This is a genomic window from Rhizobium sp. BT-226, from assembly GCF_025847085.2.
Lineage (GTDB): Bacteria > Pseudomonadota > Alphaproteobacteria > Rhizobiales > Rhizobiaceae > Rhizobium > Rhizobium sophorae.
In genome coordinates this window covers 54,845-168,694 of sequence record NZ_JAOYTI010000002.1, presented here as the reverse complement: position 1 = coordinate 168,694, position 113,850 = coordinate 54,845, and the positions used below count along the sequence as shown (strand labels likewise).

General features: G+C 61.1%; 102 protein-coding genes, 7 tRNA genes, 1 pseudogene and 1 riboswitch (2 of these 111 only partly in view). Of the genes and pseudogenes, 66 read left to right on the top strand and 44 right to left on the bottom strand.

The features are described from left to right. A protein-coding gene (locus OIU37_RS10940) for a carbohydrate ABC transporter permease (RefSeq protein WP_240602503.1) crosses the window boundary here: on the top strand, positions 1 to 406 show its end. It extends 428 nt beyond the left edge of the window; the window shows 406 of its 834 coding nt (coding positions 429-834); the start codon falls outside the window, past its left edge; the stop codon is at positions 404 to 406. Positions 407 to 431: 25 nt separating this feature from the next. Here OIU37_RS10940 and OIU37_RS10935 read toward each other — a convergent pair whose 3' ends face one another. The 4 genes from OIU37_RS10935 to OIU37_RS10920 are packed head-to-tail and all read right to left on the bottom strand — an operon-like array spanning position 432 to position 5,040. Further along, on the bottom strand, positions 432 to 1,676 hold the full coding sequence (locus tag OIU37_RS10935; protein ID WP_319004715.1) for an O-antigen ligase family protein: 1,245 nt from the start codon (positions 1,674 to 1,676) through the stop codon (positions 432 to 434). Next, complete coding sequence (locus OIU37_RS10930; protein ID WP_240602506.1) at positions 1,673 to 3,235, bottom strand: undecaprenyl-phosphate glucose phosphotransferase; 1,563 nt, start codon at positions 3,233 to 3,235, stop codon at positions 1,673 to 1,675. The genes OIU37_RS10935 and OIU37_RS10930 overlap by 4 nt, the downstream gene beginning before the upstream one ends. A 56-nt stretch (positions 3,236 to 3,291) precedes the next feature. After that, positions 3,292 to 4,461, bottom strand: a complete 1,170-nt coding sequence (locus tag OIU37_RS10925; protein WP_171600904.1) for a glycosyltransferase — start codon at positions 4,459 to 4,461, stop codon at positions 3,292 to 3,294. Positions 4,462 to 4,464: 3 nt separating this feature from the next. Next, on the bottom strand, positions 4,465 to 5,040 hold the full coding sequence (locus OIU37_RS10920; RefSeq protein ID WP_017959905.1) for a polysaccharide biosynthesis/export family protein: 576 nt from the start codon (positions 5,038 to 5,040) through the stop codon (positions 4,465 to 4,467). 188 nt (positions 5,041 to 5,228) lie between these two features. Between OIU37_RS10920 and OIU37_RS10915 the strand changes: the two genes are divergently transcribed. Beyond that, entirely contained in the window at positions 5,229 to 7,406 is a 2,178-nt protein-coding gene (locus OIU37_RS10915) for an exopolysaccharide transport family protein (protein WP_264257520.1), read from the top strand. 107 nt (positions 7,407 to 7,513) lie between these two features. Here the strand turns inward: OIU37_RS10915 and OIU37_RS10910 are convergent, their stop codons facing one another. Next, positions 7,514 to 8,755 (bottom strand): GNAT family N-acetyltransferase, encoded by a 1,242-nt coding sequence (locus OIU37_RS10910; RefSeq protein WP_264257519.1) that lies wholly within the window; start codon positions 8,753 to 8,755, stop codon positions 7,514 to 7,516. A gap of 223 nt (positions 8,756 to 8,978) precedes the next feature. Further along, positions 8,979 to 9,188, bottom strand: a complete 210-nt coding sequence (locus OIU37_RS10905) for a DUF2842 domain-containing protein (RefSeq protein ID WP_171600901.1) — start codon at positions 9,186 to 9,188, stop codon at positions 8,979 to 8,981. Between the two features lie 114 nt (positions 9,189 to 9,302). Here OIU37_RS10905 and OIU37_RS10900 point away from each other — a divergent pair, with 114 nt between their 5' ends. Continuing rightward, positions 9,303 to 10,406: a COX15/CtaA family protein gene (locus OIU37_RS10900; RefSeq protein ID WP_171600900.1), complete on the top strand. Its 1,104-nt coding sequence runs from the start codon at positions 9,303 to 9,305 to the stop codon at positions 10,404 to 10,406. A 138-nt stretch (positions 10,407 to 10,544) separates the two neighbouring features. Further along, a complete protein-coding gene (locus OIU37_RS10895; RefSeq protein WP_264257518.1) occupies positions 10,545 to 11,717 on the top strand; it encodes an endonuclease/exonuclease/phosphatase family protein in 1,173 nt (390 codons plus the stop codon). Here OIU37_RS10895 and OIU37_RS10890 read toward each other — a convergent pair. The 7 genes from OIU37_RS10890 to OIU37_RS10860 all read right to left on the bottom strand — a co-directional run bounded on the left by OIU37_RS10890 (position 11,714) and on the right by OIU37_RS10860 (position 18,505). Further along, positions 11,714 to 12,505 carry a sulfite exporter TauE/SafE family protein gene (locus tag OIU37_RS10890; RefSeq protein WP_264258460.1) on the bottom strand — a complete coding sequence of 264 codons (792 nt, stop codon included), beginning with the start codon at positions 12,503 to 12,505 and terminating at the stop codon, positions 11,714 to 11,716. The genes OIU37_RS10895 and OIU37_RS10890 overlap by 4 nt on opposite strands. A gap of 180 nt (positions 12,506 to 12,685) precedes the next feature. Then, entirely contained in the window at positions 12,686 to 13,618 is a 933-nt protein-coding gene (argC, locus tag OIU37_RS10885) for an N-acetyl-gamma-glutamyl-phosphate reductase (protein ID WP_171600898.1), read from the bottom strand. 60 nt (positions 13,619 to 13,678) lie between these two features. Next, entirely contained in the window at positions 13,679 to 14,641 is a 963-nt protein-coding gene (gene speB / locus OIU37_RS10880) for an agmatinase (RefSeq protein ID WP_264257517.1), read from the bottom strand. A gap of 223 nt (positions 14,642 to 14,864) precedes the next feature. Next, positions 14,865 to 16,052 carry a CmlA/FloR family chloramphenicol efflux MFS transporter gene (gene cml, locus OIU37_RS10875; protein ID WP_264257516.1) on the bottom strand — a complete coding sequence of 396 codons (1,188 nt, stop codon included), beginning with the start codon at positions 16,050 to 16,052 and terminating at the stop codon, positions 14,865 to 14,867. Positions 16,053 to 16,357: 305 nt separating this feature from the next. Further along, positions 16,358 to 16,825, bottom strand: a complete 468-nt coding sequence (gene rpsI / locus OIU37_RS10870; RefSeq protein ID WP_018241561.1) for a 30S ribosomal protein S9 — start codon at positions 16,823 to 16,825, stop codon at positions 16,358 to 16,360. A gap of 1 nt (position 16,826) precedes the next feature. Beyond that, positions 16,827 to 17,291, bottom strand: coding sequence for a 50S ribosomal protein L13 (rplM, locus tag OIU37_RS10865; RefSeq protein ID WP_003558420.1), 465 nt, complete (start codon positions 17,289 to 17,291; stop codon positions 16,827 to 16,829). A 314-nt stretch (positions 17,292 to 17,605) separates the two neighbouring features. Then, positions 17,606 to 18,505 carry a LysR family transcriptional regulator gene (locus OIU37_RS10860; RefSeq protein WP_264257515.1) on the bottom strand — a complete coding sequence of 300 codons (900 nt, stop codon included), beginning with the start codon at positions 18,503 to 18,505 and terminating at the stop codon, positions 17,606 to 17,608. A 73-nt stretch (positions 18,506 to 18,578) separates the two neighbouring features. On the opposite strand from OIU37_RS10860, the gene OIU37_RS10855 reads away from it, so the two are divergent. Then, positions 18,579 to 18,812 carry a DUF1127 domain-containing protein gene (locus OIU37_RS10855; protein ID WP_264257514.1) on the top strand — a complete coding sequence of 78 codons (234 nt, stop codon included), beginning with the start codon at positions 18,579 to 18,581 and terminating at the stop codon, positions 18,810 to 18,812. A gap of 95 nt (positions 18,813 to 18,907) precedes the next feature. Beyond that, a complete protein-coding gene (locus tag OIU37_RS10850; RefSeq protein ID WP_264257513.1) occupies positions 18,908 to 19,741 on the top strand; it encodes an enoyl-CoA hydratase in 834 nt (277 codons plus the stop codon). Here OIU37_RS10850 and OIU37_RS10845 read toward each other — a convergent pair. Further along, positions 19,742 to 20,577: pseudogene (locus OIU37_RS10845) on the bottom strand (EamA family transporter). It abuts the gene before it with no gap. A gap of 470 nt (positions 20,578 to 21,047) precedes the next feature. Further along, positions 21,048 to 21,371, bottom strand: a complete 324-nt coding sequence (locus OIU37_RS10840; protein WP_025394078.1) for a hypothetical protein — start codon at positions 21,369 to 21,371, stop codon at positions 21,048 to 21,050. Between the two features lie 120 nt (positions 21,372 to 21,491). On the opposite strand from OIU37_RS10840, the gene OIU37_RS10835 reads away from it, so the two are divergent. The 4 genes from OIU37_RS10835 (at position 21,492) to OIU37_RS10820 (ending at position 26,086) form a co-directional block, all read left to right on the top strand. Further along, a complete protein-coding gene (locus tag OIU37_RS10835) occupies positions 21,492 to 21,920 on the top strand; it encodes a CoA-binding protein (RefSeq protein WP_240602513.1) in 429 nt (142 codons plus the stop codon). Positions 21,921 to 22,037: 117 nt separating this feature from the next. Next, positions 22,038 to 23,321, top strand: coding sequence for an O-acetylhomoserine aminocarboxypropyltransferase (locus OIU37_RS10830; RefSeq protein WP_264257512.1), 1,284 nt, complete (start codon positions 22,038 to 22,040; stop codon positions 23,319 to 23,321). A gap of 14 nt (positions 23,322 to 23,335) precedes the next feature. Then, a complete protein-coding gene (locus OIU37_RS10825; protein WP_240602518.1) occupies positions 23,336 to 23,689 on the top strand; it encodes a cupin domain-containing protein in 354 nt (117 codons plus the stop codon). A 267-nt stretch (positions 23,690 to 23,956) separates the two neighbouring features. After that, complete coding sequence (locus OIU37_RS10820) at positions 23,957 to 26,086, top strand: EAL domain-containing protein (protein WP_264257511.1); 2,130 nt, start codon at positions 23,957 to 23,959, stop codon at positions 26,084 to 26,086. Positions 26,087 to 26,351: 265 nt separating this feature from the next. Here the strand turns inward: OIU37_RS10820 and OIU37_RS10815 are convergent, their stop codons facing one another. Continuing rightward, positions 26,352 to 27,596, bottom strand: a complete 1,245-nt coding sequence (locus tag OIU37_RS10815) for a cytochrome P450 (protein WP_264257510.1) — start codon at positions 27,594 to 27,596, stop codon at positions 26,352 to 26,354. A gap of 59 nt (positions 27,597 to 27,655) precedes the next feature. Continuing rightward, complete coding sequence (locus tag OIU37_RS10810; RefSeq protein WP_264257509.1) at positions 27,656 to 29,071, bottom strand: GGDEF domain-containing protein; 1,416 nt, start codon at positions 29,069 to 29,071, stop codon at positions 27,656 to 27,658. Between the two features lie 214 nt (positions 29,072 to 29,285). Here OIU37_RS10810 and clpP point away from each other — a divergent pair, with 214 nt between their 5' ends. From clpP to OIU37_RS10780, 6 genes are all read left to right on the top strand, one after another. Then, entirely contained in the window at positions 29,286 to 29,915 is a 630-nt protein-coding gene (gene clpP / locus OIU37_RS10805) for an ATP-dependent Clp endopeptidase proteolytic subunit ClpP (RefSeq protein ID WP_003547334.1), read from the top strand. A gap of 303 nt (positions 29,916 to 30,218) precedes the next feature. Next, complete coding sequence (gene clpX / locus OIU37_RS10800; protein ID WP_017963839.1) at positions 30,219 to 31,496, top strand: ATP-dependent Clp protease ATP-binding subunit ClpX; 1,278 nt, start codon at positions 30,219 to 30,221, stop codon at positions 31,494 to 31,496. A gap of 403 nt (positions 31,497 to 31,899) precedes the next feature. Further along, complete coding sequence (lon, locus tag OIU37_RS10795) at positions 31,900 to 34,317, top strand: endopeptidase La (RefSeq protein ID WP_025394086.1); 2,418 nt, start codon at positions 31,900 to 31,902, stop codon at positions 34,315 to 34,317. Between the two features lie 206 nt (positions 34,318 to 34,523). Continuing rightward, positions 34,524 to 34,799 (top strand): DNA-binding protein HupB, encoded by a 276-nt coding sequence (hupB, locus tag OIU37_RS10790; RefSeq protein WP_003558438.1) that lies wholly within the window; start codon positions 34,524 to 34,526, stop codon positions 34,797 to 34,799. A 122-nt stretch (positions 34,800 to 34,921) separates the two neighbouring features. After that, a riboswitch (FMN riboswitch) is annotated at positions 34,922 to 35,076 on the top strand. A 91-nt stretch (positions 35,077 to 35,167) separates the two neighbouring features. Then, complete coding sequence (locus OIU37_RS10785) at positions 35,168 to 36,067, top strand: DMT family transporter (protein WP_264257508.1); 900 nt, start codon at positions 35,168 to 35,170, stop codon at positions 36,065 to 36,067. A gap of 83 nt (positions 36,068 to 36,150) precedes the next feature. Next, entirely contained in the window at positions 36,151 to 38,361 is a 2,211-nt protein-coding gene (locus tag OIU37_RS10780) for an esterase-like activity of phytase family protein (RefSeq protein WP_180693232.1), read from the top strand. Positions 38,362 to 38,534: 173 nt separating this feature from the next. Here OIU37_RS10780 and OIU37_RS10775 read toward each other — a convergent pair whose 3' ends face one another. Next, complete coding sequence (locus tag OIU37_RS10775) at positions 38,535 to 39,521, bottom strand: aldo/keto reductase (RefSeq protein WP_264257507.1); 987 nt, start codon at positions 39,519 to 39,521, stop codon at positions 38,535 to 38,537. Between the two features lie 235 nt (positions 39,522 to 39,756). On the opposite strand from OIU37_RS10775, the gene OIU37_RS10770 reads away from it, so the two are divergent. Further along, positions 39,757 to 40,158: a cupin domain-containing protein gene (locus tag OIU37_RS10770; protein WP_264257506.1), complete on the top strand. Its 402-nt coding sequence runs from the start codon at positions 39,757 to 39,759 to the stop codon at positions 40,156 to 40,158. On the opposite strand, the gene OIU37_RS10765 is transcribed toward OIU37_RS10770, so the two are convergent. Continuing rightward, positions 40,159 to 40,764: a class I SAM-dependent methyltransferase gene (locus tag OIU37_RS10765; RefSeq protein WP_180693229.1), complete on the bottom strand. Its 606-nt coding sequence runs from the start codon at positions 40,762 to 40,764 to the stop codon at positions 40,159 to 40,161. Between the two features lie 165 nt (positions 40,765 to 40,929). Here OIU37_RS10765 and OIU37_RS10760 point away from each other — a divergent pair, with 165 nt between their 5' ends. Then, on the top strand, positions 40,930 to 41,283 hold the full coding sequence (locus OIU37_RS10760; RefSeq protein WP_180693228.1) for a hypothetical protein: 354 nt from the start codon (positions 40,930 to 40,932) through the stop codon (positions 41,281 to 41,283). A 133-nt stretch (positions 41,284 to 41,416) separates the two neighbouring features. Continuing rightward, complete coding sequence (locus OIU37_RS10755) at positions 41,417 to 41,965, top strand: glutathione peroxidase (RefSeq protein WP_180693227.1); 549 nt, start codon at positions 41,417 to 41,419, stop codon at positions 41,963 to 41,965. Between the two features lie 111 nt (positions 41,966 to 42,076). On the opposite strand, the gene OIU37_RS10750 is transcribed toward OIU37_RS10755, so the two are convergent. From OIU37_RS10750 to OIU37_RS10740, 3 genes are all read right to left on the bottom strand, one after another. Continuing rightward, the gene (locus tag OIU37_RS10750; RefSeq protein ID WP_319004714.1) at positions 42,077 to 42,289 is read right to left on the bottom strand and encodes a hypothetical protein; all 213 of its coding nucleotides are present in this window, start codon (positions 42,287 to 42,289) and stop codon (positions 42,077 to 42,079) included. Positions 42,290 to 42,698: 409 nt separating this feature from the next. Then, positions 42,699 to 43,097: a hypothetical protein gene (locus tag OIU37_RS10745; RefSeq protein WP_180693226.1), complete on the bottom strand. Its 399-nt coding sequence runs from the start codon at positions 43,095 to 43,097 to the stop codon at positions 42,699 to 42,701. Between the two features lie 101 nt (positions 43,098 to 43,198). Then, positions 43,199 to 43,274: transfer RNA gene (locus OIU37_RS10740), tRNA-Val, on the bottom strand. A gap of 404 nt (positions 43,275 to 43,678) precedes the next feature. Between OIU37_RS10740 and OIU37_RS10735 the strand changes: the two genes are divergently transcribed. From OIU37_RS10735 to OIU37_RS10610, 26 genes are all read left to right on the top strand, one after another. Further along, positions 43,679 to 43,755 (top strand) — tRNA-Asp (locus OIU37_RS10735). Between the two features lie 84 nt (positions 43,756 to 43,839). Then, positions 43,840 to 43,916: transfer RNA gene (locus tag OIU37_RS10730), tRNA-Asp, on the top strand. Between the two features lie 246 nt (positions 43,917 to 44,162). After that, the gene (locus OIU37_RS10725) at positions 44,163 to 44,528 is read left to right on the top strand and encodes an NADH-quinone oxidoreductase subunit A (RefSeq protein WP_010055493.1); all 366 of its coding nucleotides are present in this window, start codon (positions 44,163 to 44,165) and stop codon (positions 44,526 to 44,528) included. Continuing rightward, a complete protein-coding gene (locus tag OIU37_RS10720; protein WP_003547368.1) occupies positions 44,519 to 45,103 on the top strand; it encodes an NADH-quinone oxidoreductase subunit B family protein in 585 nt (194 codons plus the stop codon). The genes OIU37_RS10725 and OIU37_RS10720 overlap by 10 nt, the downstream gene beginning before the upstream one ends. An 18-nt stretch (positions 45,104 to 45,121) precedes the next feature. Then, positions 45,122 to 45,724 (top strand): NADH-quinone oxidoreductase subunit C, encoded by a 603-nt coding sequence (locus OIU37_RS10715; RefSeq protein WP_003558447.1) that lies wholly within the window; start codon positions 45,122 to 45,124, stop codon positions 45,722 to 45,724. A gap of 46 nt (positions 45,725 to 45,770) precedes the next feature. Continuing rightward, a complete protein-coding gene (locus tag OIU37_RS10710; protein WP_264257505.1) occupies positions 45,771 to 46,202 on the top strand; it encodes a four helix bundle protein in 432 nt (143 codons plus the stop codon). A 15-nt stretch (positions 46,203 to 46,217) separates the two neighbouring features. After that, on the top strand, positions 46,218 to 47,408 hold the full coding sequence (locus tag OIU37_RS10705) for an NADH-quinone oxidoreductase subunit D (RefSeq protein WP_025394094.1): 1,191 nt from the start codon (positions 46,218 to 46,220) through the stop codon (positions 47,406 to 47,408). Continuing rightward, positions 47,408 to 47,680, top strand: a complete 273-nt coding sequence (locus OIU37_RS10700) for a hypothetical protein (protein ID WP_025394095.1) — start codon at positions 47,408 to 47,410, stop codon at positions 47,678 to 47,680. The genes OIU37_RS10705 and OIU37_RS10700 overlap by 1 nt, the downstream gene beginning before the upstream one ends. Positions 47,681 to 47,696: 16 nt before the next feature. Further along, positions 47,697 to 48,863, top strand: coding sequence for an NADH-quinone oxidoreductase subunit E (locus OIU37_RS10695; RefSeq protein WP_264257504.1), 1,167 nt, complete (start codon positions 47,697 to 47,699; stop codon positions 48,861 to 48,863). A 10-nt stretch (positions 48,864 to 48,873) separates the two neighbouring features. Next, complete coding sequence (nuoF, locus tag OIU37_RS10690) at positions 48,874 to 50,178, top strand: NADH-quinone oxidoreductase subunit NuoF (protein ID WP_003558451.1); 1,305 nt, start codon at positions 48,874 to 48,876, stop codon at positions 50,176 to 50,178. Positions 50,179 to 50,180: 2 nt separating this feature from the next. After that, entirely contained in the window at positions 50,181 to 50,900 is a 720-nt protein-coding gene (locus OIU37_RS10685; RefSeq protein WP_264257503.1) for a 5' DNA nuclease, read from the top strand. Positions 50,901 to 51,118: 218 nt separating this feature from the next. Beyond that, entirely contained in the window at positions 51,119 to 53,200 is a 2,082-nt protein-coding gene (gene nuoG / locus OIU37_RS10680) for an NADH-quinone oxidoreductase subunit NuoG (RefSeq protein ID WP_171600871.1), read from the top strand. A gap of 12 nt (positions 53,201 to 53,212) precedes the next feature. Continuing rightward, positions 53,213 to 54,256: an NADH-quinone oxidoreductase subunit NuoH gene (gene nuoH / locus OIU37_RS10675; RefSeq protein WP_264257502.1), complete on the top strand. Its 1,044-nt coding sequence runs from the start codon at positions 53,213 to 53,215 to the stop codon at positions 54,254 to 54,256. A gap of 40 nt (positions 54,257 to 54,296) precedes the next feature. After that, a complete protein-coding gene (nuoI, locus tag OIU37_RS10670; RefSeq protein ID WP_003547385.1) occupies positions 54,297 to 54,788 on the top strand; it encodes an NADH-quinone oxidoreductase subunit NuoI in 492 nt (163 codons plus the stop codon). 141 nt (positions 54,789 to 54,929) lie between these two features. Further along, on the top strand, positions 54,930 to 55,544 hold the full coding sequence (locus OIU37_RS10665; protein WP_033180330.1) for an NADH-quinone oxidoreductase subunit J: 615 nt from the start codon (positions 54,930 to 54,932) through the stop codon (positions 55,542 to 55,544). Positions 55,545 to 55,567: 23 nt separating this feature from the next. Beyond that, positions 55,568 to 55,876, top strand: a complete 309-nt coding sequence (gene nuoK / locus OIU37_RS10660; protein WP_027685143.1) for an NADH-quinone oxidoreductase subunit NuoK — start codon at positions 55,568 to 55,570, stop codon at positions 55,874 to 55,876. A 7-nt stretch (positions 55,877 to 55,883) separates the two neighbouring features. Next, positions 55,884 to 57,884, top strand: a complete 2,001-nt coding sequence (gene nuoL / locus OIU37_RS10655; protein ID WP_264257500.1) for an NADH-quinone oxidoreductase subunit L — start codon at positions 55,884 to 55,886, stop codon at positions 57,882 to 57,884. After that, entirely contained in the window at positions 57,884 to 59,395 is a 1,512-nt protein-coding gene (locus tag OIU37_RS10650) for an NADH-quinone oxidoreductase subunit M (protein ID WP_171600869.1), read from the top strand. The genes nuoL and OIU37_RS10650 overlap by 1 nt, the downstream gene beginning before the upstream one ends. A gap of 18 nt (positions 59,396 to 59,413) precedes the next feature. After that, on the top strand, positions 59,414 to 60,859 hold the full coding sequence (nuoN, locus tag OIU37_RS10645; protein ID WP_264257499.1) for an NADH-quinone oxidoreductase subunit NuoN: 1,446 nt from the start codon (positions 59,414 to 59,416) through the stop codon (positions 60,857 to 60,859). Then, entirely contained in the window at positions 60,859 to 61,623 is a 765-nt protein-coding gene (locus OIU37_RS10640; protein WP_163878474.1) for a biotin--[acetyl-CoA-carboxylase] ligase, read from the top strand. Before nuoN ends, OIU37_RS10640 begins: the two co-directional genes overlap by 1 nt. A 17-nt stretch (positions 61,624 to 61,640) precedes the next feature. Beyond that, positions 61,641 to 63,311 (top strand): ribonuclease J, encoded by a 1,671-nt coding sequence (locus OIU37_RS10635; RefSeq protein WP_264257498.1) that lies wholly within the window; start codon positions 61,641 to 61,643, stop codon positions 63,309 to 63,311. 2 nt (positions 63,312 to 63,313) lie between these two features. Beyond that, entirely contained in the window at positions 63,314 to 63,718 is a 405-nt protein-coding gene (mce, locus tag OIU37_RS10630) for a methylmalonyl-CoA epimerase (protein WP_180693217.1), read from the top strand. A 195-nt stretch (positions 63,719 to 63,913) separates the two neighbouring features. After that, positions 63,914 to 64,189: a DUF1467 family protein gene (locus OIU37_RS10625; RefSeq protein WP_003547401.1), complete on the top strand. Its 276-nt coding sequence runs from the start codon at positions 63,914 to 63,916 to the stop codon at positions 64,187 to 64,189. Between the two features lie 591 nt (positions 64,190 to 64,780). Further along, the gene (gene proS / locus OIU37_RS10620; protein WP_264257497.1) at positions 64,781 to 66,103 is read left to right on the top strand and encodes a proline--tRNA ligase; all 1,323 of its coding nucleotides are present in this window, start codon (positions 64,781 to 64,783) and stop codon (positions 66,101 to 66,103) included. Positions 66,104 to 66,118: 15 nt separating this feature from the next. Beyond that, a complete protein-coding gene (locus OIU37_RS10615; protein ID WP_171600866.1) occupies positions 66,119 to 67,423 on the top strand; it encodes a lipoprotein-releasing ABC transporter permease subunit in 1,305 nt (434 codons plus the stop codon). Between the two features lie 14 nt (positions 67,424 to 67,437). Further along, the gene (locus tag OIU37_RS10610) at positions 67,438 to 68,121 is read left to right on the top strand and encodes an ABC transporter ATP-binding protein (RefSeq protein ID WP_264257496.1); all 684 of its coding nucleotides are present in this window, start codon (positions 67,438 to 67,440) and stop codon (positions 68,119 to 68,121) included. Positions 68,122 to 68,365: 244 nt separating this feature from the next. On the opposite strand, the gene OIU37_RS10605 is transcribed toward OIU37_RS10610, so the two are convergent. Together OIU37_RS10605 and OIU37_RS10600 are read right to left on the bottom strand one after the other, a co-directional pair. Beyond that, on the bottom strand, positions 68,366 to 68,830 hold the full coding sequence (locus tag OIU37_RS10605) for a DUF5680 domain-containing protein (protein WP_264257495.1): 465 nt from the start codon (positions 68,828 to 68,830) through the stop codon (positions 68,366 to 68,368). Between the two features lies 1 nt (position 68,831). Beyond that, positions 68,832 to 69,200, bottom strand: a complete 369-nt coding sequence (locus tag OIU37_RS10600; protein ID WP_264257494.1) for a hypothetical protein — start codon at positions 69,198 to 69,200, stop codon at positions 68,832 to 68,834. Between the two features lie 132 nt (positions 69,201 to 69,332). Here OIU37_RS10600 and dnaE point away from each other — a divergent pair, with 132 nt between their 5' ends. Next, the gene (gene dnaE / locus OIU37_RS10595) at positions 69,333 to 72,830 is read left to right on the top strand and encodes a DNA polymerase III subunit alpha (RefSeq protein WP_264257493.1); all 3,498 of its coding nucleotides are present in this window, start codon (positions 69,333 to 69,335) and stop codon (positions 72,828 to 72,830) included. Positions 72,831 to 72,841: 11 nt separating this feature from the next. On the opposite strand, the gene OIU37_RS10590 is transcribed toward dnaE, so the two are convergent. Continuing rightward, a complete protein-coding gene (locus OIU37_RS10590) occupies positions 72,842 to 74,098 on the bottom strand; it encodes a L,D-transpeptidase family protein (protein WP_171600863.1) in 1,257 nt (418 codons plus the stop codon). Positions 74,099 to 74,190: 92 nt separating this feature from the next. Continuing rightward, on the bottom strand, positions 74,191 to 75,480 hold the full coding sequence (locus tag OIU37_RS10585) for a DNA polymerase IV (RefSeq protein WP_264258459.1): 1,290 nt from the start codon (positions 75,478 to 75,480) through the stop codon (positions 74,191 to 74,193). Between the two features lie 76 nt (positions 75,481 to 75,556). Here OIU37_RS10585 and OIU37_RS10580 point away from each other — a divergent pair, with 76 nt between their 5' ends. Continuing rightward, on the top strand, positions 75,557 to 76,144 hold the full coding sequence (locus tag OIU37_RS10580; protein WP_264257492.1) for a GNAT family N-acetyltransferase: 588 nt from the start codon (positions 75,557 to 75,559) through the stop codon (positions 76,142 to 76,144). On the opposite strand, the gene OIU37_RS10575 is transcribed toward OIU37_RS10580, so the two are convergent. Both OIU37_RS10575 and OIU37_RS10570 read right to left on the bottom strand, forming a co-directional pair. After that, complete coding sequence (locus OIU37_RS10575; RefSeq protein ID WP_264257491.1) at positions 76,119 to 76,793, bottom strand: hypothetical protein; 675 nt, start codon at positions 76,791 to 76,793, stop codon at positions 76,119 to 76,121. The genes OIU37_RS10580 and OIU37_RS10575 overlap by 26 nt on opposite strands. A 2-nt stretch (positions 76,794 to 76,795) precedes the next feature. Continuing rightward, complete coding sequence (locus OIU37_RS10570) at positions 76,796 to 77,104, bottom strand: DUF3572 domain-containing protein (protein WP_221999609.1); 309 nt, start codon at positions 77,102 to 77,104, stop codon at positions 76,796 to 76,798. A 132-nt stretch (positions 77,105 to 77,236) separates the two neighbouring features. On the opposite strand from OIU37_RS10570, the gene OIU37_RS10565 reads away from it, so the two are divergent. Further along, a complete protein-coding gene (locus OIU37_RS10565; protein ID WP_003547430.1) occupies positions 77,237 to 77,608 on the top strand; it encodes a response regulator in 372 nt (123 codons plus the stop codon). A gap of 18 nt (positions 77,609 to 77,626) precedes the next feature. Continuing rightward, positions 77,627 to 79,000: a PleD family two-component system response regulator gene (locus tag OIU37_RS10560; protein ID WP_171600859.1), complete on the top strand. Its 1,374-nt coding sequence runs from the start codon at positions 77,627 to 77,629 to the stop codon at positions 78,998 to 79,000. Between the two features lie 747 nt (positions 79,001 to 79,747). Here the strand turns inward: OIU37_RS10560 and rpmG are convergent. The 9 genes from rpmG to OIU37_RS10515 form a co-directional block, all read right to left on the bottom strand. Then, positions 79,748 to 79,915, bottom strand: coding sequence for a 50S ribosomal protein L33 (rpmG, locus tag OIU37_RS10555; RefSeq protein ID WP_003547442.1), 168 nt, complete (start codon positions 79,913 to 79,915; stop codon positions 79,748 to 79,750). 92 nt (positions 79,916 to 80,007) lie between these two features. After that, positions 80,008 to 81,192 (bottom strand): MFS transporter, encoded by a 1,185-nt coding sequence (locus tag OIU37_RS10550; protein ID WP_180693208.1) that lies wholly within the window; start codon positions 81,190 to 81,192, stop codon positions 80,008 to 80,010. A gap of 361 nt (positions 81,193 to 81,553) precedes the next feature. Further along, positions 81,554 to 82,006, bottom strand: a complete 453-nt coding sequence (locus tag OIU37_RS10545) for a DUF983 domain-containing protein (protein WP_264257490.1) — start codon at positions 82,004 to 82,006, stop codon at positions 81,554 to 81,556. A gap of 122 nt (positions 82,007 to 82,128) precedes the next feature. Further along, a complete protein-coding gene (rnr, locus tag OIU37_RS10540; protein ID WP_264257489.1) occupies positions 82,129 to 84,501 on the bottom strand; it encodes a ribonuclease R in 2,373 nt (790 codons plus the stop codon). A gap of 1 nt (position 84,502) precedes the next feature. Next, the gene (gene topA, locus OIU37_RS10535) at positions 84,503 to 87,172 is read right to left on the bottom strand and encodes a type I DNA topoisomerase (protein ID WP_264257488.1); all 2,670 of its coding nucleotides are present in this window, start codon (positions 87,170 to 87,172) and stop codon (positions 84,503 to 84,505) included. Between the two features lie 225 nt (positions 87,173 to 87,397). Beyond that, positions 87,398 to 88,540 (bottom strand): DNA-processing protein DprA, encoded by a 1,143-nt coding sequence (dprA, locus tag OIU37_RS10530; protein ID WP_180693204.1) that lies wholly within the window; start codon positions 88,538 to 88,540, stop codon positions 87,398 to 87,400. After that, positions 88,540 to 89,160, bottom strand: coding sequence for a glycerol-3-phosphate 1-O-acyltransferase PlsY (plsY, locus tag OIU37_RS10525; RefSeq protein WP_171600853.1), 621 nt, complete (start codon positions 89,158 to 89,160; stop codon positions 88,540 to 88,542). Before plsY ends, dprA begins: the two co-directional genes overlap by 1 nt. Positions 89,161 to 89,238: 78 nt before the next feature. Continuing rightward, positions 89,239 to 90,528: a dihydroorotase gene (locus tag OIU37_RS10520; RefSeq protein ID WP_171600852.1), complete on the bottom strand. Its 1,290-nt coding sequence runs from the start codon at positions 90,526 to 90,528 to the stop codon at positions 89,239 to 89,241. After that, complete coding sequence (locus OIU37_RS10515; protein WP_129418771.1) at positions 90,525 to 91,481, bottom strand: aspartate carbamoyltransferase catalytic subunit; 957 nt, start codon at positions 91,479 to 91,481, stop codon at positions 90,525 to 90,527. The genes OIU37_RS10520 and OIU37_RS10515 overlap by 4 nt, the downstream gene beginning before the upstream one ends. Before the next feature lie 179 nt (positions 91,482 to 91,660). On the opposite strand from OIU37_RS10515, the gene OIU37_RS10510 reads away from it, so the two are divergent. After that, positions 91,661 to 93,319 (top strand): acyl-CoA dehydrogenase family protein, encoded by a 1,659-nt coding sequence (locus OIU37_RS10510; RefSeq protein ID WP_171600851.1) that lies wholly within the window; start codon positions 91,661 to 91,663, stop codon positions 93,317 to 93,319. Between the two features lie 290 nt (positions 93,320 to 93,609). Here OIU37_RS10510 and OIU37_RS10505 read toward each other — a convergent pair whose 3' ends face one another. Beyond that, positions 93,610 to 96,465, bottom strand: coding sequence for an Rne/Rng family ribonuclease (locus OIU37_RS10505; RefSeq protein WP_264257487.1), 2,856 nt, complete (start codon positions 96,463 to 96,465; stop codon positions 93,610 to 93,612). Positions 96,466 to 97,088: 623 nt separating this feature from the next. Here OIU37_RS10505 and OIU37_RS10500 point away from each other — a divergent pair. The 3 genes from OIU37_RS10500 (at position 97,089) to prfB (ending at position 102,413) form a co-directional block, all read left to right on the top strand. Further along, positions 97,089 to 98,360, top strand: a complete 1,272-nt coding sequence (locus tag OIU37_RS10500) for an N-acetylmuramoyl-L-alanine amidase (RefSeq protein WP_264257486.1) — start codon at positions 97,089 to 97,091, stop codon at positions 98,358 to 98,360. 359 nt (positions 98,361 to 98,719) lie between these two features. Continuing rightward, entirely contained in the window at positions 98,720 to 101,179 is a 2,460-nt protein-coding gene (locus OIU37_RS10495; protein WP_264257485.1) for a penicillin-binding protein 1A, read from the top strand. 102 nt (positions 101,180 to 101,281) lie between these two features. Further along, positions 101,282 to 102,413 (top strand): peptide chain release factor 2 gene (gene prfB, locus OIU37_RS10490; RefSeq protein ID WP_171600847.1). Its coding sequence is split into 2 segments (ribosomal slippage): positions 101,282 to 101,350 and positions 101,352 to 102,413, totalling 1,131 coding nucleotides; the frame shifts between segments, so codons are not numbered across the junction. Positions 102,414 to 102,470: 57 nt separating this feature from the next. On the opposite strand, the gene OIU37_RS10485 is transcribed toward prfB, so the two are convergent. The 3 genes from OIU37_RS10485 to OIU37_RS10475 are packed head-to-tail and all read right to left on the bottom strand — an operon-like array spanning position 102,471 to position 104,812. Further along, positions 102,471 to 103,487 (bottom strand): dienelactone hydrolase, encoded by a 1,017-nt coding sequence (locus tag OIU37_RS10485; RefSeq protein WP_264257484.1) that lies wholly within the window; start codon positions 103,485 to 103,487, stop codon positions 102,471 to 102,473. Between the two features lie 34 nt (positions 103,488 to 103,521). Further along, positions 103,522 to 104,034, bottom strand: a complete 513-nt coding sequence (locus OIU37_RS10480; protein ID WP_264257483.1) for a hypothetical protein — start codon at positions 104,032 to 104,034, stop codon at positions 103,522 to 103,524. Positions 104,035 to 104,038: 4 nt separating this feature from the next. After that, complete coding sequence (locus OIU37_RS10475) at positions 104,039 to 104,812, bottom strand: NAD kinase (protein ID WP_025394132.1); 774 nt, start codon at positions 104,810 to 104,812, stop codon at positions 104,039 to 104,041. Positions 104,813 to 104,970: 158 nt separating this feature from the next. On the opposite strand from OIU37_RS10475, the gene OIU37_RS10470 reads away from it, so the two are divergent. Then, positions 104,971 to 105,046 (top strand) — tRNA-Thr (locus OIU37_RS10470). A 277-nt stretch (positions 105,047 to 105,323) separates the two neighbouring features. Further along, the gene (locus tag OIU37_RS10465) at positions 105,324 to 105,638 is read left to right on the top strand and encodes a hypothetical protein (protein WP_206679607.1); all 315 of its coding nucleotides are present in this window, start codon (positions 105,324 to 105,326) and stop codon (positions 105,636 to 105,638) included. 32 nt (positions 105,639 to 105,670) lie between these two features. Here OIU37_RS10465 and OIU37_RS10460 read toward each other — a convergent pair whose 3' ends face one another. The 3 genes from OIU37_RS10460 to rlmB all read right to left on the bottom strand — a co-directional run bounded on the left by OIU37_RS10460 (position 105,671) and on the right by rlmB (position 107,250). Beyond that, a complete protein-coding gene (locus tag OIU37_RS10460; RefSeq protein ID WP_003547501.1) occupies positions 105,671 to 105,808 on the bottom strand; it encodes a hypothetical protein in 138 nt (45 codons plus the stop codon). 65 nt (positions 105,809 to 105,873) lie between these two features. After that, positions 105,874 to 106,032 (bottom strand): hypothetical protein, encoded by a 159-nt coding sequence (locus OIU37_RS10455; protein ID WP_164986477.1) that lies wholly within the window; start codon positions 106,030 to 106,032, stop codon positions 105,874 to 105,876. A 327-nt stretch (positions 106,033 to 106,359) separates the two neighbouring features. Continuing rightward, entirely contained in the window at positions 106,360 to 107,250 is an 891-nt protein-coding gene (gene rlmB, locus OIU37_RS10450; protein ID WP_180693174.1) for a 23S rRNA (guanosine(2251)-2'-O)-methyltransferase RlmB, read from the bottom strand. A gap of 201 nt (positions 107,251 to 107,451) precedes the next feature. Here rlmB and OIU37_RS10445 point away from each other — a divergent pair. The 11 genes from OIU37_RS10445 to rplJ form a co-directional block, all read left to right on the top strand. Then, a tRNA-Tyr gene (locus OIU37_RS10445) sits at positions 107,452 to 107,536 on the top strand. A 24-nt stretch (positions 107,537 to 107,560) separates the two neighbouring features. Beyond that, positions 107,561 to 107,634 (top strand) — tRNA-Gly (locus OIU37_RS10440). A 335-nt stretch (positions 107,635 to 107,969) separates the two neighbouring features. Further along, positions 107,970 to 109,145 carry an elongation factor Tu gene (gene tuf, locus OIU37_RS10435; RefSeq protein ID WP_018241634.1) on the top strand — a complete coding sequence of 392 codons (1,176 nt, stop codon included), beginning with the start codon at positions 107,970 to 107,972 and terminating at the stop codon, positions 109,143 to 109,145. A 201-nt stretch (positions 109,146 to 109,346) separates the two neighbouring features. Further along, complete coding sequence (locus tag OIU37_RS10430) at positions 109,347 to 109,481, top strand: hypothetical protein (protein ID WP_003547509.1); 135 nt, start codon at positions 109,347 to 109,349, stop codon at positions 109,479 to 109,481. 171 nt (positions 109,482 to 109,652) lie between these two features. Then, positions 109,653 to 110,546 carry an NAD(P)-dependent oxidoreductase gene (locus OIU37_RS10425; protein ID WP_180697468.1) on the top strand — a complete coding sequence of 298 codons (894 nt, stop codon included), beginning with the start codon at positions 109,653 to 109,655 and terminating at the stop codon, positions 110,544 to 110,546. Between the two features lie 166 nt (positions 110,547 to 110,712). After that, positions 110,713 to 110,788, top strand: a tRNA-Trp gene (locus OIU37_RS10420). 195 nt (positions 110,789 to 110,983) lie between these two features. Next, positions 110,984 to 111,184, top strand: coding sequence for a preprotein translocase subunit SecE (gene secE / locus OIU37_RS10415; protein WP_003547514.1), 201 nt, complete (start codon positions 110,984 to 110,986; stop codon positions 111,182 to 111,184). Between the two features lie 17 nt (positions 111,185 to 111,201). Beyond that, complete coding sequence (gene nusG / locus OIU37_RS10410) at positions 111,202 to 111,732, top strand: transcription termination/antitermination protein NusG (RefSeq protein ID WP_003547516.1); 531 nt, start codon at positions 111,202 to 111,204, stop codon at positions 111,730 to 111,732. Positions 111,733 to 111,908: 176 nt separating this feature from the next. Next, positions 111,909 to 112,340 (top strand): 50S ribosomal protein L11, encoded by a 432-nt coding sequence (gene rplK, locus OIU37_RS10405; protein WP_003547518.1) that lies wholly within the window; start codon positions 111,909 to 111,911, stop codon positions 112,338 to 112,340. 4 nt (positions 112,341 to 112,344) lie between these two features. Continuing rightward, complete coding sequence (gene rplA, locus OIU37_RS10400) at positions 112,345 to 113,046, top strand: 50S ribosomal protein L1 (protein WP_003547520.1); 702 nt, start codon at positions 112,345 to 112,347, stop codon at positions 113,044 to 113,046. 329 nt (positions 113,047 to 113,375) lie between these two features. Beyond that, positions 113,376 to 113,850: the 5' portion of a 50S ribosomal protein L10 gene (gene rplJ, locus OIU37_RS10395; protein WP_003547522.1), read on the top strand. It continues 44 nt past the right edge of the window; 475 of the gene's 519 nt are visible here — the first part of the coding sequence; its start codon is at positions 113,376 to 113,378; the stop codon falls past the right edge of the window.

Genomic DNA, 113,850 nt, shown 5'->3' with positions numbered 1-113,850 from the left:
GATTTTGCCGCAGATCGCGATGTCGATACCGTTCTCGACGATCTTCCTCGCCAGCGCGATGCAGCAGCTGCCGGAAGAAGTTCTCGAAGCGGCGGTTCTCGATGGCGCCGGACGCTTCTATATCCTGCGCAAGATCGTCGTCCCGCTCATGGTGCCGGCAATGTCGACACTGGCGCTGTTCCTGTTCATATGGACCTGGAACGAGTTTCTGATTCCGTTCATCCTGGTCAACGATGACGACTATCGGACGCTGCCCCTCGGCATGCTGTTTTTCCAAGGGCGTTATACCGTCAACACGCCGGTTCTGACCGCCGGCGCGGTGATTGTCATTTTCCCGCTCATCGTGACTTATCTCATTTTCCAGAGGCGGTTTATTGCTGGCTTGACGGCAGGAGCGACGAAATAGACAGCCGCCCATTGACGGCAAGACCTCACGCCGCCTCGTGGCGTCGTCGCTCGCGCTTGTGGCGCACTTCCAGCGCCGCGCAGCCCCAGACCGTGCCAAGCAGCAGATAGACATGGCGCCAGTGGTCGATATCGATGACGTTGCCGATTGTCGCATGGCCGAGAACCGAGATCCAGGCGATCATCAGGAAGGGCTGCCACGGCCGGTCGAGCAGCAGGTTTCGGAAACCGAGAGCCAGCGTCCAGACAAGCATGCCGACATAGCTGACGAAGCCGAGCCAGCCATAGGAGGTGAGCGACTTCAGCCAGATGTTGTGCTCGTCCTCGGGAAACATCGTCCCGAACACCAGCGGGCCGATGCCGAGCGGACGCTCCATCATCATGGTGAAGCCGATCCGGTGGCGCTCGAAGCGGCCGAGATGTTCGCCGTCATATTGCTGTACCAGCTGGGCGCGCGCCGAAAACAGTTCGGCGACCTTCGGGATCTGCAACGCCACCAGCAGCGACGCGATCAGCATGATGATCGCCGCCAGCGACAGGACCAGGACTCGCAAGCGAAAGGCGCCGCTGCGCTCCTTCAGCAGCATGATGAAGATCAGCAGCACCACGCCGAGCGCGAAGAGCCCCCAGGCGGCGCGGGAAAAGGAGAGGAAAATGCCGAGCGCAAGCACGAGCAGGGCGGCGGCCTTCAGCGGCGATTTCTTCAGGTCGCCGACCAGGATACCGTGAACCAGATAGAGCGATGGCGGCACCAGGAAGGGGCCGAAGACGTTCGGATCTTGAAAGGCGCCCTTGGCACGGTCGTAGAGCGTGAAGATTTCCGCGCCCGAAAAGGCGTGGAAATAGCCGAGTATGCCGAGCGCGGAGGTGGCGACGGCCGCGAAGGTCCAGGCATTGAAGATCAGTGGCAGCCGCCTGTGGCTGTCTTCGATGATTGCCGCGTAGAAGACTGCCGTCAGCGCCAGGAAGGTCGACACAGCGATATACATCGGCGCCGTTGCCAGGTCCTTCATCTGAGTCAGCGATAGCATGCCGCCGATATTGAAGGTCAGCAGCAGGGCAAGCAGCGGCGCCACGCTGCGCGAAATCCTGAGGCCCAGGATGAACCAGAGGCCGATCAGTCCCGCCATCCAGAGTTCATAAGGTGCCGGCTCGTCGATCACGAAACCGGAAAGGAAGACGCCGAAGGCGACGAAGGCCGAACCGATCAGGCGCAGCGTCATCCGCTGCGGCTGGGCGACACGGGGATATGTCGCCTCGATCGCGGTCAATAGGCGTTTTCCGTGTTGAGCAGTCGGATCGGCGTCAGGAACAGGATCTTGAGATCGAACCAGAGCGACCAGTTCTCGATGTAGTAGAGGTCGTAGGCCGTGCGGAACTTAATCTTCTCGTCATTGTCGACTTCGCCGCGCCAGCCGTTGATCTGTGCCCAGCCGGTGACGCCGGGCTTGACGCGGTGGCGGGCGAAATAGCCCTCGACGACATCGGAGAAGGCGCGATCGCGCGCCTGGGCGAGAACGGCATGCGGCCGCGGGCCGACCAGCGAAAGCTCGCCTCTCAACACATTGAAAAGCTGCGGCAGCTCGTCGATCGAGCTCTTGCGGATGATGCGTCCGACACGGGTGACGCGCGGATCGCCCTTTGTCACCGCAGCCTTGCCTGTGGGGTCAGCCATGTCGGTGTACATCGAGCGGAATTTGAAGACGTTGATGACTTCATTGTTGAAGCCATGGCGCTTCTGCATGAAGAAGACCGGGCCCTTGGAGGTCGCCTTGATGGCGATCGCGGTTGCGAGCATCACCGGCCAGAGCAGCGCAAGCGCGACCACGGTGAAGAAAATGTCGAAGCCGCGCTTGGCAACCGAATCCCAGTCGCGGATCGGCTTCTTGAAAATATCGAGCATCGGCACCGAGCCGACATGCGAATAGGCGCGCGGCCGGAAGCGCAGCCGGTTGGCATGCGCGGCAAGGCGGATATCGACCGGCAGAACCCACAGCTTCTTCAAAAGGTCGTAGATACGGGCCTCAGCCGACAGCGGCAGGGCGATGATCAGCATGTCGATGCGCGTCAGCCGCACGAATTCGACGAGTTCGGCGACAGTGCCGAGCTTCGGATAACCGGCGACCATGATCGGCGAGCGTTTCTCGCCGCGGTCGTCGAAGATGCCGCAGATGCGGATGTCGTTGTCGGCCTGCTGTTCGAGGATGCGGATCAGGTCCTTGGCCGGCTCGCCGCCGCCGACGATGACGGCGCGGCGTTCCATGATACCGTTGCGCGCCCAGTTGCGGATGCCGTAGGCAACCAGGAAACGCTCGGCCGCAAGGAAGAGCGCGCCTGCGACGAACCACGGGATATAGGCATCGACCATCGCCCATGTGGTGCCGCGAATGAGCGCGAACAGGCCGACGGTCAGGAGAAGCGCGATCGTCCAGGCGGCGACGATGCGCGGCATCAGCCGCAGCTTCGCCCGCAGGGCGGGAATGGTGTAGGTGTCGGCAAGCTGCAGGCCGATGACGGTCAGGGCCGAAGCCATCGCTGCCATGCCCGTCCGCATCCAGGTGGAATCACTGCCGTCACCGGGCCAGAAATAGTGGATGATCAGGGCGATCGCGAAGAGCGCCAGGAATTCCAGCAGCCGCAATTGCCCGATGATGATCACAGGCGAATTGGTTCCGTCGCGGAACTGTTCGGCGATCTGCCGGGCATAGGGGTTGATTTCGGTCGGGTCGGAAGGCTTTTCCTGACCCGCGTCGCCGCGCGCCTCGATGTCGGAGACCTGCTTGCGCAGGGCCTCCACGTCGAATTGATCGCCTTTTTCCAGCTTGTTCATGGGGGCTTTTCGCTCGTTGACATCAAGCGAAATACCAGAAAGCCCCTAAGAAATATTTACGAAGCGGCGGGCACTGCTTGGCCGGCAGCGGGATCGACGAGCTCATGGTACAATTTCAGGACATCACGCGCCATGACGGCGGAGGAAAACACCGCCTTCACCGCCTCGGGCCTCGGCATCGTCCTGGCGTGCCAGCCGGGCGTGCTCAGCGTTTCCGCCATGACGCGGGCGAGATCGTCGGAATTGCCGGGCTCCACCAGTGCTGCGCTGTCCGCGCCGAGCACCTCGGGAATGCCGCCGACACGGCTTGCAATGATCGTCTTGCCGGCGCCGAGCCCCTCGAGCACGATATAGGGCATGGCTTCGGCGCGCGAGGGAACGACGAGGTTTTGCGCCATGGAGAAGGCTTCGTGGACCCGCATTGCCGGCAGCATGCCGATGCGTTTGCCAAGGCCGCGTTCAACCATCATTTCACGGTAGCGGTCGCGATCCGGCCCGTCGCCGATCATCAACGCCGACAGCGGCCTGCCGAGCAGCCGTTCGGTCTTGGCGAAGGCATCGACAAACAGATCGGGACCCTTGAGGTCCCGGAGCATTCCCACATAGATGAAATGCACGGCATCCGAGCGGGTCGGGATCGGCTCGAAATCGCGCTCGCCGATGCCGTTGTAGATCAGTCTCGTCTTCGTCCGCGGCCGTCCGACCTTGCGCGCATAGGTGTCGCGCTCATATTCGCAGATGAAGACCAGCGCATCGGTGAAATATTCCTGCAGGCGCTCCATCCTGAGGACGAACTGTCCGCTGAGCGAGGAGCGCGAATAATGCAGGCTTCCGCCATGCGCGGTATAGAGGCGGGCTACGCGATACCTGTTCACCCGCAACGCTGAGCCGGCAAGTCGCGCGAGCACGCCGCCCTTGGCGCCGTGTCCGTGCAGCACATCCGGCCGCAAACTTTTGATTTTCTTGTATGTATCCCACATCGTCGCAATATCGGACGGGCTGATCGAGCGCCGGATCGGCACGCGCGTCAGGCCGAGCGAGAGATAGGGACGGATATCGTCGAACAGGCTGTCCTCGTATTCGCCGCCGGTCGAGCTGTCGCAGAGGATGCCGATTTCATGGCCGGCCTTGCTGTGCTCCTCGACGAGATCGCGGACATGGCGGAAAATTCCGCCGACCGGCGACCTGAAGCAGTGAAGGATGCGGAGCGGCTGCTGTTTTGCCATCGCTCAGAAAAGCCGTTCGCGAACGTAGATCGTATCACCTGCGATGATCGGCCCCGATATATTGATGCGGCCGGTCAGCACCTGTCCATTGATCTTGCGAGTGACATCGACCATGCGTTGGTTGGCGCGGCTGGTGAAACCGCCGGCAACCGCGATGGCATTCTGCACCGTCATGCCGGGAACATAGGCATACTGGCCGGGCTGGCCGACTTCACCCATGATGAAGACCGAACGGTAGCGATCGACATCGATGGTGACGTCGGGATCGCGAAGATAGCCCTGCTGCAGTTTCTGGGCGATCTGTCCCGAGAGTTGCTGCAGGGTTCGGCCGCGGGCAGGGACCTGGCCGATGAGCGGGAAGGCAACATAGCCGGCCTGATCCACCGTATAGGTATTGGTCAGGCTCTGCTGGTCGAAGACGGTAATGCGCAGCCGATCGCCGCTGTCCAGCGTGTAGGGCTGGATGGTGGCCTCGTTGAAGGCCTTCGGCGCAGGCCTGTACGTCGTGCAGCCGCTCAGTGCTGCCGTCATGGCTGCAAGGCTCAGGGCCAAAAGGATTTTGGGCTGGACGACAGACATCCGCTTGTGCTCACAAAATGAACTCGGTGCAGTCGTTATCGATCCGTTAGGGTTAATGCCCGGTAAAGGACGCCCGCAATTTCCCGGTTTCCTTCATCGATCATCGCCCTTTCCCGGCGAGATCGCCATTAACCGTTGAGTTACCATGGTCGTTTACACTTACGGCACCTTTGTAGTGGAGTAAGAGCATGTCCGGCGTAGCTCGTGATCAGGATGTGGACATCGACCTCGGCCAGTTGGTCCGTGCGGTCTGGGCGCGCCGTCTGCGGATTTTGACAATCACCCTCGTGGGGGCAGGCGTCGCCTTTGCCGGCGCCAAGATCATGTCGCCGCAATATCGCAGCGAAACGCGCATACTCATCGAACCCCGTGCGCCGGCTTTCGCCAGCACGCAGCAGGCCAATGACGCCAGCTCCGGTCCGCTGATGGACGAACTGAACATCGCCAGCCAGGTGCAGCTTCTGCAATCGGCCGATCTCCTCAAGAAGGTCATCAACGATCTGAAGCTTTATAACCTGCCGGAATTCGACGATGCCGCCAGCGGCTCGGCGATGAGCAGTATCCTGGTGAAGCTGCACCTGAAGAAGAACCCGCTGGAAAATCCGCCGGAAGAGCGCGTCATCGACGCCTTCGTCGAACGCCTGCAGGTCTATCAGGTGCCGGGTTCCCGCGTCATCGGCATCACTTTCACCTCCAAGGACCCGAAGCTTGCCGCCGCCATCCCGAATGCCATGGCGAATGTCTATCTTTCGACCCAGAGCGGCGCCAAGCTCGATTCCAATTCCGAGGCGACCCGTTGGCTGGAGCCGGAGATCGAGGGCCTGCGCCAGAAGGTCAGCGAAGCGGAGAAGAAGGTTGCCGAATACCGCACCTCGCACGGGCTGCTGCAGACGAACGGCACGACCACTTTTCCGGCCCAGCAACTGAACGATATTTCCGCTGAGTTGACCCGCGTGCGGGGCGACAAGGCCAATGCCGAGGCGAGGGCACAGGCTGTGCGCAATGCACTGTCTTCGGGCGAAGCCTCCGATACGTTGCCCGACATCATGTCCTCCCAGACGATCCAGCGGCTGAAGGCGACGGAATCCGGCCTGCAGTCGCAGATCTCCGATCTGCAGACCAGCCTACTCAACAACCATCCGCGGCTGAAAAGCCTGCGCGCCCAGCTTTCCGATATCCGCACTCAAATCCGCCAGGAGACGCAGAAGATCCTGGCGAGCATCGAGAATGAGTCCAAGGTCGCGGATTTGAGGGCAAGTGAACTCGAACGCCAGTCGGACACGGTGCAGGCCACCAGTGCCCGCGCCGGTGAGGATGAGGTCGGCCTCAATGCGCTGGAGCGCGAGGCGAACGCCCAGCGCCAGTTGCTTGAAACCTATCTGGTGCGCTACCGCGAGGCTGCCTCCCGCGCCGACAGCAATTCGAGCCCAGCCGATGCCCGTATCGTTTCGAGGGCCGTCGAGCCGGTCGATCCTTATTTCCCCAAGGTGGTGCCGATCGTCGTCGTCGCTGCCGTCGCGACGCTGATCATGAGCGCCATCGTCATCATGCTGGCCGAACTCTTCAGTGGCCGGGCACTCCGCCCGACAGATGCGGCTTCAGAGACAATCGAGGCAGAAGCAGTCGTCGCGGAGAAACATGTGCCGCAGGCCGCTCCGATCGCCGCCGCCGGAAAACCCGTTCAGCCGAGCATGCTCGCCGTCGTCGCGGACGAGGAGGATACGATCGAGGACGTGAAGGTTGCCGATCTAGGGCCAGAGGACGAACCGGAGGATGACAATGAATTCTCCGTCGCCTCAGTTGCGGATTATCTCACCGGCAGCCGCGCCCCGCTGGCAATCGCCATATCTCCGACCGGTGACAACGGCTCGGCGGCGACGGTTTCGCTGACCCGCATGCTCGCCGATGCCGGCCACCGCGTCATCCTGATCGATATGACCGGCTCCGGCTACCCCACAGAACTGATGGCCGAGGACCCGGCCGCCCTTGGCGTCACCGATCTGCTTTGCGGCGAGGCCGCCTTCGGCGACACGATCCACGGCGACCGCCTCTCCGATGCCCACCTCATCCCTCAAGGCCAGAGCGACGTGCGCCGCGCCATGCGCGGTGTCGACAGGCTGTCGTTGCTGCTCGATGCGCTCGCCGCCGCCTACGATCTCGTGGTGGTCGAATGCGGTTCGGCCGATGTCGCCGGCGTCTCGCGGCTGACACGCAGCCGGGACGTCGAGATCATCCTCTCGCTGCCTGAGGTCGAGGAGACCATTTTCGTTGCACTGATGATGGAGTTCCAGGCTGCCGGCTATGAGCGCGTCGTGCTGATGTCGGGCGGCGAAGGGGCCGAGCAAACGCTCGGCCGGGCCGCTTGAACGGTTAAAGCATGTCGCGCAAAAGTGTGCAGCGGTTTTGCGGCAACGACATGCATAAAACAAAGAGCTAAAGCGCAAGGAGCGAATCTGAAAGATCGCGACGCGCTTTAACCGACCCGTGCCCGGATACCCTGGGCGAATTTATAGAGCTTCGGGCGCACCTTGATGTGCGCCTTGCCGCGGGTGACGAGCCGGTGGGCGCCGCCGGCGACGACGCCGAACGGCGATACCGGCAGCACCACGTCGTAATGCGCGGTCTCGACCGGCGCCCAGGAACGCTTGTAGGTCTGGTCGCCGAGGCCGAAATCGAACAGCGCGACGCCCTTGCCATGCAATCCCGAGATGGTCTGCCAATAGAGAAATTCGCCGGGGCTCGTATCCGGCACGAGCTCTTCATCGATCGCGCCGAACTGGCAGATGATATGGTCGCCCTTGCGCGAAATCCCTGAAATCGCGGCGATCTTACCCTCATGCCCCCCCTTGAGCCGGAGCATATGCATCTGCAGCCCAAAGTACTGCCTGCTGTCGTCCTGCTTGTCGATGAGACCGTGCAGGAAGGTCTGCGTCTCCCTGTCGGCAAAGACGTCGGGCAGACCGAGGCTGGCGAAGCGGGCGCTTTTCAGGCGGAAGAAGATATCGAGCACGCCATGCTGTTCTGCCGATGTCTCGGGAATGACGTATTCGAAGCCGCCGGCCGCCTCGAGACGCTTCGACTGAACACGGAATTTCTTCCGTCGGTTCTTGGCGTTGAGCTGCTTCAGCGTGTCCTCGAAAGCGGGAAGGAACGGCAGCTGGTAGGCATGATTCTGGTTCTGCACCATCGGCAGCCCGGCGAGCGGGCTCTCTCGCCCGCGCCATTCGAGCGGAATGTTCTGCAGCAGCAGCAGATCGGCGCGGCCCTTCAGCGCATGCCGGAGCTGGCCGGCGAACTCATGGGGGGCGATTGTCCTGCCTGCTTCGGCAAAGCTCTCTGCGAACAGGCCGGTATTGATATTGCTGTGATCGGCGGCAATGAATTTCGCCGTCCTGAGGCCGCGAGACTTGACGATCTCGACCGGCAGAATGAAGGCGGTCTGACCCGCATGAGTGGCCTTGAGGATCGCAAGCGGCCGCTGGAAGGCGCTCACCCAGGCGGCGCACCAGTCGTAGCTCTGATGCAGGGACTGGAGGTTGTCGCGCTCCAGCGCCCGCCAGTCATCCTCCAGCGGCTGCATCGCGTCGAAGACTACGATGTCGAGTTGGGCCATGGCAAGTTTCATGCTCAGCTGGCGCAGGCGCGAAATGGCCGTATCGGCCAGCGCCACGTCGTCGGACGGCTGTTCATGGACATCGAGCGGTTGCGTCTGCACGGTTTTCTCCGGTCAAGAATGCTGAACGGGAAGGTAGGTATGGCAGACGTATATTTGGTTTAACCGCAGGCGATGGGCGAGGTTTTCCGCGTATCACGGTTATTCGGCCGTTAATGGCCCTAAAGCATGTCGCGCAAAGTGTGCAGCGGTTTTGCGACAACGATATGCGTAAAAAACAAAGACCTAAAGCGCGACAAGCGAATCTGAAAGATCGCGACGCGCTTTAGCGCTGCGGTGGCCCGGCCATCCATTTGATGATCACCATCGCCGGCAATACCCAGAGCAGGCCGGTGAGCAGGAAATAGAGCAGATGTCCCCACCAGGGCGCGTTGCCGAGCGTTGCCACCGCGATCGTATTGGCCACCAGCGCATAGAGGAGCACGAGCACGATGATGAGGATCGTGCCGATGAATTTGCGGAGGCGGACGGGCATCGGTTATCTCTCGGCATGGATGGGCGAACCGGCGCGACGGCATGCCGCAAAGGTTCGGGGCTTGTTTTGCATGAGCCGCTGGGGCAAATCAACTGCCGGATAGAAGGAGACATCATGGCCGTCGCAAACCCGATCACGGAACAGGCGATCCTGAGCGAAGTGCGCAAGCAGAATCGCGACCGCCGCGCCTTGCGCCTCTGGCTCGGCTTCGTGCTTTTGGCGCTCTTCTGTCTCGTGCTCGTCGGCGGCGCCACGCGGCTGACCAATTCCGGCCTGTCGATCACCGAGTGGAAGCCGATCCACGGCGTCATCCCACCGCTGTCGGCCGCCGAATGGGAGGAGGAATTCCGCCTCTACCAGCGCATTCCCGAATTTCAGCAGTTGAACAGTTCCATGACCGTCGATGAGTTCAAGGGCATCTTCTGGTGGGAATGGGCGCACCGGCTGATCGCGCGTGCCATCGGCGTGATCTTTGCGCTGCCGCTCATCTATTTCTGGCTGACGGGGCGGATCGAAAAGCGCCTGCGCTGGCCGCTCGTTGGCATCCTGGCGCTTGGCGGCCTGCAGGGGTTTATCGGTTGGTGGATGGTGTCCTCGGGCCTTTCCGTCCGCACCGACGTCAGCCAGTACAGGCTGGCGACGCATCTCGTCATGGCCTGCCTAATCTTTGCCGGCTGCATGTGGATCATGCGTGGTCTCTCACCGCATTCCGACGATCCGCCACCGGCACGAAGCTCGCGCGGTTTTGCCGCCGCGATCGCCATTTTCTCACTGTTCCAGATCTATCTCGGCGCGCTGGTGGCGGGGCTTGATGCCGGTTTCTCCTTCAATACCTGGCCGCTGATGGATGGCGCCGTCATCCCGTCCGATCTGCTGATCCAGCAGCCCTTCTGGATCAATGCTTTCGAGAACCCGAAGACGGTGCAGTTCATTCACCGCATCGGCGCCTATACGCTCTTCGCATTGACGCTGATCAACATGGTGATCGCCCTTCGTGCAGCACCTTGGACCACCCACGCACGCCGCGCCATTCTACTCTTCGTGCTGGTGACGCTGCAGGCAGCGATCGGCATCGCGGCGCTGCTGATGCAGGTGCCGCTTCACTGGGGCCTGCTGCATCAGGCCGGCGCGCTTGTCGTCTTCGGCTTCGCCGTCGCCAACTGGCGCGGCTTTTACGGCGAATATCCGCACGGGACGATGATCGCCGAGCGCGATTGAAGCCGGGCCTCACCGTGGCGCAGCGCACGGATGTAGTCGTTCACGACCAACGGGCGCTTACTGACTTAAACGTGTAATATTGCGTCGATATATGCAGCTGGGTTAGGTTCGGCGAATGGCGACAGCGTGGAGGGGGCGATGTCCAATAATTATGCCGGAATGCGCAGGGCATTGCAGGGACAACCGGACGGAACGATCGAGCGCTGCGCGCAACGCCTTCTCGACATTCGCAAGACGCTAACGCCATTGCGCACCCAGAAGAAAGACAGCTCGCTGCTGCTGGCGACCTGGAACATTCGCGATTTTGATTCGAATAAATTCGGTTTCGGTCCACGCCTTCCGGAGACCTTTTATTATATCGCCGAGATGATCGCCTGCTTCGATCTCGTGGCGATCCAGGAGGTCAACCGCGACCTTTCGGCGCTGGAAAAGGTGATGAAAATCCTCGGCCGGGAATGGGATTATATCGCAACGGATACGACGGCCGGTTCAGGCGGCAATTCCGAGCGCATGGCCTTCGTTTACAACACTGAAAAGGTCTGGTTCCGCAAGATAGCCGGCGAAGTCGTGCTGCCGGAAGGTCATCTCGTCGTTTCCAGCAAGAAGGTGAAGGCGCCGAAAGGCCAGCCCAATGTCGAGCCGAAGACTGTCGAGATGGAGCAGCAATTCGCCCGCAGCCCATTTCTCGTGGCATTCCAGTCCGGTTGGTTCCGTTTCAGCCTCTGTACCGTGCATATCTACTACGGTGCGGATTCGGGCGAGCAGTTGAAACGGCGGATCGGGGAGATCAAGCAGCTCGTCGAATTTTTCGCCGACCGGCAGGATGAAGCCAGCAGCCAGGAACTCGACGTCAGCGGCGCCGTTGAAAACTACATCCTGCTTGGCGATTTCAATGTCGTCAGCCCCGAACATGAGACGATGAAGGCCCTGAAGAGCCACGGCTTCATGGTTCCGGCCGAGATCGACGGCAAGAAGGTGCGAAAGCTGGGCGACCATTTTTACGACCAGATTGCCGTGCGCGTGAAGGACAAGCGCTTCAAGGTTATAACCGGCGGACTGATCGATCTTTATGCCGACGTCTTCCGCTCCACCGACGAGGACAGGGCGCTCTATGCGGAATTCCTGCCGAAGAGCGATCCGGAAGCCGATCCGAAATTCAAGGCAAAGACCCCCGAGGCGCTCTACGAGAAATGGCGGACATGGCAAATGTCGGATCATGCCCCGCTATGGTTGGAGATCGATACCGATTTCACCGAGAGCTATCTTCAGACGATTGCAGCCGGCGGGCCGCCAGGACCGAAGCCGGTCTAACGCAGCACGCCATCGAGCAGCGGCATGCCGATGATCGCGGCGGCGGCGATCAGCACGTAGCAGGCGATGCGGAAAGTTCGTTCCTCGGCAAGCCCGAACAGTTTGGAGCCGCCGTAGAGCCCGACCACATAACTCGGCAGGATGACGACGGTGAGCGCAAAGACGGCAGGCACGAACAGTCCGCCGAAATAATAGCTGATGGCGCTGAAGACGCTCGAAATCGAGAAATAGAGCACGACATTCGCCCTGACGCGGGTGAAGTCGCTCTTGCCGCCGAGCCAATAGGCGACAACCGGCGGCCCGCCGAGCTGCGCGGCGCCGCTGAAAAGCCCGGCGATCAAGCCGATGCCGCTGGTGAGCGGTGCGGACGCCTCACCGTGATAACGCCATCCCGATACCAGCAGCGCAAGCAGGCAGATGGCGATGATCGTGATGCTCCAGCGCAGCAGTATCGGGTCGAGCAGCGCCAGCATCGCCGTGCCGGCCGGGACGCCGAGCGCTGCACCCGCCGCCATGACGAAAACCTCGGATCGGTTGGCGCCGCGCCAGGCCGGTGGGATCATCCCGAGTGTGGCAATGCCGTCGATGACGAGCAGGATCGGTGAGATCAGCTTCGGCCCGACAATCGCGCCGCCGAGCGGAATGAAGATCAATGCGGCGCCGAAACCCGAAAAGCCGCGGGCAAGCCCGGCGATAAAGGCAAACGCCATCAGCGCATAGATGCCATGATCGGGCAAGGCTGCGGCAAACCATGCGCCGACGCCAGCGATAAGCGCATCCAGCGTCATGACATCGGCTCCGTGATTCGGGATGGGCAGCGAGGAAGGATGCGGTTTCATAGCCCAATCGTCATCGATGATCGAGAGCGAAAGCGATACTGCGGTCGCCGAGGCAGGCGGCCGCGACATCATGATGATGAGATCGACATGAAGCTCGAGCGGCATCACATCGATGCCGCCGATCCCGCCTTACGAGGCGAGCATCAGGTCCATGTTCTGGACGGCGGCGCCAGAAGCGCCCTTGCCGAGATTGTCGAGCAGCGCCACCAAATTGACCTGCGACGCGCCCGGGGTGCCGAAGACGAAGAGCTTCATCGTGTCTTTGCCTTCGAGCTCGATGGCATTGACGCGAGGTAGGGCCTTGCTTTCGGCCAGCGGCACGACGGTTACGATATCCTGGCCGGCATAATGGGCGACGAGGGCCGCATGGATGCTCTCCATCGTCGTGCCCTCGGCGAGATCGTCGAGATGCAGCGGCACCTGCACGATCATCCCTTGCGCGAACTTGCCGACCGACGGCGAGAAGATCGGCGCGCGGTCGAGCAGGCCGTGCACGGTCATCTCGGGCACGTGTTTGTGGGTGAGCGGCAGGCCGTAGAGGAAATGCGGTGCGGTGATCGCATCCGGGTGATCCGGGTTTTCCATCTGCGCGATCATCTGCTTGCCGCCGCCGGTATAGCCGGAGACCGCGTTGACCGTGACGGGATAGCCGTCCGGCAGAATGCCGGCAGCGCGCAGCGGCCGGATAAGGCCGATCGCTCCGGTGGGATAGCAGCCGGGATTGGCGACGAAACGAGCGGCAGCGATCTTGTCGGCCTGCTGTTTGTCCATTTCGGCAAAACCATAGGCCCAGCCGGGATTGACGCGGAAGGCGGTCGAAGTGTCGATGACGCGCACATTGTTGTTGGCCGAAACCATTTGAACCGCTTCCTTCGACGCATCGTCGGGCAGGCAGAGAATGGCGATGTCGGCGCCGTTCAGCATGTCCTCGCGCATGGCGGCGTTGCGCCGCTCGGCTTCGGGTATGGACAGAAGCTCGACATCGCGGCGGCCTGCCATGCGCGTGCGGATCTGCAGACCCGTCGTGCCGTGTTCGCCGTCGATGAAGATTTTCGGTGCCATGTTAAACCTGCGCTTTCAATGGGTTCTGAAGGTTTCCGGATTCAGTTTGAGGATGATAGGTCAGCCTTGTGACACGGCGATGGCGCGTCGCTCGGCATGAAGCCCCAGCATATACATCGCCACCGTTGCCCCCGCAATGGCGGTGATGTCGGCATGATCGTAGGGCGGCGATACCTCGACGACGTCGGCGCCGCGGATATCAAGCTGGTGCAGACGCTGCAGCACCGAGAGGATCTTGGCGCTCGACGGCCCGCCGGCTACCGGCGTGCCGGTGCCCGGCGCAAAGGCCGGATCGAGGCAATCGATATCGAAGCTGAGATAGGCCGGCGCCCCGCGCGTATGGGAGATGATCGCCGAGGCGATATCGCTGGCGCTCATCTCCTCGACCTGATGACCGTAGAGAATATTGACGCCGCAATCCTCAGGCGCATGGGTGCGGATGCCGATCTGGATCGAGCGGTCGGGATCGATGATGCCTTCGCGCGCTGCCCGCGCCACGAAAGAACCGTGGTCGATGCGGCGTTCCTCGTCGAACCAGGTATCCTGGTGCGCGTCGAACTGCACGAGCGCCAGCGGCCCATGTTTTGCCACATGGGCTTTCAGCAGCGGCCAGGTGACGTAATGATCGCCGCCGAGCGTCAACAGGAAGGCGCCGCTGTCGAGGATGACATTCGCCTGTCGTTCGATAGCGGCTGGCGTGTCCTGATGATTGCCATAGTCGAGCAGGCAATCGCCGTAGTCGATCACGGCCATTTCGGCGAAGAGATCGCGGTTGAAGGGATATTGCGCATCATTGTCGAAGATCGCCGAGGCGCGCCGGATTGCTTGCGGCCCGAAGCGTGTGCCCGGCCTGTTCGATGTCGCGGCATCGAAGGGGATGCCCCAGACGGCGACGTCGACGCCGGCGAGCTCCTTGGTGAAGCGGCGGCGCATGAAGGACAGCGCGCCGGCAAAGGTCGGATCGCTGGCAGCGGAGGTAAGGCTGGTCGCCGTAAAGGCGTGGTCAATCGATCTGTTCGCCAAATCATGCTCCTTTTTCGGCCGCAAAATCATAGTCGCGTTTCGATACGGACGCTGCATTGCAGGATCGCCGTTCGACGCCAGAGCGACGGGCGGCGGGTCTCTCGCCAAGGAATTGGCCGATCCCCGCGCGCAGAAAGGGGTAGGCGAGGTGCGGACGGATTTCAAGCAATCGTTCGGACGACGGCCGCTCGTTATCGTCGAGCGACCGTCATTTTTCCGCTGCCTATCGGGCCGGCTTCCACAGGCACCACAATCCAGCCAGCGTCGTCAGCGCGGTCGCTGAGACATAGCTCGCGAGCGGCCAGGCGCTGTCACTGCCGAGCAGAATCACGAAGAAGGTTCCGACAAAGCCGACGATGATGCTCGCGACGCAGGAATAGAGCGCGACCGCCGTCCCGGCCGTATCGCCAAAGGCGTCGAGCGCGCCGTTGGCGGTGACCGCCGTCGCAACGACGATACCGATCGCGATGATCCACATCGGCACGACGAAGCTGACCAGGGAGCGCTGCAGAAACAGCTGTCCAAAAGCAAGCAGCACGGCGCCGAGAAGCAGCATTGCCATGCCTCTGGCAAGGCTGCCTGCAATGCCCCAACGCATGACGAAACGTTTGGCGAAACGCGCCGTCACGATCATCACCAGCGCCACCGTGGCAAAGATGAAGCTGAAGGCGATGCCGGAAAAACCGGCTTTGTCGATCAGGATACGGGGTGCCGTCGAGAAGAAGACGAAGAAGGCGCCCATCGCCGTGCTGAAGCCGCCCGTATAAACCCAGAAGGGGAGGCTTGTAAGGATCGGGCGGAGTGCGATCTTCGCGGTGACGGCAGGGCGGGTTTCGTGCCACCGCATGCCGGCGTTGAAAAGGGCGGCAACCGAAAGGAGGCCGATGACGAGGAAGATGGCGCGCCAGCCGAAGCGATCCGCGATCAAGGCTCCGATGATCGGGCCGAGTGCCGGCACGAAAGAGAGGATGGAGCCGAGAAGGCTATAGATCGTGCTGCTTTCGGGACGCCCGGCGTAGACGTCACGCACGGTTGCGAAAGTTGCGACGAGGGTCGCCGACGCGCCGACTGCCTGCAGTAATCTCAAGACCACGAAGATCGTCGCCGACGAGGAGCCGGCAAGCAGGAAGGATGAGGCGGCAAAGAGCGCAGCACCTCCAAGCAGGACAGGCCGTCGTCCGACAATATCGGAAATTGGGCCGAAGACGATCTGGCCGACACCGAGGACGAGCATGTAGAGGCCGAGGGTCAGTTGGATGACCGCCGGCGAAGTGCCGAGCGCCGCCGGCATGACCGGCACGATCGGCAGATAGATATCCATGGCGAGCGAGGCCGGGATGTCGAATGGTGCCATCAGCAGCAAGGCTGCCGGCAGGGAATAGGTCCATTGCTGGATTTTGGGATAAAACATGGGAAAGAACCCGCTCAAATGATTTCATTCGGCGGCGATCTGTCTCTTCAGCAGTGTCGGGATTGGCCGGACAGACGCCGCAACAACAGGGCAGAGTTGTTGCGGCTTATTTGTCTGCGGACTTGGTTATTCCCATGATGCGACCTTGACTGCGGCTTCGTCCATTCGCGAAGCGCTTTGCCAAGTTTCTACCAGCAGAGTTGGAATGCGACAATGGCGCGCCGGCACGCTTCCGATGGTTTAAACGGCGCAAAACAAAAGGCCGGGTTGCCCCGGCCTTCGTAAATTCCGTCTGTCCGAAGCGATTAACGCTTGGAGAACTGGAACGAGCGGCGGGCCTTTGCCTTGCCGTACTTCTTGCGTTCGACGACGCGGCTGTCGCGGGTCAGGAAGCCGCCCTTCTTCAGCACCGCGCGCAGGCCCGGTTCGAAGTAGGTGAGCGCCTTGGACACGCCGTGGCGAACCGCACCGGCTTGGCCGGAGAGGCCGCCGCCTGCAACCGTTGCGATGATGTCGAACTGGCCGTCACGGGCAGCCGCGACGATCGGCTGGCGCAGGATCATCTGCAGCACCGGACGGGCGAAATATTCCGCGAATTCCTTGCCGTTGACGATGATCTTGCCGGAGCCCGGCTTGACCCAGACGCGGGCGACGGCGTTCTTGCGCTTGCCGGTCGCGTAGGAGCGGCCGAGCGAATCGACCTTGCGGACGTGGGCCGGAGCAGCAGCTTCGGAAGCCGTGCCGAGATCCTTCAGGGAGGAGAGGTCAGCCATATCAGGCGCTCCTTACGTTCTTTTTGTTGAGCGCGGCAACGTCGAGGGCGACCGGCTGCTGGGCTTCATGGGGATGGTTGGAGCCGGCGTAAACGCGCAGGTTCTTCATCTGGCGACGGCCGAGCGGACCACGCGGAACCATGCGTTCGACGGCCTTTTCGAGGACGCGCTCCGGGAAGCGGCCTTCGATGATCTGGCGTGCGCTGCGTTCCTTGATGCCGCCGGCATAACCGGTGTGCCAGTAGTAGACCTTGTCGGAATACTTCTTGCCGGTGAAAACCACCTTTTCGGCATTGATGACGATGACGTTGTCGCCGTCGTCAACGTGAGGCGTGAAGGTTGCCTTGTGCTTGCCGCGCAGGCGCATAGCGATGATGGAAGCGAGACGGCCAACGACCAGCCCTTCGGCGTCGATGATCACCCACTTCTTCTCCACCTCTGCAGGCTTCTGGGAGAAGGTTGCCATAGTGAATACTCTCTTTTGGGACCCTTGGCCCGAAGGCTTGAAGGGCGTTTCTTGTTGCTTGGATTGGCATGCTCGAGGCATGCCAAAAAGAAAGCAGCCCGGACAGGCTGCGTTCTGGCGCGGTGTATAAAGGGAATATGACATTGGGTCAATATCGACTTCGCGAAGGTTTGGAAAAAAAATTAAGCAAAAACAAATGCTTAGATATGTGGTATTTTAATACCTCATATTTCTGCGGTCGCGAACTGCTGCGCCTGACGTTTTTCACGTCGTCTCTGCCCGTTTGAAATTGCGTCCCCAGTCGAAAGCAGCTCTCAGCCTTTGAACGCGCGCAGGCATTTCATCATTTCGCGAAGGCCGCGTGTCAGATGTTTGTCCCGGCGCAGAACCATGCCGAGGCGGCGCGTGAGCCGCGGGTTCAGCGATGAAGTTGTTACGAGGCCGGCGCGGTCGCGCTTCAGCGCCAGCCCCGGCAGGATCGACCAGCCGAGTCCCACGGCCACCAGCTCCTTGATCGCCTCGATGCTGCCGAACTCCATCGCAGGTCGGATCCTGGTATCCGGTGCAGCCAGCCACGCGTCGATTGCGCGCCTGGTATTGCCGCCCTCATAAAGCAGCAGCGTCCTGTCGCGCATGAAGGCGGCGTCCGGCCCGCCTTCGGGCATCAGGCTGCCCGCGGGGGCGACGGCCAGCAATTCCTCCTCGTAGAACGGTTCGATCTCGAAGTTCCGTCCGGATGCCGGCAGGGCGACGACGGCGATATCGAGGCTGTTGGCCTCCAGATCGCACAGAATGTCGTCGGCATCACCGATGCGCACGGTGATTTCGAGGCCGGGCATGGATTTTCTGGCGACGGCGATGGCGCGAGGAAGCAGATGGATCGATGCCGTGCCGCCACTTCCGATGCGCACGCGGCCGCTGGCGCCATCTCTGTACGGCATCATCGCTTCTTCCGCAGCGGCCGATTCCTGGAGCAGCCGCCTTGCATGCACGAGCAGGTCGAGGCCTGCCGCGGTTGGCTGCGCCCGCCGCCCCACACGCTCGATCAGCCGGACGCCGAGCCGCTGTTCCAGCCCCTTCACCTGCAGGCTGACGGCCGGCTGGGTCAGGCCTTCCTTGTCGGCCGCAGCCGTAAAGCTTCCGAGATCGGCGACATTGACGAAGGTGGCAAGCTGATCGAGGTGGAGAGGCATACCAAAGAAATCCTTATGCATATCATAATATCCATAAGCTTCTTTCGCGGCATCTTCCAGCGCATCTTTCATCCGTTGAAGAAAGGAAGAAGAGATGGCCTTGGAATTAAGCGGGATCCTTGACACACCTCGCGATATCGTTCGGTCGAAACTTCACGGCATGACGCGCTGGAGCCTGCGGCTGCTGATGACGATCGAACATCACCTCGAAAAGCGCCGCAGCCGCCGCACACTTTTAGAACTCACCGACGACGACGAGCTTTGCGATGTCGGTCTGACCCGGGAGCAGGCAAGGGCAGAAACATCGAAGTCCTGGTTCTGGTCCTGACGGCAACGGTCTCTACGGGAGTGCGGATCCTGCTCGAAATTTCCGGCGCCTTGTGGCAAAACATCTGCCTGGAATCGAGCGCAGGGAGCAGCATCATGGCCGAAATCGTATCTTTCCGGAAGGATGCCGCCGGAGCGAAAGAGGGCGGCTTGCTGACCCGCTCGCTGCTCGACGGCGTGCTGCGGCTCGTGCTCGACAATCCACCTGCCAATGTGCTTTCGATCGCGCTTCTCGAAGCGCTGCTGGAGGAGCTCGAGACGGCCGGGGCGGAGTCGGATGTGCGCGTCGTCGTCATCGCCTCCACCGGCAATGTCTTTTCCGCCGGGCATGATCTCAAGGAACTCACCGCCCATCGCGTCGACGAAGATCAGGGGGTCGGTTTCTTCGAAAGGTCCTTCCGGCTCTGCGCCGATCTGATGCTGAAGATCGCGCATCTGCCAAAGCCTGTCATCGCCGAGATCGACGGGCTTGCAACGGCTGCGGGCTGCCAGCTCGTTGCTTCCTGCGATCTGGCGATCTGCACGGACAGTTCGACATTCTGCACACCGGGCGTCAATATCGGCCTGTTCTGTTCGACGCCAATGGTGGCCGTTTCTCGTGCCGCGCACCGCAAGCAGGCAATGGAAATGCTGCTGACCGGCGAGACGATCGACGCCTCGACCGCGAAGGATTTCGGCCTCGTCAACCGCATCGTGCCGAAACAGTATCTGATGCAGGTGGTGTCTAGATATGCGGCGGTGATCGCCAGCAAGTCGCCGCAGGCGCTGAGGATCGGCAAGGAAGCCTTCAACCGGCAGCTCGAACTGCCGGTGGAGGCCGCATATGACTATACCGCCAGGGTGATGGTCGAAAGCATGCTGACTGAGGATGCCGAGGAAGGGATCGGCGCCTTCCTCGGCAAGCGCATGCCGGAATGGAAGGGTGAGTAATCACGCCAGTTTCAGAATCAGCCCGCCGATTGCGATGACGACGCCCGCGACGTAGCGCCAGATGCTGGCTTTCTCCTTGAAGACGACCACCGAAATCACCAGCGCAAAGAGGATCGCGGTTTCGCGCAGGGCTGCGACGGTTGCGACCGGGGCTTTCGTCATCGCCCAGAGTGCCAGCCCGTAGGAAGCGATCGAGCCGGCGCCGCCGATAAGGCCGCGCCACCAGTTGCGGCGAACGTGACGCATTAGTGCGAAAGCGCCGCGCTGGGACGCTGCCCAGGAAAACAGCAGCACCGGCGGCAGCAGCGACATCCACAAAGTGTAGGAAACCGCATTGCCGGAGATGCGCGCGCCGATTCCGTCGACATAGGTGTGCTGGCGATGATGCAGGCATTGGCAAGCGAGAGGATGACGGCGCGGCTGCTGCCGCGTCGCGCCTCCAGGGCGAGCGTCAGCACGCCGGCCGAGATCGTCATCGTGCCGGCAAGGGCGCCGCCGGAAAGATTTTCCTTCAGGATGAAACCGCTTGTCGCGGCGATCAGCAGTGGCGCGCAGCCGCGCATCAGTGGATAGACGAGGCCGATATCGCCGGCCCGGTAGGCGGCGGCGACCAGCTGGAAATAGGCAAACTGCAGGATGGCAGAGGCGCCGATGAACGGCCAGGCCGAGGCGTGCGGCAACGGCAGGAATGGCAGGAACGGCAGTGCTGAAACCGCACCGCCGGCCGAGATCAGCGCCGCATCGAGGGATTTATCGCTCCCCGCCTTGATGATGGCGTTCCATGTCGCGTGCAGCAGTGCGCCGAAGAGAACGAGCAGGATGACGTCGAGAGGCAAGGGAGTAATCCGGAAAGGATGAGAGGAACACGCCTCGCCTTTGGCGTTTCAAATTCCTGAAAAGACAACTGGGATTTGCACGAAAATGTGCGGCTGCGGTCGCTTATGCGTTCATATCTCAAATAACATCCTTTCAGTATGTGAACAATGGCGGTGCCCCGGAGCAATTTTTACGTGCGCGCGACATGCGTTCAATCCAGGCGATCCTTTCAACTATGAGATGTTTCTAATGGATGGAAGAACAAAGAGGGAAATTATCGGGAACAAAAAAAGAAAATATCCGCAGGAATGACGGAGCCAATTATTCTATGCTGCTGAAATATAGATATTATTCTATAGCTTTGACATAGGGGAAAATTGAAGCTTCTGATTGTGCAATCTTCAGGAAATCGCAGCGCGGAATTGAGCCCAAACCTTTCGCAAGCGCGAAAGGCGTACAGTTCCTGCGTCCGCCATGACGGTGAAAAACATCAAAGCTGATGATGCGGAACGAAGAGCATCCCGTCAAGGTTGTCGATGTTCTGGCAGTTCAGCACTTGGCAACGGGGAGTGTCTTTCGAAGGGATATGCGTCCATTCCGCATAATCGGTCGCGTCGCAATAATTGCTGTTGCGGACATAGCGATCGTAGAGCGGCAAGCCACGGGGAGACTGGTAGCGGAAGATGACGGCGCCTTGATTGTGGATGGCGGCGCGAACGCTGGCACAGCTCATGGTGAGCGGATTGTAGCGCGAAATCGCCAACGCCGGCGATGCGGCGAGCACGAGCATGAGGGCAAGAGCGACTTTTTTCATCGAATCATCCTCATGGAGTATCCAATTCATATATACGGAAAAGATGCTCAGTCGGTTTCACGCACACGCAAAAAAATATGCCGGCCGCGCCGAAGGGCTTTCGGGAGTGGAGAAATGGACATGAATCACGACGCCTACACGGATGATTACCTCGCCGGAATCCTGCATTCGGTGAAGATCATCGCGCTGACCGGCGCTTCGCCCAATCCGGCCCGGCCGAGCAACGGCGTCATGGGCTATCTGCTGTCGCGCGGCTACGAGGTCATTCCTGTCAATCCGGGGCAGGCGGGCAAACAGATCCAGGGCCGTACCGTTTATGCCCGGCTCGCCGACATCCCCGTGCCGATCGACATGGTCGACGTCTTTCGCGCCTCCGAATATCTGGATGGGGTCGTCGAAGAGGCGCTGGCGCTGAGGCCGCTGCCGAAGGTCATCTGGTCTCAGCTTGGTGTTCGCGACGATGCGGCTGCGGCAAAGGCGGAGGCCGCCGGCATCCAGGTGGTGATGAACCGCTGCCCGGCGATCGAGTATCCCCGTCTTATTGCCTGAGTTGCGGTCCGCTGAGACGGATTTTCCACCGAACGCCCATGGGTTGAAACGGATCGCGATTAACTTTCTCAAGCGACCGGCTATGATCCTGCCCGTCAGCAACAACTGGAGGACGACATGGCCAAGAACGATCCGGGATTCAACACGCTGGCGATCCATGCCGGTGCGCAGCCCGACCCGACGACTGGTGCGCGGGTAACGCCGATCTACCAGACGACCGCTTTCGTCTTCAATGATTCCGATCATGCCGCCGCCCTTTTCGGCCTGCAGGCCTTCGGCAACATCTACACCCGCATCATGAACCCGACGCAGGCCGTGCTCGAGGAGCGCGTCGCGGCGCTCGAGGGCGGCACGGCGGCCCTTGCCGTCGCCTCCGGCCATGCGGCGCAGGTGATCGTCTTCCACAATATCATGCGCCCCGGCGAGAATTTCATCGCTGCCCGCCAACTCTACGGCGGTTCGATCAACCAGTTCGGCCATGCCTTCGAGAATTTCGGCTGGCAGGTGCGCTGGGCCGATGCCACCGATCCGGCAAGCTTCGAAAGCCAGATCGACGACAAGACGCGCGGCATCTTCATCGAGAGCCTCGCCAATCCCGGTGGCACTTTCGTCGATATCGCCGCCATCGCCGACGTCGCGCATCGCAACGGCCTGCCGCTGATCGTCGACAATACGATGGCAACGCCATATTTCATCCGTCCGATCGAACACGGCGCCGACATCGTCGTGCATTCACTGACGAAGTTTCTCGGCGGCCACGGCAATTCCATGGGCGGCCTCATCGTTGACGGCGGCACCTTCGACTGGTCGAAATCCGGCAATTACCCGATGCTGTCGAGCCCGCGGCCGGAATATAACGGCATGGTCCTGCACGCGACTTTCGGCAATTTCGCCTTTGCGATCGCTGCCCGTGTGCTCGGCCTGCGCGACCTCGGGCCGGCGATCTCGCCCTTCAACGCTTTCCTGATCCTGACCGGCATCGAGACGCTGCCGCTGAGGATGCAGCGCCACAGCGACAATGCGATCGCCGTCGCGAGGTGGCTGAAGGCGCACAGCAAGATCGCCTGGGTGAATTATTCCGGCCTCGACGACGACCCGAACTACGCCCTGCAGCAGCGGTATTCGCCGAAGGGCGCAGGCTCCGTTTTCACCTTCGGCCTCAAGGGCGGCTATGAGGCCGGCAAGACGCTGGTCGAGGGGCTGGAGCTCTTCTCCCATCTTGCCAATATCGGCGACACCCGTTCGCTCGTCATCCATCCGGCCTCGACGACGCACCGGCAGTTGACCGACGAGCAGAGGATCGCTGCCGGCGCAGGCCCTGACGTGGTGCGCCTTTCCGTCGGCATCGAGGACGTCAAGGACATCATCGCCGATCTCGAACAGGCGCTCTCGAAGATCTGAGATCAGAGGAATCCATGGCGACCACGGCAAAATTCATCACCTTCAGCATCGATGGCGTCGAACCCGAGTTCGGCGCGCCGGAGCCCGGCCGGATCATCTCCGGCGATCCGCAATTCCGTACGTGGAACCTGGAGGAGAGAGAAGGCGGCCTTTATTCCGGCATCTGGGAGGCGACACCGGGCAAGTGGCGGATCGTCTACGAGGAATGGGAATATTTCAGCCTGCTGGCCGGCCATTCGATCGTGACGGAGGACGGCGGTGAGCCGGTTCACTTGAAGGCGGGTGACCGGATGATCCTCAGACCCGGCTTCAAGGGAACGTGGGAAGTCGTTGAAACGACTCGCAAGGATTATGTGATCAAGGTTTGAGCGGGCCAGCAAGCGGTCACGAACGAAGCCGGGCCTTTCCCGTTTTCGGCGTCGCCTTTTGTCGTCGCGGTCGCAGCGGTGATCCGAAACGGCAAGCGGGCAAAGACGGTGCTTATGGCCTCTTATCCCGGATTGAATGCTTTTAACCATTCCCATTAATCGTGCCTACATCGGCAAATGCTAAACCTTATCTGCAGCGCATTGCGGACATGATGTCTCCTGCCGTCCCACAGACATGGCCTTGCAATTAATCTTTGCGGAATTTGCATGTCGTCGAATCTTGCAGCTAGGCACGTTCGGACTCAAACGTCTTCCATCGTTGCGACAACCGTCTGCTTCCTTGTCATTGCCCTTGTATTGACCGGCCTTATGGCGCATGTCGTTGCCACGATGACCCGGTCGGCGAACGAGATCGACGATGCCAGGGCCAGTCGCGCCGCCCGCGCGGCGGTCGCAGCCTTCGTGGCTCGCTTGAGCGGGACAACGACGGACAATGCCATATGGGACGATGCCTATAGTGCGACCTCATCGCCGACTGCCGCGGATTGGGCCTATGAGAACTGGGGAAAAATCAGCGCGGATTACCCACTCTATGACGGCGCGATCGTGATCGGCCCCGACCGGAGTTCGGTTGTCTCCGCATATGCCAAAGGCAAGCCTTTCCAGCCGAGCGTGTTTTTCGGCCAAGCCTTTTATCGGCAGATCAATGCTGCTGCCGATCCGGCAAAGGCGCCTGTCGTTAATTTTATCAAGACCGAAAGCGGCATCGCGCTGATCGCATCGCAGGCGATCCAGCCATTCGAGGCCGCCGGCGAGCTTCCGAAGCTCAGCACGCTGAGCTTCTACAAGGAGTTTACGCCCGAAGTTCTCGACGCGCTCTCGAACGAACATGAACTCGAAGGCCTGCACCTTGAGGCGACGCCGAAGCCGGAATTCCTGAACACGCCGATCACGGACATGAAGGGAGCCGTGATCGGCTACCTAGTTTGGCCCAGCAAAGCGCCCGGAAGCGCCGTGTTTCAGCAGGTCTATCCTTATCTTGCAGCTTCTACCGTCATCCTTTCGCTATTTTTGATCGGCGTTCTGTTGGTTGGCGCATCCGAGGCGCGTCGCCTGCGCCAACTGGCGCAAACGGCTCGCTTCGAAGCGAGCCATGACAGCTTGAGTGGCTTGTTGAACAGACAGGGGCTTCTCCGCCTGCTGGAGGATCTGGATAGCCCGGATCCTTCGTCACCGCGGCTTTACCTGGTTGATCTCGACGGCTTCAAGGCGGTCAACGATGCTTGGGGGCATGCAGTTGGGGATGATTTGATCCGGATCGTCTCGAACGTGCTGATGACCAGTCATCCCGAAGTCCTGGCCGCGGCCCGGCTAGGAGGCGACGAATTCGCGCTGGTGCACGTTGGATCCACTGCACGCGAAGAGATGGAAGAGGCGATTCTGGCGCTGTTTGCCGAGCCCTTCAAAATTGACGGGCGAACGATCGAAGTTGGCGCAAGCATCGGAGCTGCGGCGCACGATGGAGACATATCGCCTTTGGAGCTTCTTCGCAGAGCCGACATGGCCCTCTATCGTGCCAAGGCAAATGGCAAAGGTCAGGCGGTTGAATACGACCCCGAACTGGACCGGGAACGAATACGGGTCGCCGAGCTGGAAGGTCTCTTGAAAACCGCCATCGGCAGCGGCGCAATCGAAGCCGTATTCCAGCCTCTCGTCTCTGCTTCGACCGGCGCTGTCACCGGTCTTGAAGCATTGGCGCGCTGGAAAACTGCAACGGGAAACGTCAGCCCGGAAATATTCATTCCTCTTGCTGAAAGGTGCGGCCTCATCGATGCCCTTGGCGTCCATATGCTGAGAACGTCGATCGGGCATGCCAAGAGCTGGCCTGGTCTGACTTTGTCGGTGAACGTTTCGCCGATCCAGCTCTGCAATCCGGAATTTGCTGCCCAAGTGATCGCGATCCTGCAGGAGCTGGATTTCGATCCAAACCGCCTGACACTGGAAATCACCGAAGGCGTTCTGATGACAAATCCGGATCAGGCCCGCCGCTCGATAGACCAACTCAAGCGCGTCGGCATAAAGTTTGCTCTTGATGATTTTGGCTGCGGCTACGCCAGCATCGGCGCATTGCGGCAGTTTGGGTTTGATCGCATGAAGATAGACCGCTCGCTGGTGTCCGCTCTCGATGAAACCGCAAATGGCGCCGATATTCTTCGGGCAACCATCTCCTTGGCGACTGCTCTGCAGATTCCCGTTACCGCCGAAGGTATTGAGAATACCCGTCAAGCGGCGATCTTGCGAGACGCCGGCTGCGACCAGCTTCAAGGGTATATGCTCGGAAAACCCATGTCGGCATACGACATATCCAGCAGGCTGGAAGAAGAGTCAGCCGCATGATGCCGCAAAGATCGTGGCATACGCTCGGTTATTGACGGATCGCTACCGGCGGCGACCGTATTTTCATTGGATAGTTTTCAGCTGTGGCCTGTTTTTCTGGCGGCTCTGCTTGCCGCCGCGATTCCCATGGTTGGGGGCGGGGCGGTCGCCTTCCGGACCTTCGGCTTCGGTTTCCTCTACGGGTACAGAATAGGATCCGGTCGCGTAGCGGCGCGATCGAACTGCTCGCCGGCATTCTAGGCATTCCCCGGCTCAGAGAAACGGATCACCACTGCAAGTCCAGCCGGTCCAGCCCGTGGAAGTGGTAGACATCCTTGACCACCGGCGTCTTCGCCAGCCTCAGGCCGGCAAGCCGTTCGAACAGGATCGGCAGCACGACGTTGAGCTCTAGCCGCGCCAGCGGTGCGCCGATGCAGAAGTGGATGCCGGCGCCGAAGGAGAGATTTGCCGCCTCGTTGCGGTCGGGCTTGAAGGTGAGGGAATCGGTGAATTTCGCCGGGTCGAGATTGGCGGCAGCAAGGATGAGGCTGACCTTGTCGCCGCGCTTGAAGGAGACGCCGTCGATTTCGGCAGGCTCCAGCGCCCAGCGCTGGAAGATATGGACCGGCGCGCAGATGCGCAGTGTTTCCTCGACAGTGCGCTCTGTCGTCGCTTCGTCCCGGAAGAGTTTTGCCGGATCGCAGCCGCTGTCGAGAATAGTGCGGACGGAGTTGCCGATCTGATGCACGGTCGCCTCGTGCCCGGCATTGAGCAGCACGATCGTCGTCGAAACCAGCTCCTCTTCCGTCAGATACTGGCCCTTGTGTTCGGTATGGATCATGTGGGTGAGCAGGTCATCGCGTGGGGCCGCACGGCGTTCGGCGATCACCGTCTTGACATAGTCGGAAAATTCCTTCGCCGCCCGTTCGGCCTCTTCCTCCTGCTCGCGCGTGCGGCCGAACATGTACATGCGGACATAGGCATGCGACCACTCAAGCAGCTGCGGCCCCATCTCTTCGGGAATGCCGATCATCCGGGCGATCATCGTCACCGGGATGATGTCGGCAAAGGCTGAGAGCAGCTCGACCTCACGCTTCTCCGCGAAGCCGTCGATCAGCCGGTTGGCGAGTTCGGCAAGCTCCGGCTTCATCTTCTCGACATGGCGGGAGACGAAGGCGCGGTTGACCAGCGTGCGCAGCCGCGTGTGCTCCGGCGGTTCGAGTTCGAGCAGGGAATAACGTTCCGAGAGATCGAAACTGGCAAGATGCGGCATCGGCTCGGCAAGGCCGAGCTCCTCGCGGCTGGCGATATGCAGGATCTGCCGACCGAAGCGGCGGTCGCGCAGCAGGCCGTTCACATGGTCGTAACCCGTGAAGAACCACTGCTTCTGCTCGCTCCAGTAGAAGGTCGGGCAATGGGCGTGAAGTGCGGCATAGACGGCATTCGGATTGCCGTAGAAGGCCGGGTTGCGGCCGTCCAGCGAGACATGACGGTTGGCGCGGTCGATCGAGAGAAAGGATGGGATCATCATGCCCCGAGCCTTATCGGATTTGCCGGACCTCGGAAAGATGTCGGGCAAGCGATCCCGGATTACCCGGCCCGTGACAGCGTACCCATGCGTCGCAGCGCTTCCACCTGGTCGTCGACCGTCGGCACGAGTTCGCCGGCGGTGCTGCTCGGCGTGGCCGGTGCGGGGGCTGCGGCCTCCGCTTCGCCGAAGGTGACCGTGCAGTTGCGGCCGGCGGCCTTCGCCGCATAGAGCGCCCGGTCGGCGGCCGAGATCAGCTTGTCGATATTGGCTTCGATCGAGGAGGCGAGGGCGATGCCGATGCTGACGGTGACCGGAACGATCGCTTCGCCGGTGCTGACGGGAAGACGGCAGAATTCGGTGCGGATCGCTTCGGCGATCGCCTCGGCTTCCGTCTGGTCCGCGACGGCGGCGAATGCGGCGAATTCCTCGCCGCCCATGCGGCCGAAGATGTTGTTCGGAATGTACTGGCGGGCCATGCGCGCAAAGGCGGTCAGCACGGCATCGCCGGACTGGTGGCCGAAACGGTCGTTGACGCGCTTGAAATGGTCGAGATCGAAAAGGATCACCGCAACCTGGCGCTGCTCGTTATGAGCTCTTTCCTGGATGTCGTCGAAATAGCCGAGCAGGCCGCGGCGGTTGAGCACGCCGGTCAGCGAGTCGGTCAGGGTGAGGGCACGCAGGTGCCGTTCGGAGCGCTCCATGATCAGCCGGCAGGTGAGCGCGAAGGCGATGGTCAGCAGGAAGGCGCTGGCCATGGCGGAGGCGCCGCCGAGATTCGTCGCCTCGATATCGCTTGGCATCGTCAGCGCCATCGTCAGCGCCGAGCCGAAGCACAGGCAGCCCTGGAGGACGAACACGCCCATCAGCTTGATGCGGGTACGCTCACGGCGCATGTCGCCGGCGGCGACCGCCATGGCGAGCGCTGTCGCACCCGTTGCCGAAGCAAGGTTGTAGAGCACCACCCGGTTTGAATAATCGCTGTTGACCCAGGGCAGGAAGACACCCGCGAGCCAGATTGCCGGCGGCAGCAGTGCCCACCATTCGATCCTCTTGCGATCGAGTGCCAGAAAACCAGCCACCCAAGCGCTCTGGCCGAGCAGGGCGATGGCATTGCCCGCCTCTACTGAAAGCACGCTGGGGATTTCGCCGCGCAGCGCGACCATCGCAAAGCCGATGCCGGTCAGGAGGAAGCCCAGGCCCCAATAGAGATAGGCCTCGTTCCTGACGTTGTGACGCCAGGCGACGAACAGCACCAAAGCGAGCGTCATGGCCTCGGAACACCAGATGGCGAGACCTGTAGCGATATTGAACACGGCAGCAACCCCTTGTCTGTCAAGTCGCATCCTTGCCGAGGAAGCTCGCCACTTCCTTAATGTCGCTGCGCTGCGGCATTGTTTTAGGCCGATATCTGCCGGTAGGCTTTCCTTTGGGTAAACGTGTATGAGCACAGTCGAATAGAGTAAGCCTTCCTTCATCCTGTCATGGAGAAAAGGCGGGGGAGGCCGTACCAAGGGCTCGCCGTTAACAGGCGTTTGGGGGAAAGAGGCTAGCAGGAGCCGCCTTGCCCCGCCTTCTTAACGTTATCCTCATGCGTGTCTTGAAGAGGAGGGCCGGGACACTCTATGTAGGGGTAAGACATTTTTCTTTGATTCCCGGCGCCGGCCGGCGAGACGTTGACAAAGGACGCACATGAGAAACCCAGTCGATACCGCAATGGCCCTCGTTCCGATGGTCGTGGAACAGACCAACCGCGGTGAACGCTCCTACGACATCTATTCCCGCCTGTTGAAGGAACGCATCATCTTCCTGACAGGTGCTGTCGAGGACCATATGGCGACGCTCGTCTGCGCCCAGCTGCTTTTCCTCGAGGCCGAAAACCCGAAAAAGGAAATCGCCCTCTACATCAATTCGCCCGGTGGCGTCGTCACCGCCGGCATGGCGATCTACGATACGATGCAGTTCATCAAGCCCGCGGTCTCGACGCTCTGCATCGGCCAGGCCGCGTCCATGGGCTCGCTGCTTCTCGCAGCCGGCCACAAGGACATGCGCTTTGCCACGCCGAATTCCCGCATCATGGTGCACCAGCCTTCGGGCGGCTTCCAGGGCCAGGCTTCGGACATTGAGCGTCATGCCCGCGACATCCTCAAGATGAAGCGCCGCCTGAACGAGGTTTACGTCAAGCACACCGGCCGCACCTACGAGGAAGTTGAAAAGACGCTCGATCGTGACCATTTCATGGATGCGGACGAAGCCCAGAGCTGGGGCGTGATCGACAAGGTTCTGACGTCGCGCCTCGAAATGGAAGGCGAACAGGCCTAGTAATTAATAGGGATGGTGTTTTCCTCGCCACAGTTCTATCCCATTTGTGATTGAACAAGGGCTTTCATACGGCGACGAAGACGCTAATAGTAACTATTAATGCTATGTTGAATTTTTATGACATAGCATTCGGCATTCGAAGGGGAATTCGTTGCCGCCGGAACCCGGACATGATTGATTGGGCCCGGTTCGTAGCCCCTGAAGCCCTTCTCGGCAAAGGCTCCGGAAACGGAGTGCCGCCAGGAGCTGATAGAGTGGACCGCGATTTCGCCTTGAAATGCGGCGTGCTGGAAGGAAAGTGATATGAGCAAGGTCAGCGGCAGCAACGGCGGCGACTCCAAGAACACGCTTTATTGTTCGTTCTGCGGAAAGAGCCAGCACGAAGTCCGGAAACTGATTGCCGGACCGACCGTCTTCATCTGCGATGAATGCGTCGAATTGTGCATGGACATCATCCGCGAGGAGAACAAGTCCTCGATGGTCAAGTCCCGCGACGGCGTTCCGACGCCCCAGGACATCATCAAGGTTCTCGACGAATACGTCATCGGCCAGCGGCAGGCGAAGAAGATCCTGTCGGTCGCCGTTCACAACCATTATAAGCGCCTGGCGCACGCCTCTAAGAACGGCGAAGTCGAGCTGGCGAAGTCGAACATCATGCTCGTCGGCCCGACCGGCTGCGGTAAGACCTATCTTGCCCAGACGCTCGCCCGCATCATCGACGTTCCCTTCACCATGGCTGATGCGACGACGCTGACCGAGGCCGGTTATGTCGGCGAGGATGTCGAAAACATCATCCTGAAGCTGCTGCAGTCGGCCGACTACAACGTCGAGCGCGCGCAGCGCGGCATCGTCTATATCGACGAAGTCGACAAGATTTCGCGCAAGTCCGACAACCCGTCGATCACCCGCGACGTCTCGGGCGAGGGCGTGCAGCAGGCACTGCTGAAGATCATGGAAGGCACGGTCGCTTCCGTTCCGCCGCAGGGCGGCCGCAAGCACCCGCAGCAGGAATTCCTGCAGGTCGACACGACGAACATCCTGTTCATCTGCGGCGGCGCTTTTGCCGGTCTCGACAAGATCATCTCTGCCCGTGGCGAGAAGACCTCGATCGGCTTCGGCGCCACCGTCAAGTCGCAGGATGACCGCCGCGTCGGCGAGGTTCTGCGCGAACTGGAGCCGGAAGATCTGGTCAAGTTTGGCCTCATCCCTGAATTCATCGGCCGTCTGCCGGTTCTGGCGACGCTCGAGGACCTCGATGAGGACGCGCTGATCCAGATCCTGTCCGAGCCGAAGAACGCGCTGATCAAGCAGTATCAGCGACTGTTCGAGATGGAAGACGTGGAACTGAACTTCCACGAGGACGCTCTGCGCGAAATCGCCCGCAAGGCGATCGTGCGCAAGACCGGCGCCCGCGGCCTTCGCTCGATCATGGAGAAGATCCTGCTCGACACGATGTTCGAACTGCCGACGCTGGAAGGCGTGCGCGAGGTCGTCATCTCCGAGGAAGTGGTGCGCGGTTCGGCCCGTCCGCTTTACATCTATGCCGATCGCCAGGAAGAAAAAGCCAACGCTTCGGCGTGACCTTTACGGCTTTCGCGTGATTATTTTGGGGGCTTGCCATAGGCAGGCCCCTTTCTATTTGAAAAACCATGCGAGGCCCTGTTAGTATTTGCCCGTGGGAACCGAAATTGCCTTTGCCGATGTTGCGCAAAGGGTCGTGCTTGGCAATGATGCAATGATTCCGTAAGCCTCTTGCTGGCGTTTGTATTTTAGCCGGGTCGGAAGTGGTAAGCGCCGGTCCAGCCACGCGCTTCATAGTGTTGGCGTTCCGTTGTAATAAAGCTGTCACATCCGAGGGACGCGGGCGTTTGCGTGGCTTGAAAAGCGTAGTCAGAACCTCCACTTGTAGCAACAAGTGAGAGTGCCGGCCGGTCCCAAGCGGCCGTGCAGAGAGCCGGCAACGGGACGATGGAAAGGACATAAAATGACGAAGAAAACGTCTGTAGCGAGCAGCACTGCCTACCCTGTTCTGCCCCTGCGCGACATCGTGGTTTTCCCGCATATGATCGTGCCGCTGTTCGTCGGACGGGAAAAATCGATCCGTGCGCTCGAAGAGGTCATGGGTTCCGACAAGCAGATCATGCTGGTCACGCAGATCAACGCCAGCGATGACGATCCGGATCCTTCCGCGATCCACAATGTCGGCACCGTGGCGAACGTGCTGCAGCTCTTGAAGCTGCCCGACGGCACCGTGAAGGTTCTGGTCGAAGGCCGCGCCCGCGCCGAGATCGACACCTATACCAGCCGCGAGGATTTCTATGAGGCGCTCGGCCATGTGCTTGAGGAGCCGCACGACGATCCGGTCGAGCTGGAAGCCTTGTCGCGTTCGGTCGTTTCCGAATTCGAGAGCTATGTGAAGCTCAACAAGAAGATTTCGCCCGAAGTGGTCGGCGCCGCCAGCCAGATCGACGACTATTCCAAGCTCGCCGATACGGTCGCCTCGCATCTGTCGATCAAGATCACCGAGAAGCAGGAGATGCTGGAGACCACCAGCGTCAAGCAGCGCCTCGAAAAGGCTCTTGGTTTCATGGAAGGCGAGATCTCGGTTCTGCAGGTCGAAAAGCGCATCCGCTCGCGCGTCAAGCGCCAGATGGAGAAGACCCAACGCGAATACTACCTCAATGAACAGATGAAGGCGATCCAGAAGGAACTCGGTGACGGCGAGGAAGGCCGCGACGAGATGAGCGAACTGGAAGAACGCATCTCCAAGACCAAGCTATCCAAGGAGGCCCGTGAAAAGGCCGATGCGGAGCTGAAGAAGCTGCGCCAGATGAGCCCGATGTCGGCGGAAGCCACCGTCGTGCGCAACTATCTGGACTGGCTGCTCGGCATCCCCTGGGGCAAAAAGTCGAAGATCAAGGCCGATCTCAACAATGCCGAGAAGATCCTCGAAGCCGATCACTTCGGTCTCGACAAGGTCAAGGAGCGCATCGTCGAATATCTGGCTGTGCAGGCCCGCGCCACCAAGATCAAGGGCCCGATCCTCTGCCTCGTCGGTCCTCCGGGCGTCGGCAAGACCTCGCTCGCCCAGTCGATCGCCAAGGCGACCGGCCGTGAGTATGTCCGCATGGCGCTTGGCGGCGTTCGCGACGAAGCTGAAATCCGCGGTCACCGCCGCACCTATATCGGCTCGATGCCCGGCAAGGTTATCCAGTCGATGAAGAAGGCGAAGAAGTCCAACCCGCTCTTCCTGCTCGACGAGATCGACAAGCTCGGCCAGGACTATCGCGGCGATCCGTCCTCGGCCCTGCTCGAAGTGCTCGATCCGGCCCAGAACATGACCTTCATGGACCACTATCTGGAAGTCGAATATGACCTGTCGGATGTGATGTTCATCACGACGGCGAATACGCTGAACATTCCAGCGCCCCTGATGGACCGCATGGAGATCATCCGGATCGCCGGCTACACCGAGGATGAAAAGCGCGAAATCGCCAAGCGGCACTTGCTGCCGAAGGCCATCAAGGAACATGCGTTGCAGCCGGAAGAATTCTCGGTCAGCGACGACGCCCTGATGGCGATCAGCCAGCAGTACACCCGCGAAGCCGGTGTCCGCAGCTTCGAACGCGAACTGATGAAGCTCGCCCGCAAGGCGGTCACCGAGATCATCAAGGGCAAGACGAAGTCCGTTCATGTGACGGCCGCCAACATCGCCGACTATCTGGGCGTCCCGCGTTTCCGCCATGGCGAAGCCGAGGGCGAGGACCAGGTCGGCGTCGTAACCGGTCTTGCCTGGACGGAAGTCGGTGGCGAGCTGCTCACCATCGAAGGCGTGATGATGCCGGGCAAGGGCCGCATGACGGTCACCGGCAATCTGAAGGAAGTCATGAAGGAATCGATCTCGGCAGCGGCCTCCTATGTCCGCTCGCGCGCTGTCGATTTCGGCATCGAGCCGCCGCGCTTCGACAAGAGCGACATCCACGTGCACGTGCCGGAAGGCGCGACGCCGAAGGATGGCCCCTCGGCCGGCGTCGCCATGGCAACCGCGATCGTCTCGATCATGACCGGCATCCCGGTGGACAGGCATGTGGCCATGACCGGTGAAATCACCCTTCGCGGCCGTGTGCTGCCGATCGGCGGTCTCAAGGAGAAGCTGCTGGCTGCACTTCGCGGCGGCATCAAGAAGGTGCTGATTCCGGAGGAAAACGCCAAGGACCTGGCGGAGATTCCTGACAACGTGAAGAACAATATGGAGATCATCCCGGTATCCCGCATGGGCGAGGTGATCAAGCACGCACTGATCCGGCGGCCGGAGCCGATCGAATGGGACGGCACGGTGGAGACCCCGGTCATCGCAACGGTCGAAGGCCTCGACGAGACGGGCGCAACCATAGCGCATTGAGTGGCCTTTGCCACATTTATGCCCCATTGGCGCAAAACACGGAAAAAGGCTGGCGGAAACGCCAGCCTTTTTTGTGAAAACGTCATGTAGACGCTTGCTTTTCCTTGATTTGCAGGGCTTTTGGGTTTTCGGCGGGCCTGATGAAACCTATTCTGCGCCTAGCTTACTTTTGAGTCGTTTCATACCATTTAGAAAGGGGTGGAAACATGAACAAGAATGAACTCGTGTCCGCAGTCGCCGAAAAGGCAGGACTGACGAAGTCTGACGCGGCTTCCGCTGTTGACGCGGTTTTCGACGTTGTCCAGGCTGAACTCAAGAACAAGGGCGACATCCGCCTCGCGGGTTTCGGCAGCTTCACCGTTTCTCATCGCGCTGCAACGAAGGGCCGTAACCCGTCGACGGGCGCTGAAGTCGACATTCCGGCTCGCAACGTGCCGAAATTCACGCCCGGCAAGGGCCTGAAGGACGCCGTCAACGGCTGATCTGAGATTATCCACCAGCCGGAAACGAGACCGGCTGTGCAGGATTTGAGAGGGGTTCGGCTTTGCCGGGCCCCTTTTGTTTGGGCGGGTATTGCCGCCGCGTGGGCTTTGATCTACGACATTTCTGTTCTCAGGGCGGGGTGAAACTCCCCGCCGGCGGTAAGGGTTTCGGCCTGAGCCCGCGAGCGCCTCCTTCCGCGCCCATGCGGAGGAAGGGTCAGCAGATCCGGTGCGATTCCGGAGCCGACGGTTAAAGTCCGGATGGAAGAGAATGAGTGTCGGCCATGCAAAGGGCAGGGGTTGCCCTGTGTCGCTTGGTCGGGGTTCATGCGTCCTGATTTATGTTGGTCCCTGTTCTGGATAAAGACATGAATCAGACTTCCCTTGCAGTCTCGCCGTCCCGCGCCGTTGTCGGTGCACTCTGGATGGTCCTTGCCGGCATTGCTTTTTCGCTTCTCAACGTCGTCACCCAATGGCTGACGATGAAGCTTGCCTTCCCCTCGGCCTCGGCAGCCTTCTGGCAATATGGCTTCGCCTTCCTGTTTTCTCTGCCGTTCCTGAAGAGGCTCGGTCTTGCGGCGATGCGCACGCTCTATCCCTGGCGTCACCTCGCGCGCGTCGTGCTTGCCGCGCTCGGCGTCGAGGCTTGGGTCGCCGGCCTTGCCACAGTGCCGATCTGGCAGGCGATCGCACTGGTGATGACCTCGCCCTTCTTCATCATTCTAGGCGCCCGGCTTTTCCTCGGTGAGCGCGTCGGCCCGGCCCGCTGGGCTGCGACGGCGGCGGCCTTCACCGGAGCGATGATCATCCTGCAGCCATGGTCGGACGGCTTTGGCTGGGCGGCACTCTTGCCTGTGCTTTCGGCGCTGCTGTGGGGCGCCTCGTCGCTGATCACCAAGAGCCTGACGGGCATCGAACGGCCGGAGACGATCACCGTCTGGCTGCTCGTTCTGCTGACGCCGATAAATGGCGGGCTGGCGCTTGCGGCAGGCTTTGCAGTGCCGACGGGCGCAACCCTTGCCCTGTTCCTGCTGGCGGGGCTGCTGACCGCCGCAGCGCAGTATTTCCTGACGCTTGCCTATGCCGCAGCGGATGCCGCCTACGTCCAGCCGTTCGACGATCTGAAACTGCCGTTGAACGTGCTGGCCGGTTGGCTGTTCTTCGGTTATGCGCCGGCGGGCTACCTTTGGCTGGGAGCGGCTCTTATCTTGTCTGCTTCGCTGTTCATCATGCGAAACGAGATGCGCCGGGAGCGGAAACTCGCCTGACATGATCTGACGCAAAATGCCGCATCTGTCATGCCTCTGTCATGCCGCTCGCGCAGAAAACTCATGTTTCGAATGTTCGACACATGGGGGATTTCATGACAATTTCATCGCGCAAGGCAGCACTTGCTGCCGTGCTTCTCGCATCCGTTGCCTTTCCGGCCGCGGCCGAGCCGGTTTTCAACCGCATCGCGTCCTTCCCGGTCGCCGAGAACCTGCCGGCCGACAAGGACAAGCTTTCGGTGAGCTCCGCCGAAATCATCACCGCGACCGACGACGGCAACACGCTGATCTATAGCGACAGCCCGCTCGGCGCGATCGGCTTTATCGACATTACCGATGCCAAGGCCCCGAAGGCCGGTGGCGCGCTGATGATGGACGGCGAGCCGACCTCAGTCACCTCGAGCGCCGGCAAGGCGCTCGTTGCCGTCAACACCTCCGAAAGCAAGGCGAAGCCCTCGGGCCGTCTCGCGATCGTCGACGTGGCGAGCAAGAAGATCGAAAACACGTGCGATCTCGGCGGCCAGCCGGATTCGATCGCCCTCAACAAGGACAAGACGCTCGGCACCATCGCAATCGAAAACGAGCGCGACGAAGACGTCAATGACGGCAAGATCCCGCAGATGCCGGCCGGCGACCTCGTCGTCTTCCAGGTCAGGAACGGCACCGTCGACTGCGGCACCATCAAGCACGTGGCGCTGACCGGGCTTACCGGCGTTGCCCCGGAGGATCCGGAGCCGGAATTCGTTGCCTTCAACAGCCTGAACGAGATCGCCCTGACGCTGCAGGAAAACAACGAGATCGTCATCATCGACGCCAACACGGCTGAAGTGAAGACGCATTTCTCCGCCAGCAGCGTCGATCTCACCGGTATCGACACCAAGCGTGACGGCGCCCTGAAATTCTCAGGCGAAGCCAAAGGCGTACTGCGCGAACCGGACGCCGTGAAGTGGCTGGACGACAACCGCCTCGTCGTCGCCAATGAAGGCGACTACCAGGGCGGCTCGCGCGGCTTCACCATCTTCGACAAGACGGGCAAGCTTCTCTACGAATCGGGCGCATCCTTCGAACGCGCCGTCGCCCATATCGGCCACTATCCGGAAAGCCGCTCTGGATCGAAGGGCGTCGAGCCGGAAGGCCTCGAAGCCGCCAAGTTCGGCGACGACCAGTATTTCTTCCTGCTCGCCGAGCGCGCCTCGGTCGTCGGCGTCTATAAGGATACCGGCGCCGATCCCGAACTCGTCCAGCTGCTGCCGTCAGGCATTTCGCCGGAAGGCGCGATCGCCATTCCCGCCCGCAATCTTCTTGCGACCGCCAACGAGGTCGATCTCGGCAAGGACGGCGGCACGCGCTCGCATGTGATGATCTACGAGCGCTCGGAAGGCGAGAAGGCCTATCCGCAGATCGTCTCCGCCGAGAAGGACGGCAATCCGATCGGCTTCGCAGCCCTTTCGGGTCTCGCCGCCGTTCCGGGCAAGCCGGGCCTGCTCTACGCCGTCAGCGACAGCGTTCTGGGCTCGCAGCCGACGATCTACACGATCGATGCCAGCAAGAAGCCGGCCGTCATCACCGACGCCCTCGTCGTCAAGCGTGACGGCGCCGCGGCCCAGAAGCTCGACATCGAAGGCATCGCGGCCGCCGCCGATGGCTCCTTCTGGCTCGCCTCGGAAGGCTACAGTGAGCGTCTCGTCCCGCACGCGCTCTACAACGTCAATGCCAAAGGCGACATCAAGGCCGAGATCGCCTTGCCGAAGGAACTCGTCGCCAACGAAATCCGCTACGGCTTCGAAGGCGTGACCATTGTCGGCACCGGCGACGACACCACGCTCTGGATGGCGATCCAGCGCGAGTGGAGCGACGACGAGAAGGGCTTCGTCAAGCTCGTTTCCTACAACCCGAAGAAGAAGGAATGGGGTGCCGTTCGCTATCCGCTCGACAAGACGGAAAGCGGCTGGGTCGGCCTGTCGGAAATCTCTGCCCAGGGCGACAACGTCTACATCATCGAGCGCGACAACCTCGTCGGTGATGCCGCCAGGCTGAAGAAGCTATACAAGGTCGCGATATCGGAGCTGAAGCCCGCCAAGCTCGGCGGCGAGCTGCCGGTCGTCAAGAAGACCGAAGCCCACGACTTCCTCGGCGAACTCAAGGCTGCCACCAACGGCTATGTGCTCGACAAACTCGAAGGCTTCACCTTCGACGCCTCGGGTAAGCCTTACGCGGTCACCGACAATGACGGCGTCAGCGATTCCTCCGGCGAGACGCTGTTCTTCCCGGTCGATCTGAGCGCGACAAACTGAAAGCTGCCCCTCACCCTAGCCCTCTCCCCGTCAAAACGGGGAGAGGGGACGTGCCATGCGAAAGGTCGGCGTGGGACGGAGAGGTCGCGGCTTAGTCCCTTCGAGCGGGGAGAAGGTGGCGGCAGCCGGATGAGGGCATCTGGCCTCCCCAGCAAAGAAGCAGTACTCCGACCCTACCAGCGCTGATGCACATGCGGCGCGATCAGCCGCTCATAGATCTCGCGCGTGGCCGCCATGACATCGGCCGAAAGCGGCGCCAGGCCGGCGGCGGCCGCGTTGGCCTTGGCCTGATCGGCATTGCGGGCACCGGGGATGACGACGGTGACGGCATCGCTCATCAGGATCCAGCGGAGCGCGAAGGCGGCCATGGTCGCGCCTTCGGGCACCAGCTTGCGCACCTCTTCCACCGCCTGCAGGCCGACCTCAAAGGGCACGCCGGCAAAGGTCTCGCCGACATCGAAGGCTTCGCCGTTGCGGTTGAAATTGCGGTGGTCGTCGCTGGCAAAATGTGTGTCCCGGGTGATCTTGCCGGAGAGAAGGCCGCTGGCGAGCGGCACACGGGCGATGATCGCCACATTCCTGCGGCGCGCTTCCTGGAAGAACAGGTGGTCGGGGCGCTGGCGGAAGATGTTGTAGATGATCTGGATGCTGACGACGCCGGGATATTCGATCGCCTTCAGGCCGTCCTCGACCTTTTCGACGCTGACGCCGTAACCCTTGATCTTGCCGGCCTTCTGCAGTTCGTTCAGGCCCTCGAAGACTTCGGGCTGGTAAAGCACGACGCGCGGCGGGCAATGGAGCTGCACGAGGTCGAGGCTGTCGACGGCAAGATTCGTCAGGCTGCGGTCGATGAAGCCTTCAAGATTAGCCTTTGTGTAGCCTTCCGCGACATGCGGATTGAGGCGGCGGCCCGCCTTGGTGGCGACCATCGGCCGTTCGCCGCCACGCGTCTTCAGCAGGTCTGCGATGATTTTTTCCGAGCGGCCGTCGCCATAAACGTCAGCCGTATCGATGAAGCTCATGCCGGCATCGAGGGCGGCATTCAGTGCCGCGCGCCCGTCCGCCTCGCTGATATCGCCCCAGGAGCCGCCGATCTGCCAGGCGCCGAAGCCGACATTGGTGACGGTGAAGGGCATGCGGCCAAAAGCATGGTGTTTCATGAAAAATCCTCCTACTGCATGTCGCCCGGAAGCGTGCGGGGACAACGACATGCATAAAAACAAAGAGCCAAAGCGCGTCGCATGATTCAAGTAAGATGCGACGCGCTGATGAAAGACACTGGCACTATCAGCCGGGTGACTTTGCGGCAATTGTCGATCCGGCTTTGATTGGTCGCCCCGATGAAATATCGTTCTGCTACAAGGCTTCAACCGCATGGATGGAAAAGGAAAGATCATGGAGATCAAACCCGTCGGCTCTCGCCCCTCGACGAAGCCACCGGCCGACTATTTCACCGGCGCCGTTCGCCAGGATCCGCTGATGGAAGCGCCAGCGCCGGCACGGGCGAGGGCGGTCTCCGTCACCTTCGAACCCGGCGCCCGCACGGCCTGGCATACGCATCCGCTCGGCCAGACGCTGATCGTGACATCAGGCAAGGGTCTCGCCCAGAGCTGGGGAGAGGACATCCGCGAGATCCGCGCCGGCGATACCGTCTGGTTTGCGCCGGGCGAAAAACATTGGCATGGTGCTGCCCCGGATACGGCGATGACGCATATCGCCATTCATGAGGCGCTGGACGGCAATCACGTCGACTGGATGGAAAAGGTCAGCGACGAGCAATATTCCGGCAAGGCGTGATCAGAGCCGCTTCAGGCAATAGGAAAAATGCGCGTGCGATTCGACCGTCAGGAACTCGAATTGCCAGCCGTAATCCTTGCAGAACTTGGTGACCGCCTCGACGACGCCATAGACGATCGGCTTGACCGTATTGCCGGTGCAGAAATCATGCCCGGCAATGCGCCCCGTCCGTTTCACCTTCTTTTCGCAGAGCAGCAGCTCCTGCCAGGTGAGCTCGAAGGAATGATCGGTATCAATATAGGCCCAGTCGAGGAAATCGTCTTCGAATTCGGCAAGCTTCTCGAGCGACGTGCCTTGCATCAGATGCAGCCGGCCGGCCTCGATCTCGGCGGCGAAATTCGTGTGGATCGCATCGAGCCCGGAGCTATAGCGATCCATCGACCAGGGATCGATCAGATAGAGCTGCGCCGGACGGTTCTTTTCCAGGATCTCCGCCGTATATTCGCCGAAGGCTGCGCCCACTTCGACGCCGATGCCGCCATTCGGAATCCGGTAGAGCAGCTCGCCGCGATCCGGCAGCAGGCGGGCGTTTTCCATATGATGGGCGCTGAGCGGAGTGCGAGGCATGCTCGCCCGGAGCGCCTGCCTTTCTTCACGTGTCTTCATCTCTGATCTCGGGATTGCGGGCGACTGACGGCCCTGATGCGGTTTGACGGGAAGGTAGGAGCAGCCGGCACCGATGACAACCGCGTGACAGGAATTTGCTTCTTTCGGACAAATCGCTAAGTTCCATCTGTGAACTGACGAAAAAGCCTCGGGAGGAGCGATTTCATGAGACGCATGTGGCCTGAAGAATTCAACGCCATCATCAGCGGAGCTGAGGAGGTGATGTTGGAAACACCAGCCGAGGCCGGCGAAGCGCCGCTGCAGCGCAAGGCGCTGAAGGCGCGAATCACCATGCAGGATTACGAGCGGATCTGGCCGCTCGCCGAGATGCGCTTCCGGCTTGGCGAAAGAGATGGCAAGGCCATCACGCTGATCACCACCAATCCCCATTACCACGCGTGGCACCCGAAGGACGGCGGCAGCGTCGATTCCGTGTCGGATAGCGGCCGCCATTACAAGACGGAGTATCTCGTCGTGCACTTCCTGCTCGACGACGTGAAGGAAACGTCTCCCGCCTGAGGTGCTAAGGCCCGGTGCGGCCGGAAGCCGCACCGGCGTCTTGTGGAAGCCAAGTTGATCCCGACGCTGATGACAACGGCGGCGATATCGCTAAGCTTGGGCGGAACATATCCTTACGAAATTGGAGGTTCGCGTGACGGGCAATGTGCTGGATATCCCGGTCAAGACTGTGGATGGTCGCGAGACCACGCTCAACGAATACAAGGGCAGGGTGCTCCTAGTCGTCAATGTCGCCTCGAAATGCGGGCTCACGCCGCAATATGAGGGACTGGAAAAGCTCTATGGCGAAAAGCGCGAGCGCGGCTTCGTCATCGCTGCTTTCCCGGCCAACGATTTCAAGGGCCAGGAGCCCGGCACCGACGCCGAGATCCTCGATTTCTGCACCAGTACCTACGACGTCACCTTCCCGATCTTCTCGAAGATTTCGGTCAAGGGCGAAGCCCAGCACCCGCTTTACCGGCAACTGACCAAGTCGGGTGTGAAGACGACGGGCGACGGCCCGATGCGCGAACGCCTGAAATCCCACGGCATGACAGGCAGCGACGAAGACGACATCCTCTGGAACTTCGAAAAATTCCTGATCGGCCGCGACGGCAAAGTCGCAGCCCGTTTCGCGCCGGATGTGACGGCGGACGATTCGCGGCTGGTTTCCGCGGTGGATAAAGAACTGGCGAAGGGATGAATGGTGGGCGATGAGCACCCACCGGACAGCGGGATGCTCATTACCCCGATCACGCTCTCACATCTCAGTCGGAGAAAATGAGAAAGCGCATCCGGCGCCGTTCCAAGATCCTCAGATCCCAAGCACGGTCACAAGCGGGGGCGTAAAGTCCTTGAAGCCCACTCTCGGCCAGTCGCACCTCTTATCGAATTTCGTCTTTGGTTCGTGGCGCTGGCATTGCGGATTCGTCTTGAATGCGTATCCGGGTAGACTGACATAGATGGCACTTGGTGTGCAAAGGGCAATCGCGATGCACAGCGTCAATGCGGAGCGCAGGGTCCTCATGGCACACCTCCAGGCGTGATGAACCTTCAAGCGCGGAGACTTTCCGGGCGACGAATATTCCCACTTTTGCCTGCCGCTATCCATTCGCCCAATAGGAGGTGGCGCGGCGGCCGGGAGTAGTCCGTTTTGTGGAGCACTGCCGGGATGGCGCGCATCCGAAGCTGCCGAGCGTAACGCCTTGCTGCGCGGGAACGTCTTGCCGGACGCCGCCTCGAGAACGCAGTCCTGCCCACAACTCGGACCGTGGCGTGCCGCCGCGGGGCATCGGTCAGCCGGTTCACCGGATAGGGAGCGTCGTGACGAACCGATGGGCAGCGGGTGGGTTTTCGGCGTGGATGTAATCGCCATGAAATGGCAGACGATGGGCGTCCCCAAACGGCGAGGGATGCCCATCACCCCAATCACACAGTCACATCTGAGTGAGAGAAAATGAGAAGGCGCATCGGGCGCCACTCATAAATGAAACGCGGTTTTGGAAAAACGAAAACGTATATTTATCGCCACTTTGACCGCTGTCTCTGAAAGACGCGGGGAATCGGCTGATTGTACTTAAGACGCCGCGCTGGCTGGCTTTGCTGATTTCCAAGCTGCAGGCTGAATTGTCGGCATCGACCGAAAAATTAATCGGCAGATCTGACTGCATTCTCAGGAGATAGGTCCTGGCTTCACGCGCCGGGGTTTCTCCCGAGGTTGTAATCGCCTGATCCCCGGCAGACAGGAACACCTCTTGCGCCGGCTCTCTGGCAATGCATGGCGGCGCAGCCAGGCTGGCGAGAAGCAGCGTAGAGATGATCGCAACGGTTTTCATGAGGTGTCTCCTGACAAAACACCTTGCGCAGATCCTGATCGGATTAGCGAGCTAATTCGGAAGCCTCAATCTGATGAACAAGCAGCAGGAAAGTTTGGAAATGGTGGGCGATGAGAGACTCGAACTCCCGACATCCTCGGTGTAAACGAGGCGCTCTACCAACTGAGCTAATCGCCCATCGCAAACGAAGCCGGATCGGCCTGCCGCGTTGGTGGCCGTGATCTATGCGGATCGCGGCAAAACCGCAAGAGTGTTTGTGAAGATTTTTTGATTTTTTTGGTGGCCGTCCCGTATCTTGCAATGCCACGTAGGTTCGGCTCGGCTGTGGAAAAGTGAGGGGAGGGCGGCGAGCATCTCCGTTTCGAAGGCACTGCGTCTGCGCCTGAGCATGGCTGCGGAAGACGGAAGTGCCGGCTTTTGTTCGTATGGCGCCCAACCCGCCGAAACAATTCACGGACTGTCATTGTTTTGTCTCCAAACCTGCTTGACACTAAAAGGCGAACCCCGTAGTTAGCCGCTCATCGAAACGGGCAGCCGTTTTGGAGAGGGTGCGAAGGCATCCGGACTGCTTGAAATGAATTGCGGGTGTAGCTCAGTTGGTTAGAGTGCCGGCCTGTCACGCCGGAGGTCGCGGGTTCGAGCCCCGTCACTCGCGCCATTTCAAGTCTTGTAAAACGCAGATGTGATTTGTCGTTTGTCCGGTTCTCTTTATCCTCGCGGCCGCAAAATGGCCGGTCAATGCGCGGGTGTAGCTCAGTCGGTTAGAGTGCCGGCCTGTCACGCCGGAGGTCGCGGGTTCGAGCCCCGTCACTCGCGCCATTTCTTCCGAAAGCCATGCAGTTTCCGATGGTCAGGCATGCAGGTTCAAACGGCTTGCACGGATTTGTCGCGACATCGTTGCATCTGCTTGATAATGTCCGCGCGACACGCGTCGAATTGCCTCTGTAAAAGTCTTGCGCCGGGGCCTCGGCTGCGCTAACCACGGCTTGTTGCAACGCACGTTCGCTTGCCGGGCATTTGCCCAAATGCGCCGCCTGGCGTCTCCGGCAAGCAGGGATGAACATGATGACTGAACTGCTCAGTTCTTATATTCCAATCGCTATCTTCATTGCTATTGCGCTTGTCATCGGCCTGGCGCTGCTCATCGCGCCGTTCGCCGTGGCTTTCAAAGCGCCCGATTCGGAAAAGCTCTCGGCTTACGAATGCGGCTTCAACGCTTTCGACGACGCCCGCATGAAGTTCGACATCCGTTTCTACCTCGTGTCGATCCTCTTCATCATCTTCGACCTCGAAGTCGCCTTCCTCTTCCCCTGGGCCGTCTCCTTCGGCGCCATCGGCTGGTTCGGCTTCTGGTCCATGATGGTCTTCCTTCTCGTGCTGACCATCGGCTTTATCTATGAATGGAAGAAGGGAGCCCTGGAATGGGAGTAGCCCCTGTGAGCAATCAGCCGCTTGTTGCGCAGCAGCCGAAGGGGATTATCGATCCCTCGACCGGCAAGCCGATCGGCAGCAACGACCCATTTTTCGGCGAGATCAACAATGAGCTTGCCGACAAGGGGTTCCTCGTCACCTCGACCGATGAGCTGATCAACTGGGCCCGCACCGGCTCGCTGATGTGGATGACCTTCGGTCTTGCCTGCTGCGCCGTCGAAATGATGCAGCTGTCGATGCCGCGTTATGACGTCGAGCGCTTCGGTTTTGCACCGCGCGCTTCGCCGCGCCAGTCCGACGTGATGATCGTCGCCGGCACGTTGACCAACAAGATGGCACCGGCGCTCCGCAAGGTCTACGACCAGATGCCCGAGCCGCGTTATGTCATCTCGATGGGCTCCTGCGCCAATGGCGGCGGCTATTATCACTATTCCTATTCGGTGGTGCGCGGCTGCGACCGCATCGTGCCGATCGACATCTACGTGCCGGGCTGTCCCCCCACGGCAGAGGCGCTGCTTTACGGCGTGCTTCTGCTGCAGAAGAAGATCCGGCGTACCGGCACGATCGAACGCTAAGGGTTAAGGACAAGGCATATGAGTGAAGCCCTGACTGAGCTTGCGTCCTACCTTGGCGAAGCGCGCGGCAACCTGATCGCCGCATCGCAGATGAAGTATGGCGAGCTGACGCTGACGACAACCGGTGAAAACCTGGTCGCGCTGCTGACCTTTCTGCGCGACGACGCCAAATGCGGTTTCGTCAACCTGATCGATATTTGCGGGGTCGACTGGCCGCAGCGCGAGCTGCGTTTCGACGTCGTCTACCACCTGCTGTCGCCGAAGAAGAACCTGCGCATCCGCGTCAAGGTCGCAACGGATGAAGATACGCCGGTTCCGTCGGCCTGCCCCGTCTATCCCGGCGCCGACTGGTTCGAGCGCGAGACCTGGGACATGTACGGCGTGCTCTTCACCGGCCATCCGGACCTGCGCCGCATCCTGACCGACTACGGCTTCGAAGGCCATCCGCTGCGCAAGGACTTCCCGACCACCGGCTTCGTCGAAGTACGCTACGACGACGCGGCAAAGCGCGTCGTCTACGAGCCGGTTGAACTGAAACAGGAATTCCGCAATTTCGACTTCATGTCGCCTTGGGAAGGAACTGAATATGTTCTCCCTGGTGACGAAAAGGCGAAGCAGTAGTCTTAGGCATCAGGCAGAAGCCAGCAGGCAGTAGTGACAAGGGAGAATGGCGACGGCGATTAATTCCTATCAGGATCTTAAGGTGTGGCAGCGCTCCATGGATCTTGCGGTTGAATGTTACGGCCTCACAAAGGAATTTCCAAAAGAGGAAATTTATGGCCTTACCTCCCAGGTAAGACGTTCGGCAGCGTCCATTGCGGCAAACATCGCGGAAGGTTACGGACGCGAATCAACGGGTGCCTACGTGCACCACTTGAAAATTGCCCAAGGGTCTTTGAAGGAGTTGGAAACGCATCTGATACTCTCGACGCGAATAGAAATTGCCACGGTGTCGCAAACCCAGTTGGCGCTTTCCTTGATCGCAGAAGTAGGAAAGATGCTGTGGTCGCTCATTCGCCGCCTGCAGGATGGACGGAACGAACATGAGAATCGAAAACTACACTATTGCCTATTGCCCACTGGCTTATGCCTGCAATAGCGGAGCGCGTTGCAAATGACCGAACATAACGTCCGCAACTTCAACATCAACTTCGGACCGCAGCATCCGGCGGCGCATGGCGTTCTTCGTCTTGTCCTGGAGCTTGACGGCGAAATTGTGGAGCGGGTCGATCCGCATATCGGCCTTTTGCATCGCGGCACCGAGAAGCTGATCGAGACCAAGACCTATCTGCAGGCCGTGCCCTATTTCGATCGCCTCGACTACGTCGCGCCGATGAACCAGGAACATGCCTATGCGATGGCCGTCGAAAAGCTGCTCGGCATTGAGATCCCGATTCGCGGCCAGCTGATCCGCGTTCTCTATTCGGAAATCGGCCGCATCCTGTCGCACCTCCTGAACGTCACGACGCAGGCCATGGACGTCGGCGCGCTGACGCCGCCGCTCTGGGGCTTCGAAGAGCGCGAAAAGCTGATGGTGTTCTATGAGCGCGCCAGCGGTTCGCGCATGCACGCCGCCTATTTCCGTCCGGGCGGCGTCCACCAGGACCTGCCCGAACAGCTCGTGCAGGATATCGGCGCCTGGTGCGACCCGTTCCTGAAGGCGCTCGACGACATCGACAACCTGCTGACCGGCAACCGCATCTTCAAGCAGCGCAACGTCGATATCGGCGTCGTCTCGCTGGAGGAGTGCTGGGCTTGGGGCTTTTCCGGCGTCATGGTGCGCGGTTCGGGTGCGGCCTGGGATCTGCGTCGCGCCCAGCCCTATGAATGTTATTCCGATCTCGAATTCGACATCCCGATCGGCAAGAATGGCGACAACTACGACCGCTATCTGATCCGCATGATCGAGATGCGCGAATCGGTCCGCATCATGAAGCAATGCGTCAACCGCCTGCTCTCGGATGCCAGGACCGGTCCCTTCTCGTCGATCGACGGCAAGGTCGTGCCGCCGAAGCGCGGCGAGATGAAGCGCTCGATGGAAGCGCTGATCCACCACTTCAAACTCTATACCGAAGGCTACCACGTGCCGGCTGGCGAGGTTTACGCCGCCGTCGAGGCGCCGAAGGGCGAGTTCGGCGTCTATCTCGTCTCCGACGGCACCAACAAGCCCTATCGCTGCAAGATCCGCGCCCCTGGTTACGCCCATCTGCAGGCGATGGACTTCATGTGCCGCGGCCACCAGCTTGCCGATGTCGCGGCTGTCCTCGGCTCGCTCGACATCGTCTTCGGCGAGGTGGACCGCTGATGCAGCTTCTGCCGCTGGCCGTCGCAATCCTTCTTTCGGCATCCGGGGTTTCGGCTCAGGAGTCCGATAGCCTTGGCACGCCGCTGGGGCACAAGGAGGAGACGCCGCCGGCGCAGCAATCGTCCATGGGCGAGCTTTTGTCCAAGGGCTATCAGATCAAGGCTGCCATTCCGAACGGCAGCAAATTCGTGGTGTTTATGCAAAAAGACCAGTCGGCCTATGCCTGCGAAATGCAGTCTTTGACCGCTTCGCGGTGTGGAACCCTAAACTGACAAGGCGTGAGAAAGAATGTCCGTTCGTCGATTAGCCGAAGATCAATTCCAGCCTGCCGCATTCGCCTTCAGCGATGACAATGCGGTCTGGGCGGACAAGACGATCCAGAAATACCCCGCCGGCCGCCAGCAATCGGCGGTCATCCCGCTGTTGATGCGGGCGCAGGAGCAAGACGGCTGGGTCACGCGTGCCGCGATCGAAAAGATCGCCGACATGCTTGATATGGCCTATATCCGCGTGCTCGAGGTCGCGACCTTCTATACGCAATTCCAGCTGCATCCGGTCGGCACCCGCGCCCATGTGCAGGTCTGCGGCACGACGCCCTGCATGCTGCGCGGCTCGGAAGCGCTGATGTCGGTCTGCAAGAGCAAGATCCATGCTCATGCCTTCGAGCGCAATGCGGAAGGCACGCTGTCCTGGGAAGAGGTCGAATGTCTCGGGGCCTGCGTCAATGCGCCGATGGTGATGATCGGCAAGGACACCTATGAGGATCTGACGCCTGAGCGTCTCGAAGAGATCATCGACGTTTTTGCCGCCGGCAATGGCGCCAGCATCAAGCCGGGCACCCAGATCGACCGGATATTCTCCGCGCCTGAAGGCGGCCCGACCTCGCTGACGACCGAAGAGCCGAAGACAAGGGCGCGCGCCAAGAAGGCCGATGCCGAAACCGTGTCGGCTCCGGTCGACGCCGCGCCGGTTCCGCCCTCCGAGGCGGCTCGCCCGAAGAGCACGGATGCCGAGACCAACCCGGCCCTGAAGACGCCGGCAACGGCGCCGAAGGCGGCGGCGAAAAACGCCAAGGCAGCCGAGGAGCAGCCGGTCTCCGGCACTGCGGCTGCCGAGCCGGCGCCGAAGGCTGCCGTCAAGGCCGAAGCCGCTCCGACGGCAAAGCCTGCTCTGACCGACAAGAACCGTCCGGCCGGCATCGAAAAGCCCGCCGCCGCGGACGATCTGAAGATGATCTCGGGTGTCGGCCCGAAGATCGAGGCAACGTTGAACGAAATCGGCATCTTCACCTTTGCGCAGGTCGCAGGCTGGAAGAAGGCCGAACGCGAATGGGTCGACGGCTATCTGAATTTCCGCGGCCGCATCGAGCGCGATGACTGGGTCAAGCAGGCCAAGGCGCTCGCCAAGGGCGGGGAAGCGGAATATATCAAGGTCTTCGGCAAGAAGCCGCGGTAAGAGGTGAAGCATGTTACAAGATAAAGACCGCATCTTTACCAACATCTACGGCCTTAAGGACAAGTCCCTGAAGGGCGCGATGAGCCGCGGCCATTGGGACGGCACCAAGCAGATCCTCGAAAAGGGCCGCGACTGGATCATCAACGAGATGAAGGCGTCTGGCCTTCGCGGCCGTGGCGGCGCCGGTTTCCCCACGGGACTCAAATGGTCCTTCATGCCGAAGGAAAGCGATGGCCGCCCGCATTATCTCGTCGTCAACGCCGACGAATCGGAACCCGGCACCTGCAAAGACCGCGACATCATGCGCCACGATCCGCATACGCTGATCGAAGGCTGCGTCGTTGCCAGCTTCGCGATGGGCGCCAATGCGGCCTATATTTATGTGCGCGGCGAATATATCCGCGAGCGCGAAGCGCTGCAGGCGGCGATCGACGAATGCTATGATTATGGCCTGCTCGGCAAGAACAACAAGCTCGGCTGGGACATGGACATCTTCGTCCATCACGGTGCCGGCGCCTATATCTGCGGCGAGGAAACCGCGCTGCTCGAAAGCCTCGAAGGCAAAAAGGGCCAGCCGCGCCTGAAGCCGCCGTTTCCGGCCAATATGGGCCTCTACGGCTGCCCGACGACGGTCAACAACGTCGAATCGATCGCTGTCGCGCCGACAATCCTGCGCCGCGGCGCCGGCTGGTTTTCGGCCATCGGCCGTCCGAACAATGTCGGCACCAAGCTGTTCATGCTCTCCGGTCACGTCAACAAGCCGTGCACGGTCGAAGAGGAAATGGGCATCACCTTCCGCGAACTGGTCGACCGCCATGCCGGCGGCATCCGCGGCGGCTGGGACAACCTACTTGCCGTCATTCCCGGCGGAGCATCCTGCCCGATCGTTCCGGCCAAGGACATCATCGACTGCCCGATGGATTTCGACGGCCTGCGCGGCGTCGGATCTTCCTTCGGCACGGCCGCCGCGATCGTTATGGACAAGTCCACCGACGTCATCAAGGCGATCGCCCGTATCTCCGCCTTCTTCAAGCATGAGAGCTGCGGCCAGTGCACGCCCTGCCGCGAAGGCACGGGCTGGATGTGGCGCGTGATGGAACGCATGGCCAAGGGCAATGCCCAGAAGCGCGAAATCGACATGCTGTTCCAGGTAACGAAGCAGATCGAAGGCCATACCATCTGTGCGCTCGGCGACGCCGCCGCATGGCCGGTGCAGGGTCTGATCCGTAACTTCCGTCCCGAGATCGAAAAGCGCATCGACCAGTATACGGCAAGCGCGCTTGATCACGGCGCGGTTCTGGAGGCGGCTGAATAATCATGGCGGACATTGCATCCAAGGGTAGGAAAAACGAAGAGGCCGCCGATTTCGCGGCGGGTTTCGGCCGCCTTGCCGCCGAGATGCTTGAAAATGCACAGGCAATGCCGGTGCATCCGCTGATGGCGCATCCGGCTGCAGCCTTTGCCGCCGCAACGGCGATCGGCTTCGGTTTCTCGACGCAGATGGCCGGCGCCTTCTTCGGGGCCTGGCAGAGCGCGCTGGAAACCACCAGCAAGGTCGCTGCCGCCCTCGATGACACGCCGCCGGACGAGCCGGCGCCCGATGTCGATATCCGGCCGGAGAATATTCGCCCTGCCGTCAAGGCTTTCACCAAGCCGGCGGCAGAGAAGAAGGCAGGGCCGACACTGACGGTCGTCAAGCCGGTCAGCGAGCCGATCCCAGCCAGCCAGACGAAGCCCGTCAGCCAAACGAAGTCAGTCAGCCAGACGAAGCCCGGCCAGCCGAAGCCGGCCGTGAAGGCGAAACCGGTTGCGCGGGCTGTTAAGGCCGACGATCTCAAGCTGATCGCCGGCATCGGCCCAAAACTGGAGCAGGTGCTGAACGCCAAGGGCATTCGTAGCTTCGCTGCGATCGCCGCCTGGACCGACGAGGAAATCGCCCGGTTCGACGCCGAGCTCGGCTTCAACGGCCGTATCGGCCGTGACGACTGGACCGGTCAGGCGAAAATTCTGGCAGGGCGGGGCCGCAGAAAGAAATGAACTGTCCGGCCGTTTCAATCGGCCGGGAAAATGGGCAGATCGGCGGACGGGCGGGGGCCTCAAGATGCCGGTGCGGGTTCCGGGTCTGGAACGCGCGATAGAGAATTTGGGCGACATCAGATGTCGGCTGGACGAAAGATCCGGCTTGGCAATGAGAGTGCTGCAAAAATAGGTTTGTTTGCCGTCATCAGGCAAACGGGAAACAGGACTGAGCGACGATGGCAAAACTGAAGATTGACGGCAACGAGATCGAAGTTCCGGATCATTTCACGCTATTGCAGGCGTGCGAAGATGCCGGTGCCGAGGTTCCGCGCTTCTGCTTCCATGAGCGCCTGTCGGTTGCCGGCAATTGCCGCATGTGCCTTGTCGAGGTGAAGGGCGGCCCGCCGAAGCCGCAGGCTTCCTGCGCCATGAGCGTGCGCGATATCCGCGGCGGCCCGAACGGCGAATTGCCTGAGGTCTTCACCAACACCCCGATGGTCAAGAAGGCCCGCGAAGGCGTGATGGAATTCCTGCTGATCAACCATCCGCTCGATTGCCCGATCTGCGACCAGGGCGGCGAATGCGACCTGCAGGACCAGGCGATGGCTTTCGGCATCGACACCTCGCGCTATCAGGAAGACAAGCGCGCCGTCGAGGACAAGTATATCGGCCCGCTCGTCAAGACGGTGATGAACCGCTGCATCCACTGCACGCGCTGCGTCCGCTTCACCACCGAGGTCGCCGGCATTTCCGAACTCGGCCTGATCGGCCGCGGCGAGGATGCCGAGATCACCACCTATCTCGAACAGGCGATGACCTCCGAGCTGCAGGGCAACGTCGTCGACCTTTGCCCGGTCGGGGCGCTCACCTCGAAGCCCTTCGCCTTCACCGCGCGCCCGTGGGAGCTGAACAAAACCGAATCGATCGACGTCATGGATGCCGTCGGTTCGGCGATCCGCGTCGACACCCGTGGCCGTGAGGTCATGCGTATCCTGCCGCGCGTCAATGAGGCGATCAACGAGGAGTGGATTTCCGACAAGAGCCGCTTCATCTGGGACGGCCTGAAGACCCAGCGCCTCGACCGGCCCTATGTTCGCCGCGACGGCCGCTTGCAGCCCGCCACTTGGGCCGAAGCCTTTGGCGCCATCAAGGCCGCCGTCGGCGCCACCTCGGGCGACAAGATCGGCGCAATCGCCGGCGACCTTGCTTCCGTCGAGGAAATGTATGCGCTCTCCGAACTGGTGAAGTCGCTGGGGTCGGTCAATCTCGACTGTCGCCAGGATGGGGCGGCACTCGATCCGTCGCTCGGCCGTGCAAGCTACCTCTTCAACCCGACCATATCGGGCATCGACCAGGCCGATGCGCTGTTGATCATCGGCGCCAATCCGCGCTTCGAGGCAGCCATCCTCAACGCCCGCATCCGCAAGCGCTGGCGCCGCGGCAAGTTCCCGATCGGCGTGATCGGCGAGCCGGGCGAACTGCGCTACAACTATGATTACCTCGGCGGCGGTCCCGACACGCTGAAGGATCTGGTCGACGGCACCCACGCCTTCGCGGACGTGCTGAAGAACGCAGCCAAGCCGATGATCATCATCGGCCAGGGCGCGCTGTCGCGCACCGATGGCGCCGGCGTTCTCGCCAGTGCCGCCAAGCTTGCCGGCGCGGTCGGTGCGGTCGTCGAAGGCTGGAACGGCTTTGCCGTCCTCCATACCGCTGCCTCGCGTGTCGGCGGCCTCGACCTCGGCTTCGTGCCGGGCGCCAAGGGCGTCAATGCCGCCGAGATGCTGAGCGCGATGGACGTGCTCTTCCTGCTCGGTGCAGACGAACTCGACTTCACCGTCAAGAAGGCCAAGCTCACCGTCTATATCGGCTCGCATGGCGATAACGGCGCGCATCATGCCGACGTCATCCTGCCGGCCGCAGCCTATACCGAAAAGTCCGGCACCTGGGTCAATACCGAAGGCCGCGTCCAGATGGGCAACCGCGCAGGTTTTGCGCCGGGTGACGCCCGCGAGGACTGGGCGATCATCCGTGCCCTTTCCGACGTGCTCGGCAAGAAGCTTCCCTTCGATTCGCTCAGCGAATTGCGCGTCCGGCTCTATGCCGCTTTCCCGCATTTCGCTGCCATCGACGAGATCGCTGAAACCGATAGCGCCCAAATTGCCGCAGTTGCGAAAAAAGCCGGCAAGATGAACAAATCCGGGTTTGCGTCGCCGGTGAAAGACTTCTATTTGACGAACCCGATAGCGCGTGCCTCGGCTGTCATGGCGGAGTGCTCGGCATTGGCCCGCAACAACTTCAAAGTCGCGGCAGAGTAAGGGCAGGGGACTATGGATTCTTTCTTTTCGACCTATGTCTGGCCGGCGATCATCATGATCGGTCAGTCGCTGCTGCTTCTCGTCTGCCTGCTCGTCTTCATCGCCTACGTGCTGCTCGCCGACCGCAAGATCTGGGCGGCCGTGCAGCTGCGCCGCGGCCCGAACGTCGTCGGTCCCTTCGGCCTGTTCCAGTCCTTCGCCGACCTTCTGAAGTTCGTCTTCAAGGAGCCGATCATTCCGGCCGGCGCCAACAAGGCGGTGTTCCTGCTGGCCCCGCTGGTGACGGTGCTTCTGGCGCTGTCCACCTGGGCGGTGGTGCCGCTGGCCGACGGATGGGTGATCGCCAACATCAATGTCGGCATCCTCTATATTTTCGCGATTTCCTCGCTCGAGGTTTACGGCATCATCATGGGCGGCTGGGCTTCGAACTCGAAGTATCCGTTCCTCGGCGCGCTGCGTTCGGCGGCGCAGATGGTGTCCTATGAAGTCTCGATCGGCTTCGTCATCGTCACCGTGCTTCTCTGCGTCGGCTCGCTGAACCTGACCGATATCGTCAATGCGCAGCATACCGGCGTTGGCACCATGCTCGGCCTGCCGGCGTCGTTCCTCGACTGGCACTGGCTGTCGCTTTTCCCGATGTTCATCATCTTCTTCATTTCGGCACTTGCCGAGACGAACCGTCCGCCCTTCGACCTTCCGGAAGCGGAATCGGAACTCGTTGCCGGCTTCATGGTCGAATACGGCTCCTCGCCATACATGATGTTCATGCTCGGCGAATATGCGGCCGTCTGCCTGATGTGTGCGCTGACGACGATCCTCTTCCTCGGAGGCTGGCTGCCCCCGGTCGATATCTGGATCCTCAACTGGGTCCCAGGCATCATCTGGTTCACGCTGAAGGCCTGCCTGGTGTTCTTCATGTTCGCGATGGTCAAGGCCTTCGTTCCGCGCTACCGCTACGACCAGCTCATGCGCCTCGGCTGGAAAGTTTTCCTGCCGCTGTCGCTCGCCATGGTCGTCATCGTTGCATTCGTGCTGAAACTGACGGGTTGGGCATGATGATGCCCGCTCTCGTTTTCGGCAAAATTGGAGGTTGAAGATGGCTAGCTTGTCCGGCTCCATCAGCTCACTGTTTCTCAAGGAGTTCGTCGGCGCGTTCTTTCTGTCGATGCGCTATTTCTTCCGCCAGAAGGCGACGATCAACTATCCCTTCGAAAAGGGCCCGGTCTCCCCGCGTTTCCGCGGCGAGCATGCGCTGCGCCGTTATCCGAATGGCGAGGAACGCTGCATCGCCTGCAAGCTCTGCGAGGCGATCTGTCCTGCCCAGGCGATCACCATCGAGGCAGGTCCCCGCCGCAACGACGGCACGCGCCGTACGGTGCGTTACGACATCGACATGGTGAAGTGCATCTATTGCGGTTTCTGCCAGGAAGCCTGCCCGGTCGACGCGATCGTCGAAGGCCCGAATTTCGAATTCGCGACGGAAACCCGCGAAGAGCTCTATTTCGACAAGGCGCGGCTTCTGGATAACGGAGACCGGTGGGAGCGCGAGATCGCCCGCAACATCGCGATCGACTCGCCGTACCGCTGATCGAGTTTTGAAATGCCGTAATGGAGCTTGAGCGCTTCGGTCGCGGTCAATATGCACAGGAGTTTTGCCGGTCAGCCGCGCAAAGTTCTATCGGGCAGAAAAACTCCCGGCTGCCCGGGGGAAGATGAAAAAGGCACCAACATGGGTCTGCAGGCTCTATTTTTCTATCTTTTCGCCTTTGTCGCGGTGGCGTCGGCGTTCATGGTCATCTGGGCGAAGAACCCGGTTCACTCAGTTCTGTTCCTGATCCTGGTATTCTTCAACGCGGCCGGCCTCTTCCTGCTGGCCGGTGCCGAATTCCTGGCGATGATCCTGCTCGTCGTCTATGTCGGTGCCGTCGCCGTTCTCTTCCTCTTCGTGGTGATGATGCTCGATATCGACTTCACCGAACTGAGGGCAGGGGTTCTCGAATATGCGCCGATCGGCGGGCTGATCGGGGTGATCCTGGCGGCCGAACTGATCGTCGTCATCGGCGGCAGCGTCATCTCGCCGGAGATCGCCAAGTCCGTCGCCATGCCGATCCCGGCGCTGAGCGAGCGCACCAATACGGCTGCCCTCGGCGACGTGCTCTATACAAACTACGTCTATTTCTTCCAGATCGCCGGTCTGGTGCTCCTGGTCGCCATGATCGGTGCGATCGTGCTTACGCTGCGGCATCGCACCAACATCAAGCGGCAGAATATTCCCCGGCAGGTTGCCCGCACGCCCGCCACCGCCGTCGAGGTGGTCTCGGTCAAGCCCGGGCAGGGCGTCTAAAGGCAGGTCAAGGAACAAAGAACATGGTCATCGGACTTTCCCACTACCTGACGGTCAGCGCCATCCTCTTCACGCTCGGCGTCTTCGGCATCTTCCTCAACCGGAAGAACGTCATCGTCATCCTGATGTCGATCGAACTGATCCTGCTTGCCGTCAACATCAACATGGTCGCCTTCTCCCATTTCCTGAACGACATCGTCGGCCAGGTCTTCGCGCTGTTCATCCTGACGGTCGCGGCTGCCGAAGCGGCGATCGGTCTTGCAATTCTCGTTGTCTTCTACCGCAACCGCGGCTCGATCGCGGTCGAAGACGTCAATATGATGAAGGGCTGAGTGGCTCATGTTCCTCTATAAGGCTATCGTCTTTCTTCCCTTGATCGGTGCGATCGTCGCCGGCCTTTTCGGCCGCGCCATCGGCGCCAAGGCTTCGGAATATGTCACCAGCGGCCTGATGATCATCGCCGCCATCCTGTCCTGGGTTGTCTTCTTCTCTGTCGGCATGGGCCATGCCGAAGGCGGCCCGATCAAGGTCGAGGTGCTGCGTTGGATCCAGTCCGGCGGCATTGACGTCTCGTGGTCGCTGCGTGTGGATACGCTGACTTCAGTCATGCTGATCGTCGTCAACACGGTCTCGACGCTGGTGCATGTCTATTCGATCGGCTACATGCATACCGATCCGCATCGTCCGCGCTTCTTCGCCTATCTCTCGCTCTTCACCTTCGCCATGCTGATGCTGGTGACCGCTGACAACCTTGCCCAGATGTTCTTCGGCTGGGAAGGCGTCGGTCTCGCCTCCTATCTGCTGATCGGCTTCTGGTTCAAGAAGCCGTCGGCGACGGCCGCGGCGATGAAGGCCTTCATCGTCAACCGCGTCGGCGACTTCGGCTTCGTGCTCGGCATTGCCGGCGTCTTCGTGCTGTTCGGCTCGATCAACCTCGACACGATCTTCGCCAATGCCTCGAACTTCGCCCCGCATGAGGGCGCCGGCGAAGCAGGCGAGGTGATCCTCAACCTCTTCGGCATGCAGCTCGACAAGGCGCATGCGCTGACCGGCATTTGCCTGCTGCTCTTCATGGGCGCTATGGGCAAGTCGGCGCAGTTCCTGCTGCACACCTGGCTGCCTGACGCGATGGAAGGCCCGACCCCGGTCTCGGCCCTCATCCATGCCGCCACCATGGTCACCGCCGGCGTCTTCCTCGTCGCCCGCATGTCGCCGCTCTTCGAACTGTCGCACGATGCGCTTGTCGTCGTCACCGTGATCGGCGCGATCACCGCCTTCTTCGCGGCAACCGTCGGCCTCGTGCAGAACGACATCAAGCGCGTCATCGCCTATTCCACCTGCTCGCAGCTCGGCTACATGTTCGTGGCGCTCGGGGTAGGGGCCTATGGCGCGGCGATCTTCCATCTCTTCACGCATGCCTTCTTCAAGGCGCTGCTCTTCCTGTGCGCCGGCTCGGTCATCCACGCCGTCGATGGCGAGCAGGACATGCGCTACATGGGCGGCCTGCGGCCGCACATCAAGGTGACGTTCTGGCTGATGATCATTGGCACGCTGGCGATCACCGGCGTCGGCATTCCCTTCACGCCGATCGGCTTTGCCGGCTTCTTCTCCAAGGACGTGATCATCGAGGCGACCTATGCATCGCATTCGCCGGTCTCGGGCTTCGCCTTCTCGCTGCTGGTCATTGCGGCTCTGTTCACCAGCTTCTATTCCTGGCGCCTAATCTTCATGACCTTCTTCGGCAAGCCACGCGCTTCGCATGAGGTCATGCACCACGTCCACGAGTCGCCGCAGGTCATGCTTGTGCCGCTCTATCTGCTGGCGATCGGCGCGGTGCTTGCGGGCGTGATCTTCGAGGGCCGGTTCTACGGCGAGGAATATGCCGAGTTCTGGAAGGGTGCGCTCTTTACCGGCGCCGAGAACGAACTGGTCGAAGAGTTCCACCATGTGCCGGCACTCGTGGCTTTGAGCCCGTTCATCGCCATGGTGCTCGGCTTCGTCACCGCCTGGTACATGTATATCCGCTCGCCGCAGACGCCGCGCATCCTGGCGCAGCAGCACCGCGTGCTCTACCAGTTCCTGCTCAACAAGTGGTATTTCGACGAGCTCTACGACTTCCTCTTCGTCCGCACAGCCAAGGCGCTCGGTCGCTTCTTGTGGAAGAAGGGTGATGTCGGCGTCATCGACACCTACGGCCCGAACGGTGTCGCCGCCCGCGTCGTCGCCGTCACCGATCGCGTGGTGCGCCTGCAGACCGGTTACCTCTATCACTACGCCTTCGCCATGCTGATCGGCATTGCGGCGCTCGTTACCTGGATGATGCTCGGGAGTTCCTTCTGATGACCGATTGGCCTATTCTTTCAACGGTCACCTTCCTGCCGCTGGTCGGCGTGGTGCTCCTGCTATTGATGAACGGCGAGAGCGAAACCGGCCGGAAGAACGTGCTGTGGATCTCGCTGATCACCACCGTCTTCACCTTCGTCGTCTCGCTCTTCATCTGGACCGGCTTTGACAACGCCAATCCAGGCTTCCAGATGGTCGAGAAGCATAACTGGCTCGGCACCGGCATCGGCTACCACGTCGGCGTCGACGGCATCTCGATGCTGTTCGTCATCCTGTCGACCTTTCTCATGCCCTTCTGTGTGCTGGCGAGCTGGCTCTCGATCGAGAAGCGCCTGAAGGAATATATGATCGCCTTCCTCATCCTCGAAACGATGATGATCGGCGTCTTCGTCTCGCTCGATATCGTACTGTTCTACGTCTTCTTCGAGGCGGGCCTCATTCCGATGTTCCTGATCATCGGTGTCTGGGGCGGCAAGGACCGCGTCTATGCGAGCTATAAGTTCTTCCTCTATACGCTGCTCGGCTCGGTGCTGATGTTGCTCGCCATCATGGCGATGTACTGGCAGGCCGGCACGACCGATATCACCGCGCTGCTCGCCTATAAGTTCCCGCCGGCGCTGCAGACCTGGTTATGGCTAGCCTTCTTCGCCTCCTTCGCGGTGAAGATGCCGATGTGGCCGGTCCATACCTGGCTTCCCGATGCCCACGTTCAGGCGCCGACGGCAGGCTCGGTGATCCTCGCCGGCGTTCTCTTGAAGCTCGGCGGCTACGGTCTCATCCGTTTCTCGCTCGGCATGTTCCCGGTCGCGTCCGATTATTTCGCGCCGCTCGTCTTCGCCTTGTCCGTCATCGCCATCATCTACACCTCTCTGGTGGCGATGATGCAGGACGATATCAAGAAGCTGATCGCCTACTCCTCCGTGGCGCACATGGGCTACGTGACCATGGGCATCTTTGCCGCCAACATGCAGGGCGTTCAGGGCTCGATCTTCCAGATGCTCTCGCACGGCATCGTCTCCGGCGCGCTCTTCCTCTGCGTCGGCGTCGTCTACGACCGTACCCACACCCGCGAGATCAACGCCTATGGCGGCCTCGTCAACAACATGCCGAAATATGCCGTGGCGATGATGGTCTTCACCATGGCCAATGTCGGGCTTCCCGGCACGTCGGGCTTCGTCGGCGAATTCCTGACGCTGATCGGCGTCTTCCGGGTCAACACCTGGGTGGCGCTCTTTGCCGCCACCGGCGTCATCCTCTCGGCCGCCTACGCGCTCTGGCTTTATCGCCGGGTGATCTTCGGCGCGCTGGAAAAGGAAAAGTTGAAGGCGCTGCTCGATCTTTCGCCGCGCGAACAGCTGATCCTCTACCCGCTGGTTGCGCTGACCATCTTCTTCGGCGTTTATCCGGCTCCGGTCTTCGATGCGACGGCCGCCTCGGTGGATCTGCTGGTCAACAACTACACGGCCGCCGTGCACGCAGCGCAGAATGTTGCGCTGTCTATGAAATGATGACGGGACTTATTGGACATGACCGCTGAAACAATTCTCCTCAGTCTGCATCTTTCCGCGCCGGAGCTCATCCTCGCGGTCGGCGCCCTTGTCCTGTTGATGGTCGGCGTCTTCTCAGGCGAGCGGTCGGGCCTTGTCGTCACCGGGCTCGCCATCGTCCTGCTCCTGGCCTCCGGCCTGTGGCTGCTCTTCGTGCCCGCAGAAGGCCTTGGCTATGGCGGGGTCTACATGGCCGACGGCTTCTCGCGCTTCATGAAGCTGGTGGCGCTGATCGGTTCGCTGGTCGCCATGTTCATGTCGATCGGCCACGCCCGCGAAAATCAGCTCGACAAGTTCGAGTTCCCGGTTCTCCTGGTGCTTGCGACCCTCGGCATCCTGCTGATGATCTCGGCCAACGACCTGATCTCGCTCTATCTGGCGCTAGAACTGCAGTCGCTGGCGCTTTATGTCGTCGCCGCGATCAACCGCGACAGCCTGAAGTCGACCGAAGCCGGCCTGAAATATTTCGTCCTCGGCGCGCTTTCGTCCGGCATGCTGCTCTATGGCATGTCGCTCGTCTATGGCTTCACCGGCCACACCCACTTCTCTGAAATCGCCCAGGCGCTGTCCGTCGAGGGCGCGCGTTCGCTCGGCCTCATCTTCGGCCTTGTCTTCATCCTCGCCGGCATCGCCTTCAAGATCTCGGCCGTTCCCTTCCACATGTGGACGCCGGACGTTTATGAAGGCGCGCCGACACCGGTCACCGCCTTCCTTGCCGCAGCACCCAAGGTTGCTGCCATGGCGATGATGACCCGCATCGTCATCACCGCCTTCCAGCCGGTTCTGGCGGACTGGCAGCAGGTCGTCGTCTTCATCTCGATCGCCTCAATGCTGCTCGGTTCGTTTGCCGCGATCGGCCAGAAGAACATCAAGCGACTGATGGCCTATTCCTCGATCGGCCACATGGGTTATGCGCTGGTCGGCCTTGCCGCCGGCAACCAGACCGGCGTCACCGGCGTCATGCTTTACATGGTCATCTACATGGTCATGACGCTCGGCAGCTTTGCGATCATCATGTCGATGCGCCGGAAGGACGGCACCGTCGTCGAGGAGGTCAACGATCTCGCCGGCCTTTCCACGACGAACCCGTTCATGGCCGTGGTGCTGACGGCGCTGATGTTCTCGCTTGCCGGCATCCCGCCGCTCGCCGGCTTCTTCGCGAAATACTTCGTCTTCGTCGCCGCCATCGAAGCCAAGCTCTATGCGCTCGCCATCATCGGCGTTCTCGCCTCTGTCGTCGGCGCCTACTATTATCTGCGTGTCATCAAGCTGATGTGGTTCGATGAGGCGACCGGCGAGTTCGCCCGTGTCTCCGGTGCTCTGCGTCTTGTCTTCGGTCTCTCCGGTCTCTTCGTCACCGCCTATGTCCTCATCGGCGGCCCGATCGGCGGCGCGGCAGAGCTTGCCGCTGCGACGCTCTTTTGATGGCTTCCGACGGACGGCGCCGGATATCGCTCGGCGATTTCAGGCACGAGGCTCTGTCGGAAACATCATCCACCAACAGCGAATGCCTCGCCCGGGCTCGGGCGGGCGATGGCGGCAATCTCTGGGTGACCGCCGAGAGGCAGACGGGCGGCCGCGGCCGCCGCGGCAGGCTCTGGGTTTCCGAGCGCGGCAATCTCTACGCTTCCCTTCTTCTGATCGACCCGGCGCCGATGGAGCGCCTGGGCTCGCTGCCGCTGGCGATCGCCGTTGCCGTGCACCAGGCGATCCGCAGGGTGCTGCCACTCGGCGCCGAACCGCTCGAGGTCAAATGGCCGAACGATATTCTCATCGGTCGAAAGAAGACCTGCGGCATTCTCGTCGAAGGCGAGGGGCTGCCGGACGGACGTTACGCGCTGATCGTCGGCATTGGCATCAATATCTCCGTGATGCCGGACAATCCGCTCTACCCCGTCACCTGCCTACGCCAGCAGGGAAGTGCGGCGTCGCCGGAGGAACTCTTCGCGCATCTCTTCGCCGCGACGGCGGAAGTGCTTGAAATTTGGGACGAGGGCCGCGGCATCGGCGAGATCACGGCGCTCTGGCGCGCCATCGCCTGCGGCATCGGCGAAAAGATTACGGTGAATTTGCCGGACCGATCGATTTCCGGACAATTCGCCGGAATTGATGATAATGGCTTGTTGATGCTCGATACCGGCACTGGCAGGATAATGCCCATTGCTGCCGGTGATGTGTTTTTTGGATAGCGGAACAAACGAAAATTATGGCGAAACAGGACGAACTGGTATTCCTGCCTCTGGGCGGTGTCGGTGAGATTGGCATGAATCTCGCTCTCTATGGCTACGGCCCGCCCGAGCATCGCCAGTGGATCATGGTCGATTGCGGCGTCACGTTTCCCGGCCCCGACCTGCCGGGTGTCGACCTCGTGCTGCCCGATATCCGCTTCCTCGCCAGCGAACGAAAGAACCTCAAGGCGATCATCATCACCCATGCGCATGAAGACCATTATGGTGCGCTCGCCGACCTCTGGCCTGGGCTCAACGTACCGGTCTATGCCTCTGGTTTTACCGCCGGTCTGCTCGAAGCTAAGCGTAATTTCGAGAAGGCGACGATCGGCGAAGTGCCGGTGACGCCGTTCAAGGCAGGCGATACGATCAATGTCGGCCCCTTCAGCATCGAGGGTGTGGCGGTCAACCATTCGATCCCCGAGCCGATGTCGCTGATGATCCGCACGCCGGTCGGCAATGTCATCCATACCGGCGACTGGAAGATCGACCACGAGCCCTCGCTCGGACCCCTGACTGATGAGGCACGTTTCCGCCAGCTCGGTGACGAGGGCGTGCTGGCGCTGATGTGCGATTCCACCAATGCGCTGCGCGACGGTGTTTCGCCCTCTGAGAAGGATGTGTCGGAAAGCCTGCGCAAGATCATCGAGAATGCCGAGGGCCGGGTGGCGATCACCACCTTTTCGTCGAATGTCGGGCGAATCCGCACCGTTGCCGAGGCTGCCGAGGCGGCAGGCCGCGAAGTGCTGCTGCTCGGCAGTTCGCTGAAGCGCGTCGTCAACGTTGCCCAGGACATCGGCCTGATGGAAGGCGTAAAACCCTTCATCTCCGAGGACGAATACGGCTACATCCCGCGCGACAAGGTCGTCGTCATCCTGACCGGCAGCCAGGGCGAGTCGCGGGCAGCCCTTGCCAAGCTCTCTCGCGACGAGATGCGCAACGTGGCGTTTGCGGCAGGCGATATCGTCGTCTTTTCTTCGCGCGCCATTCCCGGCAACGAGAAGGCGATCCAGGACATCAAGAACGGCCTCGTCGAGCAAGGTGTGCACATCATCACCGATACCGAGGCGCTGGTCCACGTTTCCGGCCATCCGCGGCGCAACGAGCTGCAGCGGATGTACGAGTGGACGCGGCCGAAGATCGTCGTGCCGGTGCATGGCGAGGCCACGCATCTGACGGCGCACAAGGAACTTGCCGAGCAATCCGGCATCGCCCTGGTGCCACGCGTGCGCAACGGCGATATCCTGCGGCTGGCGCCCGGTCCCGTCGAGGTGATCGGTGAGGCGCCGCATGGCCGGATTTATAAAGACGGCACGCTGATCGGCGATTTCGACGAGATGGGTATCGGCGAGCGCAAGAAGCTCTCCTATGTCGGCCATGTCGCAGTCAACGTTGTGCTCGACGCCCGCTATGACATCGTCGGCGATCCCGATCTCGTTTCGATCGGCCTGCCGGTCTATGACGACGAGGGCGAGGAGATGGAAGATACGCTCTTCGACGCCGCGATCAGCGCCATCGAAAGCATTCCGCGCGCCCGCCGCAAGGATATCGACATGCTGCAGGAGGCCGTGCGCCGGGCCATCCGCTCGGCTGCGAACCAAGCCTGGGGCAAGAAGCCCGTCGTCACCGCCTTCGTGACCAAGGTCTGACCATGCTCGGCCGAGTCAATCATATCGCCATTGCCGTGCCCGATCTGGCCGCGGCGACGGCGGCCTACCGCGATACGCTGGGTGCCGCCGTATCGCAGCCGCAGGCTCTGCCTGAGCACGGCGTCACCGTCGTTTTCGTCGAATTGCCGAACACCAAGGTCGAATTGCTGCAGCCGCTCGGGGCTGCCTCGCCGATCGCAGCCTTCCTCGAAAAGAACCCGTCCGGCGGCATGCACCACATCTGCTATGAGGTGGACGATATCCTTCTTGCCCGAGACCGGCTGGTAGAGGCGGGCGCAAGGGTGCTCGGCGACGGCCAGCCGAAAACCGGCGCGCATGGCAAGCCGGTGCTCTTTCTGCATCCCAAGGATTTCTTCGGCACGTTGATCGAACTCGAACAGGCTTAAGCCCTGCTGCGGCAGAGTGACCCGAAGACGGCACCTCTTTGAGTTGGTCGCCATTCCGCCGTATAAGGACGCGACATTACAGCGCCGCGTGTATTTTAAGACGCGCAAAGGACGCTGTAACAATTAAAATTGCTGCATTCCTTAAATCGATTCCGATTTAAGGAATGCAGCAGCGCGACACCAACGGGAACCGTAATGCTCCAGATCTTTCTTCAGGGATTTGCCGTCTACTTCATCATCTGGTGGATGACGCTTTTTGCCGTCCTGCCGATCGGCCTGCGCACCCAGGCGGACGACAACGACGTCGTGCTCGGCACCGTTCCAAGCGCGCCCACCCGGTTTCGGGCCGCTTTCGTGTTTTCGCTGACGACGCTGATTTCGGCCTTGGTCTACGGCCTCTGGTATGTTTGTGACACCTATTTCGGCTGGGGCTTCGACGCCCTGCCGCAACTCGGCCCCAGCTTCTATTAGGGATGGCTTTTGCTCAAACTTTGAGCAGATGTAAACCTATTGAAAGCGAACTTCGTCATACCGGCGTCATACTGTTGCGGCAAAGAGCTCTCGTAACGGAACGAGGATCATTCCCTAACGGAAGTCGGCCGGATTTTTGGATGGGCATGGAGGCCGAAAAGCCAAAAAAAAACAAGGCTAAAAGCCTTGTTTTAAGTATCGCGTGATCTGTAACCGTTGCCGGGGCTGCGACGAGCGCGCCTAAGATCTGATCCTCCCAAGACTTGACCGCGAATTCGGCAAGAATTTAACTTCCTGCCTGTTTTGTGAGCTAAAACTAGCTCAAACATTGGGCTTTGTCATCAGCTTTTTTTGCATTTTTGCTACACTCTAGCAAAATTTTTCTGTTGACAAGATTTTCGTTCAAGTCCTTATAAACACGCGCTTTTTCATGCCCTTTCATTTTGCGGGTGCGAACATGCGCTTCCGGGAGGTTGCCGGCATCCGTTGCGGGTTTCCTTCCTGCCGCGAAGCGGCTATGAACGCTCCCGACATTAACAATGGTCTTTCGATTCCGCCCCCTGCGGGATCTCAACTGCTCCGGAATCCGCCATGCGTCTGTCCCGCTATTTCATGCCCATCCTTAAGGAAAACCCCAAGGAGGCGGAAATCGTCTCCCACCGGCTGATGCTCCGCGCCGGCATGATCCGTCAGCAGTCGCAGGGCATTTATTCCTGGCTGCCGCTTGGCAAGCGTGTGCTCGACAAGGTCAACGCCATTATCCGCGACGAGCAGAACCGCGCCGGTGCCATCGAGCTGTCGATGCCGACCCTGCAATCGGCCGAGCTCTGGCAGGAAAGCGGCCGCTACGACGCCTACGGCAAGGAGATGCTGCGCATCAAGGACCGTCAGGATCGGCCGATGCTCTACGGCCCCACCAACGAAGAGATGGTGACGGATATTTTCCGCTCCTCCGTCAAGTCCTACAAGGACCTGCCGCTCAATCTCTATCATATCCAGCTGAAGTTCCGTGACGAGATCCGTCCGCGCTTCGGCACCATGCGCTCGCGTGAATTCATGATGAAGGATGCCTATTCCTTCGATCTGACGCGCGAAGCGGCGGAGCATTCCTATAACAAGATGTTCGCCGCCTATCTCAGAACCTTCGATCGGCTCGGCCTGCGCGCCATTCCGATGCGCGCCGACACCGGCCCGATCGGCGGCAATCTCAGCCATGAATTCATCATCCTCGCCGACACCGGCGAATCCGAGGTCTTCTGCCACAAGGATTTCGTCGGTTTCGATATTCCTGGCGACCGCACCGATTTCGACAGTGTCGAGGGCCTACAGGCGATCTTCGACAAATGGACCTCGCTCTATGCGGCGACCTCGGAAATGCACGACGAGGCGGCCTTCAACGCCATTCCCGAGGGCGACCGCCTGTCGGCGCGCGGTATCGAGGTCGGCCACATCTTCTATTTCGGCACGAAATATTCCGAGCCGATGGGCGCGAAAGTGCAGGGACCGGACGGCAAGGAACACTTCGTCCACATGGGTTCCTACGGTATCGGCCCGACACGCCTTGTTCCCGCCATCATCGAAGCATCGCATGATGATAACGGAATCATCTGGCCGGCATCTGTCGCGCCCTTCGATATCGTTGTGATCAACATGAAGGCGGGCGATCAGGCCTGTGACGATACTTGCGAGCTGATCTATGCCGCGCTGACCAAGGCCGGCAAGGATGTGCTTTACGACGATACCGACGACCGGGCCGGCACGAAATTCGCGACCGCCGACCTGATCGGTGTACCCGTCCAGATCATCGCCGGCCCGCGTGCGGTCGCAAACGGCGAAGTGGAAGTGAAGGACCGCAAGACCGGCGCCCGCGAAACGATGACCATCGAAGCGGCGATCAATCGGTTCGTGGCTTAAGGAAACGGAGGCGAAATGGCAGAGGCAGCAGTGGACCGAAGCTCGAAATCCGGCTTGGGTCCGGCTGGCAAGCCATTTTCCACCTTTGAACGCCTCGTGGCGTGGCGTTATCTGCGCGCCCGCCGCAAGGAGGCCTTCATATCGGTGATCGCCGGCTTCTCCTTTGTCGGCATTACGCTCGGCGTCGCGACGCTGATCATCGTCATGGCCGTGATGAACGGTTTTCGCACCGAGCTCGTCTCGCGTATCCTCGGCATCAACGGGCACATGATCGTGCAGCCGGTCGACGGACCCTTCACCGATTATCCTGTCCTCAGCAGCAAGCTCGCCGCCGTGCCCGGCGTCAAGATGGCGCTTCCCCTGGTGGAAGGCCAGGTGCTCGCCTCAGCCCAAGCCGGCGGCAGCACCGGCGCTCTGGTGCGCGGCGCCCGCGCCGAGGATCTGACCAAGCTCAAGACGGTCTCCGACAACATCAAATCAGGCGACATGGTGGGTTATGCCTCCGGCGATGGCGTGCTGATCGGCAGCCGCATGGCCGACCAACTCGGTCTGCGCGTTGGCGATCTCATCACGCTGACGTCACCGGATGGCGACATTACGCCGATGGGCGTCAGCCCTCGCATCAAATCCTACAAGATCTCCGGCCTCTTTGAGATCGGCATGTCGGAATATGACTCCTCGATCATCTTCATGCCGCTCGAGGAAGCGCAGCTCTATTTCAATGCCGAGGGACTGGTGCAGTCGATCGAGCTCTTCGTCGACAATCCCGACGATATCGACGATCTGAGGCCCAAGGTGGAGGAGGCAGCCGGCCGCCAGATCGCCATCACCGACTGGCGCCAGCGCAACCAGACCTTCTTCTCGGCGCTTCAGGTCGAGCGCAACGTCATGTTCATGATCCTGACGCTGATCGTGCTCGTCGCGGCGCTGAACATCATCTCCGGCCTGATCATGCTGGTGAAGGACAAGGGCAGCGATATCGCCATCCTGCGCACCATGGGTGCCAGCGCCGGTGCGATCATGCGCATCTTCTTCATGACCGGAGCGGCGATCGGCATTGTCGGCACCATTGCCGGTGTGCTGCTCGGCGTTCTCGTCTGCGTCAACATCGAATCCGTCCGCCAGTTCTTCTCCTGGATTTCAGGCACCGTGCTCTTCAATCCGCAGGTCTATTTCCTCAGCCAGCTGCCGGCGGAGATGGATCTGAGTGAAACGATCTCGATCGTCGTCATGGCGCTGACGCTCTCCTTCATCGCGACCATCTTCCCGGCCTGGCGTGCCTCCAGGCTCGATCCGGTGCAGGCCCTGCGCTACGAATAAGGAATGCCGCCTTCATGAAACGCAACGTCGTTCTCAAGCTTACCGGCGTCGAGCGCCATTACGGGCAGGGCGATACGCTGCTCTCGATCCTGAAGGGCGCAGACTTTTCGATATCGAAGGGGGAGACTGTCGCTCTCGTCGCCCCTTCCGGCACCGGCAAGTCGACACTGCTGCATATCGCCGGCCTGCTGGAGCATCCTGACGGCGGTGAAGTCAACATCAACGGCCATGCCTGTGACGGCCTGAGCGATGAGAAACGCACCGCGATCCGCCGCAGCGAAATCGGCTTCGTCTACCAGTTCCACCACCTGCTGCCGGAATTCTCGGCGCTCGAAAATATCATGATGCCGCAGCTGATCGCCGGGCTTTCCTGGAAGGAAGCCGGCGAGCGGGCCGGCCAGCTTCTCGATTATATGCGCATCGGCCATCGTGGCTCGCATCGCCCTGGCGAGCTTTCCGGCGGCGAGCAGCAACGCGTTGCAATTGCCCGCGCCGTCGCCAATGCGCCGACCCTGCTTCTTGCCGACGAGCCGACCGGCAATCTCGACCCCGAAACGGCAAGCTACGTCTTCGACGCGCTGGAAGCGCTGGTGCGCCAGTCCGGCCTTGCTGCCCTCATCGCCACCCACAATCACGAACTCGCCCGCCGCATGGATCGACGCGTGACGATCTCCGATGGCAAGGTCGTTGATTTCTGAGACTGCGGTCCATGGCTGCCCCATTCGCGACGTGCCCCTCACCTAACCCTCTCCCCGTAAAGAACGGGGAGAGGGGACGTGCCCTGCGAGAGCGAGGTGGGAGCGGAGAGGTTGCGGCTTGGTCCCTTCGCCCCGTTTACGGGGAGAAGGTGGCGGCAGCCGGATGAGGGGCTGTTATCGCCGATCTCGTCGGCCGGACGTTATGCACGCAATCCATTTTTAACCGGCCGGCAGCTGGCCGCTGTCAGGGGATGACCAGCCCGCCGCGATAGTCGAGCATATAGGCCTTCTGGCCATCGACCATGATGCATTCATGGCCGCTGAACCGCTCGCAGCCGCCTTCGCTGCTGTCGACATAGCGGCCGAACGGATGGTCGAATTCCATCCCGCCAAGAAACCGGCCCTCGCGATACATCGCCGAAAGTGCAGCCTTGATCACTGTCCCGGCTGCTGCGCCGTCGATCAGCTTCGGCGCAATGACGCAGCCGAAATAATTCATCGCCCAGACGGGCTCGCCGGCAAACCACACCACTTCCTGTCCGGCAAAATCGGTCCCGCCGAAATAGCTGTCGAGATAGCGCCAGTCGCCGCGTTCGTAACCGATATCGTGGGCACCCGGCCGGCAGGGTACGCTCGGCACGCCGCCGCCGACATAGGTCGCCGCCTTCGCCTCCACGACGAATTCGTTCAGCATCGCAATATCGACCATGTCATTCTCCTCTCGGCCCGATGCTGGCAAATATGCCGCGGCATGTAAAGAACAAAAAGAGAACATGTGCCGGAAATAAAGAGTCGCCCTGAGGAGGTCTGCCGCCTGAGCACCATGACCGATCTGCGGCGGATCGGGAAAGGGCAAGGCTGCTGCCGATCACGTCGAGCGCCGGCCCTTTAGCCGATTCGTCGCCTATTTCCTGGGAGTTTCCAACACAAGAAAGAAGGAAAAGATTCCTGTTGACAACGGAACATACATGGAACAAATTGCAAACATAACGAGTAAAGGAGAGACCGATGACTGACATGATCCGTGATATCGCAGCATTCACCTCCATCGCAATGTTCGTTGCCAGCTTCTCGCTCATCGTCATGGCGCTCTAAACTTTTCAGGGGACCGCATGGCAATCATGCGGTCCGGACGCGGGACTTCTTCTGGACATCATCGCCCTCTATGCCGACAATGCGTCCGATTCATTCGGTGATTGGGAAGGCATGTCATGGCGGATACGGCAAAGGGTTCAACGGATGAGGCGACCGGCGGCACGCCGGGCTTCATCCACCTGAGGGTCCATTCCGCCTATTCGCTTCTCGAGGGCGCCCTGCCGCTGAAGAAGATCCTCTACAAGGCGACCGGCGACAGCCAGCCGGCGATTGCGATTACCGACACCAACAATCTGTTCGTTGCGCTGGAATTCTCCCAGAAGGCGATGGAGGACGGCCTGCAGCCGATCATCGGCTGCCAGGTCTCGATCGATATGGGAGACGGGTTGGAAACGGAAAAGCGCGGCGGCCAGCAGGCCCTGGTCAAGCTGCCTTCGATCGTTCTTCTCGCCGCGACGGATGCCGGTTACGAACGGCTGGTCGATCTCGTCAGCCGGGCCTATCTCGGCGGCGAAAGCAACCAGGCCGTTCATATCAGCGCCTCCTGGCTGGAGGAGACAGGCACGGAAGGGCTGATCGCATTGAGCGGCGCCTTGACCGGGCCGGTCGACGTGGCGATCAAGGAAGGCCATCCCGCTCAGGCCGAAGCCCGGCTGCTCAGGCTGAAGCGTCTCTTCGGCGACAGGCTCTATGTCGAGCTGCAGCGGCACGGCACTTACGACAAGCGGCACGAACAGAAGATTATTGGGCTCGCCTATGCCCACGACCTGCCGCTGGTTGCGACCAACGAGGCTTTCTTTCCGACACGCGACGATTACGACGCCCATGATGCGCTAATGGCGGTCGCGCACAACGCCATCGTCTCCGACGACAGCCGCTTTCGCCTGACGCCGGATCACTATCTGAAGAGCCGGGCCGAGATGGTCAAGCTTTTCGCCGACCTGCCGGAAGCGCTGGAAAATACGATCGAGATCGCCACGCGCTGCTCCTTCGTGCTGAAGACGCGAAAGCCGATCCTGCCACGCTTCACCGGTGCGACCGACGATGCCGAGGAGGCCGAACGCGCCGAGGCGAGCGAGCTGCGCCGCCAGGCGGTCGAAGGGTTGGACATGCGGCTTGCAACGCTCGGCATGTCGCCGGGTTACGAGGAAAAGGATTATCGCGAACGGCTGGATTTCGAGCTCAGCGTCATCGAGCGCATGCGTTTCCCCGGCTACTTCCTGATCGTTGCCGACTTCATCAAATGGGCCAAGCAGCATGACATTCCGGTCGGTCCCGGCCGCGGTTCGGGCGCCGGCTCGCTGGTCGCCTATGCCTTGACGATCACCGATGTCGATCCCTTGCGTTTTTCGCTGCTCTTCGAGCGCTTCCTCAATCCGGAACGCGTCTCCATGCCCGACTTCGACATCGACTTCTGCCAGGACCGCCGCGAAGAGGTGATCCGCTACGTCCAGGCCAAGTATGGCCGCGAGCAGGTGGCGCAGATCATTACCTTCGGTTCGCTGCAGGCGCGCGCCGCCCTTCGCGACGTCGGCCGCGTGCTGGAGATGCCCTACGGCCAGGTCGACAAGATCTGCAAACTCGTGCCGAACAACCCGGCTAATCCGACGCCGCTGTCCAAGGCGATCGAGGAGGAGCCGAAGCTGCAGGAGGAGGCGGCGAAAGAACCTGTTGTCGCGCGCCTGCTCGACATCGCCCAGAAGATCGAGGGGCTTTACCGCCATGCCTCGACCCATGCCGCCGGCATCGTCATCGGCGACCGGCCGCTTTCCAAGCTGGTGCCGATGTATCGCGATCCGCGCTCGGACATGCCGGTCACTCAATTCAACATGAAATGGGTGGAACAGGCGGGCCTCGTCAAGTTCGACTTCCTCGGCCTGAAGACTTTGACGGTGCTGAAGGTCGCGGTCGATTTCGTCGCCAAGCTCGGTATCAAGGTCGATCTCGCAGCCATTCCTCTCGACGACAAGAAGACCTACGAGATGCTGTCGCGCGGCGAGACGGTCGGCGTGTTCCAGGTGGAAAGTGCGGGCATGCGCAAGGCGCTGATCGGCATGAAGCCGGACTGCATCGAGGACATCATCGCGCTGGTGGCGCTCTACCGTCCGGGCCCGATGGAGAACATCCCGACCTACAATGCCCGCAAGCACGGCGACGAAGAGCTGGAATCGATCCATCCGATGATCGACCACCTGCTCAAGGAAACGCAAGGCGTCATCGTCTACCAGGAGCAGGTGATGCAGATCGCCCAGGTCCTGTCCGGCTATTCGCTGGGCGAAGCCGACCTGTTGCGTCGCGCCATGGGCAAGAAGATCAAGGCCGAGATGGACCAGCAGCGCGAACGCTTCGTCGTTGGCGCTGTCAAGAATGGCGTATCGAAGCCGCAGGCCGACAATATTTTCGAACTGCTGGCGAAGTTCGCCAATTATGGCTTCAACAAGTCGCATGCCGCCGCCTACGCCATCGTCTCCTACCAGACGGCCTATATGAAGGCGCATTACCCAGTCGAATTCCTCGCCGCCTCGATGACGCTCGACATGTCCAACACGGAAAAGGTCAATGATTTCCGCCAGGATGCCAAGCGCCTCGGCATCGAGGTGATCGCACCCTCGGTGCAAACCTCTTTCCGCCATTTCGAGACCGGCGACAACCGCATCTATTACGCGCTCGCCGCCCTCAAGGGTGTCGGCGAATCCGCCGTCGACCATATCGTCGAGGTGCGTGGCGACAAACCCTTCGCCAGCATCGAGGATTTCTGCCTGCGCATCGATCCGCGTCAGGTCAATCGTCGCGTGCTCGAAAGCCTGATCTATGCCGGCGCCTTCGATTGTTTCGACATCGACCGCGCCCAGCTGGCAGCCGGCCTCGACCGTGTTCTCGGTTATGCCCAGCGCGCCCAGGAGAACAAGCTGAGCGGCCAGTCGGACATTTTCGGCAGCACGCTGACGTCGGGGCCTGAGAAGATCTCCCTGCCGCCGTTCTCGCCCTGGCTCCCCTCCGAGCGGCTGCTCAAGGAATTCCAGGTGCTGGGCTTTTATCTGACAGCCCACCCGCTCGATTCCTACAACAACATCCTGCAGAAGATGCGGGTGCAGACCTTTGCCGAGTTTTCCGCCGCCATCAAACAGGGCGCGGCCAATGCGCGCCTTGCCGGTACCGTCATCTCGAAGCAGGAGCGCAAGACCCGCACCGGCAACAAGATGGGCATCATCGTCTTTTCGGATTCTTCGGGCCAGTTCGAAGCGGTGCTGTTTTCGGAAATGCTGAACCAGTATCGCGATGTGCTCGAGTCGGGAAAATCCTTCGTGCTGACTGCGACGGGCGAGGAGCGACCGGAGGGCATCGGCCTGCGCATCCAGACGATCCAGTCGCTGGAGGAAAAGTCACTGCAGATGCAAAAGGCGCTACGCGTCTATGTCCGCGATTCCGGACCGCTGCGGATGGTGGCCGGCCATTTGAACGCCAAGGGCGACGGCCTCGTCTCCTTCATCGTCATCAAGGAGGAGGGCAAACGTGAGGTGGAAGTAGCGCTGCCGGAGAAATACCGGATTACCCCGGAGATCGCCGCCGCCCTTCGTGCCGCCCCCGGCGTCGTCGACGTCGAACTGGTTTGATCAGCCCCGCGTCACCCGCGGGTGATTGTGATGAAATCCGTGCCTTCGCCGGTCTCCCGGCCGAGGCCGGTATCGGAAATCGTTAGCGTCGAGCCTGGCGCGATCAGGGCGTCGATCTTGCGGCGGGTCTCGTCAGGGATGGTAATCCGGCTGAGCGAACGGGCGATCGGCTTGCCTGTGATGATCGAGCTTTCCTGATTGGTGATGCCGAGCCGCTTCATCGTTTCGCGGGAAAGATTGTTCTCGAGCGTAATGCCGAGCCAGTCCGCCGTGCCGGCCTTTTCATGGACCGCATGCAGCGTGAAGAAATGTGTGCCGAGCGCCAGTCCCGGATCGGCGATCATCACCGGCGCTTCGAAGATCGGCTTGAAGGCCTGCCGCACCATGATGACGCCGTTCGGCGGCTCGCCCTTGCCAGCCGCTGCGTAGACTTCGCTGAGGAGCGTGTCGGAAACCAGGCTCCTGTCGGCGGCAAATTCCGTCGGCCGCAGCGCCCTGAAAGCCTTGATTGCCTGCACGGTCGACGGACCGAGCAAGCCGTCAGGATCGCCGGCGGAAAAGCCGAGTTGGTTGAGCAGGGTCTGGATGTCGATCACCGTCTCGCGCAGCGTCCGGCGCGTGATCAGCATGCTGATTGGCTCGGACGGCGGCTCAGGTTCGGGCGTTACAATCAGTGGTGCGGCCGGCATCGGCATCGCAGTCGTATCGTTCATCGCCACCTGCACCGGCTTCTCGGGGCTGTCGGGCATGGAGGGCCGCAGTTCGACATCCGAAAGCAGCGGCATCGCCGCCGGCGCATCCGGATGGAAAAGCGTCGGATGGTCGATCGGCTGCGGCACGACTTCACCGTCGCTGATAATGACGGGTACACCGCGGTCGGTCATGCCATAGAGCATTTTTGCGAAGGCGCCGGGCATGCGCACGCAGCCATGCGAGGCCGGATAACGCGGCACCGAATTGGATTCGTGCAGCGCGATGCCTGACCATGTCAGCCTTTGCATGAACGGCATCGGGGCGTTGGAATAGAGATTGGATTCGTGGTATTTCTGCTTTTCCAGCACCGAGAAGATGCCGCTCGGCGTCGTGTGGCCGTCCTTGCCGGTCGAGACCTTCGAGGTCGCGACGACCTCGGTGCCATCATAGACCGCAAGCGACTGCTTGTCCTTCGAGACGATGATCTGCAGCGTGCGCGCATCCGCGGCAAGAGCGGGGTGCACGAGTGCGGTGGCCGACAGCAAGCCGAGGCCGAAGACGAGACGCGAGAACATGATACCCAACCATACGCAATACTTGTCCGGCACATTATGGGACGAAGTTTAACGAAGATTTTATAGGCTGGATCGCCCGCAGGTTTCACGCCTTAGTGATCGCGCTTGCTGCCGAAGGTGTAGCCGGTCTCGACCGTCTTCTTGCCGAACTTGTCGCGCAGCTTGTCCATCGCCGCTTCGGCCGCCGCCCGCCGGCCCGATTGCTGGTCGATGAGATCGGGCGGATCGGCGCGGCCGGCATCGCCGAGATCGGTGACGCCGATGCCGATCAGGCGGAACTTCGTACCGTCCGTCTCTTTTTCGAGAAGCTCGAGCCCGGTGCGGAAGATCTTGTCGGCAAGCTGGGTCGGGTCTTCGAGCTTGCGGTTGCGAGTGCGCGATTTGAAATCGGCGCTCTTCATCTTCAGAACCACGGTCTGGCCGGCAATGCCGTTTTTCTTCAGCCGCCAGGAGACCTTTTCGGAGAGGTTGCGCAGGATCGGCACCAGATCGTCGTAGCGCGATATGTCATCGAAGAAGGTCGTCTCGGACGAAACGCTCTTGGCGGCATCATTGAGATGCACTTCGCGGTCGTCGATGCCGCGCGACAGCCGTGCGAGCCGCTGGCCGATACTGCCGTAGCGGCGCATCAGGTCGTTTTCCTCCATCTGCTGCAACTGGCCGATGGTGCGGATGCCGTCCGCCTCCAGCGTCGCTGCAAAGGCCTTGCCGACGCCCCAGATCGTGGTCACGGGACGCGGTGCCAGGAACTCGACGGCTTCCTCGCGGCCGATGACCGAAAAGCCGCGTGGTTTCTGCAGATCGGAGGCGACTTTGGCGAGAAATTTGCAATAGGAAAGCCCGACCGAAACGGTGATCCCGATCTCCCTTTCGATGCGACGGGCGAATTTGGCGAGCGTGCGCGCCGGCGGATCGTGATGCAGCCTCTGGGTACCGCCGAGCTCCAGGAAGGCCTCGTCGATCGATAGCGGCTGCACCAGCGGCGTCAGATCCTGCATCATGGCTCGCACCTGCCGTCCGACCCGGCCATATTTCTCCATGTCGGGGCGGATGACGATCGCTTGAGGGCATGCTTCCAGCGCCTTGAACATCGGCATGGCCGACCGCACGCCATGGATACGGGCGATATAGCAGGCGGTGGAGACGACGCCGCGTTTGCCGCCGCCGATAATGACAGGCTTGTCGGCAAGCTCGGGATTGTCGCGTTTCTCGACGGCTGCGTAGAAGGCGTCGCAGTCGATATGGGCGAGCGTCAGCGCGTAGAGTTCGCGATGGCGCACGAGGCGCGGGCTGCCGCAGGAAACGCAGCGGCGCGCCTCGCCCTTCTGCTCGGCAAGGCAGTCGCGACAGAAGCCGGGTGTCTTGTCAGGCGTGGGCGTCATCATGGGAACAAAGATTGAACATTGTGAGGTTACGCCTTAAGCTTCCGAGTCACAAGATAGGGTGGAAGCTTTGCCTTTGGATAACGATCTTCGTTTCGAGCCGGTAACGCCAGAACGCTGGGATGACTTCGAAACCTTGTTCGGGCCGCAGGGTGGCTTCTATAACTGCTGGTGCGTCACGTTGCGCCTGCCACATGCAGTGAGGACCAAGATGGCGGCCGACGAACGCAAGGCGCATATGCGGGGCCGGATCAAGGCGGGGCCGCCGCCTGGCATCCTCTGTTATGCCGACGGCGCGCCGGTCGCCTGGGTGCAGGTCGGGCCACGCTACGACGTGCCACAGTTCAATTCGCCGCGCACCGTCTCGCGGCCACTGGAAGAGGGCGATGCGCATGATCCGTCCGTCTGGGCCGTCAGCTGCTTCTTCCTGCTGCCCAAACTGCGCAGCAAGGGAATGGGCCATCGTCTGCTCGCCGGCGCGATCGACCATGCGCGGCGCCAGGGAGCGCGGCTGCTCGAAGCCTGTCCGATCGATCATGTGAAGCAGTCGAAATCCGTGACGCTCTGCATCGGCTCGACGGCGATCTTCGATGCCGCCGGTTTCGAGACGGTAGCCCGGCGCAAGGACGGCCGTCCGCTCATGCGGCTGGAACTGCGCGCGTGAAGGTGCCGGAAACAAAATGCGCCTTGATCAGTTCGGCCGCATGCGTCCAGTCGGTGGCGCGAGTGATGTCGTCGGCGGCCGCCGGTGCGAAACGGTGGACGGGCGAGTTCGGCATCAGATGAATCAGCAGGCAATCGGCGACGTGATCCCTGACGGAATGCAGATTGCGCGCCATATCATCAATGAAGACGACGGGAAGGGAGCGGCTGGCATGCAATGCGTGAACGATCGGCCCTTTGGGTTGTTCGGTGGCAAGCAGCGGAAAGAGCAGGCCCATCCTGTCGAGCAGGCGACGGCGCTGGTCCTGGAACCGCGGCCGCATGGCCGTCAGGAAAAGGATATCGGCCTCCTCCGAAAGCCGGTCGAGCGTTTCGACGACGCGGTCGAGCGGCGTCTGCCACAGCTCTTGTGCCTCGAAGAATTCCTCGATCAGCCGGCTGACCTCTTGATCCTCGATCTCCACGCCGTCGGCTTGCGAGACGATGTTGCCGTGCAGCCGGAACGATCGCGGCAAAAACGCGTGGCCCTGGCTCTGAAGGAAAAGCTGGAAGGGACCGATGAACTGCAGCACGACGTCGTCGACGTCGCAGACGATCAACGGCCGTTCGCCGAGGCGGATATGCGAGATGTCGAGTTCCCCGGAGGTCACGGTCAGTATTCTCCGGAATCGAGGCCCGGTGAAGAGAAATGCCGCCAGGCCGCCGTCACGGTCTCCGGGCTGATTCCGCTCGCCGCGCAGAAGGCCATGGCCGTCGGTTCGTGGTTCATCAGGAAATCCATCATGCCGGCGAGGAATCCGGGATCGTTGACGGCGTTGCGGACCTGGCCGGGCGCCACCCCGGTCAGGGCGAGGAAGCGGCCGAACATGTCCGGATCGTCGGCAAGCCAGCCGAGCACGGCGATCGCTGTCTCGTGCGGGTCGGCTGCCTGTTGTTTCGAAGTCTTGAAGTTGCTTTGCATTTCGCTGGGTAAGTTACCTTTTCTTCAACCAAATATCGGTAGCGTGCGCTATCGGTTTCACGCAGCTTTTGTCCGCATGTGCCTTTCTTATGGGACGAACCGCTGCGCGAACGGACGTAGGGACAGCTTGTCATGCCCAAACAGGTGATGATTGTAGAAGATAACGAGCTCAACATGAAGCTCTTTCGCGACCTCATCGAGGCGTCCGGTTATACGACGATCCAGACCCGAAACGGTATGGAGGCGCTCGATCTGGCGCGCAAGCATCGCCCCGACCTCATCCTGATGGATATTCAGCTTCCCGAGGTCTCCGGCCTCGAAGTCACCAAATGGCTGAAGGAAGACGACGAGCTGCACGTGATTCCCGTCATCGCCGTTACGGCTTTCGCGATGAAGGGCGACGAGGAGCGGATCCGCCAGGGCGGCTGCGAGGCCTATGTTTCCAAGCCGATCTCGGTTCCGAAATTCATCGAGACGATCAAGACCTATCTGGGCGATGCCTGACGCATCGGAAAGACGCTGATGACTGCGCGAATACTGGTGGTTGACGATATTCCGGCCAACGTGAAGCTGCTCGAAGCGCGGCTGCTTGCGGAGTATTTCGACGTGATGACCGCAGCCGACGGCTACACGGCACTGGCGATCTGCGAGCGCAACCAGGTCGATCTCATCCTGCTCGACATCATGATGCCCGGCATAGACGGTTTCGAGGTCTGCGAGCGTCTGAAGGCCAGCCAGAAGACCGCCCACATTCCCGTCGTCATGGTCACCGCACTCGACCAGCCAACCGATCGCGTACGCGGCCTGAAGGCCGGCGCTGACGATTTTCTCACCAAGCCGGTCAACGATCTGCAGCTGATCTCCCGGGTGAAGAGCCTGCTGCGGCTGAAGACGTTGAGCGATGAGCTGCGCATTCGCGCCGACACCGCCCATACGATGGGCATCGACGATCTCACACGGGCAGGCGAGGGCCGCGCCGACGAGACCGCTCAGGTCCTGCTCGTCGACGGCCGCGCCAATTCGCAGGAGCGCATCATCAAGGCGCTGAAGCCGGTCGCCGACGTACTTGCCCTCTCCGATCCGCAGGCCGCCCTGTTCGAGGCGGCCGAAAGCGCGTTCGATCTCGTTATCGTCAACGCCAACTTCGACGATTACGATCCGCTTCGCCTCTGCTCGCAGCTGCGCTCGCTGGAGCGCACGCGCTTCCTGCCGATCCTGATCATCACCGAGCAGGGCGCTGACGACATGGTCGTGCGCGCGCTCGATCTCGGCGTCAACGACTACATCATCCGCCCGGTCGATCCTAACGAACTGGTTGCCCGCAGCCTGACGCAGATCCGCCGCAAGCGCTATAACGACCGCCTGCGCGCCAGCGTCAAGCAGACGATCGAGCTTGCCGTGACCGATCCTCTGACCGGCCTTTATAACCGGCGCTATCTCGACAATCACCTGAACGTGCTCTTCAACCGTTCGATGGCGCGTGGCCGGCCGCTTTCGGTGCTGATCACCGATATCGACCGCTTCAAGCATGTGAACGACACCTACGGCCATGACGGCGGCGACGAGGTGTTGCGGGAATTTTCAAATCGCGTCCGTTCGACCATCCGCGGCGCCGATCTCGCCTGCCGCTACGGCGGAGAGGAATTCGTCGTCGTGATGCCCGACACCTCGCCGGAAATTGCCGCCGCCGTCGCCGAGCGCCTTCGTGCAGCGATCGAAAACGCTCCCTTCATGCTGAAACACGCCGGGGAGGCGCTGAACGTCACTGCTTCCTTCGGCATCGCTTCGCGTATTGCGTCTGTACTGACCCCGGACCAGCTGATGAAACAGGCGGATCTCGCCCTTTACGAAGCCAAGAATACCGGCCGAAACCGTGTGGTTGCCGCGGCCGCATAACGAATCACTTGCCGCCATGGGCGCCATTTGCAGGTTTTCCACTGCGGCAAGCGAATTGTTACCGATTTTTAATTTTCGCCTGTGCAATGCGGGGTGACAATTTCGCAACTCAATAGCCCAAAAATGGACTCGCCGCGTTGCTGCGGATGTTTTGCCGCGCGATAGTCTTGAGAGTGTCGGGCCGTAGCTCAACATGAAATGAAAACTATAAAAAAATGCCTGCCGCCAACACGGTCAAATAGATTGCGGCGACGTCACCTCACGTAAGGGGAGGGGAGGCGTAAGTTGTTAAGCTATATTGTCGAATTTCTTCGAAGGGCGAAGCGCTACGCTTCGCGTTCAAGCAGAGCCGATAAATCTTTGTATGTCCCGAATCTGGACTTTTAACCATAGAATCAAGATCAGAAAATTCATCATTAAGAATTTGTTGATTTTCTTTCATTTTTGCGCAAATTATCGGCTCATAAGAGAAGCGCTCCCGTTGAGGAGTTGTCGATACCCCATGATGCTCAGGTCCGCCGCATCTCCTGGGTCGTGGGGTCGGTCGGCTAGTAGGCAAGTTATAGCGGTTCCTCGTGCCGTTTTGCATGCTGGCCGACCCCCTTTCACGAAAACGCCGCCACTTCCCGAAGATGGAAGGGCGGCGTTTTGTCTGTTTGCGCTATCATCTTTAAACCCACAAAGCCGGGCAATAAAAAACGCGCAACCCGAAGGCGCGCGTTTTTTGAAATCCGTCAGGCCAAGTGATTACTTGATCTTGGTTTCCTTGAACTCGACATGCTTCTTCGCAACCGGGTCGTACTTCGTCTTCGTCATCTTGTCCGTCATCGTGCGGCTGTTCTTCGTGGTGACGTAGAAGAAACCGGTGTCGGCCGTCGACAGCAGCTTGATCTTGATTGTTGTAGCCTTGGCCATGGTCGTCCTGCCTTTAAGAAAATGAAAGCCGTGGAAGCCGGATGGGCTCCACGGCAAATCCTGGCGCGAAACTACGAATCCCGCCCGAAAAGTCAAGCCCGTTTTCGAATGAACATCAGTCTGATGCCTGAAAGAAGGGCGTAGAGGCCGAAGAACGCGGCAATCGCCCAGGCAAAACCGTTATTTCCAGCGACGTCGATCGCCGCGCCGATCGCCTGCGGCCCGGCCACGGTTCCCATCGCATAACAGAAGACGAAGGCGGCATTGGCCGCCGCAAGATCGGAGCCCGTCAGCCGCGAGCCGAGATGGCTGAGGCCGACCGTATAGAGGCCTGAGACGCAGCCACCCCAGAAAAGCAGGAGCCCGGCCATCAGCAGCCAGTTGTCGAGCAGCAACGGCAACATCATCGAGCCGATGAACCCCATCAGTGCCATACCGGCCAGCAGTGGCCGCTTGTCGCCGATGCGGTCGGAAAGCAGACCGAGCGGGATCTGAAAGATGACGTTGCCGACGCCCATCATGGTGAGCAGAAGTGCGGCCTGCGATTCGGTGAAATGGGCACGCACGGCAAAGATCGGGAAAAGCGACAGCCCGCCCGCTTCGACCGCGCCGAAGATGAAGACCGCCGCCGTCGCCGTCGGCACCAGGAAAACGTAGCGCATGAAATGCAGCTCCGGTTTTTCCTCGAGCACCGGGCTTTCGTCGCGGGCGATGAAGATCGGGATGGCGGCCAGCAGGATCGCGCCGGCGCCGATCAGGAAGGGGAAGATGCCGTCGCTGCCGAGGATCGAAAAGAGCAGTGGTCCGGCCGCGAAGCCAAGGGAAAGCACCGTCGCATAGATGCCGAGCACGAAGCCACGCTTGGAGGGCGGCGAAGCGGCGTTGATCCAGAATTCGGAGAGGATGAACAGCGTCGTCGTCGCGCCATGGAAGGCGAAACGCAGCGGAAACCACATCCAGAAATCCTGGGCGTAATAGAAACCCAGCGCGCTCAGCGCCGAAATCAGCACGGCCCAGATCATTGTCGGCGCCACGCCGTATTTATGGGCGAGCTTGGTGGTGATCGGTGCGGCTGCCATCGCCGCGACCCCGGCCATTGCCGTGTTGAGCCCGATCAGGGTGGACGAGATGCCGCGTTTTTCGAGGATGATGCTGAGGAGGGGCAGACCGAGGCCGATTGCTATGCCAACGGCTGATATGGACGAGACGGCTGCCACCAGAGAAGGCCAATGGATTTCTTCGACATCGCCCGGTGTGCCGGTTCTCGGCTGAGACATTTATCCATCCTTAGAGAGGTGCGCGAACGAATCGGCCGATCCCGTCAGATAGATAGACACAGACGTGCCAAATCCAGGTGACGGATGCCGCTTCGCAGTATTTCCGATGTGAGTGACCATCTGCGGAATGTAAAGCCCGTTCGGGCAAGAAATGCTTACCATGTCAGGTCTTGAGGATCGTTGGCTCCCGCATTCGGGTGGTGGTGGTCGGTGGAGGGCTGGCACTACACGCTAAATATGTCTGGAAGGTGAAGGCGCTAAAGCGCGTCGCGATCTTTCAGATTCGCTCCTCGCGCTTTAGGTCTTTGTTTTTACGCATGTCGTTATCGCAAAACCGCTGCACACTTTTGCGCGACATGCTCTAATTCGGCCGGCCGGGGATGTCGTAATCATCCGGACCGTCACTCTCGCCGCCGAAGCCGTGCATGCGCAGCGCCCATTGCAGACCGATGACCCCGCCTTTGATCGGCTGGATGGAGGCGACAGCGGTGATGACGGTGATCGGCGCCCAGATGGCCAGATGGACCCAGACCGGCAGCACGAAGGTCATGTCGGTCAGCATATAACCGCCGACCACGACGTGGCCGAGGACCAGGATGACGATATAGGGCGGCAGGTCGTCGGCGCGTTGATGATGCATCGCCTCGCCGCAGGCCGCACAATGATCGACCGGCTTCAGGAAGGCACGAAAGAGCTTGCCGTTGCCGCAGGCCGGGCAGCGGTTCATCAACCCGCGCATGATGGAGCGCCCAAGCGGACGCTCGACCTCGGGCGTATCGCCGTAGCGGGCGGCCGGATCGGTCGGTGTGCTCATCGCATGCTCCTCTTCGGATCTAAAGCATGTCGCGCAAAACTGTGCAGCGGTTTGCGATAACGACATGCGTAAAAACAAGGACCTAAACGCGGGAGAGCCAATCTGAAAGATTGCGACGCGCTTTAGTGCCGTCCGCGCGGCGGCCTCGTTCCGGGCTTCTTGCGGACCTGGCCCCTGTCGCGGCGGCCCGCCTTGTGGAAGGAACGCACCGCCGCCGGCATTTCGCGGCCCTCGCTGATCATCTCAAAACGCAGTGCACCGGCAAGCGGGATCGCTTCGGCAAGTTTCACGGTGACGCTATCGCCCAGGCGATAGCCGAGCCCTGTTCGTTCACCCGAGAGTGCCTGATGCGCCTCGTCATAGATGAAATAATCGCTGCCGAGCGTAGATATAGGGACGAAACCGTCGGCGCCATAGTCCGGCAGTGTGACAAATAGCCCCGATTTCGTCACGCCCGAGACCCGCCCGGCAAATTCCTCGCCGACACGGCCGCTGAGGTGATGCGCGATCAGCCGGTCGACGGTCTCGCGCTCGGCTGCCATGGCCCGGCGCTCGAAGGTCGAGATTTCGGCGGCGATATCGTCGAGCGCCGCCTCTTCGTCGGGTGTGATACCACCTTCGCCGAAACCGAGCGAGCCGACGAGGGCGCGATGCACGATGAGATCGGCATAACGGCGGATCGGCGAGGTGAAGTGGGCGTATTTCATCAGGTTGAGGCCGAAATGGCCGATATTCTCCGGGCCGTAGATCGCCTGGCTCTGCGAACGCAGCACCATCTCGCTCACCATGGTCTGGTGCGGCGTGCCGTCCGCCTTCGCAAGAATGCCGTTGAAGTTGTTGGCGCGCATGTTGCCGCCCTTGGCAAGCGAGATGCCGAGCGTGGCCAGGAACTCGCGCAGGATCTCCTGCTTAGCGAGCGTCGGGCCGTCATGGATGCGGTAGATCAGCGGCTGGCGCTTCTTTTCCAGCGTCTCGGCGGCGCAGACGTTCGCCTGGATCATCATCTCTTCGATCAGCTTATGCGCATCGAGCCGCGGCGGCACGACGACCCGATCGACCGTGCCGTCGGGCTTCAGCAGGATCTTGCGCTCCGGCATATCGAGTTCCAGCGGCTGGCGCCGATCGCGTCCGCGCTTCATCACCTCATAGGCGTGCCAGAGCGGCTTCAGGATCGGCTCGAGCATCGGTCCGGTCTGATCGTCCGGTTTCCCGTCGATGGCTGCCTGCGCCTGCTGGTAGGAGAGCTTGGCGGCGCTCTTCATCATGATGCGATGGAAAGTATGGCCGATCTTGCGGCCTTCGCCGGAAAAGCTCATGCGCACCGCAAGCGCCGGGCGGTCGACACCTTCTTTCAGCGAGCAGAGATCGTTTGAGATGCGCTCCGGCAGCATCGGCACGACACGATCAGGGAAATAGACCGAGTTGCCGCGCTTCAGCGCCTCGCGGTCGAGCGGTGAATTGGGGCGGACATACCAGGAGACGTCGGCGATCGCGACGGTGACGAGGACGCCGCCGGGATTGTCGGGCGAGGGATCGGGCTCGGCATAGACGGCGTCGTCATGGTCCTTGGCATCGGCGGGGTCGATGGTGATCAGCGGGACGTCGCGCCAATCCTCGCGATGCGACATGCTGGCGGGCCTTGCGGCCTCCGCCTCGGCGATAACGGCCGGCGGGAAGACATGCGGGATGCCGTGCGCATGGATCGCGATCATCGAGATCGCCTTTTCCGAACCGACGGAGCCGACGACGGAAAGCACCTTGGCGCGCGGCAGGCCGAAACGGCCGAGACGGGCGATTTCGACTTCGACCAGGTCGCCGTCCGTGGCGCCGCCGGTGAAGTCGGGATCAATCACCATCTCCTCGCCGCGCCGCTCGATCGGCAGCAGCCGGCCGCCGCCGCCCGGCGCCGTGCGGAAAACGCCCATCGAGGCGCCGCGGCGCCTGTCGATCACCTTGATGATCCGCGCCGTATAGGCCGGTCCGCCGCGATCGACAGCCGGGAAGATCTTCGCCAGGATGCGGTCGCCGAGACCGGCGACGGGCGCCTTGCCCTTGCCTTGGCGGCCTGCGGGCGATTGCTGGCGGATGGCGACGGCGGGTGCGACGCCCTGGTCCTCGGGCCATTCCGCCGGCCGGCCGATCAGATCGCCATCCTTGTCGCGCGTGGTGATATCGAGAACGGTGACAGGCGGCAGCGCACCGGGCCGGATCAGCGACTTGCGGTTCTTCTGCAGCATGCCTTCCTGCTCGAGCTCCTGCAGCATGTGCTTGAGCTCGACGCGGTTGTCGCCCTTCAGGCCGAAAGCCTTGGCGAGTTCGCGTTTGGACGCTTTCTGCGGATGATCGGCGATGAAGCGCAGGATCACCTCGCGCGAAGGCAGCGCGCCGTGGACGATGTTCAGCGGCTCGACGGCGGGAGCATCCTTACCGGCGCGGCCGGTCTTGCCCGGACGCTTGCCCGCAGGGTTCGTTCTGTCGCGCGGTATCCTGCTCACTTCAGCTCTTTTTCGATTTCGCGGGCGCTTTCGCCTTCGCTGCCTTCGGCTTGGCGGCCGTCTTGGTGGCCTTGGCTTCGGCGGCTGCCGCCTTCGGCTTGGCTTTCGCCTTGCCCATCTTACCCGCCGATGTCTTGCCGACCGGTGCCTTGCCGGCCTTTTCGACGATCAGCGCAAGTGCCTCCTCGACGGTGATCGACTGCGGATCCTTGCCCTTCGGCAGTGTCGCATTGACCTTGCCCCAATTGACGTAAGGACCGTACTTGCCGTCGCGAACGGTGATGGCGCCGCCATCGGGATGATCGCCGAGCGTCTTCAGCGCCGCCGGCGTACCGCGCGCGCCCCGGCCAGGCCCCTGGTTCGCCTTTTCGGCGATAACAGTCACGGCACGGTTGAGGCCGACCGAGAACACGTCCTCGATGGTTTCCAGATTGGCGTAGGAGCCGTCATGCAGGAGGAACGGCCCGTAGCGACCGATGCCGGACGAAATCATCTTGCCCGATTCCGGGTGTTTGCCGATATCGCGCGGCAGCGAGATCAGCGCCATCGCCTTTTCATAGTCGATTTCCTCGGGCTTCCAGCCCTTCGGCAGCGAAGCGCGTTTGGCTTCCTTGCCGTCGCCGCGCTGGATATAGGGGCCGAAGCGGCCGGAACGCAGCGTCAGCTCCTCGCCGGTCGTCGGATCGGTGCCGAGGTTCTTCGGCTCGTTGAGCGCAGCACCGTCCGCTTCCCCGCCATTTTCGGAGGAGAGCTGGCGGGTGTAGTTGCAGTCCGGATAGTTCGAGCAGCCGACGAAGGCGCCGTATTTGCCGAGCTTCAGCGACAGGTTGCCGGTGCCGCAGACCTGACAGATGCGCGGATCGCTGCCGTCCTCCCGTTTCGGGAAGACGAGGGGTGCTAGCGCCTCGTTCAGCGAATCGAGCACGTTGGTGACGCGCAGTTCCTTGGTGTCCTCGATCTGGGCGAAGAAATCCTTCCAGAAATCGCGCAGCACCTGCTTCCAGTTCAGCTCGCCGGCGGAAATCCGGTCGAGCTTTTCCTCGAGATCGGCGGTGAAGTCGTATTCGACATATTTGGTGAAGAAGCTTTCGAGGAAAGCCGTCACCAGCCGGCCCTTGGCCTGCGGGATCAGCTTGCGTTTGTCGATCGTCACATAGTCGCGGTCGCGCAGCGTCGCAAGCGTCGCGGCATAGGTGGAGGGGCGGCCGATGCCGAGCTCTTCCATCTTCTTGATCAGCGAGGCTTCCGAATAGCGCGGCGGCGGTTCGGTGAAATGCTGCGTCGAATTGATCTTTTGCTTGGCGAGCGCCTCGCGTGCATTGATCTCCGGCAGGCGGCCATCCTCGTCGCCGTCGTCGCTCTGCTCGCCGTCCTCCTTCTGGTCGGTATAGGCGGCGATGAAGCCGTCGAAGCGGATCACGGAACCGACGGCGCGAAGCCCAGCCTTCTCGCCCTTGTTGTCGGCGGTGATTTCAGCCGTCGTGCGCTCGATCTCGGCCGACGCCATCTGGCTGGCAATGCCACGCTTCCAGATCAACTCGTAGAGCCGGATCTGGTCGGCATCGAGGAATTTGCGCACACGATCGGGCGAACGATAGAAATCGGTCGGGCGGATCGCCTCGTGCGCCTCCTGGGCGTTCTTCGCTTTGGTCGAGTAGAAGCGCGGCTTCTCCGGCATGTAGCGCTCGCCGAACTGGTCGACGATGGCGCTGCGCGCCGCGTCGATCGCCTCGGGCGCCATCTGCACGCCGTCGGTTCGCATATAGGTGATGAGACCGACCGTCTCGCCGCCGATATCGACACCCTCATAGAGCCTCTGCGCGATCTGCATGGTGCGCGAGGCGGAGAAGCCGAGATTGGAGGAGGCCGCCTGCTGCAGCGTCGAGGTCGTAAACGGCGGTCCCGGGTTGCGCTTGACCGGCTTCGCCTCGACCGTATCGACGACATAGCTCGCACCTTCGAGCAAGGCCTTGAGCCGGCCGGCATCCTCACCGTTGCCGATTGCGCGCGGCTGCAACCGTTTGCCGTTCGCCGAAACCAGTCTTGCCTCGAACTCGTCGCCGCGCGGCGTCTTCAGAAGCGCCGAGATGTTCCAATACTCTTCTGAAATGAAGCGTTCGATCTCGGATTCACGGTCGCAGACGAGGCGAAGCGCCACCGATTGAACGCGGCCGGCCGAACGTGCGCCGGGCAGCTTGCGCCACAGCACCGGCGAAAGATTGAAGCCGACGAGATAGTCGAGCGCGCGGCGCGCCAGATAGGCATCGACCAGCGGCACGTCGATGTCGCGCGGATCGGCCATCGCGTCGAGCACTGCCTTCTTGGTGATCGCATTGAAGACGACGCGCTTGACCGGTTTGCCGTTCAGCACGCGCTTCTTGTTCAGCATGTCGAGAACGTGCCAGGAAATCGCTTCGCCTTCGCGATCCGGGTCGGTCGCGAGAAACAGGCCATCGGCAGACTTTACCGCGTCGGCGATGTCTTTCATCCGCTTGGCGGAGGCACCATCGACCTCCCAAAGCATTTCGAAATCCTGATCGGGGAGGACTGAGCCATCCTTGGCAGGCAGATCGCGCACATGGCCGAAGGAAGCGAGCACTTTGTATCCCGGACCCAGATACTTATTGATCGTCTTGGCCTTGGCAGGCGATTCCACCACTACAACATTCATGATGATTCTCTAAAAAGGAAACGACGCCAGCGTTGAAGCCAGCGCGACACACACCGCAACATGGATATCGGCCCTCCGACATGGACAGGGAAATCGCCGCGGTCAAGGGGTTTGATACAATTTTACCTCTTGCGTCTGCTGCAGCCGAAGCGAGAGTATTGTCAAAAGACAATTCCAGATATGCTCGGCAATTCGCAAAGCCACCGCCTGATGTCGTCACCAGGTTCAATCGGAAAGCGAGACGAGGCCACCCTGATGCCGGTGCAGCCTGCCGGCAATATCGAGTTCCAGAAGGATGAGATAGACCGCGGATGTCGACAGGCCGGTATGGCGGATGACGTCGTCGATCTCGACCGGCGTCGGCCCGAGTGCATCGATGATGCGGTTTCGATCGGAATCGCCGGGTGGCACCGACATTGCCTTGCCATCAGGCGCCGGTTCCTCCGCCATCGATGATGGAAACAGGTCGAATTGCGCAAGCGGCGCCAGGGCCTCGATGACATCGGCGGGTGCAGTGACGATCGAAGCGCCGTCCTTCAGCAGGCCGTTGGTGCCATGGCAGCGCGGATCGAGCGGTGAGCCGGGCACGGCAAACACCAGGCGGCCGAACTCGCCGGCAAGCCGCGCCGTGATTAGCGAGCCCGAACGCGTCGCTGCTTCGATGACGACGAGGCCGAGTCCGATGCCGGCGATCAGCCGGTTTCGGCGTGGGAAGTCGCGGGCGCGGGGTTCCCAGCCGAACGGCATCTCGCTCACCGCCAGGCCATTGCCACTGGTTATCTCTTCGAGCAGGCCGATATTCTCCGGTGGGTAGGGCTGGTCGAGGCCGCCGGCGAGCGCTGCGATCGTGCCTGTGTCGAGGCTTGCCCGGTGGGCAGCGGTGTCGATGCCGCGCGCCAGGCCGGAGACCACGGTATAACCCGCCCGGCCGCAGTCGCGCGCCACCATCGCCGCGAATTTCGCGCCCGCGATCGAGGCGTTGCGCGAGCCGACGATGCCGACGGCCGGTCGTTTGGCGGCGGCAAGCGCGCCCTTGACGGCCAGAAGCGGCGGCGCGCCGTCGATCTGCTTCAACGCCTGCGGATAGTCCGGCTCACCGATGCCGACGAAGCGGGCGCCGAAGCGACGTGCCGCCTCCAGTTCCCGATGCGCCTCGGCCTCGCTGGCGATGCGGATTGCCCGTGTGGCACCGCCACGCGCCGAAAGCTCCGGCAGTGCGGCAAGTGCTGCCTCGGCCGAGCCGAAATGATTGATGAGGTCGCGAAAGGTGGCAGGGCCGATATTGTCGGAACGGATGAGACGCAGCCAGGCAATTCTTTGCCGCTCGGTCAGCACGACGCCTTTTGATCCGGCGCTCAGCGCATCCATTATCCCTTTGCCCCGATCTTGCTTTCCGTCCCGCCCATCAGGCGCGAAATATTCGCCTTGTGCTTCCAGTAGGAGATAAGCGTCATGATCGCCATCACTGCCGCAACCTTTTCGTTGCCCAATATCCACAGCGCAACCGGAATGACAAGCATGGCAACCAGCGCCGACAGCGAGGAGTAGCGGGTGGTGAAGGCGACCGCCAGCCAGACGGCGGCGAAGAGCACGACCATGATCGGCGCGACGCCGAGCAGGGTGCCGATATAGGTGGCGACACCCTTGCCGCCCTTGAAGCCAATCCAGACCGGGAAGAGATGGCCGATGAAGGCGAAAAAGCCGGCGATGATCGCGGCCTCCTCACCGAGGAAATAACCGACGACCCAGGCTGCGGCCGATGCCTTCAGCGCATCGAGGAGCAGTGTCGCCGCGGCGAGCGTCCGGTTTCCTGTTCTCAGCACATTGGTCGCGCCGATATTGCCGGAGCCGATGCTGCGCACGTCGCCGAGGCCGGCGGCGCGCGTAAGGATCAGGCCGAACGGGATCGAGCCGAAGAGATAACCGATAACGGTGGCGGCAAGCGCGATCGGCAGCGTGATCTGCCATGACATGAGATTGGATAACATATGCCCCCTCAGCCTCTCCGTGGCCTATCCTTGAGTCAGCCTTCTCCCGCTGGGGGATGGACGGCGATCGTGTCGGTTCTAAATTGCGTGGACAAGCTTTCCCGAGACGTATGTCGCGACCGCCCGCCCGCTGAAACGCGCATCCTCGAACGGCGTATTCTTCGAGCGGGAGAGAAGCATGTCTTTGGCGACAAGCCAAGGCTCATCGAGATCGATCAGCGCGATATCGGCCGGAGCGCCTGGCTTCAGCGTGCCGGCATTCAGGCCGAAAATCTCAGCGGGGCGGGTGGACATGGCGTCGATCAGGCGCATCAGGCTCACTTGGCCACCATGGTGAAGCCTGAGGGCTGCCGCCAGCATGGTTTCGAGGCCGATCGCGCCATCCTCGGCCTCGCCGAAGGGCAGACGCTTCGTATCGACATCTTGCGGGTCGTGCGAGGAGACGATGATATCGATCGCGCCGCTCGCAACGGCCTCGGCCATCGCCACCCGGTCGTCTTCCGGGCGCAGCGGCGGATAGAGCTTGAAGAAGGTGCGATATTCGCCGATGTCGTTTTCGTTGAGCGCCAGATTGTTGATCGAGATGCCGCAGGTCACCTTGGCGCCGCGGCTGCGGGCGCGCTCGATCGCCTCGACCGATTCCGGCACCGAGATCATCGCGGCGTGATAGCGGCCGCGCGTCAGCTGCGCGATCCTCAGATCGCGTTCGAGCGGGATGAGCTCGGCTTCCTTTGGAATGCCGGAAAGCCCGAGCCAGCTGGCGAAAAGCCCTTCATGCATGACGCCGTTGGCGCCGAGATATTTGTCGCGCGTTTCGCAGGAGACGACGGCGCCGAATTCGCGCGCATAGGTCATGATCCTGCGCAGCACCTGCGTGTCGTGGACGCTGGAATGCGCATCGGTGAAGGCGACGGCGCCCGCCTGCATCAACAGGCCGATCTCCGTCATCTCTTCGCCGGCAAGGCCCTTGGTGATGGCGGCGGCGGGATAGACGTTGACCGCGGCCGTATCCCGCGCCGTCTTCTTGACGAATTCGACGAGCGCAATGTCGTCGATGATCGGATCGGTGTCCGGCATCATGATGATCGAGGTGACGCCGCCGGCCGCCGCCGCCCGGCTCGCCGAGGCGATCGTCTCACGGTGTTCGCCGCCGGGTTCGCCGACATGGACGCGCGCATCGACAAGGCCGGGCGTCGCGACAAGGCCCGTGCAGTCGCGGATGACGGCGCCTTCCGGTTCGCCCTGGTTCTGCACCTTGTGGCCGGCGGCGAGAATCACGCCGTTTTCGGCAATGATCGTCCCGATCTCGTCGAGATTGCGCGATGGATCGATGATACGGACGTTCTTGAGGACGATCGGGTTGCTCATGCCATCATTCCATCGCTTCGGGGACCCTGGTTCTGCGAGACGAGCAGCGTCTCCATGACGGCCATGCGCACCGCGACCCCCATTTCCACCTGTTCGGCGATCACGCTCTGCGGCCCGTCCGCCACTTCCGAGGCGATCTCGACGCCGCGGTTCATCGGGCCGGGATGCATGACCAGCGCATCATCCTTGGCTGCCTTCAGCGTTTCGGCGTCGAGCCCGTAGAAGTGATAATATTCGCGCACCGAAGGCACGAAGGCGCCGGACATGCGCTCCCGCTGCAGCCGCAGCATCATCACCACGTCGGCGTCCTTCAGCCCTTCCTTCATCGAATGAAAGACCTCGACACCCATCTCGGCGATGCCGGCAGGCAGGAGGGTCGCTGGCGCAACGACACGGACGCGGGCGCCCATCGCGTTGAGCAGCAGGATATTGGAGCGCGCCACCCGCGAATGCAGGACGTCGCCGCAGATCGCCACGATGATGCGCGAAAGCTTGCCTTTGGCACGGCGGATCGTCAGCGCGTCGAGCAGTGCCTGGGTCGGATGTTCATGCTGGCCGTCACCGGCATTGACGACCGAGCAGGAGACCTTCTGAGCGAGAAGGGCGGCCGCACCGGCGCTCGAATGGCGGATCACCAGCACATCGGGGCGCATCGCATTCAGCGTCATCGCCGTGTCGATCAGCGTTTCGCCTTTCTTCACCGAGGAATTGCCGACCGACATGTTCATGACGTCGGCGCCGAGCCGCTTGCCGGCAAGCTCGAAGGAGGCCTGCGTGCGGGTCGATGCCTCGAAGAAGAGGTTGATCTGCGTCAGCCCGCGTAGCGTCGACGTTTTCTTTTCTCTCTGGCGGCTGATTTTGACGGCCTCATCGGCCTTGTCGAGAAGATAGGTGATATCCTGCTCGGTGAGGCCCTTGATGCCGATGAGGTGGCGGTGGGGAAAAAAGACCATGACCCTGCCTCTTGCTGTCTCTGGCGGGTCTATAAAGAGTGCTGCCCGCCGGGGCAAGCATGTGCTGTGGGCAAAGGCTTATGTCCCCATGCATTTTCGCCCGAATTCCGATAGAGCAGAATGAACCGAATCATAACTTCCGGTTTCCCTTTGCCAGGTTCTTACACTAGAAGCGAATTATGACCTCCGCCAACCGGACTGACGACAAACTCGCAGAACTCAACCAGCCGAGCCTGTGGTCCGGCATCAACGCCTATCGATCCGATCCGCTGATCGTCGATCTGACGGCCGCCCTGCCGCGCGGCATCCGCGAAGACCTGGAAAACATCGGCCGCTACGTCACCTCGCCGGAGGCGCAGGAGATGGCACGCATGGCAAACCAGGGCGCGCCGCAGCTGCGCACCCACGGTCCGCGTGGCGAACGCCTCGACGTCGTCGAATTCCACCCCGCCTGGCATGCGCTGATGCGCCGCTCCATGTCGGTCGGCCTGCATTCCTCCGTCTGGGATCCCCAGGCCGATACCGAAGCCAAGGACGAGGCCCACAAGGTTCGCGCCGCGCGGTTTTACCTGACGTCGCAACTGGAATCCGGCCATCTCTGCCCGCTGACGATGACGAGCGCCTCCGTTGCGGCACTCTCGGCTTCGCCCGCGGTGCAGAAGGACTGGGCGCCAAAAATTCTCTCGCGCAAATATGATTCGTCGAACAAGCCCGCCATGCAGAAATCCGCCGTGACCATCGGCATGGGCATGACGGAAAAGCAGGGCGGCACGGATGTGCGCGCCAACAGGAGCACTGCCGAAAAGGTCAGCGAGGGCATCTACCGGCTGTCCGGGCACAAGTGGTTCATGTCGGCGCCGATGAGCGATGCCTTCATCATGCTGGCGCAGACGAAGGAGGGCATGGGCTGTTTTCTCGTGCCGCGCCTTCTGGAGGATGGTTCCGCCAACGGTCTGCAGTTCCAGCGGTTGAAGGACAAGGTCGGTAACCGCTCCAACGCCTCTTCCGAGGTCGAGTTTACAGACACGTTTGGCTTCCTGCTCGGTGGTCCGGATGCCGGCGTCCGCACTATCCTCGACATGGTGACGCTGACCCGGCTCGACTGCGCGCTGGCCTCGTCAGGCATGATGCGCGCCTCGCTCGCCGAAGCCGTGCACCACACCCGCGGCCGCAGCGTCTTCGGCAAGATGCTCGTGAACCAGCCGATCATGACGCGCGTGCTCGCCGACATGGCGCTCGATGTCGCCGCCGCGACCGCACTGTCCTTCCGTCTTGCCGACGCCTTCGACAAGGCGCGCGGCAATGCCGAGGAGGCGGCCTATGCCCGCGTCATGACGCCGGTCGCCAAATACTGGTGCTGCAAGATCGCGCCGGCGCTGATCTACGAGGCGATGGAATGCATTGGCGGCAATGGCTACATCGAAGAGCGCCCGATCGCCCGCCATTACCGCGAAGCTCCGGTCAACGCCATCTGGGAAGGCTCCGGCAACGTCATGGCGCTCGACGTGCTGCGCGTGCTCAACCGTGGCAAGGATCTGTTCGAAACGGTCTTCGCCGGCCTTGCCCGCGATCTCGGCCCTGCCGGCAAGAAGACCATTGACGTGCTGCGCGCCGCAATCGCACTGTGCGAACAGGATGAGGGCGCCGCGCGCCTGCTCGTCGAGCAACTGGCGCTCGCCGCCGGTGCCGCCGAACTCTATCGCCTTGGGGCAGGGCGCATTGCCGATGCCTTCATCGAGACGCGTCTTGCCGGCGGCTGGCGCTCCACCTACGGCATGCTCGATTCCCGCTTCGACGCCAGCTACATCGTCGACCTGCTCTATCCGCCGGCGGCCTGATCGCAGCTAGGAAGCGATATCGAAGCGTTTTGCGCTGATGGCTGCCCCTCACCCTAACCCTCTCCCCGTAAAAACGGGGAGAGGGGACGCGCCTTGCGAAAGGTTGGTGGGGACGGAGAGGTTGCGGCATTGTCCCTTCGCCCCGTTTACGGGGAGAAGGTGGCGGCAGCCGGATGAGGGGCGGGTCTCAGCGATTTCCCTGACCTCGGCGACGATGCCGTCACCATAAACGAAAATCCGGCCGCGTCGCCGCGGCCGGATTTTCAATGTTTACGTCCGAAAATTAGCGTTCAGAAGAAGCCACGGCGCTGCCACCAACCGGCTTTCTTCGGCTTGCCGTCATCGCCTTCGCCATTCTCGACGCGGGTGGATTTCACCGTTGGCTCGGAGGAGGAGATGTTGGATTCGCGGTTGGCGCGAACCGGCTTTGCTTCTTCCTGAACTGATGTTTCGAGATCGGCAGAGGCTTCCACCAATTCCGGTTCGGCCTCGACCGCAGGGGCCGTCTCTGCAACCGGTTCCTCGACCGGCGCTGCGGCCGGTTTGCGGCGGCCGCGGGCACGGGCGGGCTTCACCTCTTCGGTTATGACAGGCGCGCTCTCGATGGCTGCCATCGCCGCCTGGCCTTCGTCGGCCTGTTCGGCTATCGGTTCGACCGCTACGGCTTCGCTCGGAGCGCCGTCGTTCGAAACGTCGTCACCTTCGTCCTCGTCGCCGCCATTGTCTTCACCGGCTTCGCCAGCCGTCAGTTCGGAACCATCCTCGGCGCGATTGCGACGGCCGCCACGCTTGCCGCGACGGCGGCGCTTGCGGCGCTGCGATTCCTCGCTTTCGGCGCGTGTGTCGGGCGTAGCTTCGGTGTTTTCATCACCTTCGCCGCCCTCGTCGTCGCCGTCCTCATCCTCGTCGCCGGCTTCGCTGGCCGATACAGGCTGTTCGGCATTGCCGTTGCGGCCGCGGCGGCGCCTGCGGCGCTTGCGCTTGCGGTTGCCGTCAGCTTCGCCTTCCGCGCGTGCCGCGACGGGCCGCTCTGAAACGACCGGCTTTTCCTCGAGTTCCTCGTCTTCTTCCTCATCCACTTCGATGACGATATCGTCGTCGTCATCCTCGGGAATGGCTGCGAAGTTGAAGAGGGTTTCGATCTTGACCGGGTTTTCCACCGGCTCGCCGCGATCGATCGCGAAATGTTGCGCGCCGACCGAGCCGTCTGCATCGATGATGATCGCGACGCCGAAGCGGCTCTCATAATCGACGATCGTCTGGCGCTTGTGGTTGAGCAGGTAGAGCGCGATGTCAGGCGTGGTGCGCACGGTGATGTTGTGCGTGGTGTTCTTCAGCAGATATTCCTCGATACCGCGCAGGACATGCAGGGCGACGGAGGACTGCGAACGCACATGCCCGCTGCCGCCGCAATGCGAGCAGACCTGCGTCGTCGATTCGAGAACCGAAGCACGGATGCGCTGGCGCGACATTTCGAGCAGGCCGAAATGCGAGATCCGGCCGACCTGGATGCGGGCACGGTCGTTCTTCAGGCATTCCTTCAGCTTCTTCTCGACGGCGCGGTTGTTGCGCTTCTCTTCCATGTCGATGAAGTCGATGACGATCAGGCCGGCAAGGTCGCGAAGGCGAAGCTGGCGGGCGACTTCGTCTGCAGCCTCGAGATTCGTCTGCAGCGCGGTGTCCTCGATCGAATGTTCGCGGGTCGAGCGGCCGGAGTTGACGTCGATCGAGACCAGCGCTTCGGTCTGGTTCATGATCAGGTAGCCGCCGGACTTCAGCGTCACCTGCGGCTGCAGCATGCGGTCGAGCTGAGCCTCGATGCCGGAACGCGAAAAGATCGGATGGATGTCGCGGTAGGGCTGAACCACCTTGGCATGGCTCGGCATCAGCATCTTCATGAAGTCTTTCGCTTCACGATAGCCTTCTTCGCCGGAAACGATGACTTCGCTGATATCCTTGTTGTAGAGGTCGCGGATCGAACGCTTGATCAGCGAGCCTTCCTCATAGACGAGGCAGGGTGCCGTGGACGCCAGCGTCAGTGTGCGCACATTCTCCCAGAGGCGCATCAGATATTCGAAGTCGCGCTTGACCTCGACCTTGGTGCGGTTGGCACCGGCGGTGCGAAGGATGACGCCCATGCCCTGCGGCACCTCGAGCAGGCGCGCAATTTCCTTCAGGCGCTTGCGGTCGGCAGGATTGGTGATCTTGCGGGAAATGCCGCCGCCGCGCGCCGTGTTCGGCATCAGCACCGAGTAGCGGCCGGCGAGCGAGAGATAGGTGGTAAGGGCTGCACCCTTGTTGCCGCGCTCTTCCTTGGCGACCTGCACGAGCAGGATCTGGCGGCGCTTGATGACTTCCTGGATGCGGTACTGCTTGCGCGGCTTGCGTTGCACGCGGTCCGGCACTTCTTCCATCGCGTCTTCGGCACCGACGGATTCGATGACTTCCTCTTCGCCGTGATCGTCATCATCATCGTCGTCATCGTGGCGACGCTTGCTGGTATCGACATCCTCGGAGATCGAGTCGGTTTCCACCATCGCGGCCATCGGACCGCCGGTCGAACCGTCATCCTCACTGTCGACGCTCGAAGCGCCTTCGGCTTCGACGTCTGTGGGAACAGCGTCCTCGGTCGCGGTCGTTTCGGCAACCGGTTCTACCACCTTCTTGCGGCTGCGGCGCGGCCTTGCCTTCTTGGTCGGCGCTTCTTCGGTCGCCTCGGGCGATGCCGCTGTCTCTTCCGTTACGGCAGCCGTTTCCGGCGCCTCTGTCGAAACGATGCCGACATCCGGCTGATCCTGCTTGGAAAGATCGACCATCGGCGCGGTTTCGACATGCTCGACGTCTTCGTCGCGGCGATGCTCCTCGGCTTCGGCCCGAAGCAGTGCCTGACGGTCGGCAAGCGGTATCTGATAATAGTCGGGATGGATTTCGGCGAAGGCCAGGAAGCCATGCCGGTTGCCGCCGTAATCGACGAAGGCGGCCTGCAGCGAGGGTTCGACCCTCGTTACCTTTGCAAGATAGATGTTGCCGCGGATCTGCTTCTTGTGCTGGGACTCGAAGTCAAATTCTTCTATGCGGTTCCCGCGAACGACAACGACGCGCGTCTCTTCCTCGTGAGACGCATCGATAAGCATTTTGTCTGCCATGTAAGCTGTGCTCCTCGGCGTGGCCGCAAGAGCGCATTCCCGACTGCTGTTGAAACAGAAAGAATGCGGTCCGCAGTGGCCGCGCCGGATAATGAAAGTCGCGCCTGATGCGAGGGGGAGGGCAGCAGCCAGACCGCAGCCGGAACCATTTCGGTCCGGGGCCTGTACACTTCAGATAAAACCTGCTGCGAAACCATCAACAACCAAGCGTGATCGACAAATACGAAGACCCGTTCGGGTCCGATGAGTTTGCTCCCTGAGAGCGTGGTGGCTGATCCACCAATGAATTCCGACAATAAGCCGGAAAATCAGGATCCAGTTCTAGGGATGAAGCGCATGAGACGGCGGACGATGACCGGTGTGGCGCCAGGTCCTGATCTGGCTGGCAGCCTTTGCGGCGACTCTATCCCGTCAACACTTTACCCTGAAATTCGTTGTATGTTTTCTGTGTCACAATAGCAAGGGAAAAGCCAAATGTGCCATAATATTGATGGATTTCGCAACGCATACAAACTGGGGATAAAGTGATCGCGATTCGGCAGGCTGCAGCGGGTGTTTCGTCACAGGACGTTGGTCGCAGCCGTGTCGGGTCCATTGCAATACAGATAGGGTGTGGCGGTTTATTGGTTAAGAGGGCTCGGATCGCGGCGAAATCCGCAGCGCGGCGATCGACATTCGCAAGGCGGGTTCTGGCGGCGCTTTTGGCCGCTAGTCTGCTGCCGGCCGCTGCCAGCTCTGTCGAGGCCAGGGATCCGCTGCTTGCCTATGGCGCGCGCATCGTCGGCGACGATGCAAGGACCCGCATCGTCATCGATTTCGATCGCGAGCCGCGTTTCTCCGTTCACTATATCGCCAATCCGGAACGCATCGTCGTCGACTTGCCGGCGACCGCCTTCGGTTTTCCGGCGAAGGATCTTGCCGCCCGCGGCCTGTTCAAGGATATCCGCTACGGCAAGATGGACGAAGAGAGCGCCCGCATCGTGCTGACGACGGCAGGGCCGGTGAAGCTGGCGCTTGCCAAGGTGCAGGCCGACGAGACGGGCAACGGCCATCGCCTGGTGCTCGATGCGGAGATGATCGACAAGAAGGCCTTTGCCGAACTGGTGAAGACGCAATCCTGGAACGATCGGGCCTGGAGCGATCGGACTGAGGCGGCTAAGACCACGAGCGCCATTCCGGCACCGCAAAAGGCTGCTCCCGGCGATTTCGTCATCGCCGTCGACGCCGGCCATGGCGGCATCGACACCGGCGCGATCGGCGTCGACACCAAGACCGAGGAAAAGCAGGTGACGCTTGCCTTCGCCAAGGCTTTGACCGACCGCTTGAACAAGGAACCGGGCATCAAGGCCTTCCTGACACGCGAGGATGACGAGTTCCTGTCGCTTTCGCAGCGCGTGCTGATCGCCCGCCAGAACCATGCCGGCCTCTTCATTTCGCTGCATGCCGATACTCTGAAGCAGAAGGATATCCGCGGCGCCACCGTCTACACGATCTCCGACAAGGCATCCGACAAGCTGGCCGCCGACCTTGCCGAACGCGAAAACCTTTCCGACCAGATCGCCGGCAAGGAGACGGTTGCCGAGCCGCCGGAGGTTGCCGACATCCTGCTCGATCTGACGCGGCGCGAAACGCAGGCCTTCTCGATCTCGCTCGCCGAGAGTGTGCTGAATTCTTTCAAGGATCAGGTCGGCACTATCAACAATCCGCACCGTCATGCCGGCTTCCGCGTGCTGCAGGCCCCTGACGTGCCGTCGATCCTTCTCGAGATCGGGTTCCTCTCGAATGCCGAAGACGAGAAACTGCTGCTCGACGAGGCCTGGCGCGGCAAGATCGCCGGTCTCTTGACCGACGCAGTCAAGCGATACCGCGCCGCCGTCATGGCGAATGGCGGCTAACCCATTGCTCCAAAATCGTGTCGCGGCTGCGGGACGATAGCATCTAAAAACAAAGACTTAAGTCGCGTCGCATGAATCGAATTCTGAGCGAGATGCCTCAGATCGACGGCGGCGACGGGCGTTGCTTGGATGTGACAGTCCTAGTGAAACGCGTCTGTAGCGGTGAATGCGGCGGGCAGAGCCCTATTTTGCTCACAATCGCGCCGTTACTCCGGCTTATGTTTCGTAAGCCTTGAGCGCGGAATCGGCTTGTGGCGGTAGCGCTCATGGAGTAAGCCGCGCAACGTGCAAATTGCCTTGATCCATGCAATCGTTGCGTCTGCGCCGATTGAAGATCGAAGAGACCGGTAGCTGAAAATATGGTTAGACTTTTTGGATATTTCTTCGGAATGGCCTGCGTCCTGTTTCTGGTCGCGGCGGCGGGTGTTGCCATCTATCTCGCCAACGTCGCGAAGGATCTCCCGGACTATGCCGTTCTGAACAGCTATGCGCCGCCGGTGACCACCCGTGTCCACGCCGGCAACGGCGCGCTGATGGCCGAATACGCCAAGGAAAAGCGTCTCTTCCTGCCGATCCAGGCCGTGCCCGACCGCGTCAAGGCCGCGTTCCTGTCGGCCGAAGACAAGAATTTCTACAATCATCCGGGTGTTGATCTCACCGGTCTCGGCCGCGCAATCCTCGTCAACTTGCAGAATTTCGGTTCCGGCCGACGCCCGGTCGGCGCCTCGACGATCACCCAGCAGGTGGCCAAGAACTTCCTTTTGAGCTCGGACCAGACGATCGACCGCAAGATCAAGGAAGCGATCCTCTCCTTCCGCATCGAGCAGGCCTACAGCAAGGACAAGATCCTCGAGCTCTATCTGAACGAGATCTTCTTCGGCATGAATTCCTACGGCATCGCCGGCGCCGCACTCACCTATTTCAACAAATCCGTCACCGAACTGACCGTTGCCGAAGCGGCCTATCTCGCCTCGCTGCCGAAGGGGCCTGCCAATTACCATCCTTTCCGCCATCCGGAAGCTGCGCTCGAGCGCCGCAACTGGGTGATCGACCGCATGGTCGAGAACGGCTATGTCAGCCAGCCCGACGGCGAGGAAGCCAAAAAGCAGCCGCTCGGCGTCACCGCCCGCTCGACCGGCCCCTCGCTCTTCGCTTCGGACTATTTCGCCGAAGCGGTGCGCCGCCAGCTGATCGACCAATATGGCGAGAAGGTCCTCTACGAGGGCGGCCTTTCGGTGCGCACGTCGCTCGATCCGCAGATGCAGTTGGCCGCCCGCAAGGCGCTGCAGGACGGCCTTGTCACCTATGACGAGCGCCGCGGTTTCCACGGCCCGATCAAGCAGATCGATGCAAGCGGTGACTGGGGCAAGGCGCTTGCCGATATTCCCACCCTGTCCGACGTGCCGGAATGGCGGCTCGCCGTCGTGCTCGCCGTGTCCGACAGCAATGTCGACATCGGCCTGCAGCCGGCCAAGGATGGAAGCGGCAAGGTTGCGGCCGATCGCCAGCGCGGCACGATCGACGCCAAGAATATGCAGTGGGCCTTCCGTTCGGCCGACGGCGTCCGCAAGACCGCGAAATCGCCGGTCGGCGTCGTGGCTCCCGGGGACGTCGTTTATGTCGCAAAGCTCGGCGACGACGCGTCGACCTCCTACCGCCTGCAGCAGCCGCCGAAGGTGCAGGGCGGCCTGGTCGCGATGGACCCGAAGACCGGCCGCGTGCTCGCCATGGTCGGCGGCTTCTCCTATGCCCAGTCCGAGTTCAACCGCGCCACCCAGGCGATGCGCCAGCCGGGCTCCTCGTTCAAGCCTTTCGTGTACGCGGCGGCGATGGACAATGGTTATACGCCGGCTTCGGTCATCATGGACGCGCCGATCGAAATCGTCTCGGGGGGCCAGGTCTGGAGGCCGGAAAACTACGGCGGCGAATCCGGCGGGCCCTCGACGCTGCGTTCGGGCATCGAGCATTCGCGCAACCTGATGACGGTGCGCCTCGCCAACGATCTCGGCATGAACATCGTCGCCGAATATGCCGAACGCTTCGGCATCTACGATCACATGCTGCCGGTTCTTTCCATGTCGCTCGGCGCCGGCGACACGACAGTGCTGCGCATGGTCTCGGCCTATTCGGTCATCGCCAATGGCGGCAAGCAGATCAAGCCGACATTGATCGACCGCATCCAGGACCGCTACGGCAAGACGATCTTCAAGCATGAGGAGCGTCTCTGCGAGGGCTGCAATGCCGGCGACTGGCAGAACCAGGAAGAGCCGAATGTCGTCGATAATCGCGAAACCGTTCTCGATCCGATGACCGCCTACCAGATCACCTCGATGATGCAGGGCGTCATCCAGCGCGGCACCGCTGCCGGCAAGATCGATCTCGGCGGTCGCGACGTCGCCGGAAAGACCGGCACCACCAACGACGAGAAGGATGCCTGGTTCGTCGGCTTCACGCCGGATTTGGTCGCAGGCCTCTATATGGGCTTCGATACGCCGGGCCCGCTCGGCCGCGGCGGCACCGGCGGCGGTCTCTCCGCCCCGATCTTCAACGAATTCATGCAGGCTGCCGTCAAGGATACGCCGGAATCAAAATTCGTCATCCCGCCCGGCATGAACCTGATCCCGATCGACCGCAAGACCGGCATGGCGGCCGGGGACGGCGATCCGAACACCATTGTCGAGGCTTTCAAGCCCGGCACCGGCCCGGCCGACAGCTTCTCTGTGATCGGCATGGACAGCACCATGGCGCCGGAAGAGATCCTGAAGACCTCGCCGCAGGCAAACCAGGCTGTCCAGACCGGCACGCCGGGCCTGTTCTGACCTTCGCCGATTTTTTCGACGCCCGCCGCGGCCCTTTACATCCGCGGCGGGCGTCTCTATGTCACCAGCACCTGAAGAAGACCGAGACAGAGAAGCAGGAAAATGCGAGCGGAAATCGAAAACGTGGTCGATGAAACCAAGCAGGCTATCACCCTGCTGAGGAGGCATCTTTGACTGGGACCAGGCGATAAGACGGCTGGACTGGTTGAACAATAAGGCAGAGGATCCAAACCTCTGGAACGACGCTTCCGAAGCGCAGAAGCTGATGCGCGAACGCCAGCAACTCGATGACGGCATCAACGGCGTCAAGCAGCTCGAGCAGCAGCTGAACGACAATATCGAGCTGATCGAGCTTGGCGAGGAAGAGGGCGATCAGAGCGTCGTCAAGGAAGCCGAAGACACGCTGAAGGCCTTGAAGGCCGAGGCCGCGCGCCGCCAGGTGGAAGCCATGCTCTCCGGCGAAGCCGACGGCAACGACACCTATCTCGAAGTCCATTCCGGCGCCGGCGGCACCGAAAGCCAGGACTGGGCGAACATGCTTTTGCGCATGTACACCCGCTGGGCCGAGCGCCAGCGCTTCAAGGTCGAGCTTCTCGAAGTCCATGACGGCGAAGAGGCGGGCATCAAGTCCGCGACCCTGCTCGTCAAGGGCCACAATGCCTATGGCTGGCTGAAGACGGAATCGGGCGTGCACCGCCTGGTGCGCATCTCGCCCTACGACAGCAATGCGCGTCGCCATACCTCCTTCTCGTCGATCTGGGTCTATCCCGTCGTCGACGACTCGATCCAGATCGAGATCAACGAAAGCGACTGTCGCATCGATACCTATCGTTCGTCGGGCGCCGGCGGCCAGCACGTCAACACCACCGACTCGGCCGTGCGCATCACGCATATCCCGACCGGTATCGTCGTGCAGTGCCAACAGGAGCGTTCGCAGCACAAGAACCGTGCCAAGGCCTGGGACATGCTGCGCGCCCGCATGTACGAAGCGGAATTGAAGAAGCGCGAGGACGCCGCCAACGCCGAAGCCGCCTCCAAGACCGATATCGGCTGGGGCCACCAGATCCGCTCCTACGTGCTGCAGCCCTACCAGTTGGTCAAGGACCTGCGCACCGGTGTCGCCAGCAGCGCCCCGGACGACGTTCTCGACGGCGACCTGAACGAGTTCATGGAAGCGGCACTCGCTCACCGCATCAGCGGCGCCGCCGACGCGGTCGTCGAGGATGTCGACTGATCGGATTGATGATGGATTGAGTTGGCAAAGCCCCGGAGACGGGGCTTTTCCTTTTCTTCAAGCTATTGCACTGATGTCGCTGTCTTGAAACAGCGCTGCCGACAGATCGGCAATCTCGTCATGAACGGCTGCGCGCTCGATGCCCGGGGGATCGGTAAAGAGTTCTGCCGCAAAGGCAAGGCCGAGCGCCGTGCCCTCTGGCACGAAGACATAATGTCCAAGGCCGCCGCCGAAGATCTTAAGAGCGCTGCGCCGGAGCCGCGCATGCAGCCATGATGAACATTCTTCTGCGGGTGCCGCGCTGTCGGCATCACCGACCAGGATAAGGGTAGGCGCATCGACAGCTTTCAGGCTTTCCTCGCTGAAGCTGAGAACGGACCGGCCCGGCGCGCACAGGAGCGCGGCCTTGATTCTGTCATCTCGGTAGGACTTCGACATGCGGGCCCACGAATCGCGAAACACATCGCTGGTGCTGAGCAATGCTGGGATATGATCGGCAAGGTCGGGAAATTCCCTTGGTCCGCGCGCGCCACCTGGTTTCATCCTCGAGGATTCGAACTGCGAGAACTGGGCGACAGCCCCAAGAAGCAGGATCACGCTATAAGCTCCGGCCGAAAACCCCGCTGCGAAGACGCTGTTCGTATCGATATGGCCCGAGAGATCGCTGAGCCACTCGTCGCAATGGTCGAGCATGTAGCTGAGATCAGGCGCCCGCTCCCAAAGGCAGGCAAAGCCTTCAGCGCGATAGGGCTCGATGCCGGTATTGCCGTGGTGGCTGACGCCGAGCGCGGCAAATCCGCGATCGACCAGGCGTCGCGCCAGCCACTCCAGTCCGGCCGCGGATCCGCCGGTGCCATGCGACAACAGCACGAGGGGATAGGGCCTGGCCTCCGGCCGGATGGGTGCATTGCGGGCGACGGCCGCCTTCTGGAACCAGCTTCTTTCCGGGACGTCGCTTTGCGCGTCATCGGCGGCGGGGTACCAGAGGGACCAGCTGATGGGTCTGGGGCCGGCGGCGTCCCAGTTCGACCTCTTCTCGTCGTAGAGGACGCCGTCGCGAAAGCCGAGTTTCATCTCTTGGATGCTCCTCTGAACACTTCTCAGCCGTTCAATTCGTCGCCTTCTCGACGGTGATGTCGCCGAATTCGTCGATCAGCACGGTCCAGCCATCCGATTCCGCCGCAGGGTCGGTCTTCAGATAGACCGTGGCGAAGAGCCCCGGCTGCTTGATGATCCCGTTCGAATTCTCGGGGCGTATATCGGTCACGTAAGGCTTCAGATCGCTGAACTCCTGCAGCTCGATGGTCGAGGCGATCGCCGGGCCGGTCTCGGTCTGGGCAATTTGCTGCAGATAGACCTTCGAGGTTCTGTCCGGCTGGCGCACGGCAAAGAGCTTGTAGTAGCCGTGGCGCTGCGTCCCTTCTTCTTCGGAATTGGCAACGCTCTCGGCGCCCTTCGGCGCCCGCTCGACTGCCGGTGCGTTGCCGTCGTCCTCCCAATAGCCGGTGCTGGTCGCGAAAATCACCGATGCCGGCAGGAGGGCATCCTGGGCCGGCGCGGCCTCCGCTGTGATGCTCCCCGCAAGCAGGAGGCTGGTCATCAATATCCGTCGCATTGCCATCGTCTCAATCCTTGAACTGCTCGGCGAGAATACGGTCGGACCAGGAGCGGTCGGGATCAGAAAGAATGCGCGCCGTCACATGCTCCGACTGGGCGATGCGGATATGCAGCACCGACTTGACCTCGGTATTGTCGGCCACCGCGTTCACCGGCCGCTTCTCCGGCTCGAGAATGTCGATATCGACGGTCACCTTGTTCGGCAGCAGAGCGCCTCTCCAGCGCCGCGGCCGGAAAGCGCTGACCGGCGTCATGGCAAGCAGTGGCGCCTCGAGCGGCAGGATCGGGCCGTGGGCGGAAAGATTATAAGCCGTCGATCCGGCGGGTGTTGCGACCATCAGCCCGTCGCAGATCAGTTCCTCCAGACGCACGCGCCCGTCCACCATGACCCTCAGATTCGCGGCTTGATAGGACTGGCGAAAAAGATAGACCTCGTTGATGGCGAGCGCCGTCGAGTTGGTGCCGTCGGCGTTGGCCGTCGTCATCTGCAATGGCCGGAAGACGTTTTCGACGGCGACGCAGATGCGCTCCTGAAGCCGATCGGTGCGATAATCGTTCATCAGGAAGCCGACCGAGCCGCGATTCATGCCGTAAACCAGCTTGCCGGAGTTCATGGTGTTGTGCAGCGTCTGCAGCATGAAACCGTCGCCGCCGAGCGCGACGATGACGTCGGCTTCGTCAGCCGGTACGTCACCATAGATGCCAATCAACTCCTCACGCGCGGCAAGCGCCTCCGTCGTTGGTGAGGCGAGAAAGGAAAGCGTCTGAAATGAACGGCCCATGCAATGCCCTTTATGATGCTGCCCTAGCTAAAGGATAAAGGCCTTGCGCGACAAGGACGTTTTCTATCGCGAAGCGTTTTGAGCTGCAGCCGACCTGTCCGCGCAGACACGGATTTTCCCTTTACAGAATCACAGAATCTGCTAGTTGGGCAACTAACGCCCTTGTAGCTCAGTTGGTAGAGCACCTGATTTGTAATCAGGGGGTCCCGGGTTCGAACCCTGGCGGGGGCACCAGCCTACGCTCTGTGAGCTTCGGCTCGGCGAGCCGAAGAGACAGCTAAGCGGAGGCTGTCGCGCCGTCGTCCCGTCAGGAACGAAGGCGGACTGGTTCGAGATGCTCCGGCTCCATCTTTCCGCGCGATACCGTCTGCCGACTCATAGTCTAGGTTCGATGCTGCTTCGCTCAATCTCGCAGGCTCACATCGCTCGATGAACCGCGCGTGAAGGGCTGCTTCACGCCAATTCAGCCGCGCCCGCTTATCTTCGCCTCATCATCAATGAGGAAACAGCCATGAAGCTCGCACATCTTCTTCTCGCCGCAACCATTTCCTTCGGTGCGGCTTTCGCGTCCGTCGCACCGGCGGCCGCCATGCCGGCCGAGCGGCCGGCGGTGACGGCGCAGGGCGATATCGTTCAAATTCGCGATGGCTGGCGACGTGATCGCGACCGTGACGACCGTGGCTGGCGCGATGGGCGCGATTGGCGCCGGTCCGACTGGCGCGATGATCGCCGTCATTGGCGGCGGTGGCGTGCCGAGCGTTGGCAGGAGCGCCGCGAGTGGCGTGATCGCGATCGCGGCATGCCGTTCTGGCTCTACCGCAGCTGACGATAACGGCCCGGATCATCCGGGCCGTTACCTTAATGAGTGACGGGTTCGTTGACGCTCGCCTCGATCCTGTCGCCATTGCCGGTCTGTCCGGCGCCGGAGGGCGACATCATTGCGATGCTAAGCACGGAGGCGACCATGAAGGCGACGACGGCGATCATTATGCGCATGAGCGTTCAATCCTCGTTCGATCCGCGGGATTAACGCATGATCTCCGTCGGCGTTCCTGCAAGTATTATTGCACCTGGCCCGGCGTCGCGGGGCCGGGCGCCGTCGGCGACAGGGGATCGGGCTGGTGGACGGGGTGCGACGTGTCCACCCAAATGATGCTGAGGATAATCACGACGAAGACCGCGATGAAAAGGATACCGAAAATCAGCGGTCGAATGGCCATGATAGGGATCGTTCCTTCTTATTTCTGAGCCGGTCGCTACGACCGATCATTGCCCGATCATAGTGCTCCGGGGCGTCATTCCAAGGCAAAAGTGGATTTTTGTGGCATCGGTCGGGCGTTGCACGAACGTTGTGCGTGTCGGTTTCCGTTTGTCGCGCCGGATCGAACTCCTGCTTAATTCCTTAAATCCGAATCGATTGCGCGTCTGAAAAGACGCGCGGCGCCGCATGTCACGGATGATCGTCTATCCTGTCGAAGTGGTCTATGCAGGCGATACGGCGCGCAGGCTGATGGACGAATCGACCGGCTGCCCTTGCTTGGGCCGGCCTATGCCTTCAGGTGAAGCCGCGCCGCGTAGAGTGCGATCGCCGCCGCATTCGAGACGTTGAGCGATTTTATCGCGCCCGGCATGTCGAGACGGGCAAGTGCGTTGACGGTTTCCCGCGTCTTCTGCCGAAGTCCCTTGCCCTCGGAGCCGAGCACGAGCGCCACCTTCTCGCCCGAGAAGGTGCCTTCGAGTGGCGCCGGCCCTTCCGAATCGAGACCGATGGTGGAAAAGCCGAGCTTGTGCAACTCACCGAGCGCATCGGCGAGATTGGTGACCTGTATATAAGGTATCAGTTCCAGCGCGCCGGAGGCGGACTTGGCGAGCACGCCCGATTCGGTCGGGCTGTGTCGCTGCGTGGTGATCACGGCGCCGGCATTGAAGGCGACGGCCGAGCGCATGATCGCGCCGACATTGTGCGGGTCGGTCACTTGATCGAGGACGAGCAGGAGAGGGCTTTCCTTCAGCGCTTCGAGCCGGCGTACCGGAAGCGGCCGTGTTTCCAGCATGACGCCCTGATGGATCGCCTCGGGGCCGAGCACCTTGTCGATCTCCTGCGGCGAGACGATCTCGAAGGGAATGCCGAGCGCCTCGACGTCGACCTCGAGGCGCGCCAGCGCGTTCTGAGTCACGAACAGCTTGATCTTCTTGCGCTCGGGATTGTCGAGCGCTGCGCGCACCGTATGCAGGCCATAGAGATGCACCTGGTCGGGCGCAAGCGCTGGCGGCTTCCAGTCCTCAGCCCCGCGCTTTCGCTTCTGCGGCGGAGGTGTCGGAATCTCGCCGCGCTCGCGCTTGGCGTCACGGTGGGCGCGCCGCAGAGTGGCGTAATGCGTATCCTTGGCGGATGGGTCTGCGGCGGTCTTGCCGCCGGATTTGTTGTCTTTGCTCATGCAGCTTTATAGCCATGGCGCTCGCTGCCGCATAGGCTTTCTTTCATATGCCGGCTTTCGGCGGCGAATGAAATTTTTCGTGTTTTTTCCGTTGTCATCGTGTTGACAGACTGAAATGCTCCGGTCATATACGCGGCGCAGACGACGGGCGGCAACGCTTCGAAGTCTGACGAACTTGGTCTAGCGATCCGGACGAAAACTGGAGAGATGCCCGAGTGGTTAAAGGGGACGGACTGTAAATCCGTTGGCTCAGCCTACGTTGGTTCAAATCCAACTCTCTCCACCATTCGTCATCGGATCGGACCACCCCGCGGGTATAGCTCAATGGTAGAGCAGCAGCCTTCCAAGCTGAATACGCGGGTTCGATTCCCGCTACCCGCTCCAGTTTCCCTTAAGCCACTTCATACGACCGCCGTCGCGGTTGTCCCGAGATGTCTCTGGCGCTGCCGAAGAAGCTATCGGCGGCCAAGGGAAGGGCGCTCGACGCCGAACGTCTATGGCGCGTCTCCGGCGGTCAATGCGATTTTCTCTAAGATTTCAGCGATTTTCGAGGGGGCTTTGGCGAATCGCCTTGCAGGCGGCGAATTGTCTCCCATATGCGCTGTCAGGCCAAGAACGGCGTCTGCAATTAAGTCTTGCGCAATGTCGCCGAAAGCCTTAAACGGCGGCACTAAACCGGTTCGCCGGGGCCACCATTTTCGTTCACAGGAAGCATTCAAATGGGAAAGAGTAAGTTTGAGCGCAACAAGCCGCACGTCAACATTGGCACGATTGGCCACGTTGACCACGGCAAGACGTCTCTGACGGCAGCGATCACGAAGTACTTCGGTGAGTACAAGGCGTACGACCAGATCGACGCGGCTCCGGAAGAAAAGGCGCGTGGCATCACGATTTCGACGGCTCACGTTGAATATGAGACGCCGGCCCGCCACTACGCCCACGTCGACTGCCCCGGCCACGCCGACTACGTCAAGAACATGATCACCGGTGCTGCCCAGATGGACGGCGCGATCCTGGTGTGCTCGGCTGCTGACGGCCCGATGCCGCAGACGCGCGAACACATTCTGCTGGCTCGCCAGGTGGGCGTTCCGGCGATCGTGGTGTTCCTGAACAAGGTCGACCAGGTTGACGACGCCGAGCTTCTCGAACTGGTCGAGCTCGAAGTTCGCGAACTGCTGTCGTCCTACGACTTCCCGGGCGACGATATCCCGGTCGTCAAGGGTTCGGCACTTGCTGCGCTTGAAGATTCGGACAAGAAGATCGGCGAAGACGCGATCCGCGAACTGATGGCCGCTGTCGATGCCTACATCCCGACGCCTGAGCGTCCGATCGACCAGCCGTTCCTGATGCCGATCGAAGACGTGTTCTCGATCTCTGGCCGCGGCACGGTTGTGACCGGCCGCGTCGAGCGTGGCATTGTCAAGGTTGGCGAAGAAGTCGAGATCGTCGGCATCCGTCCGACCTCGAAGACGACGGTGACCGGCGTTGAAATGTTCCGCAAGCTGCTCGATCAGGGCCAGGCTGGCGACAACATCGGTGCGCTGATCCGCGGTGTGAACCGTGACGGCGTCGAGCGTGGCCAGATCCTGGCCAAGCCCGGCTCTGTCAAGCCGCACAAGAAGTTCATGGCAGAAGCCTACATCCTGACGAAGGAAGAGGGTGGCCGTCATACGCCGTTCTTCACCAACTACCGTCCGCAGTTCTACTTCCGCACGACCGACGTGACGGGCATTGTGACGCTGCCGGAAGGCACGGAGATGGTTATGCCGGGCGACAACGTCACGGTTGCCGTCGAGCTGATCGTTCCGATCGCGATGGAAGAAAAGCTGCGCTTCGCCATCCGCGAAGGCGGCCGCACCGTCGGCGCCGGTATCGTCGCGTCGATCGTCGAGTAACTTTTAAGTTATCCTCAATTATGAAGACCCCGCTGGAAACGGCGGGGTTTTTCATTTTGATGGCTTCCGGTAGGTTTAACAGGTGTTGTAAAAATATCGTTAAATTGGGCCGTCACAGTATTTTGTTCATCTCACGTTCAGAAACCGGTTTGTGATTGGGCCATTTTAGTCCAGACTCCTTCTTGCAAGAGGAGAGCCCGGATGATTCCAAAGGCCACATTCGCTGCGACGATATTCGCGATGTATGTTTTCACGATGTTTTTCATCGCTGCAATTCCGCAAGAAGTTGTTCAGTCTGCCGTAGTGCAGATTGGCGAGGTAAGTGTCGTCAAGTGACGACCTTTGCCGAGCATCGCAGGGTTTTGCGATGATCGGAAATGATTGGCCAGGTGCTCCCGGATAGGATGCTCCTGGCGACGCGGGGGTGAACCCTTGCATGACGCTCGCTTGCTCTTCGCGCGGAAGCGTCTATCTATGCCTCCGATTTCATGACGCGGAGGATATTCCATGAAGAGACGTATTCTATTCACCGGCGGTTCGGGCAAGGCAGGTCGCCATGCTGTGCCGTGGCTCGTCAATGCGGGCTACGAGGTTCACAACCTCGATCTCGTGCCGCTGGATAGCCCCGGCGTCACCAATCTCATCGCCGACATCACCGATAGCGGCCAGGTCTTCAACGCGCTTTCGATGCATCGCGATTTTCCCGATCTCGATGCGGGCAGGGGCGTGCAGGCCTTCGACGCCGTCGTGCATTTCGCCGCCATCCCGCGCATTCTGATCAAGCCCGACAACGAAACCTTCCGCATCAACACGATGGGCACCTATAATGTCATCGAGGCCGCGGTGAAGCTCGGCATCCGGAAGATCATCGTCGCATCGAGCGAGACGACCTACGGCGTCTGCTTCGCCGAAGGACATCGCGATTTCCACCAGTTCCCGCTGGAGGAGGACTACGACGTCAATCCGATGGATTCCTACGGCCTTTCCAAGGTGGTCAACGAAAAGACGGCGCGCGCCTTTGCCGAACGTTCGGGCTTCGACATCTATGCGCTGCGCATCGGCAATGTCATCGAGCCTGACGAGTACGAGAAGTTTCCGACCTATTTCGCCAATCCCGAGATGCGCAAGCGTATCGCCTGGAGCTATATCGACGCCCGCGACCTCGGGCAGATCTGCCATCTCTGCATCGAGAAGGACGGTCTCGGCTATCAGGTCTTCAACGCCGCCAACGACACCGTCTCGGCGAATACGCCATCGAAGGAGCTTGCGAAGCGATTCTTCCCGAACGTGCCCTTCACCCGCGAGATCGGCGAATATGAGGGACTGCTCTCCAACCGCAAGATCCGCGAGGTGCTGGGTTTTAAGGAAGAACACGATTGGCGGAAATATGTGAAGGTCTGAACGGACCGTGGTCCGCGATTGAAAGGCCGATCGCTCGCATATCGGAGAATGGCTTTGAAAATCGAAAATCGTGCTTGCCAATCCCGTGTCGTCGTCTTAAAGGGAGCGCCATGCTTTTCAGCAGCGATTTGCGGGCCTTGGCCTAGGCGCTGAATGATCGGTATGAAGGGGTATAGCTCAGTTGGTAGAGCGGCGGTCTCCAAAACCGCAGGTCGTAGGTTCGAGCCCTACTGCCCCTGCCATTTTCCTTGATGCGGGACAGCGCGGACATGCTCGTGGCATTTCCGGCCGGGGATTGATTGGTGGTAAGTAATTTCGTTAAACTTCGGTTTCCCTCTTGTGTATTCGGAAATCGGTGTTTATTTAGGGTTCAACAGACACGCGGTGCGTGGGGCTGATAGTTTCAGCTTTACGCGCCGTAATTGCGTGGGCAGTCGATGGCATCCAAATCCAATCCGTTTGCGTTTCTGCAGCAGGTTCGCTCCGAGACGTCTAAAGTTACATGGCCGTCGCGCCGCGAGACCATGATCTCGACGGTCATGGTGCTGGTGATGGTGGTTTTCGCCGCGCTGTTTTTCTTTGCCGCTGACCAGCTGATCGGCTGGGCTCTGAGCTTCGTGCTGAATACCGGCAACTGATACGGGTGGAGATGAAAATGGCGGCACGTTGGTACATCGTCCACGCATATTCAAATTTTGAAAAGAAGGTAGCTGAAGACATCGAGAACAAGGCTCGCCAGAAGGGGCTTGAGCACCTGTTCGAGAAGATCCTCGTGCCGACTGAAAAGGTGGTGGAAGTGCGTCGCGGCCGCAAGGTCGATTCCGAGCGCAAGTTTTTCCCGGGCTATGTCATGGTTCGTGCCAATCTGACGGACGAAGCCTACCACCTGATCAAGAATACGCCGAAGGTTACAGGTTTCCTCGGCTCCGACAATAAGCCCGTTCCGATTCCGGATTATGAAGCCGAGCGCATTCTCGGTCAGGTTCAGGAGGGTGTCGAGCGGCCGAAGGCCTCTATTACCTTCGAGATTGGTGAACAGGTCCGCGTTTCCGATGGCCCGTTCGCGTCGTTCAACGGCACGGTTCAGGACGTGGACGAAGAACGTTCGCGCCTGAAGGTGGAAGTGTCGATCTTCGGCCGCGCAACGCCGGTCGAGCTGGAATACGCTCAGGTCGAGAAGGTCTGATTGCAGAAACTGGAAGCTGGCCCTTGCGGCCTGTTTCCTGCGGACCTTGTCCGCACCCGCGTGGAAGGTGAGGGGTCTTAGCCGGACCCTAAGGATCCGCACCACGCAACCGCAGCCGCTGGAGAGATCCGGCATCACGGGCCGGGCGACCGGCCGTTCATGAAAGGCAGAGAGATATGGCTAAGAAAGTTGCAGGCCAGCTCAAGCTTCAGGTCAAGGCAGGATCGGCAAACCCGTCCCCGCCGATTGGTCCGGCGCTTGGTCAGCGTGGCATTAATATCATGGAATTCTGCAAGGCGTTCAATGCCGCCACGCAGGAAATGGAAAAGGGCATGCCGATCCCGGTCGTCATCACCTATTACCAGGACAAGTCCTTCACCTTCGCGATGAAGCAGCCGCCGGTCAGCTACTGGCTGAAGAAGGAAGCGAAGATCACGTCCGGTTCCAAGACGCCCGGCAAGGGCGCCAAGGCCGGCTCCCTCACCAAGGCTCAGATTAAGTCGATCGCAGAAGCCAAGATGAAGGATCTGAACGCAGCGGATATCGAAGGTGCGATGGCGATGATCGAGGGCTCTGCCCGCGCCATGGGCCTGGAAGTGGTGGGTTAAGATCATGGCTGGTAAGCGCACGCAGAAGATCAACGAAGGTGTTGATCCCACCAAGCTCTACGCTCTGACCCTGGCCATCGGCATGGTCAAGGAACGGGCTGTCGCCAAGTTCGACGAAACCATCGAAGTCTCGATGAACCTCGGCGTCGACCCGCGCCATGCGGACCAGATGGTTCGCGGCGTCGTCAACCTGCCGAACGGCACGGGCCGCACGGTTCGCGTCGCCGTCTTCGCTCGTGGCGCCAAGGCTGACGAAGCCAAGGCAGCCGGTGCCGATATCGTCGGCGCCGAAGACCTCGTCGAAATCGTCCAGGGCGGCAAGATCGAATTCGATCGCTGCATTGCCACCCCCGACATGATGCCGCTCGTCGGTCGTCTCGGTAAGGTTCTCGGTCCGCGCGGCATGATGCCGAACCCGAAGGTCGGCACCGTCACCATGGATGTCGCTGGAGCCGTCAAGGCTTCCAAGGGCGGCGCTGTCGAGTTCCGCGTCGAGAAGGCTGGCATCGTCCATGCCGGTATCGGCAAGGCCTCGTTCGACGCCAAGGCTCTGGAAGAAAACATTCGCGCCTTTGCTGACGCCGTCATCAAGGCGAAGCCGGCTGGCGCCAAGGGCAACTACGTCAAGCGCGTGGCGATTTCCTCGACCATGGGCCCGGGCGTCAAGATCGAGCCCGGCTCGGTCACCGGTGCTCCGGCTGCGTAAGTTTATGGCCGGGCTTTAAGTCCGGCGACTGAATTTCCGGCCTCGCAAGGGGCCGGAATATTCCGGAGAAATCCGGAATCCTGTCCGAGATTGCAGGTGGTTTTCCCTTAATCACTTAGCCTGCATGAGACGGGTAAGACCCGAATTGCAAGAAGTTCGCTTCTGGGAACTCGGTTCGAGCCTTGGATGCCTTGTGCCTCTTTAGCCTTGATTGGCGCGAGAGCGCGGGGGGACAGGATCCTCAAGCGTCGCTTGGGATCTCGCATGATCCCAGGAGGCAAAAGGCAACCGGCGGGCCCATTTTCGGTCCCGCCAACTGGAGATAGGCAGTGGAAAGAGCGGAAAAACGCGAATTCGTCACGGAACTGAACGAAGTCTTCAAGGCTTCGGGCTCAGTTGTCGTGGCCCACTATGCTGGTGCCACAGTCGCGCAGATGAACGATTTTCGTTCGAAGATGCGCGCAGCTGGCGGCACCGTCAAAGTCGCGAAGAACCGCCTGGCCAAGATTGCCCTTCAGGGTACGGAAGCGGAAGGGATGTCCAATCTCTTCAAGGGTCAGACGCTGATTGCATACAGCACCGATCCGATCACCGCTCCGAAGGTCGTCATGGATTTCGCCAAGACCAATGACAAGATCATTGTTCTGGGCGGCGCCATGGGAACAACCACGCTCAACGCCGATGCAGTCAAGTCGCTTGCGACCCTGCCTTCGCTCGATGAGCTGCGTGCGAAGCTGCTGGGCATGATCCAGACACCGGCTACCCGCATCGCTGGGGTTGTTGCAGCACCGGCAAGCCAGCTTG

Coding starts and splice junctions, on each gene's coding strand:
- nuoI (WP_003547385.1), top strand. CDS start 54,297: ATGGCTAGCTTGTCCGGCTCCATCAGCTCACTGTTTCTCAAGGAGTTC.
- OIU37_RS10770 (WP_264257506.1), top strand. CDS start 39,757: ATGGAGATCAAACCCGTCGGCTCTCGCCCCTCGACGAAGCCACCGGCC.
- OIU37_RS10715 (WP_003558447.1), top strand. CDS start 45,122: ATGAGTGAAGCCCTGACTGAGCTTGCGTCCTACCTTGGCGAAGCGCGC.
- mce (WP_180693217.1), top strand. CDS start 63,314: ATGCTCGGCCGAGTCAATCATATCGCCATTGCCGTGCCCGATCTGGCC.
- OIU37_RS10430 (WP_003547509.1), top strand. CDS start 109,347: ATGATTCCAAAGGCCACATTCGCTGCGACGATATTCGCGATGTATGTT.
- OIU37_RS10915 (WP_264257520.1), top strand. CDS start 5,229: ATGTCCGGCGTAGCTCGTGATCAGGATGTGGACATCGACCTCGGCCAG.
- OIU37_RS10815 (WP_264257510.1), bottom strand. CDS start 27,596: ATGATGATCCCATCCTTTCTCTCGATCGACCGCGCCAACCGTCATGTC.
- OIU37_RS10705 (WP_025394094.1), top strand. CDS start 46,218: ATGACCGAACATAACGTCCGCAACTTCAACATCAACTTCGGACCGCAG.
- OIU37_RS10840 (WP_025394078.1), bottom strand. CDS start 21,371: ATGAAAAAAGTCGCTCTTGCCCTCATGCTCGTGCTCGCCGCATCGCCG.
- OIU37_RS10745 (WP_180693226.1), bottom strand. CDS start 43,097: ATGAAAACCGTTGCGATCATCTCTACGCTGCTTCTCGCCAGCCTGGCT.
- OIU37_RS10685 (WP_264257503.1), top strand. CDS start 50,181: ATGGCGGACATTGCATCCAAGGGTAGGAAAAACGAAGAGGCCGCCGAT.
- OIU37_RS10850 (WP_264257513.1), top strand. CDS start 18,908: ATGGCCGAAATCGTATCTTTCCGGAAGGATGCCGCCGGAGCGAAAGAG.
- cml (WP_264257516.1), bottom strand. CDS start 16,052: ATGTTTTATCCCAAAATCCAGCAATGGACCTATTCCCTGCCGGCAGCC.
- OIU37_RS10890 (WP_264258460.1), bottom strand. CDS start 12,505: ATGACGCTGGATGCGCTTATCGCTGGCGTCGGCGCATGGTTTGCCGCA.
- rlmB (WP_180693174.1), bottom strand. CDS start 107,250: ATGAGCAAAGACAACAAATCCGGCGGCAAGACCGCCGCAGACCCATCC.
- nuoN (WP_264257499.1), top strand. CDS start 59,414: ATGACCGCTGAAACAATTCTCCTCAGTCTGCATCTTTCCGCGCCGGAG.
- dprA (WP_180693204.1), bottom strand. CDS start 88,540: ATGGATGCGCTGAGCGCCGGATCAAAAGGCGTCGTGCTGACCGAGCGG.
- OIU37_RS10485 (WP_264257484.1), bottom strand. CDS start 103,487: ATGAAACTCGGCTTTCGCGACGGCGTCCTCTACGACGAGAAGAGGTCG.
- rplK (WP_003547518.1), top strand. CDS start 111,909: ATGGCTAAGAAAGTTGCAGGCCAGCTCAAGCTTCAGGTCAAGGCAGGA.
- OIU37_RS10585 (WP_264258459.1), bottom strand. CDS start 75,480: ATGACGCCCACGCCTGACAAGACACCCGGCTTCTGTCGCGACTGCCTT.
- OIU37_RS10710 (WP_264257505.1), top strand. CDS start 45,771: ATGGCGACGGCGATTAATTCCTATCAGGATCTTAAGGTGTGGCAGCGC.
- OIU37_RS10785 (WP_264257508.1), top strand. CDS start 35,168: ATGAATCAGACTTCCCTTGCAGTCTCGCCGTCCCGCGCCGTTGTCGGT.
- OIU37_RS10425 (WP_180697468.1), top strand. CDS start 109,653: ATGAAGAGACGTATTCTATTCACCGGCGGTTCGGGCAAGGCAGGTCGC.
- OIU37_RS10695 (WP_264257504.1), top strand. CDS start 47,697: ATGTCCGTTCGTCGATTAGCCGAAGATCAATTCCAGCCTGCCGCATTC.
- OIU37_RS10720 (WP_003547368.1), top strand. CDS start 44,519: ATGGGAGTAGCCCCTGTGAGCAATCAGCCGCTTGTTGCGCAGCAGCCG.
- OIU37_RS10615 (WP_171600866.1), top strand. CDS start 66,119: ATGGCAGAGGCAGCAGTGGACCGAAGCTCGAAATCCGGCTTGGGTCCG.
- OIU37_RS10750 (WP_319004714.1), bottom strand. CDS start 42,289: ATGAGGACCCTGCGCTCCGCATTGACGCTGTGCATCGCGATTGCCCTT.
- OIU37_RS10760 (WP_180693228.1), top strand. CDS start 40,930: ATGAGACGCATGTGGCCTGAAGAATTCAACGCCATCATCAGCGGAGCT.
- argC (WP_171600898.1), bottom strand. CDS start 13,618: ATGGCACCGAAAATCTTCATCGACGGCGAACACGGCACGACGGGTCTG.
- tuf (WP_018241634.1), top strand. CDS start 107,970: ATGGGAAAGAGTAAGTTTGAGCGCAACAAGCCGCACGTCAACATTGGC.
- OIU37_RS10515 (WP_129418771.1), bottom strand. CDS start 91,481: ATGGTCTTTTTTCCCCACCGCCACCTCATCGGCATCAAGGGCCTCACC.
- OIU37_RS10650 (WP_171600869.1), top strand. CDS start 57,884: ATGACCGATTGGCCTATTCTTTCAACGGTCACCTTCCTGCCGCTGGTC.
- OIU37_RS10590 (WP_171600863.1), bottom strand. CDS start 74,098: ATGTTCTCGCGTCTCGTCTTCGGCCTCGGCTTGCTGTCGGCCACCGCA.
- rplM (WP_003558420.1), bottom strand. CDS start 17,291: ATGGCAACCTTCTCCCAGAAGCCTGCAGAGGTGGAGAAGAAGTGGGTG.
- nuoH (WP_264257502.1), top strand. CDS start 53,213: ATGGATTCTTTCTTTTCGACCTATGTCTGGCCGGCGATCATCATGATC.
- OIU37_RS10610 (WP_264257496.1), top strand. CDS start 67,438: ATGAAACGCAACGTCGTTCTCAAGCTTACCGGCGTCGAGCGCCATTAC.
- OIU37_RS10925 (WP_171600904.1), bottom strand. CDS start 4,461: ATGGCAAAACAGCAGCCGCTCCGCATCCTTCACTGCTTCAGGTCGCCG.
- OIU37_RS10455 (WP_164986477.1), bottom strand. CDS start 106,032: ATGGCCATTCGACCGCTGATTTTCGGTATCCTTTTCATCGCGGTCTTC.
- OIU37_RS10605 (WP_264257495.1), bottom strand. CDS start 68,830: ATGGTCGATATTGCGATGCTGAACGAATTCGTCGTGGAGGCGAAGGCG.
- OIU37_RS10625 (WP_003547401.1), top strand. CDS start 63,914: ATGCTCCAGATCTTTCTTCAGGGATTTGCCGTCTACTTCATCATCTGG.
- OIU37_RS10920 (WP_017959905.1), bottom strand. CDS start 5,040: ATGTCTGTCGTCCAGCCCAAAATCCTTTTGGCCCTGAGCCTTGCAGCC.
- clpP (WP_003547334.1), top strand. CDS start 29,286: ATGAGAAACCCAGTCGATACCGCAATGGCCCTCGTTCCGATGGTCGTG.
- OIU37_RS10480 (WP_264257483.1), bottom strand. CDS start 104,034: ATGGCAATGCGACGGATATTGATGACCAGCCTCCTGCTTGCGGGGAGC.
- secE (WP_003547514.1), top strand. CDS start 110,984: ATGGCATCCAAATCCAATCCGTTTGCGTTTCTGCAGCAGGTTCGCTCC.
- OIU37_RS10640 (WP_163878474.1), top strand. CDS start 60,859: ATGGCTTCCGACGGACGGCGCCGGATATCGCTCGGCGATTTCAGGCAC.
- rplA (WP_003547520.1), top strand. CDS start 112,345: ATGGCTGGTAAGCGCACGCAGAAGATCAACGAAGGTGTTGATCCCACC.
- OIU37_RS10465 (WP_206679607.1), top strand. CDS start 105,324: ATGAAGCTCGCACATCTTCTTCTCGCCGCAACCATTTCCTTCGGTGCG.
- OIU37_RS10460 (WP_003547501.1), bottom strand. CDS start 105,808: ATGCGCATAATGATCGCCGTCGTCGCCTTCATGGTCGCCTCCGTGCTT.
- nusG (WP_003547516.1), top strand. CDS start 111,202: ATGGCGGCACGTTGGTACATCGTCCACGCATATTCAAATTTTGAAAAG.
- OIU37_RS10505 (WP_264257487.1), bottom strand. CDS start 96,465: ATGGCAGACAAAATGCTTATCGATGCGTCTCACGAGGAAGAGACGCGC.
- rpsI (WP_018241561.1), bottom strand. CDS start 16,825: ATGGCTGACCTCTCCTCCCTGAAGGATCTCGGCACGGCTTCCGAAGCT.
- OIU37_RS10830 (WP_264257512.1), top strand. CDS start 22,038: ATGGCCAAGAACGATCCGGGATTCAACACGCTGGCGATCCATGCCGGT.
- nuoG (WP_171600871.1), top strand. CDS start 51,119: ATGGCAAAACTGAAGATTGACGGCAACGAGATCGAAGTTCCGGATCAT.
- OIU37_RS10520 (WP_171600852.1), bottom strand. CDS start 90,528: ATGAGCAACCCGATCGTCCTCAAGAACGTCCGTATCATCGATCCATCG.
- dnaE (WP_264257493.1), top strand. CDS start 69,333: ATGGCGGATACGGCAAAGGGTTCAACGGATGAGGCGACCGGCGGCACG.
- OIU37_RS10565 (WP_003547430.1), top strand. CDS start 77,237: ATGCCCAAACAGGTGATGATTGTAGAAGATAACGAGCTCAACATGAAG.
- OIU37_RS10600 (WP_264257494.1), bottom strand. CDS start 69,200: ATGAGCGAGAAGCTGGCAACGAACATTGCGATGGAGGTGAATGCTGCG.
- plsY (WP_171600853.1), bottom strand. CDS start 89,160: ATGTTATCCAATCTCATGTCATGGCAGATCACGCTGCCGATCGCGCTT.
- OIU37_RS10495 (WP_264257485.1), top strand. CDS start 98,720: ATGGTTAGACTTTTTGGATATTTCTTCGGAATGGCCTGCGTCCTGTTT.
- nuoL (WP_264257500.1), top strand. CDS start 55,884: ATGTTCCTCTATAAGGCTATCGTCTTTCTTCCCTTGATCGGTGCGATC.
- OIU37_RS10700 (WP_025394095.1), top strand. CDS start 47,408: ATGCAGCTTCTGCCGCTGGCCGTCGCAATCCTTCTTTCGGCATCCGGG.
- OIU37_RS10855 (WP_264257514.1), top strand. CDS start 18,579: ATGGCCTTGGAATTAAGCGGGATCCTTGACACACCTCGCGATATCGTT.
- OIU37_RS10545 (WP_264257490.1), bottom strand. CDS start 82,006: ATGAGCACACCGACCGATCCGGCCGCCCGCTACGGCGATACGCCCGAG.
- OIU37_RS10550 (WP_180693208.1), bottom strand. CDS start 81,192: ATGTCTCAGCCGAGAACCGGCACACCGGGCGATGTCGAAGAAATCCAT.
- OIU37_RS10835 (WP_240602513.1), top strand. CDS start 21,492: ATGAATCACGACGCCTACACGGATGATTACCTCGCCGGAATCCTGCAT.
- OIU37_RS10825 (WP_240602518.1), top strand. CDS start 23,336: ATGGCGACCACGGCAAAATTCATCACCTTCAGCATCGATGGCGTCGAA.
- OIU37_RS10765 (WP_180693229.1), bottom strand. CDS start 40,764: ATGAAGACACGTGAAGAAAGGCAGGCGCTCCGGGCGAGCATGCCTCGC.
- OIU37_RS10665 (WP_033180330.1), top strand. CDS start 54,930: ATGGGTCTGCAGGCTCTATTTTTCTATCTTTTCGCCTTTGTCGCGGTG.
- OIU37_RS10475 (WP_025394132.1), bottom strand. CDS start 104,812: ATGGGCCGTTCATTTCAGACGCTTTCCTTTCTCGCCTCACCAACGACG.
- OIU37_RS10900 (WP_171600900.1), top strand. CDS start 9,303: ATGGCCGTCGCAAACCCGATCACGGAACAGGCGATCCTGAGCGAAGTG.
- topA (WP_264257488.1), bottom strand. CDS start 87,172: ATGAATGTTGTAGTGGTGGAATCGCCTGCCAAGGCCAAGACGATCAAT.
- nuoK (WP_027685143.1), top strand. CDS start 55,568: ATGGTCATCGGACTTTCCCACTACCTGACGGTCAGCGCCATCCTCTTC.
- OIU37_RS10820 (WP_264257511.1), top strand. CDS start 23,957: ATGTCGTCGAATCTTGCAGCTAGGCACGTTCGGACTCAAACGTCTTCC.
- OIU37_RS10895 (WP_264257518.1), top strand. CDS start 10,545: ATGTCCAATAATTATGCCGGAATGCGCAGGGCATTGCAGGGACAACCG.
- nuoF (WP_003558451.1), top strand. CDS start 48,874: ATGTTACAAGATAAAGACCGCATCTTTACCAACATCTACGGCCTTAAG.
- OIU37_RS10775 (WP_264257507.1), bottom strand. CDS start 39,521: ATGAAACACCATGCTTTTGGCCGCATGCCCTTCACCGTCACCAATGTC.
- OIU37_RS10570 (WP_221999609.1), bottom strand. CDS start 77,104: ATGCAAAGCAACTTCAAGACTTCGAAACAACAGGCAGCCGACCCGCAC.
- clpX (WP_017963839.1), top strand. CDS start 30,219: ATGAGCAAGGTCAGCGGCAGCAACGGCGGCGACTCCAAGAACACGCTT.
- hupB (WP_003558438.1), top strand. CDS start 34,524: ATGAACAAGAATGAACTCGTGTCCGCAGTCGCCGAAAAGGCAGGACTG.
- OIU37_RS10510 (WP_171600851.1), top strand. CDS start 91,661: ATGACCTCCGCCAACCGGACTGACGACAAACTCGCAGAACTCAACCAG.
- rpmG (WP_003547442.1), bottom strand. CDS start 79,915: ATGGCCAAGGCTACAACAATCAAGATCAAGCTGCTGTCGACGGCCGAC.
- OIU37_RS10635 (WP_264257498.1), top strand. CDS start 61,641: ATGGCGAAACAGGACGAACTGGTATTCCTGCCTCTGGGCGGTGTCGGT.
- proS (WP_264257497.1), top strand. CDS start 64,781: ATGCGTCTGTCCCGCTATTTCATGCCCATCCTTAAGGAAAACCCCAAG.
- OIU37_RS10860 (WP_264257515.1), bottom strand. CDS start 18,505: ATGCATAAGGATTTCTTTGGTATGCCTCTCCACCTCGATCAGCTTGCC.
- OIU37_RS10930 (WP_240602506.1), bottom strand. CDS start 3,235: ATGAACAAGCTGGAAAAAGGCGATCAATTCGACGTGGAGGCCCTGCGC.
- OIU37_RS10725 (WP_010055493.1), top strand. CDS start 44,163: ATGACTGAACTGCTCAGTTCTTATATTCCAATCGCTATCTTCATTGCT.
- OIU37_RS10560 (WP_171600859.1), top strand. CDS start 77,627: ATGACTGCGCGAATACTGGTGGTTGACGATATTCCGGCCAACGTGAAG.
- OIU37_RS10905 (WP_171600901.1), bottom strand. CDS start 9,188: ATGCCCGTCCGCCTCCGCAAATTCATCGGCACGATCCTCATCATCGTG.
- lon (WP_025394086.1), top strand. CDS start 31,900: ATGACGAAGAAAACGTCTGTAGCGAGCAGCACTGCCTACCCTGTTCTG.
- OIU37_RS10810 (WP_264257509.1), bottom strand. CDS start 29,071: ATGAAGGAAGGCTTACTCTATTCGACTGTGCTCATACACGTTTACCCA.
- OIU37_RS10780 (WP_180693232.1), top strand. CDS start 36,151: ATGGGGGATTTCATGACAATTTCATCGCGCAAGGCAGCACTTGCTGCC.